At 59.7% G+C, this 113513-nt stretch carries 107 protein-coding genes, 1 tRNA gene and 1 other RNA gene (2 of these 109 only partly in view); 43 read left to right on the top strand and 66 right to left on the bottom strand.

What is annotated here, in order from left to right:
- Positions 1-366: the 5' portion of an MBOAT family protein gene (locus tag B9Z49_RS01040; RefSeq protein WP_108351577.1), read on the bottom strand. It extends 1047 nt beyond the left edge of the window; 366 of the gene's 1413 nt are visible here — the first part of the coding sequence; the start codon lies at positions 364-366; its stop codon lies off the left edge, out of view.
- A gap of 10 nt (positions 367-376) precedes the next feature.
- Positions 377-1105, bottom strand: coding sequence for a lytic transglycosylase domain-containing protein (locus tag B9Z49_RS01035; RefSeq protein ID WP_108351576.1), 729 nt, complete (start codon positions 1103-1105; stop codon positions 377-379).
- Positions 1106-1179: 74 nt separating this feature from the next.
- Between B9Z49_RS01035 and mnmA the strand changes: the two genes are divergently transcribed.
- Positions 1180-2367: a tRNA 2-thiouridine(34) synthase MnmA gene (gene mnmA / locus B9Z49_RS01030; RefSeq protein ID WP_108351575.1), complete on the top strand. Its 1188-nt coding sequence runs from the start codon at positions 1180-1182 to the stop codon at positions 2365-2367.
- A gap of 43 nt (positions 2368-2410) precedes the next feature.
- Here mnmA and B9Z49_RS01025 read toward each other — a convergent pair whose 3' ends face one another.
- Both B9Z49_RS01025 and B9Z49_RS01020 read right to left on the bottom strand, forming a co-directional pair.
- Positions 2411-3037, bottom strand: a complete 627-nt coding sequence (locus tag B9Z49_RS01025) for an aromatic-ring-hydroxylating dioxygenase subunit beta (protein ID WP_108351574.1) — start codon at positions 3035-3037, stop codon at positions 2411-2413.
- A gap of 16 nt (positions 3038-3053) precedes the next feature.
- Positions 3054-4376 carry a Rieske 2Fe-2S domain-containing protein gene (locus tag B9Z49_RS01020; protein WP_108351573.1) on the bottom strand — a complete coding sequence of 441 codons (1323 nt, stop codon included), beginning with the start codon at positions 4374-4376 and terminating at the stop codon, positions 3054-3056.
- 102 nt (positions 4377-4478) lie between these two features.
- On the opposite strand from B9Z49_RS01020, the gene B9Z49_RS01015 reads away from it, so the two are divergent.
- On the top strand, positions 4479-5378 hold the full coding sequence (locus B9Z49_RS01015) for a LysR family transcriptional regulator (RefSeq protein WP_108351572.1): 900 nt from the start codon (positions 4479-4481) through the stop codon (positions 5376-5378).
- A gap of 25 nt (positions 5379-5403) precedes the next feature.
- Here the strand turns inward: B9Z49_RS01015 and B9Z49_RS01010 are convergent, their stop codons facing one another.
- From B9Z49_RS01010 to B9Z49_RS00965, 10 genes are all read right to left on the bottom strand, one after another.
- Positions 5404-6105 (bottom strand): ABC transporter ATP-binding protein, encoded by a 702-nt coding sequence (locus B9Z49_RS01010; protein WP_108351702.1) that lies wholly within the window; start codon positions 6103-6105, stop codon positions 5404-5406.
- Between the two features lie 2 nt (positions 6106-6107).
- Positions 6108-6863 (bottom strand): ABC transporter ATP-binding protein, encoded by a 756-nt coding sequence (locus B9Z49_RS01005; protein ID WP_108351571.1) that lies wholly within the window; start codon positions 6861-6863, stop codon positions 6108-6110.
- Positions 6860-7816 carry a branched-chain amino acid ABC transporter permease gene (locus tag B9Z49_RS01000; RefSeq protein ID WP_108351570.1) on the bottom strand — a complete coding sequence of 319 codons (957 nt, stop codon included), beginning with the start codon at positions 7814-7816 and terminating at the stop codon, positions 6860-6862. The genes B9Z49_RS01005 and B9Z49_RS01000 overlap by 4 nt, the downstream gene beginning before the upstream one ends.
- A gap of 12 nt (positions 7817-7828) precedes the next feature.
- Positions 7829-8743, bottom strand: coding sequence for a branched-chain amino acid ABC transporter permease (locus B9Z49_RS00995; RefSeq protein WP_108351569.1), 915 nt, complete (start codon positions 8741-8743; stop codon positions 7829-7831).
- An 18-nt stretch (positions 8744-8761) separates the two neighbouring features.
- Entirely contained in the window at positions 8762-9946 is a 1185-nt protein-coding gene (locus tag B9Z49_RS00990; RefSeq protein WP_108351568.1) for an ABC transporter substrate-binding protein, read from the bottom strand.
- 110 nt (positions 9947-10056) lie between these two features.
- Entirely contained in the window at positions 10057-11223 is a 1167-nt protein-coding gene (gene tcuB / locus B9Z49_RS00985; protein ID WP_108351567.1) for a tricarballylate utilization 4Fe-4S protein TcuB, read from the bottom strand.
- A complete protein-coding gene (gene tcuA, locus B9Z49_RS00980) occupies positions 11210-12652 on the bottom strand; it encodes an FAD-dependent tricarballylate dehydrogenase TcuA (protein WP_108351566.1) in 1443 nt (480 codons plus the stop codon). The genes tcuB and tcuA overlap by 14 nt, the downstream gene beginning before the upstream one ends.
- A gap of 32 nt (positions 12653-12684) precedes the next feature.
- Entirely contained in the window at positions 12685-13440 is a 756-nt protein-coding gene (locus tag B9Z49_RS00975; protein ID WP_108351565.1) for an SDR family NAD(P)-dependent oxidoreductase, read from the bottom strand.
- A gap of 272 nt (positions 13441-13712) precedes the next feature.
- Positions 13713-14204: a single-stranded DNA-binding protein gene (gene ssb, locus B9Z49_RS00970; RefSeq protein WP_108351564.1), complete on the bottom strand. Its 492-nt coding sequence runs from the start codon at positions 14202-14204 to the stop codon at positions 13713-13715.
- 105 nt (positions 14205-14309) lie between these two features.
- Entirely contained in the window at positions 14310-15503 is a 1194-nt protein-coding gene (locus B9Z49_RS00965) for an MFS transporter (RefSeq protein ID WP_108351563.1), read from the bottom strand.
- A gap of 204 nt (positions 15504-15707) precedes the next feature.
- On the opposite strand from B9Z49_RS00965, the gene uvrA reads away from it, so the two are divergent.
- Positions 15708-18581, top strand: a complete 2874-nt coding sequence (gene uvrA, locus B9Z49_RS00960; protein WP_108351562.1) for an excinuclease ABC subunit UvrA — start codon at positions 15708-15710, stop codon at positions 18579-18581.
- A gap of 58 nt (positions 18582-18639) precedes the next feature.
- The gene (locus B9Z49_RS00955; RefSeq protein ID WP_108351561.1) at positions 18640-19038 is read left to right on the top strand and encodes a glutaredoxin; all 399 of its coding nucleotides are present in this window, start codon (positions 18640-18642) and stop codon (positions 19036-19038) included.
- A gap of 24 nt (positions 19039-19062) precedes the next feature.
- Here B9Z49_RS00955 and B9Z49_RS00950 read toward each other — a convergent pair whose 3' ends face one another.
- On the bottom strand, positions 19063-19470 hold the full coding sequence (locus B9Z49_RS00950; RefSeq protein WP_108351560.1) for a PaaI family thioesterase: 408 nt from the start codon (positions 19468-19470) through the stop codon (positions 19063-19065).
- Positions 19467-19826, bottom strand: coding sequence for a MerR family transcriptional regulator (locus B9Z49_RS00945; RefSeq protein ID WP_108351559.1), 360 nt, complete (start codon positions 19824-19826; stop codon positions 19467-19469). The genes B9Z49_RS00950 and B9Z49_RS00945 overlap by 4 nt, the downstream gene beginning before the upstream one ends.
- Before the next feature lie 110 nt (positions 19827-19936).
- Between B9Z49_RS00945 and B9Z49_RS00940 the strand changes: the two genes are divergently transcribed.
- Positions 19937-20245, top strand: coding sequence for a hypothetical protein (locus tag B9Z49_RS00940; protein WP_146188433.1), 309 nt, complete (start codon positions 19937-19939; stop codon positions 20243-20245).
- Positions 20246-20250: 5 nt separating this feature from the next.
- Here the strand turns inward: B9Z49_RS00940 and B9Z49_RS00935 are convergent, their stop codons facing one another.
- Genes B9Z49_RS00935 through B9Z49_RS00915 form a run of 5 tightly spaced genes read right to left on the bottom strand, consistent with a single transcriptional unit; the run spans position 20251 to position 25826 of the window.
- Positions 20251-21282, bottom strand: a complete 1032-nt coding sequence (locus B9Z49_RS00935) for an ABC transporter ATP-binding protein (RefSeq protein ID WP_108351557.1) — start codon at positions 21280-21282, stop codon at positions 20251-20253.
- Complete coding sequence (locus B9Z49_RS00930; protein ID WP_199224955.1) at positions 21279-22373, bottom strand: ABC transporter ATP-binding protein; 1095 nt, start codon at positions 22371-22373, stop codon at positions 21279-21281. The genes B9Z49_RS00935 and B9Z49_RS00930 overlap by 4 nt, the downstream gene beginning before the upstream one ends.
- Positions 22373-23245 carry an ABC transporter permease gene (locus tag B9Z49_RS00925; protein ID WP_108351556.1) on the bottom strand — a complete coding sequence of 291 codons (873 nt, stop codon included), beginning with the start codon at positions 23243-23245 and terminating at the stop codon, positions 22373-22375. Before B9Z49_RS00925 ends, B9Z49_RS00930 begins: the two co-directional genes overlap by 1 nt.
- A 25-nt stretch (positions 23246-23270) precedes the next feature.
- On the bottom strand, positions 23271-24245 hold the full coding sequence (locus B9Z49_RS00920) for an ABC transporter permease (RefSeq protein ID WP_108351555.1): 975 nt from the start codon (positions 24243-24245) through the stop codon (positions 23271-23273).
- A gap of 30 nt (positions 24246-24275) precedes the next feature.
- Positions 24276-25826: an ABC transporter substrate-binding protein gene (locus B9Z49_RS00915; protein WP_108351700.1), complete on the bottom strand. Its 1551-nt coding sequence runs from the start codon at positions 25824-25826 to the stop codon at positions 24276-24278.
- A 225-nt stretch (positions 25827-26051) separates the two neighbouring features.
- Here B9Z49_RS00915 and B9Z49_RS00910 point away from each other — a divergent pair, with 225 nt between their 5' ends.
- The 6 genes from B9Z49_RS00910 to B9Z49_RS00885 all read left to right on the top strand — a co-directional run bounded on the left by B9Z49_RS00910 (position 26052) and on the right by B9Z49_RS00885 (position 36087).
- A complete protein-coding gene (locus tag B9Z49_RS00910) occupies positions 26052-27059 on the top strand; it encodes a GlxA family transcriptional regulator (protein WP_108351554.1) in 1008 nt (335 codons plus the stop codon).
- Between the two features lie 90 nt (positions 27060-27149).
- Positions 27150-29618, top strand: coding sequence for an FAD-dependent oxidoreductase (locus B9Z49_RS00905; RefSeq protein WP_108351553.1), 2469 nt, complete (start codon positions 27150-27152; stop codon positions 29616-29618).
- Positions 29619-29629: 11 nt separating this feature from the next.
- A complete protein-coding gene (locus B9Z49_RS00900) occupies positions 29630-31639 on the top strand; it encodes an amidohydrolase (RefSeq protein WP_108351552.1) in 2010 nt (669 codons plus the stop codon).
- Between the two features lie 336 nt (positions 31640-31975).
- Positions 31976-33061 carry a tripartite tricarboxylate transporter substrate binding protein gene (locus B9Z49_RS00895; RefSeq protein WP_146188432.1) on the top strand — a complete coding sequence of 362 codons (1086 nt, stop codon included), beginning with the start codon at positions 31976-31978 and terminating at the stop codon, positions 33059-33061.
- Positions 33062-33264: 203 nt separating this feature from the next.
- The gene (locus B9Z49_RS00890) at positions 33265-34437 is read left to right on the top strand and encodes a serine hydrolase (RefSeq protein WP_108351550.1); all 1173 of its coding nucleotides are present in this window, start codon (positions 33265-33267) and stop codon (positions 34435-34437) included.
- Between the two features lie 27 nt (positions 34438-34464).
- Positions 34465-36087 (top strand): long-chain-fatty-acid--CoA ligase, encoded by a 1623-nt coding sequence (locus tag B9Z49_RS00885; protein WP_108351549.1) that lies wholly within the window; start codon positions 34465-34467, stop codon positions 36085-36087.
- Positions 36088-36101: 14 nt separating this feature from the next.
- Here the strand turns inward: B9Z49_RS00885 and B9Z49_RS00880 are convergent, their stop codons facing one another.
- On the bottom strand, positions 36102-36722 hold the full coding sequence (locus B9Z49_RS00880; protein ID WP_108351699.1) for a glutathione S-transferase family protein: 621 nt from the start codon (positions 36720-36722) through the stop codon (positions 36102-36104).
- Positions 36723-36944: 222 nt separating this feature from the next.
- Here B9Z49_RS00880 and B9Z49_RS00875 point away from each other — a divergent pair, with 222 nt between their 5' ends.
- Together B9Z49_RS00875 and B9Z49_RS00870 are read left to right on the top strand one after the other, a co-directional pair.
- The gene (locus B9Z49_RS00875; RefSeq protein ID WP_108351548.1) at positions 36945-38132 is read left to right on the top strand and encodes an acyl-CoA dehydrogenase family protein; all 1188 of its coding nucleotides are present in this window, start codon (positions 36945-36947) and stop codon (positions 38130-38132) included.
- Between the two features lie 39 nt (positions 38133-38171).
- A complete protein-coding gene (locus B9Z49_RS00870) occupies positions 38172-39221 on the top strand; it encodes a serine hydrolase (protein ID WP_108351547.1) in 1050 nt (349 codons plus the stop codon).
- A gap of 15 nt (positions 39222-39236) precedes the next feature.
- On the opposite strand, the gene B9Z49_RS00865 is transcribed toward B9Z49_RS00870, so the two are convergent.
- The 7 genes from B9Z49_RS00865 to B9Z49_RS00835 form a co-directional block, all read right to left on the bottom strand.
- Positions 39237-39650: a VOC family protein gene (locus B9Z49_RS00865; RefSeq protein ID WP_108351546.1), complete on the bottom strand. Its 414-nt coding sequence runs from the start codon at positions 39648-39650 to the stop codon at positions 39237-39239.
- Between the two features lie 203 nt (positions 39651-39853).
- Positions 39854-40618 (bottom strand): enoyl-CoA hydratase/isomerase family protein, encoded by a 765-nt coding sequence (locus tag B9Z49_RS00860; protein WP_108351545.1) that lies wholly within the window; start codon positions 40616-40618, stop codon positions 39854-39856.
- 108 nt (positions 40619-40726) lie between these two features.
- The gene (locus tag B9Z49_RS00855) at positions 40727-41521 is read right to left on the bottom strand and encodes an SDR family oxidoreductase (protein WP_108351544.1); all 795 of its coding nucleotides are present in this window, start codon (positions 41519-41521) and stop codon (positions 40727-40729) included.
- 37 nt (positions 41522-41558) lie between these two features.
- Positions 41559-42902, bottom strand: coding sequence for an MmgE/PrpD family protein (locus B9Z49_RS00850; protein ID WP_108351543.1), 1344 nt, complete (start codon positions 42900-42902; stop codon positions 41559-41561).
- A 43-nt stretch (positions 42903-42945) separates the two neighbouring features.
- Positions 42946-43926, bottom strand: a complete 981-nt coding sequence (locus tag B9Z49_RS00845; protein ID WP_108351542.1) for a tripartite tricarboxylate transporter substrate binding protein — start codon at positions 43924-43926, stop codon at positions 42946-42948.
- A 216-nt stretch (positions 43927-44142) separates the two neighbouring features.
- Positions 44143-44985, bottom strand: a complete 843-nt coding sequence (gene pyrF, locus B9Z49_RS00840) for an orotidine-5'-phosphate decarboxylase (RefSeq protein ID WP_199224954.1) — start codon at positions 44983-44985, stop codon at positions 44143-44145.
- 34 nt (positions 44986-45019) lie between these two features.
- Positions 45020-45685 (bottom strand): GntR family transcriptional regulator, encoded by a 666-nt coding sequence (locus B9Z49_RS00835; protein WP_108351541.1) that lies wholly within the window; start codon positions 45683-45685, stop codon positions 45020-45022.
- Between the two features lie 117 nt (positions 45686-45802).
- On the opposite strand from B9Z49_RS00835, the gene B9Z49_RS00830 reads away from it, so the two are divergent.
- From B9Z49_RS00830 to B9Z49_RS00790, 9 genes are all read left to right on the top strand, one after another.
- Complete coding sequence (locus B9Z49_RS00830; RefSeq protein ID WP_108351697.1) at positions 45803-46999, top strand: CaiB/BaiF CoA-transferase family protein; 1197 nt, start codon at positions 45803-45805, stop codon at positions 46997-46999.
- On the top strand, positions 46996-47772 hold the full coding sequence (locus B9Z49_RS00825) for an enoyl-CoA hydratase (protein ID WP_108351540.1): 777 nt from the start codon (positions 46996-46998) through the stop codon (positions 47770-47772). Before B9Z49_RS00830 ends, B9Z49_RS00825 begins: the two co-directional genes overlap by 4 nt.
- A 22-nt stretch (positions 47773-47794) precedes the next feature.
- Entirely contained in the window at positions 47795-48772 is a 978-nt protein-coding gene (locus B9Z49_RS00820) for an ABC transporter substrate-binding protein (protein ID WP_108351539.1), read from the top strand.
- A gap of 15 nt (positions 48773-48787) precedes the next feature.
- Complete coding sequence (locus tag B9Z49_RS00815) at positions 48788-49594, top strand: ABC transporter permease (protein ID WP_108351538.1); 807 nt, start codon at positions 48788-48790, stop codon at positions 49592-49594.
- Positions 49595-49602: 8 nt separating this feature from the next.
- The gene (locus B9Z49_RS00810; RefSeq protein WP_108351537.1) at positions 49603-50352 is read left to right on the top strand and encodes an ABC transporter ATP-binding protein; all 750 of its coding nucleotides are present in this window, start codon (positions 49603-49605) and stop codon (positions 50350-50352) included.
- 1 nt (position 50353) lies between these two features.
- Positions 50354-51238 carry a polysaccharide deacetylase family protein gene (locus tag B9Z49_RS00805; RefSeq protein WP_108351536.1) on the top strand — a complete coding sequence of 295 codons (885 nt, stop codon included), beginning with the start codon at positions 50354-50356 and terminating at the stop codon, positions 51236-51238.
- Between the two features lie 90 nt (positions 51239-51328).
- Positions 51329-52105 carry a short-chain dehydrogenase/reductase gene (locus B9Z49_RS00800; RefSeq protein WP_108351535.1) on the top strand — a complete coding sequence of 259 codons (777 nt, stop codon included), beginning with the start codon at positions 51329-51331 and terminating at the stop codon, positions 52103-52105.
- A gap of 22 nt (positions 52106-52127) precedes the next feature.
- Positions 52128-52928, top strand: coding sequence for an enoyl-CoA hydratase/isomerase family protein (locus B9Z49_RS00795; protein ID WP_108351534.1), 801 nt, complete (start codon positions 52128-52130; stop codon positions 52926-52928).
- The gene (locus tag B9Z49_RS00790) at positions 52928-54349 is read left to right on the top strand and encodes an MmgE/PrpD family protein (RefSeq protein WP_108351533.1); all 1422 of its coding nucleotides are present in this window, start codon (positions 52928-52930) and stop codon (positions 54347-54349) included. Before B9Z49_RS00795 ends, B9Z49_RS00790 begins: the two co-directional genes overlap by 1 nt.
- Here the strand turns inward: B9Z49_RS00790 and B9Z49_RS00785 are convergent.
- From B9Z49_RS00785 to dapF, 23 genes are all read right to left on the bottom strand, one after another.
- Positions 54295-55614 (bottom strand): amidase, encoded by a 1320-nt coding sequence (locus B9Z49_RS00785; RefSeq protein ID WP_108351532.1) that lies wholly within the window; start codon positions 55612-55614, stop codon positions 54295-54297. The two genes, B9Z49_RS00790 and B9Z49_RS00785, sit on opposite strands and share 55 nt — an antisense overlap.
- Positions 55611-56528 (bottom strand): DMT family transporter, encoded by a 918-nt coding sequence (locus tag B9Z49_RS00780; protein ID WP_108351531.1) that lies wholly within the window; start codon positions 56526-56528, stop codon positions 55611-55613. Before B9Z49_RS00780 ends, B9Z49_RS00785 begins: the two co-directional genes overlap by 4 nt.
- Positions 56529-56669: 141 nt before the next feature.
- Positions 56670-57593: a UDP-3-O-acyl-N-acetylglucosamine deacetylase gene (gene lpxC, locus B9Z49_RS00775; protein WP_108351530.1), complete on the bottom strand. Its 924-nt coding sequence runs from the start codon at positions 57591-57593 to the stop codon at positions 56670-56672.
- A gap of 75 nt (positions 57594-57668) precedes the next feature.
- The gene (gene ftsZ / locus B9Z49_RS00770; protein WP_108351529.1) at positions 57669-58880 is read right to left on the bottom strand and encodes a cell division protein FtsZ; all 1212 of its coding nucleotides are present in this window, start codon (positions 58878-58880) and stop codon (positions 57669-57671) included.
- A gap of 135 nt (positions 58881-59015) precedes the next feature.
- Positions 59016-60245, bottom strand: a complete 1230-nt coding sequence (ftsA, locus tag B9Z49_RS00765) for a cell division protein FtsA (RefSeq protein ID WP_108351696.1) — start codon at positions 60243-60245, stop codon at positions 59016-59018.
- A gap of 40 nt (positions 60246-60285) precedes the next feature.
- Positions 60286-61074 (bottom strand): cell division protein FtsQ/DivIB, encoded by a 789-nt coding sequence (locus B9Z49_RS00760; RefSeq protein WP_108351528.1) that lies wholly within the window; start codon positions 61072-61074, stop codon positions 60286-60288.
- Entirely contained in the window at positions 61071-62045 is a 975-nt protein-coding gene (locus B9Z49_RS00755; protein WP_108351527.1) for a D-alanine--D-alanine ligase, read from the bottom strand. The genes B9Z49_RS00760 and B9Z49_RS00755 overlap by 4 nt, the downstream gene beginning before the upstream one ends.
- The gene (gene murC / locus B9Z49_RS00750; protein WP_108351526.1) at positions 62042-63478 is read right to left on the bottom strand and encodes a UDP-N-acetylmuramate--L-alanine ligase; all 1437 of its coding nucleotides are present in this window, start codon (positions 63476-63478) and stop codon (positions 62042-62044) included. Before murC ends, B9Z49_RS00755 begins: the two co-directional genes overlap by 4 nt.
- Positions 63475-64545: an undecaprenyldiphospho-muramoylpentapeptide beta-N-acetylglucosaminyltransferase gene (murG, locus tag B9Z49_RS00745; protein WP_108351525.1), complete on the bottom strand. Its 1071-nt coding sequence runs from the start codon at positions 64543-64545 to the stop codon at positions 63475-63477. The genes murC and murG overlap by 4 nt, the downstream gene beginning before the upstream one ends.
- A complete protein-coding gene (gene ftsW / locus B9Z49_RS00740; RefSeq protein WP_108351695.1) occupies positions 64542-65780 on the bottom strand; it encodes a putative lipid II flippase FtsW in 1239 nt (412 codons plus the stop codon). The genes murG and ftsW overlap by 4 nt, the downstream gene beginning before the upstream one ends.
- Positions 65781-65839: 59 nt before the next feature.
- Positions 65840-67588, bottom strand: coding sequence for a UDP-N-acetylmuramoyl-L-alanine--D-glutamate ligase (gene murD, locus B9Z49_RS00735; RefSeq protein WP_108351524.1), 1749 nt, complete (start codon positions 67586-67588; stop codon positions 65840-65842).
- Positions 67589-67591: 3 nt separating this feature from the next.
- The gene (gene mraY, locus B9Z49_RS00730; RefSeq protein ID WP_108351523.1) at positions 67592-68770 is read right to left on the bottom strand and encodes a phospho-N-acetylmuramoyl-pentapeptide-transferase; all 1179 of its coding nucleotides are present in this window, start codon (positions 68768-68770) and stop codon (positions 67592-67594) included.
- Positions 68760-70202: a UDP-N-acetylmuramoyl-tripeptide--D-alanyl-D-alanine ligase gene (gene murF, locus B9Z49_RS00725; RefSeq protein WP_108351694.1), complete on the bottom strand. Its 1443-nt coding sequence runs from the start codon at positions 70200-70202 to the stop codon at positions 68760-68762. Before murF ends, mraY begins: the two co-directional genes overlap by 11 nt.
- A 14-nt stretch (positions 70203-70216) precedes the next feature.
- Positions 70217-71749, bottom strand: a complete 1533-nt coding sequence (locus tag B9Z49_RS00720) for a UDP-N-acetylmuramoyl-L-alanyl-D-glutamate--2,6-diaminopimelate ligase (RefSeq protein ID WP_108351522.1) — start codon at positions 71747-71749, stop codon at positions 70217-70219.
- The gene (locus B9Z49_RS00715) at positions 71749-73488 is read right to left on the bottom strand and encodes a penicillin-binding protein 2 (RefSeq protein ID WP_108351521.1); all 1740 of its coding nucleotides are present in this window, start codon (positions 73486-73488) and stop codon (positions 71749-71751) included. Before B9Z49_RS00715 ends, B9Z49_RS00720 begins: the two co-directional genes overlap by 1 nt.
- Complete coding sequence (ftsL, locus tag B9Z49_RS00710; protein WP_108351520.1) at positions 73485-73796, bottom strand: cell division protein FtsL; 312 nt, start codon at positions 73794-73796, stop codon at positions 73485-73487. The genes B9Z49_RS00715 and ftsL overlap by 4 nt, the downstream gene beginning before the upstream one ends.
- Positions 73793-74722, bottom strand: a complete 930-nt coding sequence (gene rsmH, locus B9Z49_RS00705) for a 16S rRNA (cytosine(1402)-N(4))-methyltransferase RsmH (protein WP_108351519.1) — start codon at positions 74720-74722, stop codon at positions 73793-73795. The genes ftsL and rsmH overlap by 4 nt, the downstream gene beginning before the upstream one ends.
- 5 nt (positions 74723-74727) lie before the next feature.
- Positions 74728-75156 carry a division/cell wall cluster transcriptional repressor MraZ gene (gene mraZ / locus B9Z49_RS00700; RefSeq protein ID WP_108351518.1) on the bottom strand — a complete coding sequence of 143 codons (429 nt, stop codon included), beginning with the start codon at positions 75154-75156 and terminating at the stop codon, positions 74728-74730.
- A 338-nt stretch (positions 75157-75494) separates the two neighbouring features.
- Entirely contained in the window at positions 75495-76562 is a 1068-nt protein-coding gene (gene dksA / locus B9Z49_RS00695; protein ID WP_369913206.1) for an RNA polymerase-binding protein DksA, read from the bottom strand.
- Positions 76563-76809: 247 nt separating this feature from the next.
- Positions 76810-77925 (bottom strand): GTP-binding protein, encoded by a 1116-nt coding sequence (locus B9Z49_RS00690; protein WP_108351517.1) that lies wholly within the window; start codon positions 77923-77925, stop codon positions 76810-76812.
- A 119-nt stretch (positions 77926-78044) separates the two neighbouring features.
- Positions 78045-79028 (bottom strand): tyrosine recombinase XerC, encoded by a 984-nt coding sequence (locus B9Z49_RS00685; RefSeq protein WP_233254449.1) that lies wholly within the window; start codon positions 79026-79028, stop codon positions 78045-78047.
- A gap of 18 nt (positions 79029-79046) precedes the next feature.
- Positions 79047-79736 (bottom strand): DUF484 family protein, encoded by a 690-nt coding sequence (locus B9Z49_RS00680; protein ID WP_108351516.1) that lies wholly within the window; start codon positions 79734-79736, stop codon positions 79047-79049.
- Between the two features lie 24 nt (positions 79737-79760).
- Entirely contained in the window at positions 79761-80642 is an 882-nt protein-coding gene (dapF, locus tag B9Z49_RS00675; RefSeq protein ID WP_108351515.1) for a diaminopimelate epimerase, read from the bottom strand.
- 50 nt (positions 80643-80692) lie between these two features.
- Here dapF and B9Z49_RS00670 point away from each other — a divergent pair, with 50 nt between their 5' ends.
- The 3 genes from B9Z49_RS00670 to B9Z49_RS00655 all read left to right on the top strand — a co-directional run bounded on the left by B9Z49_RS00670 (position 80693) and on the right by B9Z49_RS00655 (position 83768).
- On the top strand, positions 80693-82339 hold the full coding sequence (locus B9Z49_RS00670; RefSeq protein WP_108351514.1) for an MBL fold metallo-hydrolase: 1647 nt from the start codon (positions 80693-80695) through the stop codon (positions 82337-82339).
- A gap of 28 nt (positions 82340-82367) precedes the next feature.
- Positions 82368-83063 carry a S4 domain-containing protein gene (locus B9Z49_RS00665; protein ID WP_108351513.1) on the top strand — a complete coding sequence of 232 codons (696 nt, stop codon included), beginning with the start codon at positions 82368-82370 and terminating at the stop codon, positions 83061-83063.
- Positions 83064-83246: 183 nt separating this feature from the next.
- A complete protein-coding gene (locus B9Z49_RS00655; protein ID WP_108351511.1) occupies positions 83247-83768 on the top strand; it encodes an Rrf2 family transcriptional regulator in 522 nt (173 codons plus the stop codon).
- A gap of 74 nt (positions 83769-83842) precedes the next feature.
- Here the strand turns inward: B9Z49_RS00655 and rnpB are convergent.
- Positions 83843-84195, bottom strand: an RNA gene (rnpB, locus tag B9Z49_RS00650) — RNase P RNA component class A.
- Between the two features lie 102 nt (positions 84196-84297).
- Between rnpB and cysK the strand changes: the two genes are divergently transcribed.
- Genes cysK through B9Z49_RS00635 form a run of 3 tightly spaced genes read left to right on the top strand, consistent with a single transcriptional unit; the run spans position 84298 to position 87426 of the window.
- The gene (cysK, locus tag B9Z49_RS00645) at positions 84298-85215 is read left to right on the top strand and encodes a cysteine synthase A (RefSeq protein ID WP_108351510.1); all 918 of its coding nucleotides are present in this window, start codon (positions 84298-84300) and stop codon (positions 85213-85215) included.
- A gap of 59 nt (positions 85216-85274) precedes the next feature.
- Positions 85275-87092 (top strand): NAD(P)/FAD-dependent oxidoreductase, encoded by a 1818-nt coding sequence (locus tag B9Z49_RS00640; protein WP_108351509.1) that lies wholly within the window; start codon positions 85275-85277, stop codon positions 87090-87092.
- A gap of 43 nt (positions 87093-87135) precedes the next feature.
- The gene (locus B9Z49_RS00635; RefSeq protein ID WP_108351508.1) at positions 87136-87426 is read left to right on the top strand and encodes a VF530 family DNA-binding protein; all 291 of its coding nucleotides are present in this window, start codon (positions 87136-87138) and stop codon (positions 87424-87426) included.
- Between the two features lie 39 nt (positions 87427-87465).
- On the opposite strand, the gene B9Z49_RS00630 is transcribed toward B9Z49_RS00635, so the two are convergent.
- The 3 genes from B9Z49_RS00630 to glmS all read right to left on the bottom strand — a co-directional run bounded on the left by B9Z49_RS00630 (position 87466) and on the right by glmS (position 91155).
- Positions 87466-87918 (bottom strand): SET domain-containing protein, encoded by a 453-nt coding sequence (locus B9Z49_RS00630; protein WP_108351507.1) that lies wholly within the window; start codon positions 87916-87918, stop codon positions 87466-87468.
- A gap of 110 nt (positions 87919-88028) precedes the next feature.
- Complete coding sequence (locus tag B9Z49_RS00625; RefSeq protein ID WP_108351506.1) at positions 88029-89222, bottom strand: ATP-binding protein; 1194 nt, start codon at positions 89220-89222, stop codon at positions 88029-88031.
- Positions 89223-89283: 61 nt separating this feature from the next.
- Positions 89284-91155, bottom strand: a complete 1872-nt coding sequence (gene glmS / locus B9Z49_RS00620) for a glutamine--fructose-6-phosphate transaminase (isomerizing) (protein ID WP_108351505.1) — start codon at positions 91153-91155, stop codon at positions 89284-89286.
- A gap of 139 nt (positions 91156-91294) precedes the next feature.
- Here glmS and B9Z49_RS00615 point away from each other — a divergent pair, with 139 nt between their 5' ends.
- Entirely contained in the window at positions 91295-91786 is a 492-nt protein-coding gene (locus tag B9Z49_RS00615; protein ID WP_108351504.1) for an Lrp/AsnC family transcriptional regulator, read from the top strand.
- On the opposite strand, the gene B9Z49_RS00610 is transcribed toward B9Z49_RS00615, so the two are convergent.
- The 3 genes from B9Z49_RS00610 to glmU are packed head-to-tail and all read right to left on the bottom strand — an operon-like array spanning position 91780 to position 93898.
- Entirely contained in the window at positions 91780-92196 is a 417-nt protein-coding gene (locus tag B9Z49_RS00610) for a putative toxin-antitoxin system toxin component, PIN family (protein WP_199224953.1), read from the bottom strand. The genes B9Z49_RS00615 and B9Z49_RS00610 overlap by 7 nt on opposite strands.
- Positions 92183-92434, bottom strand: coding sequence for a type II toxin-antitoxin system Phd/YefM family antitoxin (locus tag B9Z49_RS00605; RefSeq protein ID WP_108351503.1), 252 nt, complete (start codon positions 92432-92434; stop codon positions 92183-92185). Before B9Z49_RS00605 ends, B9Z49_RS00610 begins: the two co-directional genes overlap by 14 nt.
- 57 nt (positions 92435-92491) lie before the next feature.
- Positions 92492-93898: a bifunctional UDP-N-acetylglucosamine diphosphorylase/glucosamine-1-phosphate N-acetyltransferase GlmU gene (glmU, locus tag B9Z49_RS00600; protein WP_108351690.1), complete on the bottom strand. Its 1407-nt coding sequence runs from the start codon at positions 93896-93898 to the stop codon at positions 92492-92494.
- Positions 93899-94007: 109 nt separating this feature from the next.
- Here glmU and B9Z49_RS00595 point away from each other — a divergent pair, with 109 nt between their 5' ends.
- Complete coding sequence (locus B9Z49_RS00595) at positions 94008-94517, top strand: hypothetical protein (protein ID WP_146188431.1); 510 nt, start codon at positions 94008-94010, stop codon at positions 94515-94517.
- Positions 94514-95365 carry a DUF6279 family lipoprotein gene (locus B9Z49_RS00590; RefSeq protein WP_108351501.1) on the top strand — a complete coding sequence of 284 codons (852 nt, stop codon included), beginning with the start codon at positions 94514-94516 and terminating at the stop codon, positions 95363-95365. The genes B9Z49_RS00595 and B9Z49_RS00590 overlap by 4 nt, the downstream gene beginning before the upstream one ends.
- A gap of 103 nt (positions 95366-95468) precedes the next feature.
- Here B9Z49_RS00590 and B9Z49_RS00585 read toward each other — a convergent pair whose 3' ends face one another.
- The 3 genes from B9Z49_RS00585 to mutM all read right to left on the bottom strand — a co-directional run bounded on the left by B9Z49_RS00585 (position 95469) and on the right by mutM (position 98414).
- Positions 95469-96482: an MBL fold metallo-hydrolase gene (locus B9Z49_RS00585; protein ID WP_108351500.1), complete on the bottom strand. Its 1014-nt coding sequence runs from the start codon at positions 96480-96482 to the stop codon at positions 95469-95471.
- A gap of 91 nt (positions 96483-96573) precedes the next feature.
- Entirely contained in the window at positions 96574-97599 is a 1026-nt protein-coding gene (gene mutY / locus B9Z49_RS00580; RefSeq protein WP_369913197.1) for an A/G-specific adenine glycosylase, read from the bottom strand.
- Complete coding sequence (gene mutM / locus B9Z49_RS00575; RefSeq protein ID WP_108351498.1) at positions 97599-98414, bottom strand: bifunctional DNA-formamidopyrimidine glycosylase/DNA-(apurinic or apyrimidinic site) lyase; 816 nt, start codon at positions 98412-98414, stop codon at positions 97599-97601. The genes mutY and mutM overlap by 1 nt, the downstream gene beginning before the upstream one ends.
- A 70-nt stretch (positions 98415-98484) precedes the next feature.
- Between mutM and B9Z49_RS00570 the strand changes: the two genes are divergently transcribed.
- The 7 genes from B9Z49_RS00570 to pth all read left to right on the top strand — a co-directional run bounded on the left by B9Z49_RS00570 (position 98485) and on the right by pth (position 104253).
- Positions 98485-100230 (top strand): tetratricopeptide repeat protein, encoded by a 1746-nt coding sequence (locus tag B9Z49_RS00570; protein WP_233254448.1) that lies wholly within the window; start codon positions 98485-98487, stop codon positions 100228-100230.
- Positions 100227-100748, top strand: coding sequence for a lipoprotein insertase outer membrane protein LolB (locus B9Z49_RS00565; RefSeq protein ID WP_108351496.1), 522 nt, complete (start codon positions 100227-100229; stop codon positions 100746-100748). The genes B9Z49_RS00570 and B9Z49_RS00565 overlap by 4 nt, the downstream gene beginning before the upstream one ends.
- Before the next feature lie 45 nt (positions 100749-100793).
- Positions 100794-101639, top strand: a complete 846-nt coding sequence (gene ispE, locus B9Z49_RS00560; protein WP_108351495.1) for a 4-(cytidine 5'-diphospho)-2-C-methyl-D-erythritol kinase — start codon at positions 100794-100796, stop codon at positions 101637-101639.
- A gap of 34 nt (positions 101640-101673) precedes the next feature.
- A tRNA-Gln gene (locus B9Z49_RS00555) sits at positions 101674-101750 on the top strand.
- A 41-nt stretch (positions 101751-101791) separates the two neighbouring features.
- Positions 101792-102769: a ribose-phosphate pyrophosphokinase gene (locus tag B9Z49_RS00550; protein ID WP_199224952.1), complete on the top strand. Its 978-nt coding sequence runs from the start codon at positions 101792-101794 to the stop codon at positions 102767-102769.
- A gap of 99 nt (positions 102770-102868) precedes the next feature.
- Positions 102869-103495 (top strand): 50S ribosomal protein L25/general stress protein Ctc, encoded by a 627-nt coding sequence (locus B9Z49_RS00545; protein ID WP_108351494.1) that lies wholly within the window; start codon positions 102869-102871, stop codon positions 103493-103495.
- A 113-nt stretch (positions 103496-103608) separates the two neighbouring features.
- Positions 103609-104253: an aminoacyl-tRNA hydrolase gene (gene pth, locus B9Z49_RS00540; RefSeq protein WP_108351493.1), complete on the top strand. Its 645-nt coding sequence runs from the start codon at positions 103609-103611 to the stop codon at positions 104251-104253.
- A gap of 10 nt (positions 104254-104263) precedes the next feature.
- On the opposite strand, the gene B9Z49_RS00535 is transcribed toward pth, so the two are convergent.
- Positions 104264-104512 carry a YfhL family 4Fe-4S dicluster ferredoxin gene (locus B9Z49_RS00535; RefSeq protein ID WP_108351492.1) on the bottom strand — a complete coding sequence of 83 codons (249 nt, stop codon included), beginning with the start codon at positions 104510-104512 and terminating at the stop codon, positions 104264-104266.
- A gap of 164 nt (positions 104513-104676) precedes the next feature.
- On the opposite strand from B9Z49_RS00535, the gene B9Z49_RS00530 reads away from it, so the two are divergent.
- The 3 genes from B9Z49_RS00530 to B9Z49_RS00520 all read left to right on the top strand — a co-directional run bounded on the left by B9Z49_RS00530 (position 104677) and on the right by B9Z49_RS00520 (position 107116).
- Positions 104677-105519, top strand: coding sequence for a 3',5'-nucleoside bisphosphate phosphatase (locus B9Z49_RS00530; protein WP_108351491.1), 843 nt, complete (start codon positions 104677-104679; stop codon positions 105517-105519).
- Positions 105516-106412: a DMT family transporter gene (locus B9Z49_RS00525; RefSeq protein ID WP_108351490.1), complete on the top strand. Its 897-nt coding sequence runs from the start codon at positions 105516-105518 to the stop codon at positions 106410-106412. The genes B9Z49_RS00530 and B9Z49_RS00525 overlap by 4 nt, the downstream gene beginning before the upstream one ends.
- Positions 106413-106492: 80 nt before the next feature.
- Positions 106493-107116: an L-threonylcarbamoyladenylate synthase gene (locus B9Z49_RS00520; RefSeq protein ID WP_108351489.1), complete on the top strand. Its 624-nt coding sequence runs from the start codon at positions 106493-106495 to the stop codon at positions 107114-107116.
- A gap of 140 nt (positions 107117-107256) precedes the next feature.
- On the opposite strand, the gene B9Z49_RS00515 is transcribed toward B9Z49_RS00520, so the two are convergent.
- The 3 genes from B9Z49_RS00515 to B9Z49_RS00505 form a co-directional block, all read right to left on the bottom strand.
- Positions 107257-107847, bottom strand: a complete 591-nt coding sequence (locus B9Z49_RS00515; RefSeq protein WP_108351488.1) for a DUF3501 family protein — start codon at positions 107845-107847, stop codon at positions 107257-107259.
- Positions 107848-107858: 11 nt separating this feature from the next.
- Entirely contained in the window at positions 107859-109208 is a 1350-nt protein-coding gene (locus tag B9Z49_RS00510; RefSeq protein ID WP_108351688.1) for a (Fe-S)-binding protein, read from the bottom strand.
- Positions 109209-109317: 109 nt separating this feature from the next.
- Complete coding sequence (locus B9Z49_RS00505) at positions 109318-109740, bottom strand: rubrerythrin family protein (RefSeq protein WP_108351487.1); 423 nt, start codon at positions 109738-109740, stop codon at positions 109318-109320.
- 326 nt (positions 109741-110066) lie between these two features.
- Between B9Z49_RS00505 and B9Z49_RS00500 the strand changes: the two genes are divergently transcribed.
- On the top strand, positions 110067-113102 hold the full coding sequence (locus tag B9Z49_RS00500; RefSeq protein WP_108351486.1) for a valine--tRNA ligase: 3036 nt from the start codon (positions 110067-110069) through the stop codon (positions 113100-113102).
- 26 nt (positions 113103-113128) lie between these two features.
- A protein-coding gene (gene galU / locus B9Z49_RS00495; RefSeq protein WP_108351485.1) for a UTP--glucose-1-phosphate uridylyltransferase GalU crosses the window boundary here: on the top strand, positions 113129-113513 show its 5' portion. Its footprint extends 494 nt past the window's final position; 385 of the gene's 879 nt are visible here — the first part of the coding sequence; its start codon is at positions 113129-113131; the stop codon falls past the right edge of the window.

The raw sequence follows: 113513 nt of genomic DNA, 5'->3' as shown, positions 1-113513 counted from the left end.
TACAGGTGCCACCCAATTGAGCACGGGCAACAAGGACACAAAGCCCGTGTGCTGCAAGATCGCCTGAAAGGTCTCCCGGACAAATTCATAGTACTTGAGGGAAAAAAGAAAAGACCCCGCCAACCAAAGGCCCAACGCAACAGGTAGCCGAGCAGATGCAGCCCGCTGCATCCAGCGCCCCAAGGCCCAAATGACGGTGCTGTAGACCGCCAACACCACAGCGAAAAGAGGCACCCAGGTCGCGTACAAGGCGTAGGAGGAGGCGATGAGAAAGCACCGCTGCGCACGCGGGTGATTGGCTAAAGACCAGTAAGTCGGGAAAAACAACAGGCAAAGCAGCGCGAACTCGGGCGAGACAAAACTCATGCAGGACCTCTCACTGGGTAGGCACGTTCACGCCTGCAGCCACCTGATCGAGCAGGGACTGCTCCGCCAGGACCTTGGCCACATAACCGCCATCTTCCGACAACTCATAGCCACCCAAGTAAAACTTAAGCCCTTCCTCGATCGATCCGCCGCGTAACTTGATGAAGTCGGCCAGCACCTCAGCACCCACTCGCAAATTGCTGATCGGGTCAAAAGCGGCCAATTTGCCGCCATAGGCTTCGTAGCGCTGGGCATGGATGCCTGTCATGACCTGCATCAAGCCTTGCGCACCCGCTTGGCTTTGCACGTAAGGATGAAAGTTGGACTCGATGGCCATCACTGCCAAGATCAGATGGGGTGGCAGCTTGGTCTTTTTGGACAGCACATGCGACTCAGCCACCAGCGCGGCCAAAGGCTCCGGGGCCACTTTGTATTTGCGTCCCAACCACTCAGCCACGGCCGCCTGGGACTTGGGCAAATCCTTCAAGTCAACCGCGGTGGCGCGCTCGGCGGTGTTTTCGGGCAACCAAGACAGCAGCACCTGGCGCTCACGCAACCAATCAAAAAGCGTCCCTTCAGCTTGGTTCAACCAATCAGGCTGCCACCACAACGCTACCACCAAGGCCGCCGCGCTCAGGCCCACCATGGCCAGGCCACTGTGGGTCACGATGAACAGGCCTCGCGCGGTGTCGCGCAAGAAAGTTCGAATGGGAAAGCACCATGTGCAATGCAAGGTCATGAATTTGAGCTAATCGGGCATTATAAATTTTCGCCAACCGCTGACCCTGGCACTGAGCGCTGGATAATTCGGTCATGTCACACTTTTCACGCGTGGTCGTTGGCTTGTCCGGCGGCGTCGATTCTGCCGTCACGGCCCACCTGCTCAAACAGCAGGGCCACGAGGTGATCGGCATCTTCATGAAAAACTGGGAAGACGACGATGACAGTGAATACTGCTCTTCGAACGTCGACTTTGTGGATGCCGCTGCTGTAGCCGATGTGCTGGGCATCGAGATCGAACACGTCAATTTTGCGGCCGACTACAAGGACCGGGTTTTTTCGGAGTTTGTGCGTGAATACCAAGCCGGGCGCACGCCCAACCCGGACATCCTGTGCAATGCCGAGATCAAGTTCAAATCATTTTTGGACCACGCCATGCGGCTGGGGGCCGAAAAAATCGCCACTGGCCACTATGCCCGTGTGCGACATAACATGGTCAGCGGTCTTTTTGAGCTACTCAAGGGCTTGGACCCCAGCAAAGACCAAAGCTATTTCCTGCACCGGCTGAACCAGGCGCAGCTGTCCAAAACCCTGTTTCCGGTGGGCGAGTTGCACAAGACTGAAGTGCGCCGCATTGCCGAAGAGATCGGTTTGCCCAATGCCAAAAAGAAAGACTCCACGGGCATCTGCTTCATTGGCGAGCGACCCTTCCGCGAGTTCTTGAATCGATACATCAGCAAGGAGCCGGGCCCGATCAAGGATCCCACAGGCCGCACCATTGGCAGACATGTGGGTCTGAGTTTTTACACCCTGGGCCAACGTCAAGGTTTGGGCATTGGTGGTATCAAGGCCAAAGGTGACGACATGAAGGCCCTGCAGGCGCGCGGCTTGCGCGGCGCGGGCGAGCACACACCCTGGTTTGTCGCCCGCAAGGACATCCCCAACAACACCTTGTGGGTGGTGCAAGGCCACGACCACCCGTGGTTGTTGTCACCGCAACTGCATGCCACCGATGTGAGTTGGTGCGCAGGCCAGGCCCCTGCGCCCGGGACCTATGCGGCCAAGACGCGCTACCGGCAAGCCGATGCACCTTGCAGCTACCTCCCCCTGCCCATGACAGAAGGTCAAGTGAACTCTGAACCAGGTTCTGAACTGGGCTTTGAGCTGGACTTTGCACAAGACCAGTGGGCCGTCACGCCCGGCCAAAGCGCCGTGCTGTACGACGGCGAGGTGTGCCTGGGCGGCGGCGTCATTGCCAGCCGGGAAACCGTCCGAACTTGAGTCAGGTGCAGGTCTCCACGGCTGTGTGTCCCAGTCCGCTTGCTTACACCCAAGCCTGAATCACATAGTCATAAGCGGCTTGGCCATTGGTCATGTCCACGCGCTGCAACTTGATCTTCCAGTCTTCACCCTGTTTGACCAGCGTGTGGCGGTAACTGCCGCCGAAGTGACGCACTTGGTCACGGCGCATTTCCATCATCTGAAAGCGCGAATACACCTCCATGGTGGTGTGCGTGGCCGCCTCGATCACGATGTTTCCGACCAGGTGATTGGTACCCCACTGCGCCGCTTGCGACCAGGCATTGGGGTGCAGCAATCGGCCCATGCGCACCTCCATCAGCAAACGGTCTTCAGCAAAGATGGAAGCCTCACGGCGCCAGTCGGTTTGCAGCGGGGTCGAGGGCATCCAGTACACCCCGTCCTCACTGAACAATTCGGCCCACTCACCCCAAGCCTTGTTGTCGAGCAAGGCAGCCTGGTGGAACAACAATTCTTCGACCTGCCGACGCAAACCTGCATCGACCGCGGTGGCTTTGGGAATGTAGCCTTGGCTGGGCATGCGCCCGCGCCCCATGTGGTCGGGCGCGATGGATTCGGCGCCCGACATGGACTGGATGGCCTCGATCACCACACCCGTGCCCAGGGCCTCTTTGACTTCTTTGGGTTGCATGAATCATGTCTCCTGTTCAGGCCTTGGCCGTGGGTTGAATGGCAGCGCGGATGTAGGACTCCCAGGCGATGAACTGGTTGCGCATCACCACTTCGCTGGTGCCGTTGTTCGAATAAAGCACGCCGTCTTTTTCGGTGTCGCCCCCGTAGTTCCGGTGAAAGCTCACCCATTCGCCGCCTTTGGACTCGAGCCCCAACTGGCCCTTGGTCCAATTTTCCAGATCGTCTGCGTTGATCATGGTGGCGGGCGAATTGACCAGGTTGAAATACCACAGCGATCGCTCGTAAATCGCCTCGGGCACACCTTTGAGGCGGAAATGCCAGATCTCGGAAAGCGTCTTGTTGGGCGCCATCGGGCGCAAGCAACGCAGTTGCTGTAAAGGCGACTGCACCGACAAATAGGGATAGATCAACACATGGTGGATGCTGCGCGCCAGATACTCTTCACCCTTTTCTTCGCCATAGGCTTTCTTGATCAAGGCCTCGTATTCGACCGTGTCCGGATCGGTGGGGCGCAAGCCCATGTAGGCCTTCAAAATGCCGTGGCCATATTTGAAGTTGACCGTCTGCACCGAATCCCACTGGTCAAAGCTGGAGGCAAAGGTCGACAGGTAATGGAAAAACAAGGGGGCTGAGCCATTGTCCCGCTTCAGGCGCTGCTCCACACGGCGGGCCGAGACACCGGTGGACTGGTGCGTGACCGAAGGGTGCAAGGCATCGAGCTGGTTCTCCATGAAGAACTTCCAATTGGAATGCTGCACCACCCGGTGGCACACCGGCACCGCTTCCACCTCGCCCACGGGCGAACGGTCGCACATGTCGTCAAACGCTATTTTTGCCTCGCCCAAAAAGTCGATCAGACTCGGGCCTTCCTTGCCCAGGCTGGCAAACACAAAGCCACGGTAACTGTCGACCCGCGCAGCAGGCACCATGCTGCAATCGGCGTTGTCTGTGTGCATGCGTGTGCCGTCATAGCCCTTGACCAAGGGGATGGCCTTGACTTTGCCATTGAGGTGAAAGCTCCAGGCGTGGTACGAGCACACAAAACCCTTGCCGGTGTTGCCGCTTTGATTGCCGCACAACTCCACACCCCGGTGCGGGCAGCGGTTGTAGAGCACACGCACGCTGCGGTCCACATCTCGCACCATGACCATGGGTTGACGGCCAATCTGCATGGTGAAGTAATCCCCCACCTCCTTGACCTGGGATTCGTGGCCGCAGTAGACCCAGGCTTTTTCAAAAATGTGTTCCATCTCCAGATCAAACAGCGCTTGATCTGTGTAGACACTCTTATGAACACGGTCCGGTTGAACCAGGTTCGCCAAATCGATCGGTTGCATGAAAACTCCTTGGCAGGCTTCGGGGTGGATGTCAGGCCTCAAGTTAACAAAGGACAAGCGCTTGACCTACAACCTGCCATGCTTTTTCCATTACCATAGGTTATGGATTATCGAAAAGTTCAACTCTTTCTGGCCGCAGCACGCTTGGGCAACATGACCGAAGCCGCCGCATCGCTGGACATTTCCCAACCGGCCTTGTCCAAAAGCATCAAGTCGCTGGAAAAAACCCTGGGCGTGCGACTGCTCGAGCGCGGACGTTTCGGGGTCAGCGTCACCCCTTTTGGCCAGGCCCTGATGCAACACGGCCAGGTGATGGAAGCGGAAATGCGCAATGCGGTGGGCGAAATCCAGGCCATGCGCGGCGCGCAAAGAGGCCATGTGCTGATGGGGTGCGGCCCCACCGAGGCCACCCGTTTATTGCCTCTGGCGCTGCAGGCTCTGGCCAAAGACCAGCCCGAAATCCAGGTGACGGTGCTCTACGGACTCAACGAGGCCCTGATGCCTTGGGTCAAGCAAGGCGAAGTGGATTTCGCCTTGTCCTCGGTGCCCACCCGCACGACCGACCCGGACCTGTCCCACGAACGCCTGTTGACCGAAACAGCCACCGTGGTCGCACGAACCGGACACCCGCTGGCGCAATACAAAAGGGTCACCCCCGACATGCTCACCCCATACCCCTGGGTCTTGCCACGAAAGCGTGAACTTGAGCGACTGGCGTTTGACGATTATTTTGTGGCGCAAGGCCTGGAGCCTCCGACCGCCCAAGTCGAAACCACCTCCACCGTGCTGATGAAATCCATGGTGATGCAAAGCGACGCCCTCACCTTCATTCCGGCCGAATTGATTTACTGGGAAGTCCGTGCAGGCCAGCTCCAAGCGCTTCAAGCCTCGGGCAACCAATGGGCCCGGCAGGTGGGCATCACCCGCAGACGCAAGGGCTCCATGAGTCCGGCCAGCCAACGGTTGCTGACTGCGGTGAAGTCGGTGGCCAAAAACTTTTGAGCCTCAAACGCCCACCCCGCATCCATCAAACACCCAAGTAGCGCGTCCACAACTCGCGCTGGTCCTTGAGCGCTTGGGAGTTACCCGCCCAAGCCACCTGGCCGCGCTCCAGGATCACATGGTGGTCGGCAATCTCCACCAAGCGGTTGACGTATTTATCGACCACGATCAAGGTCTGGCCCTCTTCGCGCAGCAAACGCAGACAGCGCCAGATCTCTTCCCGGATCAGTGGGGCCAGACCTTCGGTGGCCTCGTCCAGAATCATCAGGCGGGGGTTGGTGACCAGGGCCCGGCCGATGGCCAGCATTTGCTGCTCACCACCCGACAACTGCGAGCCCATGTTGGCACGGCGCTCGGCCAGGCGCGGAAACAGCTCATAAACCCGCGCAGGCGACCAAGGCGTGCGGCTTTGATGGCGGTTACTGGCAAACGCCGTCAGGTGCTCGTCTACCGACAAGTTGGGAAAGACTTGCCGACCTTCGGGGACCACCGCCAAACCCATCCGCGCCACCCGATCGGCCGCCACGTTGGTAATGTCCTGACCATCAAAAATCACCTGACCCGCCTTGACCGACTTGAGTCCTAGAATGCTGCGGATCAAGGTGGTCTTGCCCATGCCGTTGCGGCCCAGCAGGCCCATGACATCGCCCGGCTGCAGGCTCAGGCCCAAGCCAAACAAGACCTGGCTTTCGCCATAAGCGGCTTGCACATCGCGAACTTGCAGCAAACTCATGCGTGCTCCTCGCCCAGGTAAGCGGCAACCACTTGCGGGTTGAGCCGAATGGCCTGGGGTGAGCCGGTGGCGATCAAAGCGCCGTTGACCATCACCGAGATGCGGTCGGCCAAGCGAAACACCGCGTCCATGTCGTGCTCGATCAACAAGATGGCCACCTTGGCGCGGAGCTTTTGAATCAGCTGGAGAATGCGCTCGGACTCCACCGGCCCGGCACCCGCCATGGGCTCGTCCAGCAACAAGAGTTTGGGCTGGGTGGCCACGGCCAGGCCCAGCTCCAAAATGCGCTGCTCGCCGTGCGAGAGTTCACTGGCCGGATCCTGCGCACGGTCCTGCAAACCCAACTCGTGCAACACGGCCATGGCCTGCGCCGTCAAGGTCTTTTCTGACTGCACCGGACGCCAGAAAGAAAAACTGTTGCCGCTGCGCGCTTGCACCGACAGCGCCACGTTGTCCAGCACGGTGAAAGATTTGAACAAGCGCGTGATCTGAAACGAGCGGGCCAGGCCGCTGCGCACACGGGCGTGCGTGGGCATGGCAGTGACATCCTGGCCTTCGAAAAAAATCTGTCCACTGTCGCTTGGCAAGTGACCAGACAACTGCGCCACCAAGCTGGTCTTGCCCGCCCCGTTCGGGCCAATCAAGGCGTGGATTTCTCCAGGCTGCACATCCAGCGTGACGTGGTCAGTGGCCCGCAAGGCACCAAAATTTTTGACCAGGTCGTTCACCTGAAGCAAGGCCCCGGCGTTCATGCATGCCCCCCTTTGCGGGTCGACTTGCGGCGGATCAAGCCCGCCAGTCCTTTGGGGGCCAGCAAGACCACGGCAAGCAGGAACCAACCCACATAAAACTGCCAATGCAAGGTGTATTCGGCCAGCACATCCTCCAGAATCAGCAGCACCAGTGCACCCCACAAACCGCCCGTGAGCGTGCCCACGCCGCCCAGAATGACCATGACCATCAGGATGCCCGATTGGGTCCAATGCATCAGGTTCGGGCTGACATAGTTCTGATGGTTGACCATCAAGGCACCTGCCAGACCCCCCAGGGTACCGGCAATGACAAACAGCACCCATTTGTAGCGGTAAGACGCAAACCCGATGGCATCGACACGCACATCGTCATCGCGTATCGCCAAAATCACACGGCCAAAGCGCGAGGCCATGATGCGAGAAATCAGCACCAAGCTCAGCACCAGCACAAACAGGACCACGAAGTAAAAAGTCACATCATTTTTCAGGTCCAGACCCAGACCGAAGTCAGAGCGCTGCTTGATGTTCAAACCTTCGTCACCTCCATAGGCTTTGATGGAGTTGACCAGGTAATAAATCATCTGGGCAAAGGCCAAGGTGATCATGATGAAATAGACACCCCGTGTGCGCAGCGAAATCGCACCGATGATGGCGGCCACCAAAGCCGACAAACCCATGGCGATGGCAAAACCCACCCAGCCATTGGTGACGCCCTCGGTGATCAAAATGCCCACCGTGTAAGCCCCGACCCCCAAAAAGGCCGCATGCCCGAAGGACACGAGGCCCCCGTAACCGAGTATCAGGTTGAGACTGCAAGCAGCGATGCCGTAAATCATCATGCGGCTGAGCATGCTGACGTAAAAATCCATACCTCGGGCATGCAGAAACAAGGGCAAAGCGATCGCCCCCGCCAGCACCAGGCCCCAGACCCAGAACGGTGTTTTGTGGTTCATTGCACCCGTGCCTCAACGACCGGAAAAAAGTCCCTGAGGACGGACAAACAGCACAACGGCCATCAGCAGGTACACCGCAATCGAGGCCACCGCAGGCCCCGCAGCGCTGGCGAACTGGGGCGAGAAAAGTTCACGAAACAACATGGGCAGCAATGTCCGCCCCAAGGTGTCGACAAAGCCCACCAAAATGGCCCCAACAAAAGCCCCCCAGACCGAGCCGATGCCGCCGATCACAATGACCACAAAAGCCAGGATCAGGATGTTCTCACCCATGCCCACCTGCACCGCCAACAGCGGCCCGAGCATGGCCCCCGCCACCGCACACAGGGCGGCGCCAATGCCAAATACCCCGGTGAACAAACGCCGGATGTTGATGCCCATGGCCATGGCCATCTCTCGGTTCGAAGCGCCCGCCCTGACCCAGGCCCCCATGCGGGTTCGAGTGACCATCAGGTACAGCAAGAGCGCGATGACCAGGCCCACGGCAATGATCACCAACCGGTAGCTCGGGTAGCGCAAGCCAGGCAACAACTCCACCGGGCCGGACAAGGCTTTGGGCATGGACAAAGGCAGATCGGAGCCCCAGATCATGCGCACGGATTCGTTGATGATCAGGATCAAGGCAAAGGTGGCCAACACCTGGGACAAATGGTCGCGGGCATACAGCGTTCGCAGCAAAGTGGCTTCCAGCAGCATGCCCACCACGGCAGTGAGCATGACCGCCAACACCACACCCAGCCAAAACGACTGGGTCAACTGAACCAACCAGGCCGTCAGGAACGCCCCCACCATGTAGAGGGCGCCATGGGCCAGGTTGATCATGTCCATGATGCCGAAGACCAGCGTGAGCCCGGAGGCCAGCAAGAACAACATCAAACCGAACTGCAGGCCATTTAGGGCCTGCTCCAACAGCAAAATTCCAGTCATGAGAAGACGCGAGCGTCCTTACTTCATGGGGCAGTCTTTGACGTAGGCGTCACCATGGTTGGCCAGCAAAGGTTGGCCCACGATACGGTTGACCAGACGGCCCTGACCATCCTTAACGATCTCGCGAAGGTAATAGTTCTGGATCGGGTACTGGTTGGTGTTGAACCGGAAATCGCCCCGCACCGAATTGAACTTGACCGTCTTAAGGGTCTTGATCAAGGCCTCTTTGTCGTCGATCTTGCCGTTGGCCGCACGCACAGCGGCATCGATCAGCAAAGCCGTGTCGTAGCCCTGGGCTGCGTAGATGGTGGGCAATCGCTTGTATTCTTTTTCGAACTCGGCCACAAATTTCTTGTTGGCTTCGTTGGGCAAGTCCAGGCCCCAATGCGCGGTGTCAAACACGCCCAACATGTCGTTGCCCACCGCACGGATGACGTCTTGGTCAGCGCCAAAGCCGGGCTGAATCAGGCGGGTGTCTTTGTTCAGGCCAGCGGCCATGAACTGCTTGATGAAGTTGATGCCCATGCCACCGGGCAAGAAGGTGTAGACCACTTCGGGCTTGGCCGCGCGGATGGCCGCCAATTCGGCCGAATAATCCAGCTCGCCAAGCTTGGTGTAGACCTCGCCCGATATATTGCCTTTATAAAAGCGCTTGAAGCCGGCCAACGAATCCTTGCCCGCTTGGTAGTTGGGGGCCAGCAAATAAGCCGACTTCACTTTGAGGTTGGTGGCGTATTGGCCTGCAGCCTCGTGGTACGCATCGTTGGGCCAAGACACGGCAAAGAAATAGGGCGTGCACTGCGCGCCTGCAATCGGCGAGGGTGCCGCATTGGGGCTGAGGTAAATCGTTTTGGCGTTCACGGCCTCAGGCAAACCCGCGAGCATGATGTTGGAAAACACCACGCCGGTCAAAAAGTCGACCTTGTCGCGTTTGACATAGCGCTCGAACAACTGCTTGCCCACGTCGGGTTTGAACTGGTCGTCCGAGATCGACACATCAGCGTTCAACCCGCCAAGCTTGCCACCGTTGAGTTTGACGGCCAACATGAAGGCATCGCGAATGTCCACGCCCAACGCAGCCGAAGGGCCTGAAAGGGTACTGACAAAACCGATTTTGACCTTGTCCTGCGCCAAGGCGGGAGCACAGGCCAAAGCCACCAAAGTGGAAACCGTCAACAAACTTTTGATTACCGGAAAACGCATGAATGACTCCTGGCAAAACCATCAAAAAAGGAAAAAGCCATCTTAAAGAAGGCAAGCCCCATTCTGTGCCGAAAATCACCCCGCCATGAATGAGGGTTTACCCTTTTGATTCAATCGCTGCCCAGACTCAGCCGACTGGGCTGCCGCTTTTCGACGGCAAAGCGCAGCAAAGCGGCCGTGCGAAAAATGCCGTGTGCGAATTTTCCGTATGGCAAAGTCAGGAACAAGGCCATCACCGCCCCCAGGTGCACCGCCAACATCAAAGGCATGGCCGCCGTTTGGCCCAACAACCACAGCAACAAGCCGGTCACGCTGACCAGAAACAACAGGGCAATGAAACCCCGGTCCATGGGCTTTTGCGCTGCGTCGCCGTGGTCTGGGTGGCGGCGCAGGTTCAAGCGCCACAAACCGGCTGTCCCCACCGTCAGGCTCACCCCACCAATCACGCCCAGCAACTTGGGCAAAGTCGTCAGGTCGTAAGGCGCTGGCCAGCCCAACACATAGTGGTAAAGCGTGGCCACACTGGTGGCGGCAAAGCACAGCATGAAGCCGTAAAACGTCAGGTGGTGGTAGCGCTTGCGGGCATGCGTCCACGCATCGTCTTCGTTGTGGCAGCCTTCGCCGTGTCCACCATCCAGGTACTTCAATTGCAGCGCAGCGTTTGCCGCCTCGGCGGCAGCGGGGGATGTCAAACCCGCACCGCTGGTGGCGGGCGTCACCTCGCGCCAAAAACGCATCACCCCCATCGCCAGCGCCAGCAAGGCAAACAAAAAGATGGGCGCAAACAGGCTCAACATCAGGTTATGGGGGAATACCGCATAGAAACCACCCGCCAACGGGGTTGACCACAACGTGCCTTGACGCAACATAGCCAGGGCCAAAAACAAGGCCAATCCGAACGCCAAGGCCACCGACAAGGTCAAACCATTACGCTTGTACAAAGCCCCCAGGGCCGGGGGCCAGGCGTAGTCGGCGTAGGTCTGGCCACGCACTTGGGCCATGGCCTTGGGCACATTGATGGCAAAGTCGTGGGGTGGCGCGTACTGGCAAGCGTGCAAACACGCCCCGCAGTTGTGGCACAGGTTGGCCATGTAATGGATGTCGGCCTTGCCAAACTCCAGGCGGCGCGTCATGGCCGGGAACACCGCACAAAAGCCTTCGCAATACCGGCAGCCATTGCAAATTTGCATTTGGCGGGCCACTTCGGCTTCGGGCGCGGTCATCTCGCCACGCGCCAGGGCACGGGCATCTTGGGTCAGTGCTTCAAGCGTTTGCATGAGAAGCCCCTTCTTTCTGGGCCATGACGGCTTTGGCCGCCTGCTCACCCGCGATGCGGCCAAAGGCCGTGCCTATCGTCATGCCCACCCCGGCGGTATAGCCCTTGCCCAGCACATTGCCCGCCATCATTTCACCCGCCACAAACAAGTTGGGGCTGGGCTGGTTGTTGAATCGCACAGCGGTGGTCTCATCGGTTTTCAATCCCAAATAGGTGAAAGTCACGCCGGGTCTGACGGCATAGGCGTAATAAGGCGCAATGTCCAGCGGCCTGGCCCAGTGGGTTTTGGCGGGTGTGACCCCTTCGGTGTGGCAGTCGTCCAGCGCCGTGTGGTCAAACTTGCCTTCGCGGCAAGCGGCGTTGTAATCGGTCAGGGTTTGCATGAAAGTCGCTTCATCGAGACCCAGCTTTCGCGCCAACTCGGGCAGGCTGTCGGCCTTGGTGCCTTCAAACACCGGCGGCATGAAACGGCCCACCGCCTTGGCGTCGATGATGGAATACGCCACCTGCCCCGGCTGCTGGGCCACCAAACGACCCCAAATGGCGTAGCGCTTGGGCCAAAAATCTTCGCCCTCGTCGTAAAAACGCCGCGCCTCGCGGTTGACCACCACGCCCAGGGACACACAATCGATGCGGGTGCAAATACCGCCGTCGTACAAAGGCGCGCGCGCATCGATGGCCACCATGTGCGCCTGCGTCGGGTCGCCAATGCGGTCAGCGCCCTGCGCCAACATGTGTTTGAGCAAGACCCCTTGGTTGTAACGCGTGCCCCGAATCAAAAACTGATCGGCCGGGTATTCACCGCGCTCGTTTTGCCCCCAGGCCTCGCGCAGCCACTCGCGGTTGGACTCAAAGCCTCCTGCAGCCAACACACAGGTGCGGGCGGTAATGCGTTCGCGTCGAACGCTGCCATCGGCCTGCTTGTGCATGACCGATGCGGCCACAAAGCGGCCCTCGTCCAATTCAACGGTATCCACCTCGGCGTTGTAGTGGATCTGCACGCCCAGCTTTTCGGCGCTGCGGTAAAAGGCATTCACCAAGGCCTTGCCCCCGCCCATGAAAAACGCGTTGGTGCGGGCCGTGTGCAAAGCCCCGGACAAAGACGGCTGAAAGCGCACGCCGTGCTTGACCATCCAGGGTCTGCATGTGGCCGAGTGGCGGATCGCCAAACGGGCCAAATGCTCGTCGGTCAAGCCGCCGGTGACTTTGAGCAAGTCTTGCCAAAACTCTTCTTCCGGGTAGGCGTCGACCAACACGTCTTGCGGCGCATCGTGCATGCAGCGCAAGTTACGGGTATGGCCCGAATTGCCGCCGCGCCACTCACGTGGTGCCGATTCGAGCAACATCACGCTGGCACCGGCTTCACGGGCCATGAGGGCCGCACACAGGGCCGCGTTGCCGCCGCCAATCACCAAAACATCCACCGTCATAGATACTTTCAGGGCACGTTGCCCGAGCTGGATCAGAACTGGTACTTGCGCAAACCACCGTCGACAGGAATCACCGCACCGGTGATGTAACTGGCCAATGGCGAAGCCAAGAAGGTGACCAAATTCGCCATGTCTTCCGGCTCGCCATAGCGGCCCACTGGAATCTCGTTGTCGCACTGCCACTGGCGGTACTCGGGGGTGTAGTTGCGGAAAATCTGCTCAGAGTGGATGCGCCCTGGTGGCACACAGTTCACGGTGACGCCGTGTTTGCCCACCATGCGCGACAAACCTTTGGCCCAGCTGTGCATGCCGGCCTTGGCGCAAAACGCGCCGTTGGTGTGCTCGGGCTCGCTCTTGCCGGTGATGTTGATGATGCGGCCCCAGTTGCGCGCAATCATCTGGTCGATCAGCGCATCGGCTACTTGGCGTGGGCGGTGAAAGTTCAAGGTGATGGCTTCTTGCCAAGCTTCTTCGCTCACATGCAGTTCTTTGAAGCTGCGCGAGCCACCGGCGTTGTTCACCAAAATGTCCACGCTGCCCAAACCGGCCAGGGCCGCATCGGTCAAGCGCTTGGCAGCGTCTTCGGCGTAAAGGTCTGACTCGATGACCACGGGCGCATGGCCACCTGCCGCCACAATCTCGGCGGCCAGCTCATGGAGCTTGTCGACGCGGCGCGCCGACACGGCCACACGCACGCCTTCAGCCGCGAGGGCTTTGGCAATGCCGCGCCCGATGCCCACGCTGGCTCCGGTGACCAAGGCGGTTTTGTTTTTGAGTTGCAAGTCCATGGGTATCTTTGAAAAAGAGATTGACGATTGGACTTTAGCCTGACCCCAGATCCTTGCGCAGCCCCTGGCTGACATGCCCTTTGAGTAGCAAAAGTTGCACCCGTATCAGAACTCGCAGCTTGACCAACAGCCAAGTAACCCAGGCAAAACACAGATGCTGCGACGAAAAAGCGGAAGGTCGTTCGGTCATGAGGGAATTGGGTCGTTAAAAAAACCCGTGGGGTGAGACACGGGTTTTAGTAGAGATTCGCAAAAGGCAAAGCGGCAGGATGTCAGAACGGAATGTCGTCGTCCATGTCGTCGAAATTACTGGCCGCTGGCTTGGCTGCAGAAGCTGGGCGCTGTGCGGGCGCAGCCGCTGGACGCGCAGGGGCCTGGCGAGGCGCATAACCAGCACCACCACCATCTTCGGACGGACCGCCCATGCCCTGGCGGCTGCCCAGCATCTGCATGCTGTCGGCGCGGATGTCGGTGGCGTACTTTTCCACACCGTTTTTGTCGGTGTATTTGCGGGTACGCAGGCTACCCTCAACGTACACTTGGCTGCCCTTGCGCAGGTACTGGCCTGCGATCTCAGCCAACTTGGCAAAAAAGCTGATGCTGTGCCACTCGGTGGCCTCTTTCATTTCACCTGTTTGCTTGTCTTTGTAGCGGTCGGTGGTGGCCACGCGGATGCTGGTGACCGCATCGCCCGAGGGTAAATAACGGGTTTCGGGATCGGCACCCAGGTTGCCGACGATGATGACTTTGTTAACGGATGCCATGAAAACTCCTCGATGATGCCCAATTATGCGGCCAATCTCAGGCGGCCAATCGCCCCCGGGCCAAGGCCCGAAAGTTGGCCACATGCCCCACCCCACACTGACGCATCAGGTCTGCACCAAAGGCACACCCCGAACTGGGTTCTGCATGGGCAAAGCCAGCAGCAACCACAGCAGCATGGCCACGCCACAGCTCAAAAACAGCGCCGGGCTACCCCAGGATTTGACCACCCAGCCGCCCACCAGACCGCCCACAAAAAAGCCCAAAGACTGCAAGGTGTTGTAAACCCCCAGGGCCGCACCACGCATGGCCCGGGGTGCGATCAGCGAGGCCAGGCTGGGCAGGGCCGCCTCCAGCGCATTGAAGCCGCAGAAAAACACCAGCAACAAGACGGCCAGACCGCCGAGGCTGGGCGTGCCCAGCGATTGCACCAGCAAACCCAGCTGCACCACAACGATCAGGCCAATGGAGAGCAGAAACATTTTTTTTAAGTGCCCTCGGCGTTCCATGGCAAACACCACGCCTAAAAACAACAAGGACAGCACCACCACTGGCAAATACAACTGCCAATGCAGCGATTTGTTCAAGCCCGACTGCAACAACAAGGACGGCACCGCCACCCACATGGCCAATTGCACCGCGTGCAACACAAACACCCCAATATTCAAGCGCATCAAGTCGGCATGGGCCAGCACATCGGCCAGCCGTCCACGCTCTTGTCCCGGCGCCGACAGCAGCGCGGGCGGTGCCGATGGTGCCCACCAAATCACCACCCCCACGCCCAGCAGCGCCAGCGCCCCGGTCAACCAGAACAGCCCAGAAAAGCCAATCCAGACCGTCAGCACAGGCGCCACCACCAAAGACAGGGCAAACATCAGCGCGATGCTGCTGCCCAACCAAGCCATGGCCCGGGTGCGAACCTCATCCCGCGTCAAATCGGCCAGCATGGCGGTCACCGCCGCCGACACGGCCCCTGCCCCTTGCAAACTGCGCCCCAACAGCAGGTGCGTCAGATCGGTGGCTGCAGCCGCCCAAAAACTGCCCAAGGCAAAAACGATCAGGCCCAGTACGATCACCCGCTTGCGCCCGAAACGGTCCGAAGCCATGCCAAACGGCAACTGCAACAGGCCTTGCGTCAGCCCGTAAATGCCCATGGCCAACCCCAGCAAAAGGGGGTCTTCGCCCCCAGGGTATCGGCGTGCTTCCAGAGCGAACACCGGCAAAACCAGGAACAGCCCCAACATGCGCAAAGCAAAAATGCCCCCCAGCGAAGCACTGGCGCGCCGCTCAGTGGGCGTCATGTTCAAGTCAGAAGATGTCTGCGAAAGGTCGGCCACACAAAGCCCAAAACAGGGGGAATGAAGCGTGCGATTGTCCTTGATTGTCAGCACCCAGCGCCTGTCAATGCCCCAGCGGGGATAATCAAAGGTTTTGCCGATCTGACCGCCACCGTGAAACTTGCTGACTCCCCTCTCTTGCCTGACGAACCCGAACCCTCGCGGTATATGGCCTCAGCGCTGCGGCAAACCCACATCAGCGTGCGCGGGGCGCGCACCCACAACCTCAAAAACATCGACCTGGACATCCCGCGCAACCAGCTGGTGGTGATCACTGGCTTATCAGGCTCGGGCAAGTCGAGCTTGGCCTTTGACACGCTGTACGCCGAAGGCCAGCGCCGCTATGTGGAAAGCCTCTCGGCCTATGCCCGGCAGTTTTTGCAGCTGATGGACAAGCCCGATGTGGACCTGATCGAGGGCTTGTCGCCTGCGATTTCCATCGAGCAAAAAGCTACCAGCCACAACCCCCGCTCCACCGTGGGCACGGTGACCGAGATTCACGACTACCTGCGCTTGTTGTATGCCCGCGCCGGCACACCCTATTGCCCAGACCACAATTTACCTTTGCAAGCGCAGACCGTGAGCCAGATGGTGGACGCCGTGCTGGCCCTGCCCGAAGACACCAAACTCATGATCCTCGCGCCGATTGCGCGAGAGAAAAAAGGCGAGTTTGAAAAAGTCTTTGAGCAGATGCAGGCTCTGGGCTATGTGCGCTTTCGCATCAATGGCCAGACGGTGGAAGTGGAAGACCTGCCCACGCTCAAGAAGACCGAGAAGCACAACATCGACGTGGTGGTGGACCGCATCAAGGTCAGGTCTGAAGAGGATGCCAAGGCACGCGACGCCCTGCGCCAGCGCCTGGCCGAGAGCTTTGAAGCTGCGCTGCATTTGGCCGAACACCGCGCTGTTGCCTTGGAGATGGACACCGGTAAAGAACACCTGTTCAACGCCAAGTTTTCATGCCCGGTGTGCACCTATTCCATCAGCGAGCTGGAGCCGCGGCTGTTCTCGTTCAACTCGCCCATGGGCGCGTGCCCGACTTGCGACGGCATTGGCAGCATGGCGTTTTTTGACCCGGATCGGGTGGTGGCCTTCCCTTCGCTCAGCCTGGCCAGTGGTGCCATCAAGGGCTGGGACCGGCGCAACGGGTTTTACTTCAGCATGCTCGAAAGCCTGGCCAAGCATTACCAGTTCGACATCGAAGCACCGTTCGAGAAACTCTCGCCCATTCATCAGCAGGTGTTGTTGCACGGCTCAGGACTGGAGGAAATCAAGTTCAGCTACACCATGGAGTCCGGAGCCTCGCAGGGCAAAAAGGTCAGCAAGAAGCACCCGTTTGAGGGGATCATCCCCAACATGACGCGGCGCTACCGCGAGACCGACTCGGCCGTGGTGCGCGAAGACCTGGCGCGCTACCGCAACATGCAGCCTTGCACCAGCTGCCAAGGCACACGCTTGCGACGCGAGGCGCGCCATGTGCGCATTGGCGAAGGCGCACAAGCCCGTGCCATTTACGAGATCAGCCACATCACCCTTGGTGAGTCGCAGCAGTATTTTCAGGGCCTGAAAATGCACGGGGCCAAGGCCGAGATCGCCGACAAGGTGGTGCGCGAGATCGCGTTACGGCTCAAGTTTTTGAACGACGTGGGCCTGAATTATTTGAGCCTGGACCGCAATGCCGACACCCTCTCGGGCGGCGAATCCCAACGCATCCGCCTGGCCAGCCAGATCGGCTCGGGCCTCACAGGCGTGATGTATGTGCTCGACGAGCCCAGCATCGGATTGCACCAGCGCGACAACGACCGCCTGATCGGCACCCTGCAACACCTGCGCGACATCGGCAACAGCGTGCTGGTGGTCGAGCACGACGAAGACATGATCCGCGTGGCCGACCATGTGATCGACATGGGACCTGGCGCGGGCGTGCACGGCGGGCGTGTGATGGCGCAAGGCACTTGCGCCGACATCCTCGCCGCACCCGATTCGGTCACAGGCCAATACATGTCGGGTCGCAAAAAAATCGAGATCCCGAAACGTCACAAGGCGGGCAAGGATTTCATCGAAATCGTAGGCGCTTCAGGCAACAACCTGAAAAATGTAAACGTGAAATTTCCTGTTGGTTTGCTTACCTGCGTGACGGGTGTGTCCGGTTCGGGCAAATCCACTTTGGTCAACGACACGCTTTACACCGCAGCCGCCCACCAGATCCACCGCGCCCACGACGAAGCCGCTGCGCACGAAGAGATCAACGGCCTGGAGCACTTCGACAAGGTCATCAACGTGGACCAGTCGCCCATTGGCCGCACGCCACGCAGCAACCCTGCCACCTACACGGGCCTGTTCACCCACATCCGCGAGTTGATGGCCGAAGTGCCTGCTGCACGCGAGCGCGGCTACGGCCCGGGGCGTTTCAGCTTCAACGTAACCGGGGGCCGCTGCGAAGCCTGCCAGGGCGACGGTATGGTGAAAGTGGAGATGCACTTCTTGCCCGATGTGTACGTACCCTGCGACGTATGCCACGGCATGCGCTACAACCGCGAAACGCTCGAGGTGCAATACAAGGGCCAGAACATCGCGCAGATTTTGAACATGACAGTGGAAGCCGCGCACCAGTTCTTCAGCGCCGTGCCCAACATCGCGCGAAAACTGCAAACCCTGCTCGACGTGGGCCTGACCTACATCCGTTTGGGCCAAAGCGCGACCACGCTCTCAGGCGGCGAGGCCCAACGCGTCAAGCTAGCGCTGGAACTGTCCAAGCGCGACACGGGCCGCACGCTGTACATCTTGGACGAACCCACCACCGGCCTGCACTTTGCCGACATCGATTTGTTGCTCAAGGTGCTGCACCAGCTGCGCGACGCGGGCAACACCATCGTCATCATCGAACACAACCTCGACGTCATCAAAACCGCCGACTGGTTGATTGACATGGGCCCCGAAGGCGGCGCGGGCGGTGGCACGGTGCTGGGCGAAGGCACCCCCGAGCAATTGGCCAAAAACAAGGCCAGCTTCACAGGCCACTATTTGGCACGTTTGCTGTAACAGCGATGCGCCTCCCCAGTTTGTTATCCACTCACTTTTGAATTCTTTTGAGGTCTCTATGAAAACCGTGATCCGTACTTTCTTCAGAACCCTGCGCGTTGTGCTGGGCCCCGTGATGCTCCTCAAAGAGCGCCTGACCCAACCGGCTGGCGTGCAACGCGCAGCCGCCGCACAAGACGCAGTCGACCAACAATGCCAAAGCCTGGCGCTGTACCAGTTCAGTACCTGCCCGTTTTGCATCAAGGTGCGCCAGGAAATGCGCCGTCTGTCGCTGCCCATAGAAAAGCGCGACGCGCAGCACCACGCCGCCAACCGCGACGCATTGTTGCAAGCCAGTGGCGCGACCAAGGTGCCCTGCCTGAAGATCACCGAAGCCAATGGCCAAACACGTTGGCTGCAGGACTCGACCGAGATCATGGCCTATTTGCGCGAGCGCTTTTCAGCGCCTGCAGTTTGAGGAACATTCACCGAGATGCATGGCTTACGCGGCGATCACCGTCAGCAAAGTCTGACCATTCGCCACCAACTTCTCGCCTCCTGCATCCACCGCAAACAAATCACAGCTTGTGAAGATCTGCGCTTTGCCCGGTTTGACCACCCGAGCCCGAGCGATGAACTTTTGCCCCACGGCGGGGCGCAAACAGTTGACGGAAAAGTTGGCAGCCAACAAATTCGGCCCTGCCACGGTACCGGCCGCAAAACCGCAGGCGGTGTCGATGAGTGTGCCGATCAGGCCTGCATGCAAATAACCCGAGTACTGACCCACCTCTGCACGCCAGGGCATCTGGATTTCCACAAATCCGGGTTCGGCCACTGTCACCTCAATCCCGCACCAGCGGTTGAACTCGGCCATGGCGTTGATTTTTTTCAGCATCTCCAATGGGCTCATGGTTTTCTCCTGGCTTGGGTTTTGAACCACCCGATGTGGTCCATCAGTTTTTGGCGAAGTGCTTTTTGCTCGCTGATCAGCTGGTCAATCTCGGCCACACGCGCCAGGATCGCCTCGATCATGTCTTGCGCTGACAACTTGCCCGCTTTAAAGCGCGGCAAATACTCGGCAATGAAAGGCAGCGAAAAACCCATCTCCCGAGACATGGCGATGAAGATGACGTGCCTCACGGTTCTCTCTTCGTAATCACGGTATCCATTGGGCAACCTCTGACTTTCAATGAGTCCATCGGCCTCGTACCGCCTCAAGCGGTGCACCGACACCTGGGTCTTGGCAGAGAGTTCTGAAATGCGCATGGATTCAGTCTAGCAACGCTTGCACAGCGCGAGGGTTATGGCCTTTGACACATGGGCGACAAGCCAAAGCGACCGCTGCGCCGCAGGTGATACCCCATCGCACAAGGCTGGTGTACAAAACACCCTTCTACTGGAGCTCCGATGACTGCGTACAAAGCCTTGCCCACGCACAACCCACCGATGTGGGCCTGTGCCCCGAACGCACCCAGCGCCTGATGGACGCGCTGCGCCGCGAAGTGGCCGGTGGTCGGCTGCCGGGTGCGGTGGCCATGGTTGCCCGGCAGCGGGCATCAGCGCCTTGTCTTTGCACCTCTCGTCAGGTGTGTAGCCGCCCCAAGCCGCCAACTTTGGCAACACACCAACGCCCATCACGCGGCCATCCCGCACCGCGACATGGGTGGCCTACGGAGTCATTTTGAGCCGTTCAGGTTGCTTGCGGCAGTTGAATCGGGCCTCTTGCCAAATGGCCACTTACCACCTCAACGCGCCTGCAGCGCACCCAATGCCCGGTGGTGACCTCCACCAACGGAGGCAGCGCCAAAGTGCAAGCCACTTCAGCCACCGGGCAGCGCCCCGCAAAACGGCAACCCACCGGGGGATTGATGGGGCTGGGCGGGTCGCCCGTCAGCTTGATGCGTTGCGTGGCGCGCCGCCGCCCACCCTGCACCGTGGGCACCGCCGACATCAAGGCCACGCTGTAGGGGTGCAACGGGTTGGCAAAGAAATCCTTGCGTGGCGCGCGCTCCACAATTTGGCCCAAGTACATCACCGCAATTTCGTCGCAGATGTGTTCCACCACCGCCATGTCGTGCGAAATAAACAGGTAGGTCAAGCCCAGTTCACGCTGCAGTCGCGTCAGCAAATTCAGAATTTGAGCCCGAATCGCAATGTCCAGTGCCGACACGGGCTCGTCACACACCACGAGTTCCGGGTTGGTTGCCAGTGCCCGCGCTATATTGATACGCTGGCGTTGCCCACCAGAAAACTGGTGAGGAAACAAATGCTGCTGTTCGGGCCGCAGGCCCACTGCCTTAAATAACTCGGCAACCCGCTGCGGCCGCTCAACCGGCGTGCCAACGTTCATCAGGTCAAGCGGCGCTCGCACCGTAGCCCCAGCACGTTCGCGTGGGTTTAAGGAAGAAAACGGGTCCTGAAAAATAATTTGTAAACGCCGACGCTCGCGGCGAAGGGCCTCGCCCGACAGCGCCGTCAAGTCGACCGAACCCAGTTGAATATGCCCGCCCGTGATCGGTGCCAAACGCATCACGGCCAAAGCAGTCGTGGTTTTGCCCGAACCCGACTCCCCCACGATCGCCAGTGTGGTTCCACGGCGGATGTCAAAGGACACCCCATCGACCGCCTGCACCACCTCAGGCTTTGCCAGCCAGCCAGACTTGGCACGTGGGAAATACACCTTAAGGTCGCGAACCGACAACAGGTTATCAGGGTCCGTCATGGCCTACCCTCGCCTGCAGCGCTTGATGCCCCGGTTTCATCAGCCCGCAGCCAGCAGGCCGCTCCATGTCGATACCCGGGGTCTGGCACATCGGGTGCGTGGTCAGCGTCATTTACCGCAAACAGCGGCGGCACCGCAACGGCACAACGCGCCATTGCTTGAGGGCACCTTTCGCGAAAGGCGCAACCTGCACCGAGTTCCCAAATCGATGGCACCATGCCCGCGATTTCCGTCAGGTCATCGCGCTGAGCATTCAAGCTGCTACCCAACTTGGGCAGGCAATCGATCAGACCGCGCGTATAGGGGTGGCTGGGGTGTTCCAGCACCTGGGCCGTGGTGCCCTGCTCAATCACACGCCCGGCATACATCACCAAGACCCGGTCAGCCATTTCGGCCACCGCCCCCATGTCATGCGTGATAAGCAAAATCGCCGTGCCCTTGTCGCGCTGAAGGTCACGCAACAAATCGAAAATCTGGGCCTGCACAGTCACGTCAAGCGCAGTGGTGGGCTCATCGGCAATCAAGATATCGGGGCGGCACGCCAGCGCCATGGCGATCATGACGCGCTGGCGCATACCACCCGAAAACTGATGCGGGTACTCATCCACACGGCGCTCGGGCGCCGGAATACCCACCTGTTTCAGCAGATCCACCGCAGCGTTGCGCGCGGCGGCAGCGTCAAGCCCACCATGCAGACGCAATGACTCGCCAATCTGGTCACCAACCGTGAGCACTGGGTTCAGCGAGGTCATAGGTTCCTGAAAAATCATGGAAATGCGGTTGCCGCGCACATCGCACATGTGCGCCTCGGAAGCGTTAGCCAGGTCAACGCCCTGAAACATAATTTTCCCGCCGCTAATGCGCCCCGGTGGCGACGGGATGAGCCGCAACAGTGCCAGCGCCGTCATACTTTTGCCACACCCTGATTCACCCACAAGGCACAGTGTTTCATTGGCACGAATCTCAAACTCCACCCCATTGAGCACCATCGCGTTGCCACGCCGACTGCTGAATTCAACCCGCAGGTCTTGCACCTTAAGCAGCGGTTGCGGCACGGTTTGAATCGTGACGGGCGGCGGCGTTGTCATCATCAGCGCTCCCTCAACTTGGGGTTCAACGCATCGTTCAGCCCGTCACCAATCAGGCTGACAGCCAGCACCGTCACAAAGATGGCCGCCCCCGGAAACGCCACGGCCCACCAGCACGACAAAACGTATTGCCGGCTTGACCCAATCATCAAACCCCAACTCATTTGATTGGGGTCACCCAGACCCAAAAAAGACAAGCCCGCTTCAAACAAGATGGCCGCACCAATGGCCAAAGTGCCCGACACGATCAAAGGTGGCAGCGCATTGGGCAAAATGACCCGCCAAATAATGCGCGCGTTGCCAGCCCCTATGGCTCGCTCGGCCCGCACAAATTCCAGGTCGCGGTACTTCATGAATTCAGCGCGGGTCAGGCGTGCGGTTCCGGTCCAACTGACGAGGCCAATCGCCAGCGTGACGATGGTGAGCTTGGCCCCAAACAACGACACCACCACCATTGCAAACAGCAAGGCTGGCAACACCTGAAAGAACTCGGTGACGCGCATCAAAATCGCATCAACCCTGCCGCCGTAATACCCTGCCATGGCTCCCAGCGTGATGCCGATGCTGACCGACAGCAGCGCCGCCACTGCGCCCACAAGCAACGTGGCGCGACCGCCGTAAATCAGCGTCGTCAAAACATCACGCCCCAAATAGTCGGTGCCAAGCCAGGCTTCTTCAGTGAAAGGTGCCGTCAGGGGCGCTGCACGAATCTCAAACGGGTCGGCCCCATAAATCAGCGGCCCAACGATGGACACCAGTATCACCAGCAAAAGGATGACCATGCCAGCATTGGCCGCCGGGTTGCGCACAAACATACGCAGGGCTTCTACCGTTGGGTGTTCCACTTTAGCGGCAGCGTTGGCAATTTGAGTCATGGGCGATTCACAGCGGTCAATCGGTCTATTGCGCGTTAATGCGGGGGTCAATCAGGCGATAGACCATGTCGGTGACCTGATTCATCACCACCACCACTATTGACGCAAATAACAACACACCCAGGATGGTCGGATAGTCGCGTCGCAACACGGATTCAAACGCCAGTCGCCCAAGACCGGGCCAGTTAAAAACTGTCTCCACCAAAATGGCTCCCGCCATCACGTTTCCAAATTGCAGGCCCAGCACAGTCACCACAGGCAGCAACGCATTGCGCAGCGCATGTTTGTAAAGCACCACCCGGTCTGCCAGACCTTTCGCACGCGCGGTGCGAATGAAATCTGCCCCCAGCACATCGAGCATGGCCGCGCGCGACAAGCGGCTGTATTGCGCTAGATAAACCAGCCCCAGCGTGAATGTTGGCAGCACCAAGTGGTGCAAAACGTCCAGCACATCGGCAATGCCGCCACCGCTTGAATCAATGGAGCGCATGCCAGCCACCGGCAAAATGGGAAACACCGAGGCAAACAAAATCACCAGCATGATGCCCATCCAGAATACAGGTGCGGCAAAGCCGACCATGCTCAGCACCGTGATGAACTGCGACAAAACGCCGTTGGGTTTGCGCGCCGACAGCACGCCCAGCGTCGTTCCCATCACAAAGGCTGAAAGCACGGCCCCCAACACCAGCAATAAGGTGGCAGGTACCCGCTCACCAATCAACGAGGCCACCGGTAGGTTGAAAAAATACGAGTACCCCAAATCACCGCTAAGCACTTTGCCCATGTAAACGGCAAGTTGGACATACAGCGGCTTGTCCAACCCATATTGCAAGCGCAATTGCGCCATCAGCTCCGGGCTCATGCCGCCACTGACACCGGCAATGGTTTCAACCGGGTCGCCCGGTGCCGCGTGCACCAAAATGAAGTTGAGCACCACCACGGCCAGCACCAGCGCCAAGGCCTGCAAGACACGCGATAAAAGTTGTCGAAAAAAACGCATCAGGCGACCTGCTCCGGTTGTGAGTTCAGGCTATTTCAAATAGACCTCGTCAAACGGTGAGGCTGTGCCCCAAATCGTGCTCGGCACGTTACCCACCTTTTTTTGGCTGATGGTGTGATAGCCCACTTGGTCGATAAAGTAGACCGGTAATTCATCGGTAACGATCTTTTGAAACGCAGCGTAATAGGCCTTGCGCTGGGTTGGGTCCATCACACTCCCTGCGGAATTGAGCAACACATCCACCTTGGGGTTGTTGTACGACTGCGTATTGGTCCATACGATAGGGCGGATATTGGTCGACAAATAGGTACGGTGCACTCCGATGATGGGATCGCCCCAGTTGAAGTTGGCATCCATCGACATGTCAAAGTCTCGGGTGGCCATTTTTTTGGCCCACGATGGAAAGTCCGCTGAGGTGCGCACTTCAACCGTGATACCCACTTTTTTAAGCGCAGTGCGGATGTACTCGGCCGGGTTTTTTTGCTGATCGTCTGGACCCGGGTAAAAGTCAATCGTCAATTTGAATCGCTCGCCATTGGGCCCAGCCTTATAACCCGCTGCGTCCAGCATGGCGGCGGCTTTTTTGACATCAAACGGATAGCGCACCGTGTCAGTCACATGAAACGGGCTAGAACTGTGAATGGGGCTGTCTGCCACGGGTGAATAACCGCCTTGCAGCGCTTTGCTGATGAAGTTCTTGTCAATGGCTGTGGCAATGGCCTTGCGCACCGCCAGATCGGACAGGGGTTTGCGGGTCAGGTTAAAGGCCAACCAGTTGATGGCACCAATGCCTTCATAGCCCTTGGGCGAAATAACCAGCTTCGGGTTAGCCGCCAGCCGCTTCAAATCGGCCGGGGCGGAGGTGAAGGGCACGATGTGAATATCGCCGCGCTCCAGCCCCAGCATCAGGCTGGCCGCATCGGGGTTGATGCTCAGGATCAACTTGTCAAGATAGGGTTTGCCAGGCAAAAAGAATTTGTCAAAACGCTCAAGCACCGTGCGCTGGCCTGCTTTGAACTCGACCAACCTGAATGGCCCTGAACCCACCACATCAACACTGTTGCGCGGATGGTTCTTGACGTCCTGGCCATCGCCATAAATGTGCTTTGGCAAGATGGGGCACAACGCTGGCGACATGGCCAACACAATGGCGGGATGTGGCACGTTCATGCGGATGATGGCAGTCAGCGGGTCAGGCGTTTCCACTTTTTCAACCGGGCCCATCATGGAAGAAAACGGGTGGTTGGCCTTGATCGTCATGATAGAAAATGCCACATCCTCTGATGTAATTGGCTTGCCATCATGAAACACCGCCCCTTTGCGCAAATTGAGGGTGAGCGACTTGCCATCAGCCGCCAGGCTCCATTTCTCGGCCAGGTAGGGTTGGGCATTCCATTTGTCGTCAAAACGCAGCGGGCTGGCAAACAACTGGGTAGACGGCAGCGCGGTGGCTGCACCTGATTGAACTGCCCCATTCAAATGACGCGCCACCTGGGTGCTGCCCAGCACCAGCGTGCCGCCGCGTTTTATGTCTTGCGCAAAGGCGTGGGCACTCGCCAAACAAGCCAGCCCCACCAGCATGGCCGTGCGAAGGCGTGAAGACTTTGGCGATTGAGTCAGGGCTTGGGGCATGAAAAATCCTCTCTGGGGTCGACAGAACGGGCAGTATGGGCTGGACGAGTTGGCCAGCTTAGGAATTTGAATTGTGGTTGCATCGAACCAAGGCATTCATGCGATTTGTGCCATGCAATTGACGATTTACGCCATCACTCTCACAATGCTTTGACAACACTCTGATAATTCACCATGTCACTTTCTGAACCCGCCACCGCTCAAATGCCCGGCCCTATAGGTTTTGTCCTGATTCCCCAGTTTGCGGTCATGGCACTGGCCTCGGCCATTGAGCCGCTTCGTATTGCCAACCGGTACCTTAAGACACCTTACACCTGGCGGCTGCTCTCACTGGATGGCAATGCGGTGGCTGATGACAACGGCATTTTGATTCAGCCCCATGGCAGCATCGCTGAAGAGCAGGCATTGGGCACAGTCATTCTGTGTGCCGACATTCAGCCTGACCGTTATTACACCCACGCGCTTAGAACCTGGCTGCACCGCCTTAAGGCCAATGGCACAACTTTGGGTGCCATGGACACCGGTTGCTTTTTGCTGGCGCGCGCCGGCCTGCTTGACGGCTGCCGCGTCACCATGCATTGGGAAGTGGTGGATGCGTTTCGCGAGCGATTTCCAAAAATTGAGGTGACGCAGACGCTATTTGAAATTGGGAAGCTTCGCCTGACCTGTGCCGGTGGCACAGCAGCCATCGACATGATGCTCAGCGCCATTGCCATGGACCACGGTCCTGACCTGGCCAATCGCGTCGCAGAACACTGCCTGCACGATCATCCGAGATCGGGCGACGCCGCACAGCGCACTGCGTTGACCACTCGCACCCGGGTTCATCACCCTGCTTTGGCGACCGCTTTGGCGATTCTGGAGGCAACGCTGGACCGGGCTGTGGGTGTGCAGGAACTGGCGGCGGCAACCGACTTATCGGCACGCCAGCTATTGCGACTATTTGCCCAGGTTTTGGGTGAAGGCCCCAGCCGCTACCACCGCCGTTTGCGCCTTGAACACGCGCGCAGCTTGCTGCGCAACACCGCCATCACCGTCACCGAGACATCGGTGGCGGTGGGGTTTGAATCATTGGCCCACTTTTGCCGCGCCTATCGCCAGCAATATGGCGAGGCACCCGGTGCCGATCGCCAGGCCAGCCGGCCCGGCCTGCCACTTCTGCGCGATCGGGTAAAGGCGTAATTCATCAATAGGCAGTCACTTTTCATCAAATCGACAAGAGCGGCCAACCGTACATTGCGTGAACTTGAACGATCGAAAGTGCAGCCGCCCATGAAACCCATTCCTGCCAAAGCAGATGTCGTCATCATTGGCGGCGGCATTATTGGTTGCTCAGTCGCATACCACCTGACCTTACTTGGCATCAAGGATGTGGTGTTGCTGGAACGCCGACAGCTGACCTGCGGCACGACTTGGCATGCCGCCGGGTTGGTGCCACAGTTGCGCGCCACCCGCACGCTGACCGAGTTGGCCAAATACACGTCAGAACTGCTTAAAACACTGGAAGCCAAAACCGGGCAGGCAACCGGGTTCAAGCAAAACGGCTCGGTGGCGGTTGCCTTAAACGAGGCCCGCTTTGAAGAGTTCAAGCGCACCGGGGCAATGGGGCGCGCTTTTGGTGTCGAGGTTGAGTTCTTGACGCCCAGCGATGTGCTGGCCAAATATCCTTTGCTCTCGGGCAAGGGGGTGGTTGGAGGACTTTGGACGCCCAATGACGGCCAGACCAACCCGGTGGACACCACTATGGCCTATGCCAAAGGCGCCAAACAAGGTGGCGCACTCATTTTTGAAGACAGCGAAGTGACCGAGATTTTGGTCGAAAACGGCCGCGCTGTGGGTGTCAAGGTGCGCTCTGCCAACACCAACGGCGAAGTGCACGAATTGCGCGCTGGCACTGTCGTGCTGGCCGCAGGCATGTGGAGTCACTGGATCGCCCGCCCGCACGGCATCCGGCTGCCCTTGCAAGCGGCAGAACACTTCTACATCGTCACTGAAGCGATTGCCACCGTGCCCAAAGATTTACCGGTTTTGCGCGTGCCTGACGAATGGGCCTATTACAAAGAAGACGCTGGCAAATTGCTGGTGGGCGCGTTTGAGCCGGTGGCCAAGCCCTGGGGCCTCAATGGCATACCCAAAGACTTTTGCTTTGACGAACTACCCCAAGACTTTGATCACTTCGAGCCCGTCTTGCGCAAAGCGATGGAACGCGTTCCGGTTCTGCAAACCACCGGCATTGCCACCTGGTTTAACGGCCCTGAGAGCTTCACGCCTGATGACCGCTACTTGCTGGGTGAAACCGCTGAAGTACGTGATCTGTTTGTCGCTTGCGGTTTCAATTCGATTGGCATTCAAAGTTCGGGGGGGGCGGGCAAGGTGCTGGCCCAGTGGATTCAGGACCGACACGTGCCGATCGACATCCCCGGCATGGAAGTGCGCCGAATGCACCCCTGCCAAGGAACTCGGGCTTACTTGAAGGACCGCACCACCGAGAGCCTGGGCTTACTGTACGCCATGCATTGGCCGTTTCGGCAGTTTGAAACCGCTCGCGGGGCCAGACGCACGGCCTTTCATGACCGGCTGATCGCGCAAGGTGCCTGCATGGGTGAACTCAGCGGCTGGGAGCGCGCCAACTGGTATGACACGCCGGGCTCTACCCCACGCTATGAGTACAGTTTTGGCCACGCCAACTGGTTTGCCAAAACAGCCGCCGAATGCCAGGCGGTGCGAGATGGCGTGGCCTTGTTTGACCAGTCGTCCATGGCCAAATTCATGGTGCAGGGCCGGGATGCCTGCAAGGTGTTGAACCGCATCAGCACGGCCAATGTGGATGTGCCCATCGGCCGCATTGTTTACACGCAATGGCTGAACCAGCACGGCGGCATCGAGGCCGACCTCACCGTGACCCGTTTGGCGATGGACCGCTTTTTAGTGGTGACGTCCGTCTCGTCGCATATTCGGGACCTGGCCTACTTGATTGAACACACCCCCGCCGATGCTTTTTGCACGGTGACCGATGTGACCTCTGGCCTGCCAATGCTGGGGTTGATGGGACCCAAATCACGCGCCCTGTTGTACGAGCTGAGTGGGGCGGACCTTAGCAACCAAGCCTTTGCGTTTGGCACTTCCGTCGAGATCGAAATCGGCTATGCCGTGGTAAGGGCAAGCCGCATTACCTATGTAGGCGAGTTGGGTTGGGAGTTGTACATTCCCGCCGAATTTGCGTTGCACGTGTTTGACCGGATCCTGCAAGCAGGCGATGCCTATGGCCTCAAGCTGGCCGGGTTTCATGCCATCAACGCCTGCCGCACCGAAAAAGGCTACCGGCATTGGGGGCACGACATCGGCATGCAAGACACGCCAGCCCAAGCTGGGCTGAGCTTTACCTGCGCGCTCGATAAGCCCGGCGGATTCATCGGCCGGGATGCAGTTCTGGCTCAAAAGTTACAAGGCCCACCCAAAAAACGCCTGGTGCAATTCAAGATGGCTGACCCCGCCGAATTGCTGGTCCACGAGGAGCCAATTTTTGCAAACGGCGTGGCTGTAGGCGTGGTGACCTCTGGCATGTACGGCCACCGTGTCCAAGCCTCATTGGGCATGGGCTACGTGACGCTGGAGGTGCCCATCACGAATGAAGTTCTTCGCGCTACACAATTTGAAATTGGTGTTGCAGAGCGCCGCGTAAGCGCCCTTGCCCAGCTCGGCCCGTGGTACGACCCCACCCATGAACGCACCAAATCTTGAGGAATCGCCCCATGACATCTGCCCCAAACTCCGCGATCGAGATAACCCCTGATGCGGCCACCCGCCCTGGCGTTTTGCGCATATTCATTGCCCGACAAATCTTGACGATGGACGAGTCTCTGCCAACCGCCACGGCAGTCGGCGTGATTGACGACCGAATCGTTGCCGTGGGCGATTTGGCATCCATGGCGCCGTGGCGCGCAGGCCGCGAGGTGGTGGTGGACGAGCGCCTCAAGGACATGGTACTGATGCCGGGCTTTATCGACAACCATGTTCACCCGTTTTTGGGTGCCCTGCTCACCCCCATGGAAATCATTGCGCCCGAGGCATGGCGCATGGAAGGCGGGCGAATGGCCCCGGCCGCCAACACGCCCGAGCGCTACCTAGAACTGCTCAAAGAACGCCTGGCTGCCCGCACTGACAAGACCGACTGGTTCATCAGCTTTGGCTACCAGCCGTCTGAACATGGGCGTTGGACCCGCACCGAGCTCGACCTGCTGTGCCCGGATCGTCCTGTGATTTTGTGGCAGCGCTCGTTTCATGAAACCTACCTGAACACTGCCGCCCTTGACAAGCTGGGCATGACCCAGGAGTTGGTCGGGAACCACCCGCAGATCAACCTGGCTAAGGGTCACTTTTTCGAGACTGGCAACAAGTTGGTGATGGGCCGATTGATGCCCTATCTGTTGCGCCCAGAGTGGTACCACCGGGGCTTGAACGTGACGGCAGAACTGATGCATCAGGGCGGCATCACCACGGCTGGCGACATGCTATTTGGTGCTATGGGGGCCGAATACGAGTTTGCCGCGCTGGAGGCCTGCATTGAAAAGCCAGAACGCCCACTGCGCATCATCAACATTGCAGATGCCCGCAGCGCGTCCAACCGGGCTATTGGCAAGCAGGTGATGGGCTTGCCGACCGAGTGCCCACCGTTTGCCCAAGGGCTGGTCGCGATTGAGGCACTGCGCAAGCGTGAGAGCCGTCGCGTCAAGTTTTCAAAGGCTGTGAAGCTGTTCGCCGACGGCGCCATGTTTTCCCAATTGATGATGATGAACCCGCCAGGCTACATCGACGGGCATCACGGGGAATGGCTGATGTCGCCTGAAGTTCTGGCCAAGGGCGTGGAAGTATTTTGGGATGCCGGCTACCAAATTCATGTGCACGTGAATGGCGATGCAGGCATGGATTCCGTGTTGACGGCACTGTCTGCCGCGCAGGAGCGCAAGCCGCGGTTCGATGCGCGCTTCATGATGCACCACGTGGGCTTTCACACCAATGCGCAGTCGCAGCGCATGGCCGCGCTGGGGGCACACGCGTCGGTCAACGCCTACTACATCCACGCGCTGGCAGACGGTTACGCCAGGCTGGGATTGGGCCAGGAACGGGCTGACCAGATTGTGCGGGCCGGCTCCATGGTCAGACATGGCATGCGGGTGTCGTTTCATTCTGACTTCATGATGGCCCCGATGGAGCCCCTGCTGCTGGCCTGGTGCGCAGCCACACGCACCACCCAATCAGGGCGAACCGTGTCGCCCCAGGAGTGCCTGAGTCTGGAGCAGGCTCTGCGCGGCATCACTATCGATGCCGCCTTCGGCCTGAATCTGGACCATGAGATTGGCTCCATCGTTGCGGGCAAAAAAGCCGACTTCACCGTATTGCTGGATGACCCGCATGCGCTGGGCGCAAAAGGGCTCAAAGACGTGCGCGTGGCCGGCACGGTGTTTGAAGGTGAACTGCATCTGTTGCCCACGCCTTTGGCGAGTTCTCTCGCAACGCAGCATACAGACGGGCCTGTAGCGGTCGCATCGCCCAGTCGAACGCGCGTGCTACCGGCAACGCGCATGGACTTGGCTGGCATCGATTTGGTTGGCATTGACTTGACAGCGCCAACATCTGCCAACCGCTATCGGCCGATAGCCGCAACGTGTTGCACCACCGATGGCGACCCCTGCGTTTTCTTGCGCCAATTGGCTGGCTGGGCCGAAGGATGGTCAGGCGCGCCACTGAACAACTCGAACTGAATGCTGTTTTTTACTTGGCAAACTCATGAGCAATGATGGGGGCTACCGATCTCTTTTATCTGAAAATCAGGTTCTATGTCCCCAAAACAGGCAAAACGCGTCGCCTAGAGCTTCTCGTCGCGCATCCGGTACCACTTGTAGCAAATTCTTTGGCCCATATCGAAACCCTTGCTGCGTCCGCATGAAGGCCTTGCCTGGCCGATCCACCGCCAAAATGCGCTGTTCGCCAGAAGCCAGTCTGCTGGCGCGATTTGCGCCCCGTCCCCCATCTGCACATCACCACATTCCGCCCACAGCGGTGGCCCGCGCGCCAAGTGCGCTGACAGTCTGCGGCCCATGGCGCAATCCGGCAATTCATTGGCACGCATGGTCAATAACGATCTGCGCGAACACCGTATATTTCCAGCTCGTGTCGCGGCCCGTCGGTCGCGCGATGCCAACCAAGGATCGTCCATGCCCTCGTTATTGAAGAGCTTATTCACCGCGCTGGCCCTGGCCCTGGCGTGTAGCGCCCCAGCCAACGCCCAGTGGAAACCAAGCAAGCCCATACGCATCGTTGTTCCGTTCACGCCCGGTGGCGGCACCGACCAGCAGGCGCGGCGCATCGCAGTCGCGTTGGCCGAGGCACTGGGCGTGCCGGTCATCGTCGACAACAAACCGGGCGCCGGCACGCTGGTGGGCACGCGTGAAGTTGCGAAGGCGGCGCCTGATGGCTCCACACTGCTTTACACCGTCGCAGCGATGACGCAGATGCCACACCTGTATGCAACACCGCCCTACGACCTTTTCAAGGACTTCACGCCCATCACGCCTGGCTCAATGGGCGGCACCGTGCTTGTGGCGCGTCAGGATGCGCCGTTTTCCACCGTGCGCGAGATGGTCGACTATGCCAAACGCAACCCGGGCAAACTCAATGTAGCGTCGTACGGCATCGGCACAACGGGGCATCTGAACATCGAGTTCCTTAAGCGGGTCGCCGGCATCGACGTCACCCACATCCCCTATCCGGGTCCGGCGCAGGCCAACCAAGACCTGTATGCCGGGCGCATCGACATGTTCTTCGACGGCCCCACCACCGCCAGCGCCAGTTCCAAGAGCGGGCGGACGAAATTGATCGCGGCTGCCACGGAAAAACGCATCCCGTCGCTACCGGACCTGCAGACCTTCCACGAGGCCGGGCTCGATTTCGGCATCGACGGCTGGATCGCCTTTTTCGGGCCGGGCGGCATGAGGCCGGAGATCGTGGCGACACTGCACAAGGAAATTGCACGTATCGTCAATACGCCGGAGTTCCGCAAATTCATTTTCGAGAGTGGGCTGGATTACGGGGGCATGACGCCCGCCGACTTCACGACCAAGGTGCGCTCCGACTATGAACGTTGGGGTCGGGTCATCCGCGAAGCAGCCGTCAAGCTCGACTGACCGGAGGCAAGCCCCAGCCCATGAAGGTGCGCAGGATACGACGGCGCTAACCGATCTGTGCCTGGGCCACAGCGGTCTCATCGATCCTACTGACCGGGCCACGCCCCGGACTTCAGCACAGATATATGGACGCAGCGGTTGCTTTAGGTGATACATCAACCGCAGGGGCTGCTGTACAAAGCGTGCTTGTTTTGGAGCACCTCATGACGATGACCCCTCTTGCCCACGCCCACCCCACCGATTTGGGCCTGTGCCCCGAACGCACGCAGCGCCTGATGGACGTGCTGCGCCGCGAAGTGGCCAGTGGCAGGTTACCCGGTGCGGTGGCCATGGTTGCCCGGCGCGGGAAGATCGGTTTGTTCGAGGCCGTGGGCCAGCAAGACCCCGGCACGGGCACGCCCATGAAAACCGACAGCATCTTCCGCATCTATTCGATGACCAAGCCGTTGGTGTCGGTGGCGGTGATGATGCTGGTCGAGCGCGGACAGTTGCTCTTGAGCGACCTGGTCAGCCGCTGGATGCCCGAGTACGCGAACCAACAGGTGGCCACGGCCCGAGGCCTTGAGCCCGTGCGACAAGCCGCCACGGTGCAAGACCTGCTGCGCCACACGGCGGGCCTGACCTATGAATTTTTGGGTGACTCGGCCGTGCAGCACCAATACGGCGCGGTGAATATCGCCTCACGCGAGCGGACCAATGCCGAGTTTTCGCAAACACTTGCCTCTTTGCCGCTGCAGTTCCAGCCTGGCACCGTGTGGGCCTACAGCCGCGCCACCGATGTATTGGGCCGACTGGTCGAGGTGGTGAGCGGGCAAGGTTTGGGTGCATTCTTGCAAACTGAGATCTTGGGTCCATTGGGCATGGTGGATACGGGCTTTGCCGTGCCACCCGAGCAGCAGCACCGCATTGCAGAGCCCTTTTCGCACGACCCCGACGGCGGCGTGCGCAGGGAAATGCTGGAGCCACGCCAAGTGCCTGCCATGGAAGCCGGCGGCGGCGGCCTGATGTCCACCGCCATGGACTACACCCGCTTTTTGCAGTGTCTGCGCAACCGGGGCGAATTGGATGGTGTGCGCCTGCTCGGCCCGCACACGGTGGACTACATGACCGCCGATCATCTGGGCGGCATGCCGTCCGACGGCACCTTGCTGCCACCCGGCCACGGCTTTGGACTCGGGTTTGCCGTGCGCACCCATTTGGGCCTGTCGCCCGTGCCCGGCTCGGTGGGGCTTTATTACTGGGGCGGCATCGCGGGCACCACATTCTTTGTGGACCCGGCGCTCGACCTGTACGCGATGCTGATGGTTCAGGCGCCCAACCAACGGGATTACTATCGCCCATTGTTCCGCGACTTGGTGTACGCGGCGTTAATGTAAAAATTCAAAACACTGAAGACAAAAACCATGTCCACATCCGGCCTCATGATGAACCGCCCGCTGCTCATTTCGGGCATCCTTGAACACGCCGCCGCGCAGTTTGGCGAGACGGAAATCGTCTCACGCGAAACGCATGGCCCTCTGCACCGCACCACTTACGCCGAAACCGCAAAGCGCTCACGTCAATTGGCCAATGCTTTGGCCAATATGGGCCTGAAGGTGGGCAGCGCGGTCGGCTCGATCGCCTGGAACAACCACCGCCACCTGGAGGCTTATTACGCCGTCTCGGGGAGCGGCATGGTCATGCACACCTGCAACCCGCGCCTGCACCCGCAGCAGCTGATCTATGTGATCAACCACGCAGAAGACGAGGTGGTGCTGTTTGACGCCACCTTTGCACCGCTGGTCAAAGGCATTGCCGCGCTTTGCCCCAAAGTTCGCGCTTGGGTGTGCCTGGCCGATGCGGCCAATACGCCCACCATCGAGGGCGTCGCCAACGTGCAGAACTACGAAGGCCTGATCACCGGCCACAGCGACACCTTCAACTGGCCCGAGCTGGACGACCAAACCGGCGCTGCGCTTTGCTATACCTCAGGCACCACGGGCAACCCCAAGGGCGTGCTGTACACGCACCGCGCCATCGTGCTGGATGCGACCACCGCCTGCCTGCCCGATGTGCTGGGCTTCTCCACGCAAGAGACTGTTTTGCCGGTTGTGCCCATGTTCCACATCAACGCCTGGTGCATCCCCTATGCCGCGCTGGTGGCGGGCACCAAGCTGGTCTTGCCCGGCCCCAAGCTCGACGGTGCCAGCCTGTTCGAATTGATGGACAGTGAGCAAGTCACCATCAGCGCAGGCGTGCCCACCATCTGGATGGGTCTGATCCAGCACGTTGAGCAAAACAACTTGCGCTTTGCCCACATGAAGCGCACCTGCGTGGGCGGCTCGGCCATGCCGATGGCGCTGATCGCCAAGTTCATGGACAACTACGGCGTAGAAGTGCGCCACGGCTGGGGCATGACCGAGACCACGGCTGTCGCCACCATGAGCAACCTGAGCCGCGCGGACCGCCTCAAGCCCGCCGCCGAGCAGCACGCGATCGTGGCCAAGCAAGGCAAAACTGTCTCGGGGATCGAGATCAAGATCGTCGATGAAAACGGTGTCACTCTGCCCCGCGACGGCACCTCCCAAGGCGAGCTGATGGTGCGCGGCCAGTGGATCGTGGAGCGTTATTTCAAGGCCGAGAAAACCGCGCTGGTGGACGGCTGGTTCCCCACCGGCGACATCGCCACCATCGACGCGAACGGCACCATGCAAATTCGCGATCGCACCAAAGACGTGATCAAAACCGGTGGCGAGTGGATCAGCTCGATCGACCTGGAAAACGCCGCGATCGGTCACCCCGCTGTGGCCATGGCGGCTGTCATTGGCGTCAAGCACCCCAAGTGGGACGAGCGCCCGTTGCTGTTCATCGTGCGCAAGCCAGGGCAGTCGCTTGAGAAACAAGAGATCCTCGACTTCCTCACCACCAAAGTCGCCAAGTGGTGGGTGCCCGACGATGTGGTCTTCCTCGAATCGCTGCCGGTGGGCGGCACCGGCAAGGTTCAGAAGAACGACCTGCGCAAGGACTATGGCGGCGTGTTCAGCTGATCATTTTCAGCCGATCAGACTTTGGCGCTGGGCCGCTCGTTGATGCGATCGCGCCAAGCCTGCAAGGCCAGCATGCCCTCTTCGCCGGGCACAAACTTCATCAGGCCCCGAGCAAACTCCAGCGCGCAAAACGCGGTGATGTCGGCGATGGTGAAACGTTCACCCGCGATGAAGGGCTGGCTTTGCAGGCGTTGGTCAAAACCACGGGCCACATCCCGCACCTTCTCGGCCTGAGAGCGGCCAAACTCGGGGAATTGCGGTTTCTCTAAAGCCGCCAGCCCCGGGTGGCTGTGGCGGATCGCGTTGGCAATGCCGCCCAACAAATACAGCTCCACCTGCCGGTCGGCCATCTCGATGAAACCGCGCTCGTCGCCGTCCACGCCCATCAGGTTGGGCTCGGGAAAGCGGCCCTCCAGCAATGTGCAAATCGCCCGTGTCTCGGTGATCACGCGGCCATCATCCAGCTCCAGCGCGGGCACTTTGGCCAGCGGGCTTTTGGCCAGGTATTCGGGCGTGCGGTGCTCGCCGCCGTTCAGGTCCATGTTGACCATCTCGATGCCGGTGATGTTTTTTTCGATCAAAAACATCAGCACCCGACGGGGGCTAGGCGCGCGGTGGGCGGTATAGAGCTTCATGGTTTTTCCTTTTTTGGGCAGAGGCATGTACAAGTCTTCTGCCCGTGTTTTGCAGACTAGCACCTGCCAGATCGGGTGCATGCCACGCAGATGACAGGTCGCTTCTGGATTCAAGATAAGACACTCAGGCGACACCCAGTCACAGGCCGGACAGGGCGAGGCCGCTGCAGCCTTTCCAATGAACCAAAGAAACCCTGTTCAACGATTTGAGAAAACTCGACCATGAACTTCGACATCCCACCGGACATTGCGGCCTTGCGTGAGCGCACGCGGCAGTTCATTGCAGAGCAAGTCATCCCGCTGGAGGGCGACCCGCGCCACGGCCTGCACGGCCCATCCGAAGACCTGCGCCACGAGCTGGTGGCCCGTGCACGGGCTGCCGGCTTGCTGACCCCACACGCCTCGATTGAGATGGGCGGCTTGGGCCTGAGCCACATGGCCAAAGCGCTGGTCTTTGAAGAAGCCGGTTACTCCAACCTGGGGCCCACGGCACTCAACATCCATGCCCCCGACGAAGGCAACATCCACCTGATGGAAGAAGTGGCCACCCCCGAGCAAAAAGAGCGATGGCTGCGCCCGCAAGTGGCGGGCCTCACGCGCTCGTGCTTTGCCATGACCGAGCCCGACCCCGGCGCGGGCGCTGACCCGTCCATGCTCAAAACCACCGCTGTGCGCGACGGCGACGACTACCTGATCAATGGCCGCAAATGGTTCATCACCGGGGCCAACGGCGCGGATTACGTCATCGTCATGGCGCGCATGGAAGACGGCACGGCCACCATGTTTTTGACCGACATGGACAAAGCGGGCATCACGCTGGAGCGCAGCATGGACGCCATGGACAACTGCTTCACCGGCGGCCATGGTGTACTGCGCTTCGACAATGTGCGCGTGCCTTCCACTGATGTGTTGGGCGAAGTGGGCCAGGGCTTTCGCTACGCACAAATTAGGCTGGCACCAGCACGCCTGACGCACTGCATGCGCTGGCTGGGGCAGGCGCGGCGCGCGCACGACATCGCGCTCGACTACGCCAGCCGCCGCCATGCTTTTGGCAAACCGCTGGCCGAGCACGAAGGTGTGGGCTTCATGCTGGCCGACAACGACATCGACCTGCACACCGCCCGCCTGCACATCTGGCACACCGCCTGGCTGCTCGACCAAGGCCAAAAAGGTGGCTTTGAATCGAGCCGTGCCAAAGTGGCCTGCTCCGAAGCCGAGTGGCGCGTGGTGGACCGGTGTGTGCAAATTCTTGGCGGTCAGGGCGTGACAGCCGAGACGCCCGTGATGCGCATCTTCATGGACATGCGCGCCTTCCGGATTTACGATGGCCCGAGCGAAGTGCACCGCTGGAGCATGGCCCGCAAACTGGTTTACAAATCACAGCAGGCTGCCAAAGCAGCGCTGGCTTAACAGCCCCAAACTTCTCCCTTCATTGATGCGAGCTTGCACATGACCCCCTCACTTGAATCAACCCTGGAATTCATCCAATCGTGCGAAACACCTTGGTCGCGTGACACCTCACCGCCATGGGGCATCCACGATGTGGACCCACTACCCTACAACCGCTTGTATGGCCCGGTCCATGGGCGTGGGCCTGTGTCGGGTGTTTTGTTTCATCAGCACCAGTTGCTGGCCCAATGGGGCGAACCCCACAAGGCCGACCTGACTTTCAGTGTGGCCAAAACCTACCTGGCCTTACTGGCCGGTCTGGCGTTTGACCAAGGGTTGTTGAAAGACGTCCACTCCCCCGTGGTTCAACAATGCCCTGGCATTGGCTTTGAGGGCGATCGCTTGTCGCGCATCACTTGGCACCATTTGCTGCAGCAAACCAGCGAATGGGAAGGCACCTGCTTGGGCATTCCTGAACAGGTCGACCGCTACCGCTGGCTGCCCTACCAAACCGGGCAAGCCGACGGCATCAAAGGCGATGCCAGACCGCTGGGCGAGCCGGGTTCCCGATTTGAGTACAACGACGTTCGCATCAACCAACTGTCATTGGCCTTGTTGCACTTGTTCAAGCGTCCACTGCCGGAAGTGTTTGAAGAATTTTTCCGACAACCTCTGGGGTGTTCGGACCCGTTTCAATGGGTGGGCTACGAGCAAGGCTGGACCGAGGTCAATGGCCAACGCATGATGTCGGTGCCGGGCGGCAGCCACTGGGGTGGCGGCGTGTCCATCTCGGCCATGGACCAAGCGCTCATTGGCCTGATGCTCATGGGTCAAGGCCAATTCAAGGGCCAACAAATTTTGTCAAAGCAATGGCTGCATAGGATGCAGCAGCCCTGCGACATCGCACCCTACTACGGCTACCTGATTTGGCTCAACAAAGATGGCGCGCTGTTCAAAGATGCACCGCGCACGTCCTGGTTTGCCATCGGCGCGGGCTCGTCCATCACCTGGGTCGATCCCGAGCTGCAATTGGTGTGCATCATACGGTGGATTGACGCCGCCAAAACAAACGACTGCATCGCACGGGTGATGCAGTCGTTGAAACCCTGAAAAAGGCGCTGAGGTTTACTTGGCGAAAAGGCTCTCGGGGTTGGCAAACGCCTTGAATTCAACCGCATTGCCGCAAGGGTCCAAAAAGAACATGGTGGCCTGTTCGCCCACTTGACCCTTGAACCGAATGTGGGGCTCAATGACAAATTGAGTCTCCGCTTTTTTGAGCCTCTCGGCCATGGCCTCCCACTGACCCATCTCCATCACCAGACCAAAGTGCCGCACAGGCACGTTGTCGCCATCCACCGCGCTGGTGTTGTGGTGACCCGCCTCTGAGGGGCTCAGGTGCGCCACGATTTGGTGGCCATAAAAATTGAAGTCGATCCAGTCCTCACTGGAGCGGCCTTCTGAGCACCCCAAAAGATCACCATAAAACGCTCTGGCCTTTGCCAAAGAGGTGACGGGAAAAGCCAAGTGGAATGGTTGCATGGTGTTGTTTGCCTGGAATCAAAAAAGCCAATTTTGCACCAAACACCCATCGGCATACGTGCATATAAGTGACAGCAGGTGCCATGGGACTCGACGCCAGCGCTTTGACCGCTCGGAGTGGAATGTACACACCGAATGGTCGGCTGATTGGCCCTACAAAGGCACAGCCCCATCTCAGCCTGTGAGAGGATGACTTGCAAGCTTCAACGCAAAGCCTGACCCCGCGCTGCGCGTGACTCGGGGCTGGATGCTGCCAGCGCAATCTGGTCGTGTGCCATGTAGGACGATGCGTGGTTCAGGGCTGTGGCGGCGGCGTTGACCGACTCTTTGCTCATGCGCACGGTGGCTGCGGGTTGGGCCAGGGTTTGCGCGGCCAGGGCTTGTGCGCGGAACAAGGCTTGGCCTTTGTCACAGGTGTAGTCGACCAGCCCAAGGCTCAGGGCTTCAGGCGCAGGCACGCGTTCGCACAAGATGGTCAAGCGTTTGGCTTTGGCTGGGCCCAGCAGGTTGACCAAACGAGGGATGGTGCCCCAGGTGAGCGGAATGCCCAAGGCGATTTCGGGCAAGGACACAAAGGCGTCTTGCGCCAGCACACGCCAGTCGCAGGCCAATGACAGCGCCAGCCCGCCGCCCACGGCATAGCCTTCGATGGCGGCGATGGTGATCTGTGGCATTTCTTCCCAAGCCTTGCACATTCGAAAACCCGTGCCCGCAATGTCGCGCCGCTGAACAGTAGACAAGCTATCGTCGGCCCAGGCTTGCGCATCGTTCAAATCGGCACCCGCAGAAAAACACCGCGTATCGCCCGTGAGGATAACCACGTCGATGTCCGTGCGATCGCTCAGGGCCCGCGCCACGGTAGTGATCTCGCGCATCAGGGCGCGAGACAGGGCATGCCGAACTTGGGGCCGGTTCAAATGAACTTCAACCCAGCGGTCTTGTTCTTTGACAATCAAATGTTCGTACATACGGATCTCCTTTATGGGGGCTTGGCTGAACCCGCTGAAGGCCAGCGCGCTGGTATAACCAACCGGGCAAGTCGATGGCAAGAAATGGCGCCGCCAAAACAGGTGCGCTCAGATCAAAGGCACCAACGCGCCATCCATCGACAAATTGGCACCGGTGATGTAACTCGCTTGGCTGGACGCCAAAAATACGACCGCAGCCGCAACCTCCGCTGGTTGGGCAATCCGCCCCATGGGCAGCTTTTCGGTGAGTTGCGACAGTGCCGTCTCGGGCGATATAAGCCGACTCTTGGCGTCTGCCGCTATGGCGGTTTCCAACCGCTGAGTGAAAGTGCTACCGGGATTGACCGCATTGACCCGAACGCCTTGCCAGGCATACGCGTTCGCCAGACCAGCGGTTGCCAACATCAAGGCGGCGTTGGCTGCACCGCCCGGCAGGTGCACAGGGCTGGCCACCTTGCCGCCGTTGCCAACAACATTCACGATGGCGCCCTGCCCACGCGCCGCCATTTTTTTGATAACGGGGTCCATCATATTGATGTAACTGAAAAACTTAGACTGCATCGCGTTTTGCCAGTCCTGCGGTTTCAGGTCTGCGGCTGACGTCTTTTTGGCAGCGCCGGCCGAATTGACCAGCACATCGATCGGACCCCCAAAGCCTTCTGCCTCAGCAAGTGCGGCCAGGGCAGCGTCAGCTTGTGTCAGATCTGCTGACACCACATGAATTTTGCAGCCTGCGGGTGCTGTCAGACTCAGCTCTTGTTGCGCCGCTACCAAGGTGTCGGAATTTCGCGCCACCAAGGTCACATGCGCGCCCTCTTGTAAAAATGCGCCGGCGCATGCCAACCCAATGCCCTTGCTCCCGCCCGTGATGAGGATGTGCTTGTTTTGAAGATGGAGGTTCATTTTTTTGCGGGGTTCGAGTGATTAAAAAGGGACGCCATCAGGATTGCGGCGTGGTCACGGCGATCAGGTCAGCGGCATTGGCCATTTGAGGAAATCGGCCCAGGGCCTCCAACAGTTCGTCGGCGTTGCAATGCGGCGCCCCCCAAGCGGCGAGCTCGCGAAACTTGCGCTCCAGTGCCTCAGGGGTTATGGGTGCAGGTGTCCCCAGCATCTCACGGGTGATCACACGCCCGCTGTGCAGGTGAATGACCACCCGCGCTTCTTCCGTGCGCAGGCGTTCGTCTGCCACGATCTTGACCTTTTGACGGCAGTCGTGCACAGCCAGATCATTCACAGCGGCGTCTGTAAAGGCGCGCACACCGGCTTGCCCCCAGGTCATGGCCACGGCCACAGCATGCTGAAGGCTGAGCTTGGATTCAAGTCCATCCGCCGGGCGGGGTCGATCTGCGCGTATTTGCGACAAGGGATGAACCGTGACCAGGATGTGTTCAATTTCATCCCCAGCATGGATCGGGTCGTCGGCCAAGCTCAGGCAGGCGTCCAGTGTGGGGTGCAACAAAAAGCCGCACGGGTAGGGCTTGAACGTATTGTGTGTCGCTACCCAATGTTGTCCCAAGCCTTCGCACAGGCCCGCATCCATCGGTCGTGACCCCATGACCTCGGAGAATCCGAAACGCGCCTCCAGCACCCGGTCGTTGGCCGTGATGCCATGCCTTGCAAGCTGCGCTGACACCAAGCCGTTGCGTGCCGCATGGGCAATGTTCAAGCTTTTGGCCATGCTGCCCAGACTGGCCACCAAGCCGCTCGACTGTGTGGCCGCATGACCCATCGCCCAAGCCATTTGCAGGGGGCTCAGTCGCATCAGGTGTCCCACAGCTACTGCAGCGCCGAAGACGCCGCAAGTGGCCGTGATGTGCCAACCCCGTTCGTAGTGGCCAGGCGAGACGGCCAGACCGATTCGGCACTCCACCTCCATACCCAACAAGAACGCATGCAAGAAATCCTGACCGCTCACGACCGTCTGACTGGCCCAGGCCACCAGGGCCGATGCCACCGTGCCCGCAGGATGAATTCCTGTCGGCCAATGCGTGTCGTCGTAGTCAAGGATGTTCGAAGAAAAAGCATGAAGCAATGCTATGTTTGCAGGGTCAAACTTTTCAGCGCGGCCGATCAGTGGCGCATCGCCGCGGCCGAAGGGCGCTAGCGCCAAGAGCAGCCTGTCCAAGGCGGGATCACCTGCGCCACCTAAGGCACAAGCGAACCAATTCATCCATGATGAAGCCGCCGAGGATTGGGTGGCCGCATCCACATCAGCCCACTTCGAATCAACTGCCCACTGCGCAAGAACATGCGTAGGAGATGAGCCATCCAAGAGCTTCATGAAAGAGGCCGCAACACCCTTGAAACCATGCCTGCGTCCAGGCTCAATTGGCAACGATGCCTGCTTTTTTCACCACCGGGCCCCAGCGGTCAAGTTCTTGCCGCACGTAGCTGGCCGCTTGCTCTGGCGTACCACCTAAAGCCTCTGTTCCTTGGGACGCAAAACGCTCGAGAACGTCACTTGATTTGAGTGCCTGGTTCACTTCGCGGTTCAAGCGGGCAATGATGTCAGGCGGTGTGCCCGCTGGCGCCATCAAGCCGTACCAAAGTGCGACATTGACCGAAGGAAAACCCAACTCAGCAAAGGTGGGCGTGTTGGGCAACAGGGGGTTTCGTCGAGGGCTGGCAGCGGCCAAAGCCCGGATCTTGCCGCTCGTGATGTGGGGCAGCAAAGACGGGGCTCCATCAAACATGACTTGGACTTGTCCACCGACGAGGTCGGCCACAGCGGGGCCGCTGCCACGGTAAGGCGCATGAATCATATCGATCGCTGTCGCAGCGGTGAACAACTCGCCCGCCATGTGCGGTGCACCACCGTTACCCGACGAGGCGAAGGCCAACTTACCGGGCCTTTGCTTGGCCAGCGAAACAAACTCAGGCAGCGTTTGTGCTTTCAATTCAGCGTTGATGGTCATGATCAACGGCAAGCTGGCCAGCATGGTGATGGGTGCAAACGATGTGATGGGGTCGTAGGGCAACTTGGCCATCAAATGGGGGCCAATGCCGTGCGTCGTGATGGAGTTTTGCAACAATGTATAACCATCAGGCGCCGATTTGGCGACGAAATCGCTGGCGACAGACCCACTGGCGCCCGCCTTGTTTTCCACAACAACGGGTTGCCCCATCGAGGTGGACAACTTGGCTGCCAGCAATCTGGCGATGAAGTCTGCAGCGCCCCCAGGCGGCACCGTCACGATGAGTTTGATCGGGCGGTTGGGGTAGGCGCCAACGCTTTGCGCCTGGGCCCATGTGCCTGCCAAAGCGCACACCACTGCGCAAACATATCGGGTCAGTTTGGATGCCATCAAAAACCTTTCGAATGAAGATCAGAACGGAAAAACGCGTGGAAAGCGGTCACAGCAACCTTCTGCGGCCCTGGCGGGATGCTGTTTTGTGGGCTTTAACCTTTTTTGATCCTAAACGAGATGGGTAAAAAAAGGCGAACGGTTGTGACAGGCTTTCAAGGAACGCGAACGCCCATCCACCCGCTTGTAGGCTCTCCAGTTGCCTGAAAACGCGCTTTACAGCTTCGCCGCTTCCAGCGTGTCCCTTGTCTGCATGGCCACCTTGCGGGCCGCTGTGGCAAATTCTTCCCCGCTAGAGGCATAGAGCACGGCGCGCGAGGAGTTGACGATGACCGATCCGGCGCTGGAGCCGTCGGCGTTGGCGCGCCAACCGGCCTTGACGGTGGCCACGGCGTCACCGCCTTGTGCACCCACACCGGGGATCAACAGCGGGAGCGTGGGAGCCAGTTGCCGCACACGTTCAATCTCAGCGGGATAGGTCGCACCCACCACCAGGCCCAACTGGCCATTCAGATTCCATGGGCCTTGGGCCAGTTTGGCAACGTGTTCGTACAACAAAGGCTGGCCTTCAACAGAGGCCAGGCGCTGGTTTTGCAGATCGTCACCGCCGGGGTTGGAGGTGCGGCAAAGCAAGAAAGCACCTTTGCCGTGGTACTGCAAATAGGGCGCTACCGAGTCCCAGCCCATGAAGGGCGACAGGGTCACGGCGTCGGCGCCGTAGCGTTCAAAAGCTTCTTTGGCATATTGCTCGGCCGTGCTGCCAATGTCACCGCGCTTGGCGTCCAGAATGATGGGCACATGCGGGGCCACGCGGCGAATATGTTCCATCAGGCGCTCGAGCTGGCCTTCGGCGCGGTGCGCGGCAAAGTAAGCGATTTGCGGCTTGAAGCTGCTGACCAGGTCGGCCGTAGCGTCCACGATGGCGGCGCAAAAGTCGTAGATCTTGTTGGCATCGCCTTTGTAGCGGTCCGGAAATTTGGTGGGTTCGGGGTCCAGGCCCACGCAGAGCATGGAGCCGTTTTGGCGCTCAGCGGCGCGCAGCATGTCAAGAAAGGTCATGCGGAGGATTTTAAGGGGCGCCCCGCAAGCGACTTTACTGAGAGGCCAACAGGTCTGTGGGCAGGTTCAAGATGAAATCATTGAGGCTTTTGGCATCGCGCCCGGGTCGCATGTGGTCGCGCATGGATTCGACGGCTCCCTCCGCATTGCGCTGCCTGAGGGCCTGCACGATCAATTCATGCTGGTCAAAGGAGGTTTGCAAACGGCCCAAGGCACCGAAAGCGTGGCGTCGATAAACGCCTGTCCGAAAACGGATACGCAGAACCTCTTGCCTTAAAAATGGATTGCGTGTGCCTTGGTAAATGAGTTCGTGGAACGCCAGGTTGAGCTTTTGCCAGCCCTGCAAGTCTTCGGCCGCGGCCACCAGGCGGCTTTCTTCGTGCAACACAAACAGCTTTTGCATGTCCTCTTCGGCCATGCGATCGCAAGCCAGGCGCACAGCCACGGCCTCCAGCTCGGCCAGCAACTCCCACAGGCTGAGCAGTTGCTGCAAGTTCATCTTGGCCACGGTGCTGCCGCCCCGGGGCATGTTGCTGACCCAGCCTTGGGCCTGCAATTGAATGAGGGCTTCCCGAATCGGCGTTTTTGACACCCCAAATTGTTCGGCCAAAGCACTTTCGTCGATGGCATCCCCGGGCAACAAATCGCCCTTGGAGATGGCTTCTTCCAAGTACAAACGGATTTGGTCGCTGACTTTCATGGGGGGTTTCTTAGGGCAAACACTGATATTTTGTCATATTGCAATGCATGCGGATATGGGCTATAAATATATTTATGGATGATGACTTTGTTTTTAAAGTCCTCCAACACACAATTTATGGCCAAAATCCAAGCTTCCCTTGCGCTTTCACGTTTCAAGGTCATCGACCTGTCTCGCGTTCGCGCCGGCCCCAACTGCGTGCGCATATTGACCGATTTTGGTGCAGATGTGGTGCGCGTGGAGCCGCCCGAAGGGGTCGACCCGAACGAAGCCATGTTTGCCGCCAACCGCAAGGGGGGCGACTTTCAGAACATCAACCGCAACAAACGCTCGATGACGCTGAACCTCAAGAAAGAGGGGGCGATGGACATCCTCAAGCGGATGATCGCCGAGGCCGATGTGGTGGTGGAAAACTGGCGTCCCGACGTCAAGGACCGCCTGGGTCTGGATTACGAATCGCTCAAGGCCCTCAACCCGCGCATCATTCTGGCCAGCATTTCCGGCTTTGGGCAGGATGGCCCCTATGCGTGGCGGCCCGGGTTTGACCAGATCATCCAAGGCATGGGCGGGCTGATGAGCGTGACGGGCGAGCCCGAACACGGCCCCATTCGGGCGGGTCTGGCGGTGGCCGATTTGAGCGCCGGGCTGTACTGCGCCATTGGTATTCTGGTGGCCTTGATTGAGCGTGAGACTTCGGGCCAGGGCCAGTGGGTGCAAAGCTCTTTGCTGCATTCGCAAATTGCCATGATGGATTTCCAGATGGCCCGCTACCTGAACGACAACGATGTCCCGGTGCAGGTGGGCAACAACCACCCCACCAGCTCGCCGATGGGCTTGTTCGAGGCCAGCGATGGCTGCTTCAACCTGGGCGCATCGGGCGAGGGCAACTGGAAGCGCTTTTGCGAAGTGCTGCAAAAACCCGAGTGGTTCCAGGACCCGGAGTTTGTGACCGAGCCCCTGCGTGTCAAAAACAGGGCCCGCTTGAATCAACTGATCGCGCAAGAGTTTCCGAAGAAAACCGTGCACCAGTGGGTCTCGCTGCTCAACCAAGCGGGCGTGCCTGCCGGGCCGGTCTACACCGTCCCACAGGTGTTTGAGGACGAGCAAGTCAAGCACCTGAATGTGACTGCCACACTGCCCACGCAATTTGGCAAGGACATGCACTTCATCACCCAACCTGTGGTGCTGAGCCGCACGCCGTCCAAGGTGGTGGCCCCGGCACCCGGCTGGGGTGAGCACACCGACGAGGTGCTGGGTGATCTGGGTTTTTCGGTCACTGACATTGAAGACTTTCACGCTCGGGGTGTTGTATGAGCGAAGGCCGTATCGATCTGGTGGTGCAAGGCCATGTGGCGCAAGTGACGATCGACGACGTCTCCCGGCACAACGCGATGAGCCTGTCCATGTGGACATCCTTGCTGGCGGCTTTTGACGAGATCGACCGTAGCCCCGAAATTCGCGTGTGCGTCCTGCGCGGTGCGGGCGAAAAGTCGTTTGTGTCGGGCGCCAATATCAGCGAGTTCGAAACCCAGCGCAATTCTGAAGCCTCTGTGGCGCATTACAACGACATGGTCAAACGGACCCAGCAGGCGATTTTTCGCTGCCGCGTGCCGGTGATTGCGGCTATCAGTGGCATTTGTTATGGCGGCGGTCTTGGGCTGGCCTTGAGTTGCGACATGCGTTACGCCGCCCCGCATTCGCGTTTTCGCATGCCTGCGGCCCGCTTGGGACTGGGCTACGACATCGACAACATGAAAAGCTTCCTGAACAACCTGGGGCCTCAGGCCACGGCCGAGGCTTTTTATACCGCCCGGGTCTACGACGCGCAAAGCGCACAGGCCATGGGCATGGTCCTTGCTGTAGTTGAGGATGTTTTTGCGCACTGCACCGCATTGGCCCAAGAGATCGCCACCAATGCGCCCTTGACCATTCAGGCCGCCAAGAAAACCCTGGTGGCCTTGGCAGATGATGAAAAAGACATGATGTCAGTGAAAACCACCATCGACGCCTGTTTCAAAAGCACAGATTATGCGGAAGGCCGGCTGGCTTTCGCACAAAAGCGGTCCCCTTTGTTCACCGGCCAGTAACCACCAACCCAGGAGTATTCAGATGAAACTTTGGACTTCCCTCATCGGCTTTGCGCTGTCGGTCTCCACCGGCATGGCTTTGGCTTTGGGCCCAGCGCCCGCCCCCCTCAAAGACAAAGCCACCCTCACCGTGGGCTACGTCAAAGTGGGTCACCTCTCGCCCATGCTCTTGGTCGAAGAAGAACTCAAGAAAATGAACATCGAAGTCAAGCGCGCAGAATTTGTGCGTTACGCCGATGCCCGCACCGCACTGTTGTCCAATTCGGTCGACGTGTCGGCCGTGGGCGCGGGTGACCTGGCCATCGTGGCCGGCCAAGGCAGCAAAAACCTGATTGGCCTGACCGGTGTGGGCAGCTCGCCCAAATACCTGGTGGTGCGCAAAGGCGTGAAGATCGATGACTGGGGCGACATTGCAGGCAAAAAGATTGCCATTGCTCCGGGCTCGGCCGTCTGGTTCCAGTGGGCCATGACTTTGATCGAGAGAAACATCCCCTACAACTCGTTCACCCCCGTGAACGTGCAAGGTGGCGGCACCGCTTTTGTGCAGGCGATGAAGCGTGGCGACATCGATGCCATGGTGCTGTGGGAGCCCTTTGAGTCGCAGGCTGTGGCCGAAGGCGATGCTTACTTTTCGCAAAAACTGGAGTACAGCCAGTCTCGCGCAGTCGGTGCCGAACTGGGTATGCTGGCCGCCTCTGGCGAAGCCATGACCCAAAAGAAAGAATTGGTGCGCCGCTTCCTGTGGGCTTACCTCAAGGCCGAAGAAACCCTGAGCAAGAACAAGGATGTCTTTGCCGATGCCTATTCCAAATACACCGGCTTGCCCATGAACGTGACGAAAGAGTCGGCCAAGATCATCAAACTCGGTGGCGTCTTGACCAAAGAACAAGTTTCGCGCTTGGCTGAAGCCGCCTTCAAGCAAGGCATTGTGCAGAAAGACGTGACCAAGGAAGCCGCCGCTCTGTACGACGACTCCATGGTCGTTGAACTCAAAAAGTAAGCAGGCAGCACCCACATGGCTAACGCTTCTCTCGATACCCTTCGTCGGACAGTGCTTGGCCTGTTTGTGCCAGCGGTGGTTCTGGTCATTTGGCAGGTGGCAGGCAGCAGGCCAGGCATGGCCGGCATCCTGCCCACGCCCATGCTGGTTTTGGAAGGCTGGCACGGCTGGATTTTCGGCTCGCCCGGCATGGGCCTGAACCCTTACTTGGGCTCCTGGATGTCCAACGTCCAGTACTCCTCGATGCGGGTGGCTCAGGGCTTTTTCCTGGCGGCTCTGATCGGTGTCCCTCTGGGTTTGCTGATCGGGTGGAGCCGTTTGGTTCAGCAACTGTTTGACCCGCTCATCCAGAGCTTGAGGCCCATCCCGATCACGGCTTGGTTGCCATTTTCGATCGCGCTCTTTGGCATTCGGGACATGGGTGCCATTTTTCTGATTTTTCTGGGTGGCTTTTATGCCATCGTGGTCAACACCACGCAGGGTGCGCGCGATGTCGAGCGCAACCTGGTGCGCGCGGCCCTGATGATGGGTGCCAGTCGCAGGCAATTGCTGTACCGGGTGGTTTTGCCCGCGGCCATGCCCTCCATCTTCACCGGTTTGCGCATTGGTCTGGGCATTTCCTGGACGGCGGTGATTGTCTCTGAAATGGTAGCCGTCAAGTCCGGTCTGGGCTATGTGCTGTGGGACGCCTATTACGTGGGGCGAATGGACATTGTGCTGGCCGACATGGTGTCGATCGGCATCATGGGGTTTTTGAGTGATCGCCTGATCGTTTTCATTGAAAGCAAGGTTTTGGTCTGGCGCATGCTGCAAAGCCATTAAGAAACAACATGTCCGATATTTCCATTCAAAACCTTTACAAGACCTACCCGGGCGTCACGCCCGTCAAGGCCCTAGAAGACATCCAATTGCAGGTCGCTCCAGGTGAATTGGTGGCCTTGCTTGGGCCTTCTGGCTGCGGCAAATCCACCTTGCTCAACCTGATTGCTGGGTTTGAGCAGCCCACAGCGGGCCAGCTGTTGGTCAATGGTGGTGTTGTCAGCGCACCTGGACCTGACCGTGGCGTGGTTTTTCAAGAAGCCGCATTGTTTCCCTGGCTGAGTGTCTGGGACAACGTGATTTTTGGCCCCAAGGTGCAGGGCATGGCACGCAGCGAATACGAAGACCGCGCCCATGAAATGATCAAGATCGTGGGTCTGAGCGATTTCAAGAACCATTTGCCGGTGCAACTGTCGGGTGGCATGCGCCAACGTGTGGGCATTGCCCGCATCCTCACGCTGGGCTCACGCGTGTTGCTGATGGACGAGCCCTTTGGCGCGCTGGATGCACAAACCCGCCTGACCATGCAAGAGCTGCTGCTCACCGTGTGGCAAAAGCTCAAGCCCACCATCATCTTTGTCACGCACGACATCGACGAGGCGATCTTTTTGGCCAGCGCCATTTACGTGATGTCGGCCCGCCCAGGCCGCATCCAAACCAAGATCACCGTGCCGCTGGCGCGTCCGCGCACCGTGGCCGACACGGCCAGCGAAACCTTTGCATCGCTCAAGCTCGAGATCCTCAACCTCATTCGACACTGACATGGCCAACCCCCGCATTCCTTACCGCTTCTCCAACGATGGCCCGGCCCTCAAGGCTGCGCCTGAGGGCGCCATCATGGTGCACTTGGTGGTAAACGTGGAGCATTGGCAGTTTGAGTCGAGCATGCCGCGCACCATCATCACGCCGCCCCACGGCAAAGAAACAGTGCCCGATGTGCCCAACTTCAGCTGGGCCGATTACGGCATGCGGGCGGGCTTGCCGCGCATCTTGCGGGCCATCCAAGACCGTGGCCTGCCCGCCTCCACCAGTTTCAACGCCGGGGTTATCAACGCTTACCCGCAAGCGGCGCAAGCCATGCACGATGCTGGCTGGGAGTTCATTGGCCATGGGGTGCACCAAAAAAGCCTGAACCACAACCAGGGCGAGTCCGAAGAGTCGCTGATCGCCATGAGCCTGGACATGATTGAGCGCTTCACGGGCAAACGCCCCCGAGGCTGGCTCAGCCCCGGTCTGCGCGAAACGCACGACACGCCCGAGTTGCTGAAAAAGCAGGGCGTGGACTACGTTTTTGACTGGGTGGTGGACGATGTGCCCAGTTGGATGCAAACGCGCAACGGCCCCTTGCTGGCCTTGCCCTACAACCTTGAAATCAACGACTCAATCGTCTACGCCATCGAGAAACACACCAGCGACGACATGTACGAACGCCTGGCGCGGACGCTGGCCTTGTTTGAACGTGAGGCGGCCACGCACCCCCGCGTGCTGGCCATCGGCCTGCACCCGCACCTGATTGGCGTGCCCCACCGCTTTGCCAGCTTTGAGCGCATGCTGGACTTGCTGATGAAGTCACCTCAAGTGTGCTTCATGAACGGCGCGCAAATCGCCGACTGGTACACCGCGCAAGTGCCCGCACCTGGTCCTTGAACTGGGCCGCTCTGCGCCCCTCGCAAGCATCACCTCAAATCCAGAAACCCCGGGCCGGTCCAGCGACTGGCCCCTACGCAGAGCTTTCGCATGAACCTCGAACTCGAACACAAACAAGTCATCGTCACGGGTGGCTCTAAAGGCATTGGCTTGGCCATTGCCTTGAACTTTGCCCGAGAAGGTGCCAAGCCCGTTTTGGTATCTCGTCAGCGCAGCAACCTGGACACCGCTCTGGCTGCTTTTGCCAAAGAGGGCTTTGACGCTCCCGCCATCGCGGAGATTGATTTGTCGCAACCCAGCTCGGACCGCGCTTTGTTCAACTTGTTTCCAACTGCAGACATCCTGGTCAACAACGCCGGTGCCATTCCCGGTGGCAGCCTCCACGACATCGCCGAAGACGCGTGGCGCGGGGCGTGGGAGCTCAAACTGTTCAGTTACATCAACCTCACCCGGCTGTATCTGGGGGCTATGGAGTCGCGTGGCTCTGGCGTGATTTGCAACATCATCGGCATGGCCGGGGCAGCACCCCGGTACGAGTACATCTGCGGCTCTGCGGCCAACGGTGCGCTGATCTCATTCACCCAGGGCATTGGCGCAGGCAGCGTGCGCAAGGGCGTGCGCGTGTTCGGCATCAACCCCTCGCCCACGCGCAGCGACCGCATCGAAGGCGTGCTCAGGCAGCAAGCGGCCAGCAAATTGGGCGATGCCTCGCGCTGGCTGGAGATGACTCAAAAATTGCCCTTTGGCCGCTTGGCCGAACCCGACGAAATTGCACGCCTTGCGGTGCATTGCTCATCGCCCATTTGTGGCTACCTGAGCGGCACAGTCCTGCACGTCGATGGTGGCCAGCAGTACGCTCCGAATTGAGTCTTGCTTGGTGTCAACACCCATGGACCCGCTCCAATCCCCTGAAACTCTCTTGCTGGAACACCACGCAGATGGCGTCCTGCAAGTCACCCTGAACCGCCCCAATGTGGGCAACGCCATCAACACGCGCATGGGACAGGAACTGCTGGAACTGTGGCTGCGCCTGAGCAACGATGCGCAAGGCTTGCGCTGCGTGGTCTTGACCGGCGCAGGCTCGAAAATTTTCTGTGCAGGGGGCGACCTGAAAGAGCGCCAGGGCATGACGCGTGCGCAATGGATGCATCAACATGAAATCTTTGAACGCATGTCCTGGGCCTTGGTGGATTTGCCGCTGCCCGTGATCGCTGCCATCAACGGCCATGCCTATGGCGGTGGTCTGGAGTTGGCATTGTGCTGCGACTTCATCTACGCCAGCAGCGGCGCGCGCTTTGCCTTGCCTGAGGCCACCTTGGGCATCATGCCCGGCATGGGCGGCACACAAAACCTGCCCCGCGCGATTGGCGAGCGCCGCGCCAAAGAACTCATCATGACGGGGCAAGCCTTCACCGCCCAGCAGGCGCTGGACTGGGGCTTGCTCAATCAAGCGATCGAACCTGACCAGTTGTTGAGCCAAACCCTGCGCACAGCCCAAACCCTGGCGCGCAATGCACCGCTGTCGGTGCGACAAGTCAAAAAGTCCATCCGATACGGCGGCCAAATGGAATTGCGTACCGCTTATCGGTTTGAAGTGGAGGCCTACAACCAGTTGGTGGACACCGCAGATCGGCGCGAGGGCGTGCTCGCCTTCAATGAGAAAAGGCTCCCTCAATTCAAGGGGCTGTGATGACCCTCGCCGCCGCGACGCCCTGGAGTGAATGGCTGGTAGAGGCTTTGCGCCGACCCATCAGCCTGCATGACCGACAACGCGCTGCTCTGCAGCTGATCGACTGGATGGGTTGCGCGCATTTGGGACAAACGACCGAACTGGGTGCAGTTCTGCGGCGATGGGCAGCCCAGCAGGCTCCCGGTCCCATTTGGGTCTGTGGGCACAGCGGCTTGCAGGCGGCAGAAGCTGCCCGGTGGAACGGCAGCTTGGGCAGCTGCCATGAAATGGACGATGTGCACCGCGAAGCCGTTGTGCATGCGGGCGACACGGTCATTCCTGCCGCGCTGGCCATGGCCGAACGCGAAAACGCCAGTGCCGAAGCCTTGCTCGATGCGATGGTGGTTGGCTATGAAACCGGCATCGTGCTCGGTCTGCTGAGCGGGCCAAACCACTACGCCCAGTGGTACAGCACCGCGACAACTGGAGTCTTTGCCAGTGCCATGGCTTGCGCCCGCTTGCTGAAGCTCGACACCACACAGACTCAACACGCTCTGGCCCTGGCGGGCATGCAAGCAGCGGGTGTCTGGCAATGCCGCTTGGAGCCGGGCCTGGCCAAGCAGATGGCAGCAGGGCACAGTGCGCAAGCAGGCCTGGTGGCCGCCGACATGGCGGCAGCGGGCATGACCGGTCCTTTGTCCATCCTGGAAGGCCCACTGGGTTGGCTCAAGGCCACTGGCGGCAATCTGGACGCAGTGCGGGCGCAAGCCCTTTTGCAAACCCCACCCAAGCGCGCCTGGCGTGTGCACGATGTCAGCTTCAAGCCTTGGCCTGCCTGCAGGCATGTGCACCCTGCCATCGAGTGTGCGCTGCAGATGCACACCCAAGGGGTTGACCCCGATCAGATCGCCAGCATTCGACTGGAAACCTACAGCGTGGCGCTGTCGTTTGCAGATCAGCCTCAACCGCAAACGGCTTTGCAAGGCAAGTTCAGTTTGCAGCATGGTGTGGCTTGGAGCCTGCGCCATGGCGGGTTCGGGCTGGAGGCCACAGGGCCAGCGGCCTTGGCAGACCCGACGTGCGCCGCGCTGCGTGATCGCGTGACCTTGGTCTGTGGGCAGGTCCAAGACCGGGCTTACCCGCAAAGCTTTGGTGCACGGCTGCACCTGCAAATGGCCAACGGCAGCCACCACAGCAGCGAGGTGGTCAACGTGTTGGGCGACCCTGAAAACCCCTTGAGCCCTGAGCAAGTGCGGGCCAAAGCCAATCAGTTGCTGCAAGCCAGTGACTGGGGCATGGCGCAGGCCGAGCAGCTCATTGGCTTGGTTGGGGCGCTTCCTCAGGCCCACACCTTGGGGCCTTTGTGGGACAGCCTCCAAGCCGGGCGTCAGCCCCAGAAGGTGTCAAGCGCACAGGCCAGCGAAAGCAAGCGCTCGTCCTGACCGGGCGCGGCCAGCAACTGGCAAGATACTGGCAACCCCTCGGTCGGGCAAGGAAAGGACAAAGCGGGTGCCCCCAGCATATTGGCCAAGCATGCCCAGTCTGCCTGGCTGGCGGGTGCGGCTTCGGTGTGGGCAAAACTCGTGTGCGGCGTGGTGGGCAAGAGCAGGACATCGATGCCTGCAAACAAAGCCCCAGCCTGCGCACGCAAGCCATCGATGGCGGCTTGGCTCGCTTGCCGTTTTTCCGCGCTCAACCGGGCACCGTAATGCAGCATTTTTTGCAAGCCCGCACTCAAACCAGGCAGCTCAGAACCCAACGCGTTCTGCCAGTAATCCGCACCTTCCCATTCGCTCATGAGCAAGGCATGCAAACGGTTGCGGGCAGGCGACCAATCGGGCAAAAGCACGGTTTGCACCTGCGCGCCCTGCGCCTGAAGGCGCTGCTGAGTGGCCTGCCAGGCTTGGTGCACAGCCGGGGTCATTTCCACCTCAGCCGTTTGAGGCAGGATGCCCACGCGCAAACCGCGCCAAACACTTTCCTGCGCAGCGGGTGGCAGGCTGATGCCCAAGAGGCAAGCCATCGTTTGGGCGAGGTCGTGACCACTGCGCGCCAGCGGTCCGGCCACATCCAGCGTGGGGCTCAGGGGCACGATGCCGTCCGTGGGGATGCGCTTGCGCGTGGGGATCATGCCCATCACGCCGCAATAAGCTGCCGGAATGCGGACCGAGCCCATGGTGTCGGTGCCCATGGCGATGGTACACAGGTGGTCGGCCACAGCAGCGGCAGAGCCACCACTGGAGCCGCCCGGCGTGAAGCCCTCGCGCAAGGGGTTGATGCAGCGGCCGTACACCGGGTTGTCGGTCGTGGCCCCCAAGGCGGCTTCGTGCATGTTGAGCTTGCCCAACAACACCATGCCGGCATCGCGCAGGCGCTGATAAACGGGCGCATCGTGCGCAGGCATGCGCTGTTCGTATGCCGCTGTGCCTGCCGTGCACGGCATGCACAGCACATTGATGTTGTCTTTGAGGGCCATCACCCCCCCATCGAGTGGCCCCAGCGGCTGCCCGCTGGCCCAGCGCTCGGCACTGGCCTGGGCCTGTTGCAAGGCCAGGTTTTCGCACACATGCACAAAGGCCTGCAGTGCCGGGTTGCGCTGCGCGATGCGTGCCAAATGCGCGCGGGTCACGGCCACAGGGTTGGTGAGGCCTTGCGCATAGGCCTGCTGCAAGGCAGCCAAGTTCAAAAGGGTCAGATCCTGGTTCATGGTCTGTCAGGTGTCGGTCGCTTGTCGGGCTGGGGCTGGGGGGTACTGGCGGGCCACAGCACAGAGGCAATGGCCAGCACGATCAGCACGATGGCGGCCCAGTCTTGCCAATGCAAAGCTTCGTTGAGGAAGTAGGCACCGCTGAAAACACCCAGCACCGGAATGAACATCACACTCAGTGTGGAGGCCAGCGGGGGCAAATTGCGCGCCAGTGACAACCACGCTGCCTGGGCAAACACAAACACACCAAAAGCGTTGTAAACAATCGATACCCAGGTGATGTCCGGAATCGGCCCCCAGTCTCTTCGCTCAAAGAAAAACGCCAGGACGCTCATCAGCCATGTGCTCATGCAGGTCATCCAGAACACGATCGCCAAAGTAGGTAATTGCATGCGGGTGTGGCGAATTTGCTGCGTGCCCAAGCCCCAAAAAGCTGCTGCGATCAGACCCAGCACAATGCCCAGCGGTTTTCCTGCGATGGCACTCAATTCATGCCAAAGCAAGAGCACCACACCGAGGGCCGCACAGCCTACGCCTGCCCAAGCCCGCCAGCGCATGGCCGCGCCGAACCAGAGCACCCCAATCAAGGCCGAAAAAATCGGCATGGTGTAACCCAAAATCGCAGAACGACCGCTGGACAAATTCTGCACGGCCAGGATGATCAACACATGCCAAACCAGCATGTTTGTGATGGCCAAAATGAAAAGCTCTCGCCAATCAGCCATCGGAATTTTGAAAGACACTTTTTTAAAGTACAGCACCAAGCCCAAAAAGGGCAAGCCCAGCCACATGCTCAAACTGCGAAATGACAAGGGGGGAAATTCACTGACGCCCAGCTTGAGCATGGGCCAGTTGAAACCCCAGACCAAAGTCAAAATGATCAGCAAGGTGATTTGTTGTCGGCTGATGGTCATATGACCTATGGTAGCTCAGGCTAATACGGGGGGGCCGCGACACAGACGATAGCAACTGTTTATGGCCAGACCTGACTTCAAATTCAGCGGCGGTTTGGCGCGGCACAGGGCTCAGGCGAACGAGGCGCGCAGCGTCTGCTTTCACCAAGCCGGCTGCAAGGCAGCAAACCCTTTAGGCGCATTGCTGGCCAAGTCAAAAGTCACAAGTTCATAGGCGTCAGGCTGGGCCAGAAAGGCGCGCAACAGCTGGTTGTTCATGGCGTGGCCCGAGCGGAAGGCGCTGTAGGCGGCCAGCAAGGGTTTGCCCACGATATACAGGTCGCCCATGGCGTCCAGGATTTTGTGCTTGACGAACTCGTCGTCGTAGCGCAGCCCATCGGCATTGAGCACTTTGTAGTCGTCCATGACGATGGCGTTGTCCAGACCGCCGCCTAGGGCCAGACCATTGGCGCGCATCATTTCCACGTCTTTGGTGAACCCAAAGGTGCGGGCGCGGGCGATGTCACGCGAGTACACGCCCTCGGACATGTCAAACACCACCTGCTGACCCGTTGAGTCAACGGCGGGGTGGCGGAAATCGATCTCAAAGCTGAGTTTGTAGCCGTGGTAAGGCTCCAATTTGGCCCACTTGATGTTGTTGCCCTCGCCTTCACTGACCTGCACGGTTTTGAGCACTCGCAAAAACTGCTTGGCCGCGTTTTGCTCAACGATGCCCGCACTTTGCAACAAAAACACAAACGACGATGCTGAGCCATCCAGAATGGGCACTTCTTCGGCGGTGATGTCCACATACAGGTTGTCTATGCCCAGACCGGCGCAGGCCGACATGAGGTGCTCCACGGTGAAGACCTTGGCCTGGCCGACCGAAATGGTCGAGGCCAGTCGGGTGTCGGTCACCGATTCGGCGCGTACAGGAATGTCCACGGGCTCGGGCAGATCCACCCGACGAAACACAATGCCGGTGTCGGGTGCGGCTGGACGCAGCGTCAACTCGACCCGCTGGCCGCTGTGCAAACCCACGCCAACGGCCCGGGTCAAGGTTTTGAGCGTGCGTTGAGCGAGCATTAAAGTATTTTAAAGTAGGCCAGACCGCCTGGTGCCGGTCTGGCCCTTGTCCACATCGTCCGCAAAGCGAATGGATCAGTCTGCTTGCTTGCGCAGGAAGGCCGGGATCTCGATGTCGTCCATGCCTGCGGCCGACATGCCGTCCACACGCGTAGCAGCATGGGTGCGGTTGTTGCGCCAGTAAGCCGGAATGTTCACGCCATTGGCCGCCGCTGGTGATGCTGTGTTGAGCGACGGTGCGACGGCATCTTGACCGTTCATGATGAAGGCGTTGTCGGTCCCGGTGCGCAACACTTGCAAAGGAGGCGACAAGCGGCGAGAACCGGCCTTGGCCAAGCCTGTGGCCACCACAGTCACACGGATCTGGTCGCCCAGGCTCTCGTCGTAAGCGGTGCCATAAATGACGTGCGCATCCTCTGAAGCACAGTCGCGAATGGTGTTCATGGCTTGCTTGGATTCGGACAGTTTCAATGAACCCTTGGCGGCACTGATCAACACCAACACGCCGCGAGCGCCCTTGAGGTCCACGCCTTCGAGCAGAGGGCATGCCACGGCTTGTTCGGCCGCAATGCGTGCCCGGTCCGGGCCGCTGGCAGCGGCTGTGCCCATCATGGCTTTGCCAGGCTCGCCCATCACAGTGCGCACGTCCTCAAAGTCGACGTTCACATGGCCGGGCACGTTGATGATTTCGGCAATGCCGCCCACGGCGTTTTTCAGCACATCATTGGCGTGCGAGAAAGCCTCGTCTTGCGTCATGTCTTCACCACCAGGCAATTCCAACAGCTTTTCGTTGAGGACCACGATCAGCGAGTCCACACTGGCTTCGAGTTCCTTCATGCCTTCGTCAGCGTTGTCCATGCGGCGCTTGCCTTCAAAATCGAAAGGCTTGGTGACCACGCCCACGGTAAGAATGCCCATGTCTTTGGCAATGCGGGCAATCACAGGCGCAGCACCTGTGCCAGTGCCACCACCCATGCCGGCGGTGATGAACAACATGTGTGCCCCTTCAATGGCCGAACGGATCTCGGCCTCGGCATTTTCAGCGGCTTCACGGCCCTTGTCGGGCCTGCTGCCAGCGCCCAAACCCGTTTGGCCCAGTTGTACAAATCGGTGCGCCGCGCTGCGGGCCAGGGCTTGTGCGTCGGTGTTGGCACAGATGAACTCCACGCCTTGCACTTGGCGCTCGATCATGTGCTCGACGGCATTGCCGCCGCCGCCGCCCACCCCGATCACTTTGATCTGTGTGCCTTGGTTGAATTCTTCTGTCTGGATCATTTCGATGGTCATGGTACTTCTCCTAAAGGGTTTGCAGTTGCCTGAAAGTTTTCTGAATTTCTTGTTTCGTTTCAAAGTGTTGTCAACATCGCAGCGGCCTTGACAAGGGAGGACTGCTTCTGGCCTGATAAATTTGGGTCCAGTTCATCAGAAGTTCCCCACAATGAAGTCTTTGAATCGGCCAAAAGCGTTGTTCACCGAACTCTTCTTTTGGGTCACCTTGTAGCCGCGCAAACGTGCCAAGCGGGCCTCTTCCAGCAGACCCATCACGGTCGCTGCACGTGGCTGGCTGACCATGTCGGCCAGCCCGCCGGAATACTTGGGCAAGCCCCGGCGCACCGGTTTGAGGAAGATGTCCTCGCCCAATTCGATCATGCCTGGCATCACCGCGCTGCCGCCTGTGAGCACGATGCCAGAGGACAACACTTCTTCATAACCAGACTCGCGGATGACCTGGTGCACCAGTGAGAAAATTTCTTCGATGCGCGGCTCGATAACGCCAGCCAGTGCCTGGCGACTGAGCAGTCGCGGTCCCCGGTCGCCCAGACCCGGCACTTCCACCTGCGCGTCCGGGTCGGCCAGCAGCTGTTTGGCGTTGCCGCTTTCAACCTTGATGTCTTCAGCATCCTTGGTGGGCGTGCGCAAGGCCATGGCAATGTCGCTGGTGATCAGGTCACCCGCAATTGGGATGACGGCGGTGTGGCGAATCGAACCGTTGGAAAATATGGCCACATCCGTCGTACCCGCACCGATGTCCACACACACCACCCCCAGTTCTCGTTCGTCTTCTGATAACACGGCCAGGCTCGATGACTGGGGGTTGAGCAGCAGTTGGTCAACTTCAAGCCCGCAGCGGCGCACGCATTTGATGATGTTTTCTGCCGCACTTTGTGCACCCGTGACGATGTGCACTTTGGCCTCTAGGCGCATGCCGCTCATGCCGATGGGCTCCTTGACTTCCTGGCTGTCGATCACGAATTCCTGAGGGGCCACCAGCAGCAGCCGCTGGTCACTAGAGATGTTGATGGCACGCGCCGTCTCCATCACGCGGGCCAGATCGGCTTGGGTGACTTCTTTGTCCTTGATGGCCACCATGCCACTGGAGTTGATGCCCCGAATGTGACTGCCCGTGATGCCCACGTTCACACGGGTGATCTTGCAGTCGGCCATCAGTTCAGCCTCTTTGAGTGCTTGCTGGATGCTTTGCACTGTGGCGTCGATGTTGACCACCACGCCACGCTTGAGCCCATTGCCTGGCGCGATGCCCAGCCCGGCAATCTTGAGCTGACCGTCGGCCATCACCTCGGCCACTACGGCCATGACTTTGGACGTTCCTATGTCCAGGCCAACAACCAAATCTTTGTACTCTTTTGCCATGTTTACCACCGTTTCCGTTTGATTCCTGCGCCTTGATCGCTCAAGGCTTTTTGTTGCTGTCCGCATCCACCGTACTCACACCGTGCAAGCGCAATGCATAAGCATCCTTGTGCCGTAGATCGGCACTGGCCACAGCTGAAGCACCTCGCCCATAGCGAGCGGTCACCTGCTTCAACGTTGTCAAAAACACGTCCAGCCTTTGCAATATTTCAGTGCGGCTCCCACGGCCCAGCTCAATCTGAGCACCCTGCTTGGTTTGAACCCGCCAGCTGCCACGGGGCGTCAGCTCCAGCAGGTCGATCTCCAAGTCCTTCGCCTGAAAGCGCGGGCTCAAAGCCATGTACATACCGGCCACGGTCTGTGACTCGGACGCAGGTCCCTTCATTCGCGGCAGACGTTCAGCATCAGCATCGTCCAAAGTGGCTTCAAACACCTGGCCTTGTTCGTTGATCAAAGTGCCTGCATCCTCATTGCCCCAGTGCGCCATGGGCCTGTGCTCCAACAAGACCGCCCGCAAACGGTTGGGGTAATCGCGGTGCACCACCGCAACCCTTACCCAGGGCACCGCCTCAAATGCCAACCGCGCCTTGGCCAGATCGATGGTGAAAAAATTACCCTCCAGCTTGGGCAGAACTTGCGTGCGGAAGGCAAACGCATTGTTGCGGTTCACCTCGCCTTGCACGGTGATGGCCTGCAAGGCAAAACTCGGGTGGCGAATGAGCCACCATGCCCATCCGCCCAATGTCAGCAGCACAAAAGCAGTCACCAGCAAAGCTGTGGCCAGGTTCATGAGCCGGACATCAGCAGGCAAGGGCATGGAGTTTTTCATGCAACAGTTCCCTCATAGTCCAATGCAGCAGAGGCCAGCAAATGGCAGCACAGCGCCTCGTAGGGCATACCATCAGCCGTTGCCGACATGGGCACCAACGAATGCCCGGTCATGCCGGGCGAGGTGTTGATTTCCAGCAAATAGGGCTGACGCGTGGCACCATCGATCATCACGTCGATGCGGCCCCAACCCCTGCAGCCGAGGGCTTGGTAAGCACGGCGCACCAAAGCCTGGATGGCGGCTTCTTCTTGGACAGGCAAACCGCAGGGCACCAGGTATTGCGTGTCTTCGGTGAAGTACTTGTTTTGGTAGTCGTAATTGCCCTCAGGAGCCACGATGAGAATCACAGGCAAGGCGCGGGCCTCGTCGCCTGCACCCAGCACGGGGCAGGTGACTTCGTCACCCACGATGCACTGCTCGCACAGGATGTCGTGGTCGCATACGGCCGCTGCGCGCAAAGCTGAGTGCAGATCTTCGGCCCGCTGCACCTTGCTCACGCCAATGGAAGAGCCTTCGCGTGCGGGTTTGACGATCAGCGGCAGTCCCAAAGTCTGGATGAGGTCATTGGCCGACAAGCTGTCGATTTCCGCGGGGTGCACCAACACATGGCGTGGCACTGGCAAACCTTCGGCCTGCCAGACTCGCTTGGTCATGACCTTGTCCATGGCGATGCTCGACGCCATCACACCCGATCCGGTGTAGGGAATGCCCATCAACTCTAATGCGCCTTGCACCGTGCCATCCTCGCCAAAGCGGCCATGCAAAGCGATGAAGCAGCGCTGGAAGCCCTCTTTTTTGAGTTCGCTCAGCTCGCGCTCAGCCGGGTCAAAAGCGTGGGCATCCACCCCTGAAGCCTTCAAGGCCTTCAGCACGCCCTGGCCCGACATGAGGGAGACTTCGCGCTCGGCCGAGCGTCCGCCCATCAGAACGGCCACTTTGCCCATGTTCATTCGCTTGACGTTCTGTGTCATGCGAGCACCTCTTTGACCGCATCTTTGACGTGGCCGCCCAAGGCCACCACCTGCGCCGGAGTTGCACCAATGGAGCCTGCCCCCATGCAAATGAGCACATCGCCGTCGCGGGCGTTGTTCATCACGGCCTGGGGCATGTCGGCAATCTGGTCGACAAACACGGGCTCGACCTTGCCCGCGACACGCAGCGCCCGGGCCAGCGAACGGCCGTCGGCGGCAACGATGGGCGCCTCGCCTGCGGCGTACACCTCAGACAACAACACGCTGTCGCAGCCTTGGCCAATGACCTTGACGAAATCTTCAAAACAGTCCCGCGTGCGGCTGTAACGGTGCGGCTGAAAAGCCAGCACCAAACGGCGACCGGGAAAAGCCCCTCGGGCAGCCGCCAGCGTGGCCGCCATTTCGACCGGGTGATGCCCGTAATCGTCGATGACGGTAAAGCACCCTTGGCCGTCGGATGTGACCACATCGCCATAACGCTGAAAACGACGGCCTACGCCCTTGAACTGAGCCAATGCACGTTGTACCGCGCCATCGTCGACACCCAATTCGACGGCCACGGAAATGGCAGCCAGGGCATTGAGTACGTTGTGCACGCCGGGCAAATTCAGCACGATGGGCAGGTCGGGCAAGGTCACGCCGTTGCGCCTTTGCACTGTGAAGTGCATCTGACCTTTTTGGGCCTGTACATTCACCGCACGCACTTGGGCCCCTTCGTTCAGGCCATAAGTGGTCACGGGGCGAGCGATGTTGTCCACGATGGACTGCACGCCAGGATCGTCCGAGCACACAATGGCCGTGCCGTAAAAAGGCATGCGGTGCAAGAACTCGACAAAGGCTGCCTTGAGCTTGGCCAGGTCGTGGCCATAGGTTTCCATGTGGTCGGCATCGATGTTGGTCACCACCGCCATCACGGGCAGCAAGTTCAAGAAAGAAGCATCAGACTCATCGGCCTCAACCACGATGTAGTCGCCCGTGCCCAGCTTGGCATTGGCGCCGGCACTGTTCAAGCGGCCACCAATCACGAAGGTCGGGTCCAGCCCAGCCTCGGCCAATACGCTGGCCACCAGGCTGGTGGTGGTGGTTTTTCCGTGAGTGCCCGCAATGGCCAAGCCCTGCTTCATGCGCATCAGTTCGGCCAGCATGACAGCCCGTGGCACGATGGGAATGTGGCGCGCCCGCGCAGCCAGCACCTCGGGGTTATCGGCTTTCACCGCTGTCGATGTGACCACGGCATCGGCGTCTTTGACGTTTTCAGCGCTGTGGCCCACATGCGTCTGGATGCCCAAACCCGCCAAGCGCTGCAGCGTGGCGCTGTCGGACAAGTCGGAGCCAGAGATTTGGTAACCCAGATTAAGCAAGACTTCGGCAATGCCGCTCATGCCCGAGCCGCCCACGCCGATGAAATGAATTTTTCGGATGGCGTGTTTCATGCCGCCAACTCCTCACAGGCCATCACAACCTCCCTGGTAGCATTTATTTTTTTCTGTGCGTGGGCTTTTTGTGCCACGTCCAGCAATGTGTCTCGGCTCAAGGCCGTCAAGCGCTCGGCCAGGCTCTGCGCCGTCAACTCAGCTTGGGGCACCAACCAGCCGCCACCGGACGCCACCAAGAACTGCGCATTGGTGGTTTGGTGGTCGTCCACGGCAAACGGGAAGGGCACGAACATGCCGGCCACGCCCACCGCCGCCAGTTCGGTCACGGTGCTGGCACCTGCGCGGCAGATCACCAGATCGGCCTGTGCGAATGCGATGGCTGTGTCGTCAATGAACGGTGTCAATTCGGCCTGTACGCCAGCATTCGCGTAATTGGCACGCAGTGCGTCGATTTGTTTGGCCCCGCTTTGGTGAATGACCTGCGGACGTGTGGCCTCTGGCATCAAGGCCAAAGCTTGCGGCACGATGTCGTTCAATGCCTTAGCACCCAGGCTGCCACCCACCACCAACACACGCAAGGGACCACTGCGTCCGGCAAAGCGTTCAGCGGGCGTTGCCTGTTCGATGAAGGCGCGGCGCAAGGGATTGCCCACCCACTGCCCAGTCTTGAAGACCTCGGGGAAAGCGGTGAACACACGGTCGGCCAATTGCGCCAGCACCTTGTTGGCCAGGCCCGCCACCGAGTTTTGCTCGTGCAGCACCAAAGGTTTGCTCCACAGGCTGGCCATCATGCCGCCCGGGAAAGTGATGTAGCCGCCCAGACCCAGCACCACATCCGGCTTGACGCGGCGCACCACTTGCAGACTTTGCCAAAAAGCGCGCAGCAAGCGCAGCGGCAACAAGGCCAGGGTTTGAATGCCCTTGCCGCGCACACCGCCAAAAGCCACTGGCTCGAAGGCGAAACCGCGCGGCGGCACCAACTGGCTTTCCATGCTGTCTGGTGCGCCCAACCAATGCACGCGCCAACCGGCTTCGCGCAAGGCTTCGGCCACGGCCAAGCCCGGGAAAATGTGCCCGCCTGTGCCGCCCGCCATCACCAAGGCGGTTTTGCGCGTGTCCGTCATGGCCGCCCTCCCCGCATCATTTGTTTGTTTTCTGCATCGATGCGCAGCACGATCGCGATCGCGATCAGGTTCATCAAGATGGCCGAGCCGCCGTAACTCATCAGCGGCAAGGTCAGGCCCTTGGTGGGCAAGGCCCCCAGGTTCACGCCCATATTGATGAAGGCCTGAAAACCAATCCAGATGCCCACGCCTTGGGCGACCAAACCGGAAAAGACTTTTTCCAACGCAATGGCTTGACGCCCAATGACCATGATGCGGCGGCTGAGCCAAAGGAACAGGCAGATCACCAGGGTTAAGCCCACCAGGCCAAATTCCTCACCAATCACGGCCAACAAAAAGTCGGTGTGCGCTTCGGGCAACCAGTGCAATTTTTCTACACTGCCGCCCAGGCCGACCCCCCAGACTTCGCCCCGGCCAATGGCAATCAGCGAGTGCGTCAACTGGTAGCCCTTGCCCAGAGCATGCTGGGCGCTGAAGGGGTCAAGGTAGGCAAAAATCCTCTCTCTGCGCCAAGGGGACTCGGCGATCATGACCACGAAAGCCAGGATCAAAATCCCCAGGATCAGAAAGAACATGCGGGCATTCACCCCCCCCAAAAACAAAATGCCCATGGCGATGGTGGCGATCACCATGAACGCCCCCATGTCCGGCTCGGCCAGCAAGAACACCCCCGCCAATCCAATGGCCGCGCCCATGGGCAGCACGGCTTTGAAGAATTTTTCCTTTACGTCCATCTTGCGCACCATGTAATCTGCGGCATAGATGATGGTGGCCAGTTTGGCCAACTCGGATGGCTGAAAAGTCATGACCCCCAACGAAATCCAGCGGCGTGCACCATTCACACCTTTGCCGATGAATGGAATCAACACCACTGCCAGCAACACCAGTGAGAACACGAACAAGGGGCGAGCCGCTTTTTCCCAAGTCTCCATGCGGACCTGAAAAGCCAGCAAGGCCATGATGCAGCCCACCACCATGGAAATCACATGGCGCAAAAGAAAATGGGTATGGCTATAGCGAGAAAAACGCGGGTTGTCCGGCATCGCAATCGAGGCCGAATACACCATCACCATGCCCCACAGCAGCAAAGCCACCGCCACCCAAACCAAAGCCTGGTCCACGCTTTGTATGCGGGCCGGGCGACCATTGACACGACCGGTCATGCCGTAGTCACCCAAGTTGACCGGCAAGCCCTGTGAACCAGACCATGGACCACCGACGAGCCCGCCAGTCATGCGGTGGAGCAGGCCCGCTGCGGACTGCTGCAGTCGTTGCGGGAATGTGATGGCTTCGCTCACTGCCCACCCTCCATGGCCACACCCGCCGCTTCGGCCACGCGGGCCACAGCCTGGCAAAAAACTTCTGCACGGTGGCCGTAGTTGTCAAACATGTCGAAGCTCGCGCAAGCGGGCGACATCAAGACCGCATCTCCGCTGCGGGCCATGGCTGCAGCTTGTTCGACGGCATCATGCATGTCGGTGGCGTCGTGCATGGCCACATCCGTGCCTTGCAGTGCTTCTCGGATGACGGGGGCGTCGCGGCCAATCAAGACCACGCCCCGGGCAAAGCGCTTGACGGGTTCGGCCAAGGGCGTGAAGTCTTGGCCCTTGCCTTCGCCACCCAAAATGACCACCACGCGGCGGTCCACACCCAAGCCTTGCAAGGCGGCCACGGTGGCGCCCACGTTGGTGCCCTTGCTGTCGTCAAAAAATTCCACTTCATGCACGATGGCCACCGGCTCGACACGGTGCGGCTCACCCCGGTATTCGCGCAGGCCATAGAGCATGGGGCCCAAGGCGCAACCTGCACTGCTGGCCAGCGCCAAAGCGGCAAGTGCATTGACCGCGTTGTGCCGACCCCGGATGCGCAAAGCATCGGCGGGCATCAAGCGCTGAATGTGCAGCTCTTCTTCAGCGTCCTTGCGGCGGCGGCGGGTTTCATCGGCCTCCATGGCGCGCACCAACCAGGTCATGCCGTGCGTCACTTCAATGCCGAAGTCCCCTGGGCGTTGGGGCATGTCACCACCAAACTGCACGCAAACACGCTCAACAGGTTTTTGCAACTTCACGCGCACTGGTTCGGGCCGCATGGCCATGACCTTCGGGTCTTCGCGGTTAAGCACCATCAGGGCCTGATCACCAAAAATACGGGCTTTGGCTGCGGCGTAGGCGGCCATGCTGCCGTGCCAGTCCAGGTGGTCTTGCGAGATGTTGAGCACTGTTGCCGCTGTGGGTTCAAAACCCTCGCTGCTGTCGAGCTGGAAGCTCGACAGCTCCAGAACCCACACTTGGGGCAGCGCTCGGGCCATGGGGTGTTGCAAGGCAGGAGGAACGGGCAGCGTCAGTTCAGCATCGGCCTCCAGGCTGTCCAGCGTCTCGTCTGTATCGGCCGTCTCGCTTGCGGGTTCATCCTGTGATTGCGCTGGGGCGACCGTTTCTTGGGAAGTTGTTACCGATGGCGGCTCACTGACCAGATTTTGGTTTTCAAGCTCAGCGGCGGCACGTTCAGCAGCCTCTTGTTCGACCTGCAATTGCGCTTGCGCCTTCGCTTCGGTCAGAGTGTCCAGCAAGGTGGGACCAATGTTGCCAGCCACTTTCACGGTTTTTCCTGCACGCGCTACCAACTGTCCAGTGAGCGATGTCACCGTGGTCTTGCCGTTGGTTCCGGTGATCGCCAGCACCTGTGGCGCGTAGCCAAAGTGTGTTTTCAACTCTTGCAAACCCGCTGCAAACAGGCTCAGCTCGCCCCCTTGCCACAAGCCCATGGCGTGGGCCGCATCCACCACCGGCGCGACCGTTTCAGGGGCCAGGCCCGGGCTGCGGAACACGGCACGCACCGACGTGCCTTCCACCAGTCTGGCCACAAAAGGCCCTGCCACAAAATGCACGCTAGGCCACTCTGCCTGCAAAGCGACCAACTGAGGCGGCGTGTCACGCGTGTCGGCCACGGTCACGTCGGCCCCGGCCTGCGCGCACCAACGGGCCATGGCCAAGCCCGATGCACCCAAACCGAGAATCAGAACGTGTTGGCCTTGTAGCTGCATGTCTTACCTGAGCTTCAGGGTCGACAAGCCGACCAGGCAAAGCAGCATGGTGATGATCCAGAAACGCACCACAACCTGCGTTTCTTTCCAGCCGCTTTTTTCAAAATGGTGATGCAAAGGGGCCATCTTCAAAATACGGCGGCCTTCACCATATTTTTTCTTGGTGTACCTGAAGTACGTGACCTGCGCCATCACCGACAGGGCTTCGACCACGAAAATGCCGCCCATGATGGCCAGCACGATCTCTGCGCGCACAATGACTGCAATGGTGCCCAGCGCCGCACCCAATGCCAGCGCACCCACGTCACCCATGAAGACTTGTGCCGGGTGTGTGTTGAACCACAAAAAGGCCAAGCCAGACCCGGCCATGGCCGCGCAAAAAATCAGCAACTCGCCCGAGCCTGGGATGTACGGGAAAAACAGGTATTTGGAGTACACCGCGCTGCCCGTCACGTAGGCAAACACACCCAACGCCGAGCCCACCATGACCACCGGCATGATGGCCAGTCCGTCCAGACCATCGGTCAAGTTGACCGCGTTGCTGGAACCCACAATGACCAGATAGGTCAGGACCACAAAACCCAGCACGCCCAGCGGGTAGTTGACCTCTTTGAAGAAGGGCACCTGCAAACCCGCCTTGGGTGGCAAATTCACATCAAAACCAGACATGACCCACTGGCCAAACAGATCCAGCACACGTGCATTGGAGCTCTCAGAAATGCTGAACACCAAATAAAGCGCAGCCAGCAAACCAACGACCGATTGCCAGAAATACTTTTCGCGCGAACGCATGCCTTCAGGATCTTTGTTGACCACTTTGCGCCAGTCGTCCACCCAACCAATGGCGCCAAAACCCAGCGTCACGATGAGCACGATCCAGACAAAGCGGTTGGACAGGTCAAACCACAACAAAGTGGCGATAGCGATCGACAACAAAATCAGCACACCGCCCATGGTGGGTGTACCGCTTTTAGACAGATGCGATTCCATGCCGTAGCCCCGAATCGGCTGACCAATTTTGAGCGAAGTCAGGCGGCGGATGACCCAGGGACCTGCGGCCAGACCAATCAGCAAAGCGGTCATCGCTGCCATCACGGCGCGGAACGTGATGTATTGGAAAACACGCAAAAAGCCCCACTCTGGAGACAAGGTTTGCAGCCATTGGGCCAGGCTAAGCAGCATGGGGCTCCTCTTTTTTATTGTGATTTTTCGTGTCGGCTGTGCTGTTTGACTGCAAGGCCTGGACCACGCGCTCCATCTTCATGAAGCGCGAACCTTTGACAACCACGCTACGGAACTGGCCCACTTGGGCTGTGACGCTGGCCAACAGGCTGTCCATGTCTTCAAAATGTCGTGCCGAACCGAATGCTTTCGCGCTGTGCACGCACAGGTCACCCAGGGTGTACAGCACCTCGATGCCGCACTCGGCCGCGTAGCTGCCGACCTCGGCATGAAATTCAGGGCCCTGGTTGCCCACCTCGCCCATGTCGCCCAGCACCAACAAACGCGGCGCAGGCAGTTCGGCCAGCACGTCGATGACGGCACGGACCGAATCGGGGTTCGCGTTGTAGGTGTCGTCGACCAAGGTGATCTCATCTGAGGCGGTGTGCAACACCATCGCACGCGAGCGGCCGTTGACCGGCTCAAAGGCGACCAAGCCCTGTGCCACAGCGGCTAAAGGCACTCCAGCGGCCAGTGCGCAGGCCGTGGCGGCCAAGGCGTTTTTAACGTTGTGCCGCCCTGCAATGTGCAGGCGAATGGGTGCAGTGCCCTCGGGCGTTTTGAGGGTGAACTGCCAGGCGCCAGACTGCCAGACCACGACCGCCGCAAACACCTCGGCCAGGGCATGGGCGTCGGGGGCCGAGGTCATGGCAAAGCACCGCTGCACACGCTGGCCTGACAGTCCTTGCCACACGGGCGTAAATGCTTCGTCGGCCGGAAACACCGCCACACCCTCAGGGGGCAAGGCCTGCAGCACAGCGCCGTTTTCGTGCGCCACTGCCTCGACCGTGCCCATGAATTCTTGGTGCTCGCGCTGCGCGTTGTTGACCAGGGCAACTGTGGGCCGCGCCAACTGGGACAGGTAAGCGATCTCGCCCGAGTGGTTCATGCCCAACTCGACCACGGCGATGCGGTGATGGGCACGCAAATTGAACAGGGTCAGTGGCACGCCAATGTCGTTGTTCAGGTTGCCCTGGGTGGACAAGGCGTCATCCCCTGCATGGGTACGCAAGATGGACGCGATCATTTGCGTCACCGTGGTTTTGCCGTTGCTGCCGGTCACGGCGATCAGCGGCAAACTGAACTGCGCACGCCAGCCTGCAGCCAGCTCACCCAAAGCGATGCGTGCATCGGGCACTACCAGCGCGGGCAAGCCTTGCGTCAGCGCCAGCTCTTCACCCGAGGCCTCGCACACCACGGCCACGGCGCCCTGCGCCTTGGCCTGGGCGATGAAGTCGTTCCCATCAAAACGCTCACCGCGCAAGGCCACAAACAGGTCACCCGCTTGCAGACTGCGGCTGTCGGTGTGCACCCGGTCGGCCACCACGCCTTGAACATCCACGCCACGGGCCTGGCTCAACCAGCCTAAGGCGAGATTCAAATCAAGTTTCATGCACTCAGGGACGTTCATGCGTGAACCCCCATCCGCTGCAAAGCGCGTTGTTGCAAAGCCGTTTGGGCTTGGGCCACATCCGAAAATGGGTGGCGAACGCCCAGGATCTCCTGCTCGCTTTCGTGGCCTTTGCCCGTCACCAGCACCACGTCTTGTGCCGCTGATTGCGCCACCGCATCGGCAATCGCCAAAGCACGGTCGAGTTGAATGCGAACTGACTGCGGGCGGCTCAGACCTTGGACCATCGCGGCCACAATGGCCTCAGGCGATTCGCTTCGAGGGTTGTCGCTGGTCAGCACCACTTGGTCTGCGCCAGCTTCAGCGGCTGCGGCCATCAAGGGGCGCTTGCTGGCATCGCGGTCACCACCACAGCCCAGCACACACCACAGGCGACCACCCCGCAGCGTCGCCTGCGAACGCAGCGCAACCAAGGCCTGGGTGATAGCGTCGGGCGTGTGGGCGTAGTCCACGATCACCAAGGGGCAAGCCAGATTGGCCTTGGCATCAGGCAGGTCAAAAGTCACGCGCTCCATGCGCCCGGGTACAGCCGTCAGCTGGGCACAGGCTTGCACCGCTTGCACCAAGTCAACACCCAGGGCGCGCAAACTGCCAATCACGCCCAGCAGGTTGTCCAAGTTGTACTCGCCAATCAAGCCGGTATGAAGGGTCTGAACGGTACCGCCCTCGATCACATCAAAGGCCAAACCCTGGCCACCGGGCAAAGCTCGGGCTTGCAGACGGGCCGGACCCCGACGCGAGCAAGTCCAGACTTCGATCGGGCCGTCTTGCAATTGCTTGGATAACAAAGCACCTTTGGCATCGTCGATGTTGATGACGGCCGCTTGCAAACCGGGCCAAGCAAACAAGGCGGCTTTGGCTGACCAGTAGCGGGCCATATCCCCGTGGTAATCCAGGTGGTCTTGGGTGAAATTGGTGAACACGGCCACGCGAATGTGTGTGCCATCCAGGCGGTGCTCGGCCAGACCTATCGAGGATGCTTCGATGGCGCAGTGCGTCACGCCGCCCTCCGCGAACTGCTGGAACTGGCGCTGCAGCAGCACCGGGTCGGGTGTGGTCATGCCGGTGCTGACCAAGTCAGGCAAGCGACCTGCGCCGAGGGTTCCCACCAGCCCACAGGCTTGTTGCAGCACGGGCGAAGACAGCGCCTGCGCCAGCCACCAGGCCGTCGATGTTTTGCCATTGGTACCGGTGACCGCCAGCACCTGCAAGGCTTGGCTGGGGTGCTCATAGTAGGCGTCAGCCACCCAAGCGGTTTGCACCTTCAGGTCGGGCATGCAGGCCAGGCTCTCTTGGTCGGGGTCCTGCAGAACGTCCAGCCAAGGTGCGTGTCCGGCCTCTTCCACCAAGCAAGCACTGGCGCCTTGCGCCAAGGCTTGTGCCAGGTAACGCCGCCCATCGGTGGCTGCACCCGGCCAGGCGATGAAACCGTCACCCTCCTGCACCAGTCGGCTGTCGGTGCGCAACTCGCCCGTCACGCGCGAGCGCAACCAGTGGGCCGCTTCCTGAGCGCTGTGCAGGGTGCGCATCAGAACGACTCCTCGACCGCTTTGGCCACGATCTGGGGCTTGACCGCCATGTCGGGTTGAACGCCCATCAGGCGCAAGGTTTGCTGCACCGTCTGGCTGAACACGGGCGCAGCTACGGCACCACCGTAGTAGACCCCGTTGGAGGGTTCATCGATCATCACAGCCACCACGATGCGAGGCTGCTCGACAGGGGCAATGCCGACGAAAAAGCCCCGGTATTTTTTGCTGGCGTATCCCTTGCCTTCTTGCTTGCGGGCCGTGCCCGACTTGCCGCCCACCGAGTAACCGATGGTTTGGGCTTTTTGTCCGGTGCCGCCGGGCCCTGCTGCCATTTGCAGCATATTGCGCATGGCTTTGGCGTTGGCAACGCTGATCACACGCGTGCCTTGCACCTGTTGCTCGGCTTTCATCATGGTGGCAGGCACGATCTCGCCGTCACGCGCAAACACGGTGTAAGCCCGTGCCATCTGAAACAAACTTCCCGACACGCCATAGCCATAGCTCATGGTGGCTTGCTCTATAGGCCGCCACGATTTGTAAGGCCGCAACCGACCGCTGACCACGCCAGGAAACGGCAAGGCGGGTTTTTGCCCGAAACCCAACTCGGTGAACATCTCCCACATCTCGCGGGGCTCCAGCTGCATGGCCATCTTCACGGTGCCCACGTTGCTTGACTTCTGGATCACCTCGTTCACGGTGAGCATGCCGTAGGTGTGCACGTCGCTGATGGTCGAGCCTGTGATGTTGATGCGTCCCGGAGCAGTCTGGATCATCGTCTCGGGCTTGACCAGACCTTTCTCCAGGGCCAAGGCCACAGTGAAGGGTTTCATGGTCGAGCCCGGCTCGAAACTGTCGGTCAAGGCCCGGTTGCGCAATTGCTCACCGCTGAGGTTGACGCGCCGCGATGGGGAATAACTGGGGTAATTCGCCAGTGCCAGAATTTCGCCAGTCTGGGCATCCAGCACCACTACGCTGCCTGCTTTGGCCTTGTGCTCCTTGACTGCGTCGCGCAGGGTCTGGTAAGCGTAAAACTGGACTTTGCTGTCAATGCTCAGCTGCAAGTCCTTGCCGTCGACCGGGTGCACAGTTTCACCCACGGCTTCGACCACACGACCCAGCCGGTCCTTGATCACACGGCGCGAACCGGCCTGACCGGCCAGCTGCTTCTGAAAAATAAGTTCCACGCCTTCTTGGCCTTGGTCTTCCACATTGGTGAAACCCACGATGTGCGCAGCCGCCTCACCCTCGGGGTAAAGACGCTTGTACTCCTTGATGTCGTAAACACCTTTGATGCCCAACGCACGAATTTCCTTGACCACAGGTTCGTCCATCTGGCGGCGCAGCCAAACAAAAGTTTTTTCTTCGTTCTTGAGCTTGTGCTCGAGTTCGGCAGGCGTCATCTCGAGCAAGCGGGCCAATTGGCGCAGCTTGACCGGGTCACGCTCCAGCTCTTCCGGATTGGCCCAAATGCTGGGTGCCGGCACGCTCGACGCCAGCAAAACACCATTGCGGTCGAGCACGCGCCCGCGATTGGCGGGCAATTCCAGGTTGCGGGCAAAACGCACCTCACCTTGGCGCAGGAAAAAGTCGTTGTCGATGACCTGAACATGAGCCGCTCGGCCCACCAGGCCCAAAAAACCCAAGGCCATCGCAGCCACAATCAGTTTACTGCGCCAGACCGGGGTCTTGCTGGCCAGCAAAGGACTGGAAGTCAATTGAACGCTGCGGCTGCGGTTCACTTAGCGCCCCCCGCTGCTGGGACAGACGCATTACCCGCAGCTGCGTCCTGGGCATTGACGTACTGGGTGATGGCAGGAGACGCCGTGCGCATGTTCAATTGCTGACGGGCAATTTGTTCCACCCGCAAAGGCGTGGCCTGGGCGCGGCGCTCGATTTCCATCCGGTCATAGTCCACTTCGATGCGCTTGGCCTCTTTGCGTGCAGACTCCATGTCCATGAAAATGCGGCGAGACTCGTAGTGGCTGTGCACCAACCACAGGGCGCTGACCACGGTGGCCACCAGCAAGAGCAGGCTCACGCGGGTCATGCGGGCACCTCGGTGCGCTCGGCCATGCGCATGATGGCGCTGCGCGAGCGCGGGTTGCCACGCACTTCGCCCTCGCTGGGGCGCACACGGCCATGGGTTTTGAGTCGCATCTTGACGGGTTCGGCAAAGGGCACACGCCGGTCCACCACCTCTTTGGAATGCCTGGCCATGAACTGCTTGACGATACGGTCTTCCAGCGAGTGAAAACTGATGACCACCAAACGGCCACCGGGCGCCAGCACCCGCAAGCAGCCCTCTAGCGCCTGTTCGAGCTCTTCAAGTTCGGCATTGATGAAAATCCGAAAAGCCTGAAATGTCCGCGTTGCAGGGTTCTGACCCGGCTCGCGGGTTTTGACCGTGTCAGCCACGAGTTGGGCAAGATCGGAGGTGCTTGAAATTGGACCCCGTTCCTGTCGGCGAGCAACAAGCGCCTTTGCAATCTGAAAAGCAAACCGTTCTTCGCCATAGTCACGTACCACCTCCGTGATTTGTTCCACCTCTGCCGTGGCCAGCCATTCGGCCACACTCTGTCCGCGCGTGGTGTCCATGCGCATGTCGAGCGGGCTGTCAAAACGAAAAGAAAAACCCCTTTCGGGGCTGTCGATCTGGGGAGAGCTGATGCCCAGGTCCATCAGCACACCGTCGACACTGCCTTCGGGCAGTTCAGCAAGGTGGGAAAAGCCCTCGTGCCGAATCGAAAAGCGCGCATCCTCGATGTGACCTGCTTCTGCTATGGCTTCGAGGTCCTTGTCAAAAGCCAGCAATCGACCGCGCGCCGACAGACGGGAAAGAATCAGGCGTGAATGCCCTCCCCGGCCAAAAGTGGCGTCCACATACGCGCCATCGGCCCCAGCAGAGGCCTGGATCAACTCGTCCACGGCTTCGTTCAAAAGCACGGTGGTGTGGGTCAAAACGTTGTCGGTCATGGTGTTCAGAAAGAAAAGTCTTTGAACACGTCAGGCATTTCGCCTTGCATGGCCTGCGCTTCTTGCGCGTCGTAAGTGGTTTTGTCCCAGAGCTCGAAATGGTTGCCCATACCCAGCAGCATGGTGTCTTTGGAAATACCAGCCGCTTGGCGCAATTCGGGCGAGATCAGCACGCGCCCCGTGCCGTCCATCTCGACGTCCATGGCGTTGCCCAAGAAAATCCGCTTCCACCATTGGGCCGACATGGGCAACTGGGCAATGCGTTCGCGGAACTTCTCCCACTCGGGGCGAGGGAACACCATCAAGCAACCATGTGGGTGCTTGGTGATGGTGAGCTGGCCCTGTGCCGTGGCGCTCAAGACGTCACGGTGCCGGGTCGGCACAGACAGCCGCCCCTTGGCATCCAGACTCAGCGATGAAGCCCCTTGAAACACGGCGAAAACCCTTTGGTGTAGAAAAGTACATCAGCGGCACTATTTCCCACTTAATTGCACTTTTTTGCACTGTATCAGGAAATCAGGTGCTGACCATGGGTCAAGATCGATTTTTTTCAATGAAATCAAAGGCTTAGCACACACTTTAAATCTTGTAAAAAGCGTATTTTCTTTAATAATTAGACACTTACAAGTCACATTGCAAGTAATACCTCAAGTCACAATACAGCGAAAAATTTCAAAAACAGTAAATTCAAAATTCCACCCAACTTCGACGGCGCACCCATAAAAAAAACCCCTAGAGAGGGGTTTCTTTCTTGATACAGGCCAGGGCGAGCTCAATCGCCGAACATTTTTTGCTTGAGTTCGCGCCTCTGTTGAGCTTCCAGCGACAAAGTGGCCGTGGGGCGGGCTAACAAGCGGCCGACACCGATGGCCTCACCGGTTTCATCGCAAAAACCGTAATCGCCCGCATCGATGCGTTGTATGGATTGCTCAATTTTCTTGAGCAGCTTGCGCTCGCGGTCGCGCGTTCGCAGCTCCAAGGCGTGCTCTTCCTCAATGGTGGCTCGGTCAGCCGGGTCGGGCACCACCACCGTGTCTTCTCGCAGGTGCTCGGTGGTTTGACCTGCACTGGTCAAAATATCTTGCTTGAGTCGGGTCAGCTTCAGGCGGTAGTACGCCATCTGTTTATCGTTCATGTACTCATCGTCTGACATGGCGAGGATCTCAGCATCCGTCAGTTCATCTACTTTTTTGGTCTTCCAGTTGTTGGCCAGTTTGGGGTCTTTCTTGACGGGCGCAAAAGGAACAGGGACGACCGCAGGCGCAGCACTGGGCAAGAAACTGGACTTGGCCGCCGTGGATGCCACCGCTGGCGGCAAAGAGGGCACGGTAATTTGGGCCAAACGGGCAGATGGCCGAGCGGCGCGAACAAATTGCTCGGGTGCAGGTGGGGTGTTGGCAGGTTTTGATTCGACGGGGGGGGTGACAGTTTCCACTTTGGTAACGCTCATTTTTTTCGCTTTGGGGGTCTGGGCTGTCGCAACAGCCTTGGTGACAGCAGACGATTGGTTAGGACTGGCTTTTCCAGTGGCCTTGGCTGCAGCAGATGTCACCGCTGCGGTTTTGGCCACCGCTGGCTTGGCTGGCACGGCCGGTTTTGGAGTTGACTTGGCCTTTGCAGGCGCTGCCTTTGGCTTTGCAGTTGTTTTGCCTGCCGCTTTGGCAATCAAGACTTTGGCCTTGGCAGGCGCTGCCTTGGCCTTTGCAGGGGTTATTTTGACCTTTGCAGCTGTTTTAACTGCTGCTTTGACCATCAATACTTTGGCCTTGGCTACTGGGGCAGCGGCTTTTTTGGCCACGACGGATTTGCCAAGGGGCTTTGCTTTTTTCGAGGTCTTCACGTCTTGTCTCCTAGCCGTGTCAAAAGGCAGAGTTCTGACCGACTGTCCCTGCGCAGCCGACCGGAAACCTGTTCATGTGCTTTTCAAACCCTTGTTATAGACCTTTTGGGGTTCGCCAGCTTCGCCAAAAGGCGTTGCCATCGGCGCGCGATTGTAGCGACTAGATGCGTCAAAATTTGTCTTGGTACGGATTAAAGACCTGATCGCCACAAAAGCACGACAAGCTACCCTCCCATGGCGCGCCCCGTCAGACCAAACATTGCTCCAGTCCTTGCAACAAGATGTCCTTGGGTAAATCGATGCCAATGAACACCATTTTGCTCATTTTGGCTTCGCCATCGGCCCACATCGGTCCCAAATCGCTGCCCATGAGCTGGTGCACGCCCTGAAAAATCACTTTGCGCTCGGTGCCTCGCATGTTCAACACGCCTTTGTAGCGCAGCATGCGCGGGCCGTAAATGTTGACGATGGCCCCCAGGAAATCCTCCAATTTGGCCGGATCAAACGCTTTGTCAGAACGGAAAACGAAGCTCTTCACATCGTCATCGTGGTGATGGTGGTGCCCCTGACCGTGGGCCGCGTCGTGCTGGTGCGAAGGGTGGTCGCAATGCTCACCATGTTCGTGGTCATCAGCATGTTCATGTTGGTGTGACGGGTGGTCGCAATGCTCACCGTGCTCATGATCGTGGTTGTGGTCGTGGTCATCCTCTTTGAGGAAATCCGGGTCGATGTCGAGCTTGGCGTTCAGATTGAAGCCCTTGAGGTCGAACACCTCGGACAGCGCCACCTCACCGAAATGCACCACTTTTTGTGGGGCCCGCGGGTTCATGTGCTTCAGACGGTGCTGCAATGCATCCAGTTCTTCCAGCGAAACCAGGTCAGCCTTGCTGATGAAAATCTGGTCGGCAAAGCCGACCTGGCGACGGGCTTCTTGGCGGTCGTTCAATTGCTGAGCCGCGTGCTTGGCGTCCACCAGGGTCAGGATGGAGTCGAGCAAATAAGTCTCGGCGATCTCGTCGTCCATGAAAAAAGTCTGCGCAACCGGGCCGGGGTCAGCCAGGCCCGTGGTCTCGATCACGATGCGGTCAAAGTTCAGCAAACCCTTGCGGCGCTTGGCGGCCAACAGCTGCAAGGTCACGCGCAGGTCTTCGCGGATGGTGCAGCAAATGCAGCCGTTGCTCATCTGGATGATCTGCTCGTTAGTGTCCGAGACCAGGATGTCGCTGTCGATGTTTTCCTCACCAAACTCGTTCTCGATCACGGCGATCTTTTGGCCGTGGGCCTCGGTCAACACGCGTTTGAGCAGTGTGGTTTTGCCCGAGCCCAAAAAGCCGGTCAGGATGGTGGTGGGGATCAGGGACATGGCGCGGTTCCGTTGCAGGTCAAAAAAGCAAGAGTTGGGGAGTGTAGCGACGAATTCAAGCGCCAAGCGTGCGCGGTGGTCATGGCCTCACGGCACGAGTGCAACGCGGGCCACAGGGTTCATTTGCGCTTGGCACGGGGATGGGCTGCATCGTAGGTTTTGGCGAGGTGCTGAAAATCCAGCCGCGTGTAGACCTGGGTGGTGCTGATGTTGGCGTGTCCCAACAGCTCTTGCACCGCCCGCAAGTCGCCGCTGGACTGCAGCACATGGCTGGCAAAGGAGTGGCGCAGCATGTGCGGGTGCACCGGAGTGGCCAAGCCCGCCAGCAGACTGCGGCGCTTGAGTCGCTGGGCCACTCCGCGTGGTGTCAGTCGCGTGCCGTGCTGTCCAGGAAACAGCGCCAGTGCCAGACTGGACGCACCCGTGGACGTTCTGGGTGGCTGTGTCAGCATGCCCGTCAATTGTGGGCGCACGGCCAGCCAGTGCGTCAGCGCCTCGATGGCCGCACGCCCCAAAGGCACCGTGCGGCGCTTGTTGCCTTTGCCTTGCACCTGAACTTCGGCGTTGGGAATGTCGATCCATCCGCGCCCGGCACGCGCCGCCTCGGTGCTGGCCACCACATCCAGTCCGGTCAACTCGGCAATGCGCAGGCCGCAGCCGTACAGCAGTTCGACCATGGCCGCGTCGCGGGCTTCCAGCCAGGGATCGTCGTTGTCTTCTTGGTGCTCGGCCAGCTGCACCGCTTCGTCCACGCCCAGCGCTTTGGGCAAGGGTTTGGCCACACGCGGGGCCCGCACATCGGCCACTGGGTTGTGCGGGATCAGTCCCTCGCGCCCCAGCCAAGTGTAGAAACCGCGCCAACCTGACAAGATGAGTGCAATGCCGCGTCCGCTGCGCCCGGCGCTGTGCATTTGCGCTACCCAGCGGCGCACATGGGCGCTTTGCACCTGCAGCAAGGGCACTTGGGATGCCGCCGCCATCTCGGCCAGGCGTATCAAATCCAGCTGGTACAGGGTGCAAGTACGTTCGGCCAAGCGCTTTTCAAAGCGCACATGCTCCAGATACCGGGTGACCAGCGGGTCGGTGGCCTGCGCACCGGTCATGGCCGCATCCGACATCATTTAAGCCTGCGACTTTTGCAGAACCGACAAAGCTGCACCCGCCAGCTCGGCCAGACGCTCCAGCAAATCGGTGCCCATCTGATTGTTAAAGCGCTGGGCGTCAGGTGAGGCCAGCACCAGCAGGCCAAAAGCGGGTTGACCCGGTGCCGCACGCAAAGCCAGCAGCGCCAAAGAAGCCGCCTGCGTGGGTTCTGCCAACCACTGCACTGCTTCGTAGCCTGAGTTCGGCCCAACGATAGGTCTGTCCAGTGATGTGGCAAGCTCCTGCACCGCTTCGGTCACACCCTGCGCGTAAGCCGCTTGGGCGTGTACACCCTGCAGCGACCACAAACGCAAAGCGACCTGTGGCACCTGAAACAGATCACGGATGTTGTCCACCGCCGAGTCGGCCAATTGGTCGTGGGGCGTGACAAGCAACTCGCACGACCAACGGTGCAGCTTGTCGGTCAACACCATGTTTTCGTTGCCGTGCCGCATCATGTCCATGATGCGGTGCTCCAGGCCCTTGATTTTGTCGCGCAGCATTTGGGCTTGGCGCTCCTGCAAGCCCACGGTGCGGTGGCTTTGCGGGTGGGTCAGCTGCACCGTGGCCAACAGCGAGGCATGGCGCTCAAAAAAATCAGGCGTATTCACCAAATAATCGGCAATGTCGTCTTCGGTGATCGGACTCATGGGTTCAGGCGTCGTCATGGGAGGCTCCAGAAATTCAAAAGGTCAAAGAGAGTCAGGCACGTCGATGCTGCCCTCGAACACAGAAGTGGCGGGCCCGGTCATCAGGACTGGACTTTCGGGCTGTCCTGCCCATTCAATCGTCAGTGGGCCGCCGTGGGTTTGTACATCCACACGGGGATCCAGCCAGCCTTGGCGGATGCCTACCACCACGGCTGCACATGCGCCCGTGCCGCAAGCCAGGGTTTCGCCTGTGCCCCGCTCGAACACACGCAATTTGATTTGACTGCGCGAGACGATTTGCATGAAACCCGCATTCACACGTTTTGGAAAAGCCGGGTGGTTTTCAATCAAAGGGCCCTGGGCCAGCACCGGGAAAGTGTCCACATCGTCCACGCGCTGCACCGCGTGCGGGTTGCCCATCGAGACAACGCCCACCCGTGCAGTGGTAGGGGCAATGCCCAGATCGCCCAGCGCCAAGTCAAACACCGGCCAACCGTTGACCTGGTCGCTGATGAGGCCCACGGGATTAAAAGGCACGCGTTCCCAATCAAAAATGGGCGCGCCCATGTTCACCGTCACACGGCCATCGGGGTTCATGGTCAGCTCGATCTCGCCTTGCTGTACCTTCACACGAACGGTGGTTTTGTCGGTCAGGCCCTTGTCTCGCACATAGCGCACAAAGCAACGTGCCCCGTTGCCGCAGTGCTCCACCTCGCCCCCGTCGGCGTTGTGGATCACGTATTCAAAGTCCAGCCCGGGTGCGGGCGAGGGTCGCACGCTGAGGATCTGATCGGCCCCAACACCGAAGTGGCGGTCGGCCAAAAAACAGTACTGGGCCGTGCTCAGGCCCAAGCGGGCTTGCGTCTCGTCGAGCACGACAAAATCGTTGCCCGCACCTTGCATCTTGGTAAAGCGAATGTGCATGAGCGGGATTATCACCCTTGGATGAAGTTCAAGCCGCCTGATAATGGGGCATGGCACGCACATCCCAACTCCTTTACCCACAACGCGAACCCGCCCCCCTGCGCCCCGCAGCCACCGTGCTGCTTTTGCGCGACGGCCCTGGCGGGCTCGAAGTCCTGATGACCCGACGCTCCATGACGGCCAGCTTTGCACCCGGCGCCTACGTGTTCCCTGGCGGGGGCATTGACGCCGCCGATGCTCAGGCCCACGGCATGGCGCAGCGCCGCCCCAAACAAAGCGACTTGCACCTGACCCAAGCGATTGCCGCCATCCGCGAGAGCTTTGAGGAGCTGGGCATTTTGTTCGCCCGCCATGCCCAAGGGCGCTGGGCTGACAACGCTGACATTGCCCAGATCGACCGAAAAGCCCCTTTTGCCGCCCAATGCCAGGCCCGCGGCCTGACACTGGCCGCCGATCAGGTGTTCGTGCTGGCCCACTGGATCACCGACCGCGACCTGCCTCGCCGCTTTGACGTGCCTTTTCTGGTGGCGCGCATGCCTGAAGGCCAAATTCCGGTGGCCGACGAATCCGAGCAGTTTGAACCTGTCTGGGTGCGTCCACAAGACGCGCTGGAGCGCCATGCAGCAGGGCAATTCTTCATCATCTTCCCGACCATCCGCACGCTGGAGCGCCTGAAAGCCTTTGCCACAGTCGACGCGGTGTTGCAAGCCTGCGCGGTGAACGACGAACCGCTGTGGACCAGCTGCCCGCGCGCGGGCAGGCTGGCGGGCAACGAAGCGCGCTACATGGAGCACGAAGCCCCGTTCGGCGAGTTGGCCCTGGTCACCCCCGACGGGCAAATCCACCACCACCTGGACTGGCAAACCGACCAGCCGGTGCCCCTGCTCAAGAACGTGCAGCGCCTCACGGCCCCCAACCCCGGCACGATGACCGGCCCCGGCACCAACAGCTACTTGGTGGGAGACCCGAACACCGGCTACATCGCCATCGACCCCGGCCCGGCGGACATCGACCATCTGCAGCGGATGTGGCGTGCGGCAGGCGGGCAGATCAAAGCTATTGTGTGCACCCACTCTCACCCGGACCATTCACCCGGCGCAGCACCCTTGCAGGCGCTGTGCACGAACACGCCGCCCATCCTGGGTCTGGCCTCCAAGCCCACCTCTCGCGCCAACAGCCGCTTCACGCCGGATCGCGAGCTGATCGATGGCGAGAAACTGGTGCTGCAAGGCCTGAGCTTGGATGGCGAGATCACCCACACCCTGCGCGTGGTGCACACCCCGGGCCATGCGGCCAACCATCTGTGCCTGGTGCTGGAAGAAGATGGCCTGCTTTTTTCGGGTGACCATGTTCTTAATGGCAGCACCACCGTGATCGACCCGCCCGACGGCCACATGGGCGATTATTTGGACTCGCTGGACAAGTTGGCTGCGGCGTGCGATACCGGGGGCATTGAGTTCATCCTGCCTGCGCACGGCCATGTGCTGGGCTTTGCCCGCCAGGCCATCACGCACCTGAAGGCGCACCGCCTCAAGCGCGAGGCCAAAATAGCCGCCGCCATGCAAGCCCTGCCCCAGGGCAGCCTGCAAGAGTGGGTGGAAAAAGCCTACGACGATGTGCCATCCCGCCTGTGGCCTGTGGCGGCGCGATCACTGCAAGCGCATGTGGACCACATCCGCGAACAAGCCCTGTCTTGATTCGCCTCAAGCATTTTTGAAAGCATGGATGATTTCCTCTGAAGAAGGCATACGCTTGGCCAAACGCGTGGCCGCCGAGCAACACTGTTCGCGCCGCGAAGCCGAAGCCCTGATCGTGGCCGGCGGCGTGCAAGTCGCGGGCAAAGTGGTGACCGACCCGGCACGGCGTGTGCGGCCCGAGCAAGCCGTTCAGGTGAACCGTTTGGTCTCCATGGCCGCCCTCGCTCCTATGACCTTGGCGCTGTTCAAGCCCGCCCACCGCGTGGCCAACTTGGCCTGGCTGCAAGACACCGTGGGCCTCAAAGCCGCCCAGCCGGGTCTTTGGGGCCCCGAGCGCTTGGCCAAAATGCAAATGCCCTTGCCGCTGGCCAAACCCGCCAGCGGTTTGTGCATTTTTTCAGACGACGTCGCCGTGCTGCGCCATCTGGAAGACCGCCGCAGCCCGATGGAGCAAGAGTGGATGGCCACCGTGGGTGGCGAAGTGCCAGAGGGCACCATCAAGGCCTTGAATGGCCCCGGCATCCGTACCAGCATCAACCGCCAAACCGACACCCTGACCGTGCTGCGCATCGCTGGCAAGGACATCGACGGGCTGGAACTGGGCCGCTGGCTGGACGAACAATGCCCCTTGCAAGACCTGCGCCGCCAGCGCGTGGGCAGCATGAGCTTGGCCCCCTTGGAGCTCGGGCAATGGCGGCAACTGCAGAGCCATGAGCGCTTTTAATCTGTTTTTAATTTGAAAAAAAAGCTAAAAAAGCTGGATTTACCCTTGAATAATCCCGGGTTATCTCCAATTGGAAATGCAGTCTGAGAAAATGACAATTCAGTCAAACCTGCGCACAATGCAGTCTTGACCCTAAGGTTGGCCCGCATTGGCAGGTCAGCAACACGCAGAAAGGAGCCCACCATGCGTTTGAGCACTAAAAGCCGATTTGCAGTCACCGCCATGATCGATGTGGCGTTGCGCGAAGACCGTGGACCCGTTTCGCTGGCCGCGATCAGCACGCGCCACCAGATTTCTTTGTCCTACCTGGAGCAACTGTTCAGCAAACTGCGCCAGCATGGCTTGGTCGAGAGCACACGCGGTCCAGGCGGCGGTTATTCGTTGTCGCGCAATGCTGAAAAAATCACCATGGCAGACATCGTGGGCGCGGTCGACGCCCCCACCGAAGAAGAGGCCGCTGCCGAAGGCGGCTGGATGAACAGCGAGCTGTGGGCCAGCCTGAATGAAAAAATGCTGACCCACCTGCAGTCCATTAGCCTGCGCCAATTGGTGGCCGAGCAGCGCACCAAGGGCGTGACCGTCGAGCCTGCGCCCGCACCGGCCGTCAAGCGCGGCGTGTTTGCCAAGCCTAAAAGTTCGTTGAAGATCACTGCACCCAACTCGGTGTTTGCACTGGGCGCCAGCTTGATGCCGTCGCGCGGCTAAACACATCACGCAGCTAATCCGTTGCAGCTAAAGCAAAAAAACCCGCTTCGGCGGGTTTTTTATGGTCTGAAAAAGTGTGAAGCTCGCCGATAAGCCGGATTCTGTGCACAGCGGTTACCCGCTGCGTGACCGCCATTACTCTGGGCCGGGGGTTGCCCACCCGGCTCGGTGCTACCTACCCGCCAACTCACCCCGCGGAACCACAGGGAGAAGGCATGCGGCGAACCGCTCACCCTCAGGAAGGCCTACTTGGTATTGCTGCGCGTAGAGATTGCCCGTTTCACCCGAACTCAATCGGCTCGTCTCTGTTGCTCTGATCCTCACCTCGCGGTGGAGAGGTATTACCTCCTACGCTGTCCTGTGCAGTCCGGACGTTCCTCCAGTGCTTCCTTTCGGAAATTGCACCAGCGACGGTCTGGCGTGCTTCACAGCTTGATTATCGCTTGCGGGCGTGAGTTGATACCGCAAGAGGTCTGAGTTTTCACGCACAATGATTTTTTGCAACGCCTTTTCGCAACGGAGACACGCCATGAAAGCACGCACCATTCTCGACACCATCGGCAACACGCCGCATGTGCGCATCCAACGCTTGTTTGGTGCAAATGCCAACGTGTGGATCAAGTCCGAGCGCAGCAACCCAGGCGGCTCGATCAAAGACCGTATCGCGCTGGCCATGGTGGAAGACGCCGAAAAATCCGGCACCTTGAAGCCTGGCGGCACCATCATTGAGCCCACCTCGGGCAACACCGGCATCGGCCTGGCCATGGTGGCCGCCGTGAAAGGCTACAAATTGGTGCTTGTCATGCCCGACAGCATGAGCATCGAGCGCCGCCGCTTGATGTTGGCCTATGGCGCGAGCTTTGACCTGACGCCCCGCGAAAAAGGCATGAAAGGCGCCATTGCCCGTGCTGAAGAACTGGTGGCCAACACAAGCGGTGCTTGGATGCCCCAGCAGTTTGAAAACCCCGCCAATATCGACGTGCATGTGCGCACCACGGCGCAAGAAATTCTGGCCGATTTCCCCGAGGGCATTGATGCCCTCATCACCGGCGTGGGCACAGGCGGCCACCTGACCGGCGCGGCCCGAGTGCTCAAGGCCAAGTTTCCGAATCTCAAGGTGTTTGCGGTCGAGCCTGCAGCATCGCCCGTGATCTCTGGCGGCTCGCCTGCGCCCCACCCCATCCAAGGCATTGGCGCAGGCTTTATCCCTAAGAATTTGGACACCACTTTGCTCGACGGCGTGATCCAGGTTGACGCCGAAGACGCTCGCGAATACGCCCGCCGCTCGGCCCGCCAAGAAGGCATGCTGGTCGGCATTTCCTCCGGCGCGACCCTGGCGGCCATTGCCCAAAAATTGGCCGAATTGCCTGAAGGGGCTAAGGTGCTGGGTTTCAATTACGACACGGGCGAGCGTTATTTTTCCGTCGAGGGGTTCCTGCCCAATTGACCTCCGCACGACGATAATCAGCGCTTCTTGCTTGATAACCACAAGCCACAGAGGTGCCCATGATCCGAATCTCCGAACTCAAACTCCCTCTTTCTGCCCTGCCGGTTGAAGTGCGTCGCGCGGCCGATGCAGCTTCCGAGACCGATGAAGACCGCCTGCCCACGCCGCATCCTATCGGTGCCCTGCGCCAACTGGCGGTCCAGGCCTTGGGCATCAGCGCCACCGACATCACCATGCTGCAGGTGTTCAAGCGCAGCTTCGATGCCCGTAAAGCCGACCTGCTGGCGGTGTACATCGTGGACCTGGCGCTGACCGATGCGCAGGCCGAAACCAACTTGCTGCAGCAGTTCGCCAGCCACCCCCACATCCAAGCCACGCCCGATATGGCCTGGCACGCGCCCTGCCAAGCGCCAGCCCATTTTGGCGAACAAGAAGGCCAACGCCCCGTGGTGGTGGGCTTAGGGCCTTGCGGCATGTTTGCGGCGCTGGCCTTGGCGCAAATGGGTTTCAAACCGATCGTGCTCGAAAGGGGTAAACCTGTGCGAGAGCGCACCAAAGACACCTGGGGCTTGTGGCGTAAAAAGGTGCTCAACCCCGAGAGCAATGTGCAGTTTGGTGAAGGCGGTGCAGGCACCTTCAGCGACGGCAAGCTCTACAGCCAGATCAAAGACCCGCGCCACCTGGGCCGCAAGGTCATGGACGAGTTTGTGAAAGCAGGAGCGCCTGCCGACATTTTGTATGCCGCACACCCGCACATCGGCACCTTCAAATTGGTCAAGGTGGTTGAGCACATCCGCGAGACGATCATCGCTTTGGGTGGTGAGATCCGATTTGAGCAACGGGTGAGCGATGTGCTGCTCGCGCCAGCCGCCAACGGTCACCAACTCACTGGGCTGCAGGTGACCGACCTGCGCACAGGTCAAAGCCAAACCCTGCACACCCGGCACGCCGTGCTGGCCCTGGGCCACAGCGCCCGCGACACCTTTGTCATGCTGCACCACCGTGGCGTGGCCATGCAAGCCAAAGCGTTTTCGATTGGCGTGCGCATCGAACACCCTCAAAGCGTGATCGACCAAGCCCGTTGGGGCCGCCACGCGGGCCACCCGCTGCTGGGCGCGGCCGATTACAAGCTGGTGCACCACGCGCAAAACGGCCGAGCCGTTTACAGCTTTTGCATGTGCCCCGGCGGCACCGTGGTGGCCGCCACCAGCGAGCCGGGCCGCGTGGTCACCAACGGCATGAGCCAGTACTCGCGCAACGAGCGCAACGCCAACGCCGGCATGGTGGTGGCCATTGACCCACCCGACTACCACCTGGACACCGCCGCTTGGCAAGCCGCGTTTGGCGACGAAGACGGCGCACAACTCGCACGAGAAGCCCAACAACTCGCCACACAACAGCCGCCTGCGCCCCACCCGCTGGCGGGCATCGTGCTACAGCGCCAGCTGGAAACGCTTGCCTTTAAAGTGGGCGGCAGCAACTACGAAGCCCCTGGCCAACTGGTGGGCGACTTTCTGGCCGCGCGCCCCTCGACCACTTGGGGCAGCGTGCAGCCGTCTTACAAACCCGGCGTCAAATTGGTCGACCTGGCCGACGTCTTGCCCGATTACGCATTGGCCGCCATGCGCGAGGCTTTGCCCGTTTTCGGCCGCAAGATCAAAGGCTACGATATGGCGGATGCGGTCATGACTGGAGTGGAAACGCGCACCTCTTCGCCACTGCGCATCCCGCGAGGCGAGGACCATCAAAGCACCAACACCCAAGGCCTGTACCCGGCGGGCGAAGGGGCCAGTTATGCGGGCGGCATCTTGTCGGCGGGGGTGGACGGCATCAAGGTGGCCGAGTCTTTGGCGCGGGCACTGATGGCCCCCAACTGAACAAGCCGATTTCACATGCCTGTTTTACACTGACAATCAGGCCATGCAAGACGCCCTAAACCCCGTGCCAACGCCGCCCGAACCCGCACCTGAAGCGCGGGCAGCCCAGCCGCGCAACCCGCTGCACGGCCTCACGCTGGAGACCATCGTCACCCGGCTGGCCGACTTTTACGGCTGGGACGATCTGGGCCAGCGCATCCCGATTCGCTGCTTCACCCACGAGCCCAGCGTGGGCTCCAGCCTGAAGTTCTTGCGCAAAACCCCTTGGGCCCGCGAGAAGGTGGAAAGCCTGTACCTTTTCATGCTGCGTGACCAAAAGCGCCAGGGCTTTTAACAACCCGCGTCAAGGCATTTAACACCCCGGGCAGGGTTCTCAAGTGGCCAGCATCGTGCCCCGGCACTTTTTGGCCCCGCAGCGGCAGGCATAACGGGCCTTCAAGGCCTCGCTCACGGGCTCGTCGCTCACCAGGCCGTAATCAAACGTCAGCTCCTCGCCCTTGAACACGAGCCTGCGCGTCAAGATGAAGATGCGTCCCCGGTCCTCGTCAGGCACACAGTTGGGGCGGCACGAGTGGTTGATCCACTTGGAATCGTTGCCCCCGTGCAGCGCGTCAATGACCCGGCCATCGTCCAGATGAAAGTAAAAGGTGTGGTCGGGGTTGCTCGGATCGTGAGGATGACGGGCAATGGCCTGGGCCATGCTGATGACCTCGCCCACGTACTCGATCACCCGCTCGCCTGCGGCCAGCTGGCGCGTAGCGAACACGCCTTTGCCGTGCACGGCTGAGGCGTGCACCCAAATCAGGGCATCAAGAGAGGAAGTCACGGGTGAAGAAAGTCCATGTAGCGCTGAGTTTTTTAGAGAGCATCGCCAACATCGGCCGATGCATCGCTCGAGGTTTTACGGATATCGTTGAAGCCTTGGCTGTTGGTGATTCAAGCGGCGGACCCCAAGACCAGCGTTTCAGCTTGCCCATACGGCAGCACTTCCACTCCGGTTCGATCTTGTCGCTCAGCCCCACCGTAGATCAGATGCTGCGTTTTCACACGATCGCCCAGCAAAGAGCTCACTGTGCGCAAATTTTTAAACAGGGCTGCGGACACCGTTTGTGAGGCCTTGATCTCGACCAACTGAAGACCATCGGCATGGTCCAGCAACAGGTCAATTTCCAAACCGTTGCTGTCGCGAAAGAAATACAAGGGATCGCGCAACCCCTGGTTACGCAAAGACTTAAGCACCTCCAGCACCACCAGGTTTTCAAACAGTGCTCCGCGCAAAGGGTGGTGCTGCAGCTGCTCAACCGTCTTGATACCGAGCAACCAGCATGCGAGCCCCACATCGTAAAAATAAATTTTGGGACTCTTCACCAAACGCTTGCCAATATTGACGCTCCAGGGTGCCAGGCTGAACACGAGGAAAGACGCCTCAAGAATACTCAGCCATTGTGTGATGGTGTTGCTGCTGACGCCCACCTCATTGCCCAAGCTGGTCTGGTTGAGCAACTGCCCTGTGCGACCCGCCAGCAAACGCACGCATTGGCCGAACTCGCGCAAATGCCTGAGGTTGATGAGTTGTCGCACATCGCGCTCGACATAGGTAGCAAAGTAATCCGACAGCATCACCTCGGGTGGCATGCCTTGCGCATGGATGCGGGGATAACCGCCTTGCAACATCAAGACATTCGCATCGGCGGGTTCAACTGTTGGCAAGTCGCTTGCTTTTGCCAATTCGGACAAACTCAGAGGCAACAACTCCAGCACGGCCGTTCGACCTGCCAGCGATTGAGTGACCTGCGCACTCACTTGCAACTGGTGACTGCCCGTCAAAACAAAGCGCCCTTTGCGCGGATCAGCATCGGTCAGCACCTGAATCCACGACAACAGTGAGGGTACGTTTTGAATTTCATCCAGCACGGCACCATCAGGAAACTGGGCCAAAAACGCCTTGGGATCCTGCTGCGCAAACTCCCGCACATCGGGCTGCTCCAGGTTGACGTAGGGCTTGTCCGGAAACGCCATACGGCACAAGGTGGTTTTGCCCGACTGCCTAGGCCCCAACACCGTCACCACAGGGTAAAGCATGGCCCGCTGAAGCAGCACATTCAATGCTTGTCGCCCTATATTTTTCATGTTAATTTTAACTTAAAGTTAATTTTTACATGAATTTAAGGCATTCAAGCCATAAAGTCAATCACTCCACTGTGACGGACTTTGCCAAATTGCGCGGCTTGTCCACATCCGTTCCCCGAGCACACGCCGTGTGATAGCTCAGCAACTGCAAGGGCACCACATGCAAGATCGGTGACAGCACGCCGTAGTGTTCGGGCATGCGGATGACGTTGACGCCTTCGCTGCTTTCGATCTTCGTGTCGCCGTCGGCCAGCACATACAGCACGCCACCACGGGCACGGACTTCTTGCATGTTGCTTTTCAGCTTTTCGAGCAGCTGGTCGTTGGGGGCCACGGTCACCACGGGCATGGCGCTGGTCACCAGTGCCAGCGGGCCGTGTTTCAGCTCGCCTGCGGCATAGGCCTCGGCATGGATGTAGGTGATTTCTTTGAGCTTGAGTGCGCCTTCCAGCGCGATGGGGTAGTGCGTGCCCCGGCCCAGGAACAAGGCGTTTTCTTTGCTGGCAAATTCTTCGGCCCAGCTGATGATTTGTGGCTCCAGCGCCAGCACGGCTTGCAGCGCGGCAGGCAGGTGGCGCATGGCTTTAATGTGCGCGGCTTCTTCTTCGTCGCTGAGGCGGCCTTTGGTCTGCGCCAAGGCCAGCGTCAGCAAAAACAAACCGGCCAGCTGCGTGGTGAAGGCCTTGGTCGATGCCACGCCGATCTCGGCCCCGGCGCGGGTCACATAGGCGTGTTTGCATTCGCGCACCATGGCGCTGGTGGACACGTTGCAGATGGTGAGCGTGTGCGTCATGCCCAGGCTCTGTGCGTGGCGCAGCGCAGCCAGGGTGTCGGCGGTCTCGCCGCTTTGGGTGATGGTGACGATAAGGGTGTTGGGGTTGGGGACCGATTCGCGGTAGCGGTATTCACTGGCAATCTCCACCTGGCAAGGCACTTTGGCGATCGACTCGATCCAGTACTTGGACACGCAGCCGCTGTAGTAGCTGGTGCCGCAGGCCAGGATCAACACGTTGTCAATCGCCTTGAAGGTGGAATATGCGCCGTCGCCAAACAGCTCGGGCGTGATGCCCTCGACGCCTTCGAGCGTGTCGGCAATGGCACGCGGCTGCTCGAAGATTTCCTTTTGCATGTAGTGGCGATAGGAGCCGAGTTCTGCCGCGCCGCTGTGCGCGTGCACAGTTTTCACGGCGCGGGTCACGGCCTTGTGGTCGCGGTCCACCACCCAGTATTTGCCCAGCTGGATGTCGACCACGTCACCCTCTTCCAGGTACACGATTTGGTCGGTTACGCCGGCCAATGCCATCGCGTCGCTGGCCAAGAAGGTTTCGCCTTGGCCCACACCCAAGATCAGCGGCGAGCCTGCACGTGCACCGATCACGCGTTGCGGCTCGTCTTTGTGGAACACGGCAATCGCGTACGCGCCGTGCAGCTGGCGGATGGCGGTTTTAACGGCTTCAAAAATATCGCCGTCGTACACGCTGTCCACCAGGTGCGAGATGACCTCGGTGTCGGTCTGGCTCAAAAACACATAGCCCTTGGCTTGCAGTGCGGCACGCAGTTCTTCGTGGTTTTCGATGATGCCGTTGTGCACCAAGGCCACACGGCCGGGTTTGCCGTCGGCCGCGCCGGTGCCGTGGCTGAAGTGCGGGTGCGCGTTGAGCACAGCGGGCGCGCCGTGCGTGGCCCAACGGGTGTGGGCAATGCCGGTGCCGCCTTCGATGTGGTCAGCGCTCACCTGGTCCATCAACTCGGCCACGCGAGATGTGCTGCGGGCGCGTTGCAAGCCGCCTTTTGGCCCGCTCGCGCCGCTCAGGCTGGCCGCGTGCACGGCCACGCCACAAGAGTCATATCCTCGGTATTCGAGCCGCTGCAGGCCTTGCACCAAGATGGGAACGATGTTGCGGGAAGAGACTGCGCCGACGATGCCACACATAAAGGATGCTCCAAAACAGGGGGAATGGCCGCTATCTTAGGGTCATCGCCTCAAAATATCCGATCATTATTCGTTTATGTACGGTTCTTTATTTCACGAATGAATCCACGTGAATTATTATTTCATTAAAATACAAAATATGGAATTCAATGAACTCGACGCCATCGACCTGCAACTACTTGACAGCCTGCAGCGCGACGCCAGCCTGAGCAATGTGGCGCTGGCCGAAAAGGTCAATGTCTCGCCGCCCACCTGCCTGCGCCGCGTCAAGCGCTTGGTCGAGGGCGGCTGGATAGAACGGCAAGTGGCCGTGCTCAGCACCGACCGGCTCGCCGCCACGCTGGGCCACGGCCTCACGGCACTGGTTGAAGTGTCACTCGACAAACAAGGCGTCGAACACCTGGACGCCTTTGAAGCTCGGGCCGTGGCGCAAGACGCAGTGCAGCAGTGCTGGCGTGTGTCCCCCGGGCCGGACTTCATGCTGGTGGTGCAAGCGCGTGACATGCCGCATTACCTGGCCATTAGCCAAAACTTGTTCACGCAAGACGCCAATGTGCGCAATGTGAAGGCGTTTTTTGCGACCAAGCGGGCCAAGTTCACGACGACTTGGCCTTTGCAGATCGGTCAGTGACTCAAAGCGTCCAGCGCTTGGTGCACCGACACGATACGCAGCCCAGCAAGCAAGGGAGCCTCCGGCAAGTCCTTGTCACCACTGACCAGGTAATGCGCCTGGGCTTTCAAAGCAAGCTCGATGAAATGGTCATCATCGCGGTCCTGGCAATAAACAGCAGGTTCTCCCACATCCACCCAAAGCGCGCTGGCATTGAAGTCGTGCAACAAGCTTTCACGGCTTTCCAGGCTGATGTAGCGGTCAAATGTGGGTCGGTAGATGCGGGTACGCAGCTCGGACAAGGTGGCTTGTGAAAACACCAGCCTGTGCTGCGCCAGAGCCAACCGCACCAGCTTGGCGGGCGCACCTTGCGCAGACATTGCATCGTTGATCAAAATGTTGGTGTCAATGACCAGCTTAAGACTCGTCACGCGAAAGGGCTTCCAGCAACTCAGGGGTCATGCCAGCCTGCTCTGCCTGCGAGGCAGTTTCGGCCAGCGTGTGCTGCAGGCGGTTGGCATAAAAAGCCCGCATGGCCTCATAGTCTTGGGCAGATACCATGAAGCCGACCACACGTTCACGGCGCATCACTCGCACAGGTTCACGCTGCGCGACGTCTATGAAACGGCCGAACTGGGTTTTGGCTTCGCTGGCTGTGAAGGTTTTCATGGCTTGAATTGAGAACCAACAAATAAATCGTTCGATTGGATCTGTGGCTTCATCCAATTAGGCTTTCGGCTTTTTTTCCGGCCGCTTCCAATTGGCAATGCTCACCTGCTTGCCCCGCGCCACGCTCAGGCTGCCGGGCTCGGTGCTTTTGGTGATGGTCGAGCCGCCGCCCACCGTGCCGCCCGCGCCAATGGTCACCGGGGCAACCAGCACGCAGTTGCTGCCAATGTGCACATCGGCCTCGATCACGGTGCGGTGCTTGTTGGCCCCGTCGTAGTTGGCTGTGATGCTGCCTGCCCCGTAGTTCACCCGCTCGCCCACGGTGGCGTCACCCAGGTAAGCCAAGTGGTTGGCTTTGGCGCCTTTGGCCAGGGTGGAATTTTTCACCTCGACAAAGTTGCCGATGTGCACCTCAGCGCCCAGCTGCGCACCGGGTCGCAAGCGGGCAAAGGGGCCAATCAAAGCGCCCTCGCCCACCGACACGCCGAGTTTTTCGCCATCAATGTGGGTGAAGGGGTGGATCACCGCACCGGCTTCGATGCGGCAGTTGGCGATCACACAGTTCGCGCCGATCTTCACGCCTTCGCCAAGCGAAACCTTGCCTTCAAAAATGCAGTTCACATCGATCTCGACGTCTTGCGCGCAGTCGAGTTGGCCGCGCAGGTCAAACCGAGCGGGGTCTTTCAGGCGCACGCCTTGTTCCATCATGCGGTCGGCCTGGCGCAGCTGGTGGGCACGCTCCAGCTCAGCCAGTTGCACCGGACTGTTGACGCCCGCCACTTGCAGCGCATCGGCAATCTTGTGGGCCACCACGGGCACACCATCGGCCACGGCGAACTTGACCACGTCGGTCAGGTAGTACTCGCCCTGGGCATTTTGGTTGTCCAGACGGGCCAGCCAGGCTTTGAGGAAGCGCGCGGGCACGGCCATGATGCCGCTGTAAACCTCTTGAATCTGGCGTTGCACATCGCTGGCGTCTTTGTGCTCGACGATGGCTTGCACTGCTTCACCTTTTCGAACGATGCGGCCATAGCCCGAGGGGTCGGCAAAGTCGATGGTCAGCAGCGCCAGTTGATGACCGCCGCATTGGGCGATCAGCGCTTGCAGGGTTTCAGCCTGGGTCAAGGGCACGTCCCCCGATAAAACCACCACCACCCCATCGTCGGCCAGCGCGGGCACGGCCTGCTGCACAGCATGGCCGGTGCCCAACTGCGGCTCTTGGCGCACGCATTGCACGGCCAGCGCCTGGCCAGGGGCCAGAGCGAGCGGCTCCACCTGGTCAGCGCCGTGCCCGGTGATGACCACGGCAGAACGGGCGTTCAGCTGCGCCGCAGTATTGAGCACATGCTGCACCAGCGGCACACCCGCCAAGCGCTGCAGCACTTTGGGCAAGCGGCTTTTCATGCGGGTGCCTTTGCCGGCGGCCATGATGACGACGTCGATGGGGAAGATGGGGGCTGTCATGGGGTGCACACTTTCTGGTTCGGCCACAGGTTTCAGGCGGACATCGCTCGTGGTTAAATTATCGCTGTCTCGCATCGGGCCTATGATTCGTCAAAAAGGGCAATCCACCATGTGTCAAATTCGATTTCGGCTTTTTTACGCCGCTTTGGCTGGCTGCTTCTTGCTTTCGGGCTGTGGCGGGGGTGATCCGGCTCGAGCTGCAGGCTCGGCTACCCTGTGTGATCTCCCACTCAAATATGCAGATGGATTGAATGGCGGCTACAGCATCAATACGGTCGCCCAGGCGGTCCCCAGATCATTCAACGCCTGCACCATTCAACAGCCTCTCGCGGCGAGCGTGAGCCTGTGCATAGACCACCGTCAAATGGGTGAATTGAGTGCCCTTCTGGTCTTGCCCAATCAAACCACCTTGGATCTAGACCTCCCTACCTCTACCCAAGGTGCCACCTGCTTGATCAGCGGGCGACTGTTTACCCAGTCGCTGCCCATCAGCCGTTTGCAGGCCTTCAGTGGTCTCAAAGGCGATTGGACCGTGCGGGTGCGCGATAACAACTCGGTGTCCAACACCCCCATGGGTTACCTCATTGGCTGGTCAATGCAAGCCGAAGGACTGCAATGATCCGCTACGGCATCGCCGTTTTGGCGCTTTTACTCTTACCCGCCTGCAGCGCCATCAAGCTTGGCTACCAGCAGTTGCCCACCCTGTCGTATTGGTGGCTCGACAGCACGGTCTCGTTCAGCGGCAACCAAACGACTGCGGCCAAGGAGTCGATTGACAAGCTCTACCAATGGCACCGCCAAGAAGAGCTGCCCGGCTACGCTGCGCTGTTACAACGCACGGCCGATCTGAGCGCAGGCCCGGTTCAGCCTGGGCAACTTTGCCGCGTGGTGGAGGAGGTGCAAACACGGCTCGACACCCTGATGCGCCAAGCGGTGGTGCAAGCTGCGCCTGTCGCCATGGCACTGGGCCCACGACAGCTCAGCCACTTGGCGCGGCAGTGGGAGCGTCAAAACGAAGAGTGGGAAAAGGAATGGCTGCAAGGGGATAGCGAAGCCCGCATGGAGCGCCGCTTGGACAAGGCATTGAGCCGCTACAACTCTTTTTATGGCGAATTGAACACGGCGCAAATCAACCTGGTCAAAACGCAATTAGTGCAGTCCCCTTGGACGGCCGAATGGGGTCGGCGCGATCGCCAGCGCCGCCAGCAGGACTTGCTCTCGACACTTCAGCGCATCACGCAAAACAACCTGACGCAGGCCCAAGCCGAAGCGCAGCTGTGGGGGGTGTGGCAGCGCTGGCTGCAGCCGCCCGATTCGGCTCAACGCGCTGTGGTGCAAAGCCTGTCGCAACGTGCTTGCGAAAACCTGGCGCAGTTGCACAACACGGCCACATCCGAGCAACGCGTGCGTGTGTCGCGGCGCTTGCGCGCCTATGAGCGGGATCTGCTGGACCTGAACCGGCCCTGACCACACACACCGAATACCAAGCCTGAAAGCCCAAATCGCCGGGCATCACCCACAAAAAACCCGCCGTGATTCGGCGGGTTTTTTGATGGGACTGCAGCAGGGCTCAGCTTTGCAACGCTTTCCACATTTCCATGTCGCGCTCAGCTGTCCAGATGCGAGGGTTCTTGATGCCGCTGGCTTCGTCGTAGGCGCGGGTCACGTCAAAAGGCAGGCAGTGCTCGTAAATGAACACATGGCCAAAGATCGGGTCCATGCTCTTGCGGGTGTGGGCCATGGCGGCTTTGAGGTCCATCTTGGCGGCCACGGCTTCCTTGCCTGCTTGGAACAAGGTGGTCACCCAGCGCTGGGTGTAGTCCAGCGCCTTGTTGACGTTGGCGTTGCCCTTCATGGCTTCGCCGCGGCCGGGCACAATGAACTCGGCCTTCAGGGCGCGCAGGGCTTCCAGGGTGGCTGGCCACTCTTCGAGTTGCGCATCGCCCGTGTAAACGCCGGCTTCGTACTCGACCAAGTCGCCCGAGAACAGCACTTTTTCTTCTTCCACCCAGGCAATCGTGTCGCCACGGGTGTGGCCAGGGCCCGGATGCCAGATTTGCACCACCACGCCACCCAGGTTGATGCTGAGTTTGCCGGGCACTTCGCCTTTTGTGGGATTACCACCGCCGACCACCATGGTCGGCCAGGTCAGGCCAGGCACGCTGTCGGCGCCACGGAACAGGCGCGGAAAGCGCTCCATCTCGCTTTTCATGTCTTGCGCGCCGCGCTCCTTGATCAGGCCCAAAGTGCCTTCGCTGGCGATGATCTCGGTCGCGCCCTCGGCGGCGTAGGCGTAGGCACCCAGCACGCGCACCGCGTGGTAGTGGGTCAGCAGCACGTACTTGATGGGCAAGTCGCTGACGGTGCGGATTTTTTTGATCAGGTCTTGCGCCATGGCGGGCGTGGCGGTTGCGTCGCTGACCATGATGAAACGGTCCCCGATGATCACGCCTGAATTGGGGTCACCCTCGGCGGTGTAGGCCCAGCAGTGTGGGCTGAGTTGCTCGAAAGTGATCTTCTTTTCGGTCAAGTCGGCCTGGCTGGCAAACGCCTTCGTTGGGGCTTTGGTGGGTGCTTTGGACATGGGAATTTCTCCGGTCAATGAAGGAAGTGATTTTACCTAAACGAAATGCATTACGGATTGTTGAATTCCAGAACCGGCGCCGAGTTCGCTTTCAAGAACTCAACAAGGCCCGAATGGGTGCGGGCAAACCCAAATCTGGCCAGACATGGGCATCCACCCACTGCCCTTCACAAACCGGAGGAAACTCCTCAGACCCAAGCATGTGAATCGGGTGCAGGTGCAGATCGCGGTGCGTGAGCACATGTTTCCAGGGCGCGATGTATTGCAGCTCCCCGCCATGTGTCCAGGCAGCCAGCAAATCCGCTTCCGAATCAAACACGGGCAAGCTGAACAAGCCCGCCCAAATGCCTGTGTCTGGCCGCTTTTGTAACCACACTTGTCCCTTGGCATTGACCGCCCAAAGCAACCACAAAGTGGCGCTGCTGCGCTTGAGTTTGCGGGTTTTGACGGGGTAGGCCAGCGGCTCACCACGCGCTCGGGCCTGGCACCCTGTGCTCACAGGACAGGCCTCACACTGGGCCTTGCGCGACAAACAAACCGTGGCCCCCAAATCCATCAGGGCTTGGGTGTAACGCGGCATGTCAGCCGCCTGCTGGGGCAAAAGGTCCTGCGCCAAGGCCCACAAAGCCTTTTCGTTTTTGGCCACCGCCAGATCCGCACCATAGCCCAGCACACGGGTCAACACGCGCTTGACATTCCCGTCCAAGATGGCGGCTCGCTCCTGAAAGCAAAACGCCGCAATGGCCGCTGCGGTCGATCGACCGATGCCAGGCAAGGTTTGCAGGTCTTCGGCGCGGCGCGGAAAAGCCCCGCCAAAACGCCCCATCACCTCCTGGGCGCATTTGTGCAGGTTGCGGGCGCGGCTGTAATAACCCAGGCCGCTCCACAGCGCCAGCACATCGTCTTGCGGCGCAGCCGCGAGGCAAGCCACATCGGGAAAGCGCGTCAAAAACCGGGGAAAGTAATCCAGCACTGTTGTCACCTGCGTTTGCTGCAACATGATCTCGGACAGCCACACGCGGTAAGGGTCTTGGGTGTTTTGCCAAGGCAGGCTTTGGCGGCCGTGCAGGCGCTGCCAATCGACCATGCAGCGGGCAAACCCTTTGGGCAAAGTCATCATGGTTTCTGGCATGTGGGGCAGTAAAAAGTGGTGCGCTGGCCTTGCAACATGGATTTGATGCTTGTGGTGCACACCCGGCAAGGCTCGCCCGCACGACCGTACACCGCGGCCTCCAACTGAAAGTAACCGGTGCGGCCTTCGGCGCTCACAAAATCCTTGAGCGAGCTGCCACCCTGCTCCACCGCGCGGTTCAGCACCTGAATGATGGCCGTATGCAGCCGAGCCACCCGGGGTTTGGTCAGACGCGAAGCTTTGGTCGTGGGACGAATGCCCGCCATGAACAAGGCCTCTGAGGCGTAAATATTGCCCACACCGACCACCTCATCCCCCGCCAGCAAAACCTGTTTGATGGCCGACTGGCGTTTTTTAAGGGCCTGAGCAAAGGCCGTCACATCGAACTGGCCGCTCAAGGGCTCCACACCCAGCCGCCCCAGCAACTTTTGCGCTTGCGGTGAATCTTCACCCGGCGCCCAGACCACCGCCCCGAAGCGGCGCGGGTCGTGCAGGCGCAACACGCCCCGGTCGGTCACCAGATCCATGTGGTCGTGCGGGCCAGCTTCAGGCTGTACAGGGGCGAAGTTCAGGCTGCCCGACATGCCCAAATGCACCAGCAGCAGGCCTTGGTCCAGATCCAGCAGCAGGTATTTGCCGCGCCTGCGCACACCCCAGATTTGCCGCCCCACCAGGCTGGCTGCGGGCACACCCAACGGCCAGCGAAGGGGTTTGCCCAGCTGCAGCGCCAAAATGTGGGCCGAGGCAATGCGGTCGGCAAAACTGCGGCGGGTAACTTCAACTTCGGGGAGTTCGGGCATGGGCTCTGGGGCAAAAAGGGACTTATGCCGCGCGGTTCGCGCGAGTGGGTGGCTGGATTATGATGAAGCCATGAAATTCTGGTTTCGACTTGCCCTCATCTCCTCTTGCGTCTGGAGCGCTTGGGCGCAACCGGCCAAGCCGCTCCCAAGCACGCCGAGTCCGCTCAAGGACAAAGGCACCCTTCAACAATCCGCGCTCGATGCCGCTTTGTTTTACCAATTGCTGTTGGGCGAATTGAACGTGCGCAGCGGCTCGCCGGGCAGTGGGTTTTCCTTCATCCTGGATGCCGCACGCAAAACCCGCGATCCGGCACTGTTCCAACGCGCCGTCGATCTGGCCTTGCAATCGCGCTCTGGCGAGTCGGCTTTGCAAGCGGTCCAGGCATGGAAAAACGCCATCCCAGAAGCCGCCGAAGCCAACCGATACAAACTGCAAATTTTGCTGGCTTTGAACAGGGTGGACGAAGCCGGGCAAGCCCTGAGCGTCTCGATCCGGGAGCTGCCTGCGGCTGAACAAAATGACGCCATTGCCTCAGTGCCCCGCATTTTTGCCAGAGTGCCAGACAAGAAGATGGCCGCCGACACCGTCGAAAAAGCCCTGACTTTGGCCTTGAAACAAAGCAGCACAGCAGCCACCGCATGGACCTCCGTCGGGCGCATGCGACGTGAAGCCGGCCAACTTGCACTGGCCATTGAGGCCGCTCGCCAGGGACGCGCGTCCGATGCATCGGCCCCTGGGCCCCTGATCCTGGCACTGAGCTTGGCCAGTGCGGCACCGGCCGAGATGAAGCCCTTGTTGGCCCAAGCCATGCTAGGCCCGGTGCAGCCTGAAGTGAGAATGGGCTATGCACGGCACCTCATCGCCCAATCCCAGCAGGCCGAAGCCTTGCGTCAACTTGCCCGCCTGAACGCAGAACACCCCGCCTTCGCCGATGGCTGGCTGGTGCATGGTTTGCTGCTGCAGGAAACTGGCCAACTGGCCCAGGCTGAAGAAAAACTGCGCAAACACGTGGAACTGGCCCAAGCAAGCCAAGACAAGGAAACGCCAACCGGTTTGTCCGAAGCCTTGATGGCGTTGGCCCAGATGGCTCAGCGCCAAGGTCAACTGCCCCAAGCCGAGCAATGGCTGGCCCAGGTGCCGGCCAACGCAGACCCCATCAAGTTGGCCAGCCGCCGCGCCGACTTGCTCACACAGCAAGGGCGCAAGGAAGAAGCACGGCAGGTGCTCGCGCAAATCAAAACCACCAATGCTGAGCAGGCGACGCGCAAAACCCTGGTGCAGTCCATGTGGTTGCGGGATAACAAGCAATTGGACGAGGCCTATACCTTGGTCAAGCAAGCCCTCAATGCTCAACCGCAAAACACCGATGTGATGTCAGAAATGGCCTTGGTCAGCGAAAAGCTCAAACGCTTTGACGAAATGGAAAGCCTGCTGCGCGATCTGATCAAGCTCAAACCCGAAGATCCCCAGGCCTTTAATGCCCTGGGTTACTCCTTGGCCGATCGCAATATCCGTCTCGTTGAAGCCCGCCAACTGATCACGCAGGCCCTGCAACTGGCCCCCGACGATGCCTACATCCAGGACAGCTTGGGCTGGGTCGCGTTTCGCCAAGGCCAATATGCCGAGGCACTCCAAATATTGCAGACTGCCTACAAAGCTCGCCCTGACGCAGAAATTGCAGCCCATCTGGGTGAAGTGTTGTGGGTCATGGGACAGCGTCAGGAAGCCGGGGCGATCTGGCGCGAAGGTTTACTGCTCAAAGCCGACAACGACACCTTGGTCGAAACCCTGAAGCGCTTCGAATTCAAGCCATGAAGCCCTGCGCACTCGCCAAAGAGCCCACCGGCAACGGTCGGCGACGGGTTTTGGCGCTGGCCTTGGCCAGCGTTTTGCTGGCTGCAGGCTGCGCCACACCCCGCATGACCCCCATGGACGCCAACGCCTATTGGTCAGGTCGCATGGCCATTCAGGTGCTCAAGGACCCACCAGAATCGCTGAGTGCCGGTTTCGAACTGCAAGGCTCGGCCCTAGCCGGCGAGATGGTCTTGCTCAGCCCCATCGGCACCACGCTGGCCCGCCTGGAATGGACGCCCCAAGGCGCACGCCTGACGCAAGGCCAGCAACAAGTGGACAGCCCGAGTCTGCAAAGGCTGGGGGCTCGCCTGACGGGCACGGAACTGCCCATAGCGGCTTTGTTCGAATGGCTGGCGGGCCGCCCCGCCGAGGCACCCGGCTGGCAAGTCGACTTGTCGGCACACGCACAAGGCCGCATCAGCGCAGAGCGGCGCGAACCCAGCCCCGGTGCAGTGCTGCGCATCGCACTTGACCGCTGAGCCGGCCTTTTTTTCGGGCACCCCAAGCCTGGCGATAATCCCCCTATGAAATCGCTGCACGATGTGCCTGCACCGGCCAAACTGAATTTATTTTTGCACGTCACGGGCCGTCGCCCCGATGGGTACCATGAACTGCAATCGGTCTTCATGCTGATCGACTGGTGCGACACACTTCATTTTGAAAAACGGCCCGGTGGCGCCATCAGCCGCGAAGACCTCACCCTTGCCCTGCCCGCCCAGGACCTGATCACCCGCGCAGCGCATCTGCTTCAAAGCCACACCGGCTGCACCGATGGCGTGCACATTGCTGTTGAAAAACAAATTCCCGCGCAAGCGGGCATGGGCGGTGGCTCTTCGGATGCAGCCACCTGCCTGCTGGCACTCAACCGCTTGTGGGGCCTGAATCTGGATCTGCCCACCCTGGAAAAGCTGGGACTTCAACTGGGTGCAGACGTGCCATTTTTCCTGCGTGGGCACAACGCCTGGGTCGAAGGCGTGGGAGAAAAAATCACCCCCATTGAACTGCCCGCCGCCCGGTTTTGGGTGGTCAAGCCGCCCCAAGGCATCGATACTTCTCAAATTTTTGCCCATCCAAACCTCAAACGTGACACAAACGCTGCTACAATTTTGCTCTTCGCTGCAGAGACATATGACTTCGGTCACAATGATCTGCAATCCGTTGCACAGGTTTTGTGCCCCGGTGTTGAGCAAGCCCTTCAAGCCCTCAACCAAGCCGGTCTCAAATCCAGAATGACGGGTTCCGGCAGTGCCGTGTTTGCCCATTGCATGGACAGCACCACGAAAGTTTCGGTCCCTGACCTCTTTCTGGCCCGGCTTTGCAGTAATTTGGAAGCCCATCCCTTAAAAGCTTGGGCATCCAGCGATAGTTGATCGGTCGATCGCTGTTTCAGCGGTCAACCCGTGTAGGGGAGTCGCCAAGTTGGTTAAGGCACTGGATTTTGATTCCAGCATGCGAAGGTTCGAGTCCTTCTTCCCCTGCCAAATACGTTCATTCGTACAGGCCCCTTTATCTGATCGCTGGAATGCACATGCAGCCTGCTTCACTCCCCCCAGAATTCATGCTGTTCACCGGCAACGCCAATCCCGTGTTGGCCGCCGAAATTGCCAAATGCCTGGGCACGCAACTCGGCGCCGTCGATGTGGGCCGGTTCTCTGACGGCGAAGTCACCGTCGAACTCAAACAAAACGTCCGTGCTCGTGAAGTGTTTGTGGTTCAGTCCACCTGCGCACCGACTAACGAAAACCTGATGGAGTTGCTCATCATGGTTGATGCGTTCAAACGCGCATCGGCTGGTCGCATCAGTGCCGTCATCCCTTATTTCGGTTACGCCCGCCAGGACCGCCGTCCTCGCTCTACCCGCGTCCCCATCTCGGCCAAAGTTGTGGCCAACATGCTGCAGGCCGTGGGAGTTGACCGCGTCCTGACCATGGACTTGCACGCTGACCAGATTCAAGGCTTCTTTGACATCCCGGTCGACAACATTTACGCGTCCCCCGTGCTGCTGGGCGATCTGCGCCAGAAAAATTACGAAGACCTGATCGTCGTGTCCCCTGACGTGGGCGGTGTTGTGCGCGCTCGCGCACTGGCCAAGCAACTCGGTTGCGACCTGGCCATCATCGACAAGCGTCGCCCCAAAGCCAATGTGAGCGAAGTCATGCACGTCATTGGTGAGATCGAAGGCCGCAACTGCGTGATCATGGACGACATGATCGACACCGCAGGCACTTTGGTCAAAGCCGCCGAAGTGCTCAAAGAGCGTGGTGCCAAAAAAGTTTACGCCTATTGCACACACCCGATCTTTTCGGGGCCGGCCATCGAACGCATCGCCAAGGGCGAAGCGCTCGACGAAGTCGTGGTCGCCAACACCATACCGCTGACGGCAGAAGCCGCAGCGTGTACTAAGATTCGCCAACTTTCCGTGGCTCCGCTGATCGCCGAAACGATCAACCGGATTGCCCATGGTGAGTCGGTGATGAGCCTGTTTTCCGATCAAACCTGATCGGAAAGAGGCCTTTAGCGGCCAGCCGTTCTACTGGACTGGCTGGCTTTTTTGAGTCAGGGTCGCACTGGTCGCGGTGCACCCTAGAAGGAGAAATCTATGAAATTCGTCGCTTTTGAGCGCGCTAAGCAGGGTACGGGTGCGAGCCGCCGTCTCCGCAATTCCGGTCGCACACCTGGCATCGTTTACGGTTCCACATCGGCCCCACAGCTGATCGAACTGGACCACAACGCTTTGTGGCACGCCCTGAAAAAAGAGGCTTTCCACGCCACGATTCTGGACATGGAATTCAACGGTCAGTCCAGCAAAGTTTTGCTGCGTGACTACCAGATGCACCCCTACAAACAATTGGTGCAACACATCGACTTCCAGCGCGTTGATGCCAACACCACTTTGCACATGAAAGTGCCTTTGCACTTCAGCGGTGAAGAAGAGTCCGAAGCCGTCAAGACAGACAAGTGCACCGTCAACCACGTGGTGACCGAGCTCGAAGTCGCTTGCTTGCCTGCCAACCTGCCTGAGTTCATTGCAGTGAGCTTGACAGGCTTGACCAAAGGCGTGTCTTTGCATCTGAACGACATCACTTTGCCTGCTGGCTGCAAAGCCGTCACCCACGGCAAGAAAAACCCGGTCCTCGTGTCCGTGGTGGCACCTGTGGAAGAAGTTGTGGCAGCTCCCGTGGCCGCTCCTGTGGACGCCAAAGGCAAGGGCAAAGGCAAGAAGTAATCTTCTGGCTCGGGCTTTCAAGCCCTGCACTTTCAAGGCCCGCGCAAGCGGGCCTTTTGTTTTGTGCCCATGCTTGGCAGCTGCGCACCCTGCAGCAAGGATAATCTCGCACCATGATCAAACTGCTTGTCGGCCTGGGCAACCCGGGCAACGAATACGAAGACACCCGCCACAACGCCGGGTTCTGGTGGATCGATGCCGTGGCCCGTGAACTCAAGGTGTCACTGGTGCCCGAGCGCAGCTACTACGGCCTGATGGCCCGCACCACCGTCAACGGCCAAAACGTGTGGCTGCTCGAACCACAGACCTACATGAACCTGTCAGGCAAGTCGGTGAGCGCCCTGGCCAGGTTCTTCAAAATCCAGCCGCAAGAGATTCTGGTGGCACACGACGAACTCGACATCCCCCCCGGTGAAGCCAAGCTCAAGCTGGGCGGCAGCCACGCTGGCCACAACGGCTTGCGCGACATCCATGCCCAACTGGGCACAGCCGATTACTGGCGACTGCGCATTGGCGTGGGCCACCCGGGCGACAAGGCCGAAGTGGTCAGCTGGGTATTAAAGAAGCCAATGCTGGAGCACCGAAAAGCCATCGACGACAGCATCCACCGCGCGGTGTTGGCCTTGCCGCTTTTATTGACAGGGGAGATGGAAAAAGCGATGGTGAAAATCCACACCAGCAAGCCCCCCAGGCCCAAACCACCCAGACCGCAGAAAGCCGAGCCCGCCCCAACGACCGAACCCGGTCAGCAGAACTGAACCTTACGCCTTACTGCCCTTGCAGGCGACGGTATTTGGCCCAGAGCGACTCTTGGTTTTCTGCGTGCTGCGGGTTGACTGGAATGCAGGCCACGGGGCAGACCTGGACACACTGCGGCTCTTCAAAATGGCCCACGCATTCGGTGCATTTGGACGGATCGATCTCGTAAATTTCTTCGCCCAGGTAAATCGCTTGGTTCGGGCACTCGGGCTCACACACATCGCAGTTGATGCATTCGTCGGTGATCATCAGTGCCATGGCTGGGGCTCCGCAAAGGTCTGCATCGAGGTCATGCCCGGATTATCGGCCACAGGTCTGAGCCCGAGAAACTGCAGGGCTGTTACAGGCCCCTGGGCCTCGCATGCCCAATGACCCCACAAGCCGCACTGTCCCGGCGGCATGCGCCTAAAATAGATTGCATGATGAACGCCGACCTGCACTGCCACTCCGTCATCTCTGACGGCACCCTCACCCCCGAAGCCTTGGCCGAGCGCGCCAAAACCAACGGCGTGGAACTGTGGGCGCTGACCGACCACGACGAAGTGGCTGGCCAAGAACGCGCCCTGGCTGCGGCCCGTGCGCAAGGCCTGCCCTACCTCACAGGCACCGAAATTTCGGTCACCTTTGCCCACCAGACGGTGCACATTGTGGGCCTGGGTTTCGACGCGCACAACAACGCCTTGGTCGAAGGCCTGCGCCGCACCCGAGGCGGCCGCAGTGAACGCGCTCAGGAAATGTCAGAGGGCCTGGCCAAAGTCGGCATCCCCAACTGCTACGAAGGCGCGTTGCGCTATGTAGGCAACCCGGAATTGATTTCACGCACCCACTTTGCGCGGCACCTGGTCGACACTGGCGTGTGCAGCGACACCTCGGAAGTATTTCGCAAATACCTGACCGAAGGCAAACCCGGCTACGTGCCGCACCGCTGGGCACGCCTGCAAGAAGCCGTGCAATGGATCACCGATGCCGGCGGCATGGCCATCATCGCCCACCCGGCGCGCTACGGCTTTAGCCCCAACGAGGAGTACGCGCTGTTCAGTGAATTCAAAGCGCACGGTGGGCGCGGCGTCGAGGTCGTTACCGGCAGCCACTCATCTCCCGACGCAGTACGCTACGCAGAAACCGCGCTCGAATTCAACTTGGCGGCCTCTCGTGGCAGTGACTTTCACAGCCCCACCGAAAGCCGGATCGACTTGGGCACCCTGCCCTTCTTGCCTGGCCAACTGACCCCTGTTTGGGAACTGCTGACTGACCGCGTTCAGTGAATTCTTTAAAGGCCAATGCGCTGCACGGCATCGGTTTTGCCGTTCTGGCCACCGCGTGCTTCGCCACGCTGGACACCACCACCCGGCACGTCAGCGCGGGCCTGTCGGTGCTGGTGGCGCTGTGGTTCCGCTACGCCATTCAGGCCGTCATCACCACGATCGTCGTCTGGCCAGGCCGTGGCAGCCAAATCTTGCGCACCCTGCACCCGCGCTTTCAATTGGCACGCGGCCTGCTGCTGTTTGCCTGCAGCATCCTGGCCTTTTTGAGCCTCAAGTACATGCCTGTGGGCGAATTCACTGCCATCACGCTGCTGGCCCCCTTGGTCATCACCTTGCTTGCGGCCTGGATGCTGAAGGAAAAAATTCGTCCGCTGCGCTGGTTGCTGGTGCTGGGCGGCTTCATCGGCACCCTGATCATCATCCGCCCCGGCAGCCAGCACTTTGACTGGACCGTACTGTTGCCCCTGATGTTGGTGGGTACCAACTCCGGCTTTCAGCTGCTGACCAGCAAAATGTCCAAAACCGAGGACCCCATCACCACCCACTTTTATACCGGCTGGATCGGCACGGCCTTGGCCACCCTCATCCTGCCTTTTGTCTGGGAAATGCCCAATGACTGGACCGTATGGCTCCAATTGCTCTTGATGGGCGTGCTCGCCTCGATTGGGCACTTTCTGTTGATCCTGGCCTACGGCCGCGCCCCGGCAGCCACCCTCACGCCCTACATGTACAGCCAAATTGGCTTTGCCGTGCTGGGCGGCTGGCTGGTCTTCAACCACCTGCCTGACCAATGGACCTTCATGGGCATGGGCCTGGTCGCGCTGTGCGGGGCTTTGGGGGCTTGGCTCACGCTGCGAGAGAACCGCGTCGCCATCCCTCCAGCACAATCCTGAGTCTTCGCGCTTGCGTTGCGGGGCTTTGGCCTCATCTGTGTCGCATACTGCTCGGTACTGAACTTCGACTGTTGAGACCCATGGCCCAGTTTTTCAGCGTTCACCCCGACAACCCGCAAGCGCGTTTACTCAAGCAAGCCGTGCAACTGCTCAACCAGGGCAGCGTTTTGGCCGTGCCCACCGATTCCAGCTACGCCCTGGTCTGCCACCTGGACGATAAAACCGCTGCTGACCAATTGCGCCGCATCCGCGCTGTGGACGAGAAACACCACCTGACGCTGCTGTGCCGCGACCTGAGCGAGTTGGCCAATTACGCGCGGGTGGATAACTGGCAATTTCGGGCCATCAAACAAGCCACCCCCGGGCCTTTCACCTTTATTCTGGAAGCCACCAAGGAAGTGCCGCGCAGGGTCAGCCACCCGCAACGCAAAACCATCGGCCTGAGGGTGCCCGATCACAAAGTGCTGCAGGAACTGCTTGCCCTGCACGGCGCGCCGCTGTTGGCCGCCACGCTCATCATGCCCGGCGAAGCAATGCCGCTGAACGACCCGGAAGAAATACGAGAACGGCTGGAACACCAAGTGGGCGCGGTCATCGATGCAGGCGCCTGCTCTTTGGAGCCCACCACCGTGATCGACATGAGCGCAGACGCCCCCGAAGTGCTCAGGCTCGGTCAAGGCGATCCAGCACTGCTGGGCCTTTGACTTGGCGCGACAGGTAGCGCCCACACGGAGCCTGCCTTGCACCGCGAAAGGTCTGAACAGCGATCACTGACCCCAAAAAACAAAAACCCTGCAGCAGCGCATACGCCACGGCAGGGTCAAGCCAGAACGGGCTGCGAGACTTACTTCAAGTCACCTGCCAAGCTGGCCAGTGTGTCTGGAGAAACATCGATGTGCGAGGGGTAGTGTGTGTGGTCACAGCCCATCTTGACGCCTGCACCGGCCTTGACCGCTGCGGACATTGCAGGCTTCAGCTCAAAGCGCACAAAGTGCACGGCCGAGGTTTTTTCGTCGGTCTCGCGGTCCAGGTCTTCGTCAGCAATCGCATACACGCGGCCATGGCCTTCGACCTCGACAAACATGCGGTCTTCTACGCCAATCAGCTTGGCCAGTTCGCGCTTGCGTTCGTTGATGTCGGTGTACTCGATCATCATGGTGGCCTTCCAGTTGCTGCCGTCCGGCACCAGTGGGGCATAGGCCTCGATCTCTTGCAGGATGCCCTCTTCTTCGAACACTTTTTCGATGCGCAGCATCTCCTGAATTTGATAGCGGATCGTGGTTTCGCTCTCAAACTGCATGTTGATGTGCTCACCCAGACGCACGCTGCGCAGCTTGCGGTGGGCAATGACTTGGGGCTTGTGGACCTTGCGCCACTTGGTGTAGGCCTCCAAAGACATCAAGGTCTCGGGTGTGATTTTTCCGGTCAGTTGCATGACGGTTTTCCTTATTTGAGACCGTAGGCTTTGCGCACCAAGGTCAAGGGGTGGTTCAGTTCGGGGGCGCCCAGGCCATTGACCTCAAAGCCTTGGGCAATGTGGTGGCCGCCCAGCGGACAGTCGGAGCTGATGAAGTCGGGCTTGGAGCCGTCTTTCATAGTGGCCATGGCCTTGAAGACTGGCTTGCCGATCTTCATCGCCATCTCGTGTGAGCCTTTTTTCACGCCGTACGTGCCGGCGTGGCCCGAGCAGCGCTCGATGGTGTTGATCTGGGTATCCGGAATCATCTTGAGCATTTCCTCGGTCTTTTTGCCGATGTTTTGCACCCGGCCGTGGCAAGGAATCTGGTAGCTCACATTGCCCAGTTTTTGCGGAAACTCGGTCTTGAGCAGACCATCGCGCTTGCGGGCCATGAAGTATTCAAACGGGTCCCACATCGCGTCTTTGACCAACTGGGTGTCGGCACAATCGGGGAACATCAGCGGAATCTCTTGCTTGAACATCAGTGCGCAACTGGGCACCGCCGCCATGATCGCAAAACCATCTTTGGCGTATTTGGCCAGCACCGGGATGTTGGCTTCTTTGGAGTCCTTCACCGAGTCCAGATCGCCCAACTCCAGCTTGGGCATGCCGCAGCATTTTTCTTTCTCGACCAGCACATACGGGATGTCGTTGTGGTCGAGGATCTTCAGCAGGTCATGGCCAATGCCAGGCTCGTTGTAGTTGATGTAGCAGGTGGAATAGATCGCCACTTTGCCGGGTGTTTTCTCGCCATCCACCACAGTGACAGCCTGGGCATCAGGGGCACTGGAACGGAATTTTTTAGTGGCCAAAGAAGGCAACCAGGCGTTTTTGTCCACGCCCGCCACGCTTTCCATGACGCTGCGCGCCGCTTCGGTTTTGTTGATGGCGTTGATGGCTTGCACCACGATCGGGATGCCCGCAAAAGAGCCGTGCGTGTCGGTAGAAGCGAGGAACTTTTCAGCCGCACCCACTTCGCCGTTTTTGAACTTGATGGCCTTGGCCCGCAGCATGGTGTGCGGGAAGTCCAGGTTCCACTCGTGGGGCGGTGTGTAGGGGCACTTGGTCATGTAGCACAGGTCGCACATGAAGCACTGGTCCACCACTTTCCAGTAGTCCTTCTTGTCCACGCCATCGACTTCCATGGTGCTGCTCTCGTCCACCAGGTCAAACAAGGTAGGGAAAGAACCACACAAGCTCACGCAGCGGCGGCAACCGTGGCAAATGTCAAAAATGCGCTCAAGTTCATCGAAGCATTTTTCTTCGTTGTAAAAGTCCGGGGTCTGCCAGGCTAGCGCGTGCCTGGTGGGGGCTTCGAGGTTGCCTTCTTTGGCCATGGGGTGCTCCATTGGGAATTTTGTGGGGTTTTTCTGAAGACTCTGCAGCCAGAGCCCTGAGAAAAACCCGCTGCACTTTTCAGCGCAGCGGGCTGAAGAAACGGGGGAATCAATCCACCATTTCGTTCAAAGCTTTCTGGAAGCGGTTGGCGTGTGAACGCTCAGCCTTGGCCAGAGTCTCGAACCAGTCAGCGACTTCGTCGAAACCTTCTTCGCGGGCGGTTTTGGCCATGCCAGGGTACATGTCGGTGTACTCGTGGGTTTCGCCAGCCACAGCCGAAGCCAGGTTGTCGCGTGTCGGGCCGATGGGCATGCCAGTGGCTGGGTCGCCGGATTGCTCCAGGAACTCCAGGTGACCGTGGGCGTGACCTGTTTCACCTTCAGCGGTGGAACGGAACAGGGCTGCCACGTCGTTCTGACCTTCAACGTCCGCTTTGTTCGCGAAGTACAAATAGCGACGGTTGGCCTGGGATTCGCCTGCGAAGGCGTCTTTCAGGCATTGTTCCGTGCGCGAGCCTTTGAGTGCTGCCATGGATATCTCCTAGTGGGGTTAAACGTGAGGTTGCCCTGGCAAAATCGCCAGTGACGACGTAGGTTAACTCTGTACCACCCAGTCTGCCCAATAGATTGATGCAATGGCATTGATTGGCCAATACTATTGAACGACTCGTTTGATAAATATCTACTAATCAGGTATGCCCTGTCTTTCAGCGAGAGCGTCCACTGGCCAGAAACCCGAAAACGGGTCTGACAGTCACAGCGAAAGGCTCGTATGGCTGGGTAAAATCATCGATTTGGGCCACATAAGGTCCCACACGGCATCTGCTGAGCTGCCGTTTTCTTTTTGAAAAGTCCGCCATGAGCAACGCCCCCGCCATCCCCCTCGAACAACCTGGCTTAAACAGCCTGTCCAAATCGTTCGAGCCCGCCGCCCTGGAAGCCCATTGGGGCCCCGAGTGGGAAAAACGCGGCTATGGCGTGGCCGGTTTTCGCGGAACGGGTGCGCCAACGACCGACGCGCCCGCCTTCTCCATCCAGCTGCCGCCGCCCAATGTGACGGGCACGCTCCACATGGGCCATGCGTTCAACCAGACCATCATGGACTCGTTGACCCGCTACCACCGCATGCTGGGCCACAACACCGCCTGGATTCCGGGCACCGACCACGCGGGCATCGCTACGCAGATCGTGGTGGAGCGCCAGTTGCAGGCCAAAGGCATCAGCCGCCACGACATGGGCCCCACACCGGCCGAAGCGCGCAAGAACTTTGTGAGCAAGGTCTGGGAGTGGAAAGAAGAGTCCGGCAGCACCATCACCAGCCAAATGCGCCGCATGGGCGACAGCGTGGACTGGAGCCGCGAATACTTCACGATGGACCCCAAGCTGTCCAAGACCGTGACCGAAACCTTTGTGCAACTGTATGAGCAAGGCCTGATTTACCGTGGCAAACGTCTTGTGAACTGGGACCCGGTGTTGCAAAGCGCGGTGTCTGATCTTGAAGTGGAAAGCGCCGAAGAAGACGGCTCGATGTGGCACATCCGTTATGACTTGGTGGACCCGGACGGCAGCCTTGCGGCTGCGGGCTCTGGCAGCCTGACCGTGGCCACCACCCGCCCCGAAACCCTGCTGGGCGACGTGGCCGTGATGGTGCACCCCGAAGACGAGCGCTACAAACACCTCATAGGCCAGCAGGTCAACTTGCCTTTGTGCGGCCGCACCATCCCCGTAATCGCCGACGATTATGTGGACAAAGACTTCGGCACCGGCGTGGTCAAGGTCACGCCCGCGCACGACACCAACGACTACCAAGTCGGCCAACGCCACAAGCTGGCCCTGATTTGCGTGTTGAATCTGGACGCGACCATCAACACCAACGCACCCGAAAAATACCGAGGCCTTGACCGCTTCGTGGCCCGCAAGGCTGTGGTGGCCGACCTCGAAGCAGCAGGCGCTTTGGTCGAGGTGAAGAAACACAAACTCATGGTGCCGCGATGCGCCCGCACCGGCCAGGTGATTGAGCCCATGCTGACCGACCAATGGTTTGTGGCCATGAACCAAGTCGGCCAAGGCGACGCCACCGGAAAGAGCATCGCGCAAAAAGCCATCGACGCGGTGCAGTCCGGCGAAGTGAGCTTTGTGCCCGAGAACTGGGTCAACACTTACAACCAGTGGATGAACAACATTCAGGACTGGTGCATCAGTCGCCAGCTATGGTGGGGCCACCAAATTCCCGCTTGGTACGACGAAGACGGCAAGGTTTACGTAGCCCGCAACGAAGCCGAGGCGCAAGCACAATCTGACAAGGTATCACCCGGCAAAACACTCAAGCGCGACGAAGACGTGCTGGACACCTGGTACTCCAGTGCACTGGTGCCATTCAGCACCATGGGCTGGGGCAACGACGAGAACACACACAACGCAGCTGGCGAGCGTGCCGGAAACGGGCGCAGCGACTTTGCGAGCGAAGCGAGTATGGGCAAGAACGATTCCGGCACGCTCGCCAGCGGAACAGACTACGACCTCTACCTCCCCAGCAGCGTGCTGGTGACAGGCTACGACATCATCTTCTTCTGGGTCGCCCGGATGATCATGATGACCACGCACTTCACAGGCAAAGTACCCTTTAAACACGTCTACATCCACGGCCTGGTGCTCGACGCCCAAGGCAAGAAGATGAGCAAGTCCGAAGGCAACGTGCTCGACCCGGTGGACCTGATCGACGGCATCACCTTGGAGCCATTGCTCGACAAACGCACCCAGGGCCTGCGCAAGCCCGAGACCGCCCCCAAGGTGCGCAAGCAAACCGAAAAAGAATTCCCCGAAGGCATTCCCGCGTACGGTGCTGACGCGCTGCGTTTCACCTTTGCGGCCCTGGCCAGCTTGGGCCGCAGCATCAACTTCGACTCCAAGCGCTGCGAGGGTTACCGCAACTTCTGCAACAAACTCTGGAACGCCACCCGCTTTGTGCTGATGAACTGCGAAGGCCAAGACTGCGGCTTGAAAAAGCACACCAAAGCTGAATGCCAACCCGGTGGCCCAGCGCACGACTACATGGACTTCAGCCAAGCCGACCGCTGGATCAGCTCGCACCTGCAACGCGTCGAAGCCGAGGTGGCCAAAGGTTTTGCCGAATACCGCCTGGACAACGTGGCCAACACGATTTACGACTTTGTGTGGAACGAGTTCTGCGACTGGTACCTCGAAATCGCCAAGGTGCAGATCAACACCGGCAACGACGCGCAACAACGCGCCACCCGTCGCACACTGATCCGCACACTCGAGACCATCATGCGTTTGGCGCACCCGATCATCCCGTTCATCACCGAAGAGCTCTGGCAAAAAGTGTCGGTGGTCGCGGGTCTTCCGGGTGAGTCGGTCAGCATCGCCGCCTACCCCGTGAGCCAACCCGATCGCATCGACACAGCGGCCGAGGCCCATGTGGCCAAGCTCAAGACGCTGGTGGATGCCTGCCGCAACCTGCGCGGCGAGATGAACGTCTCGCCCGCCACCCGCATGCCCCTGTATGTGCTGGGCGACACCACTTACATGCAAAGCGTGGCGCCGGTGTTGCAGTCACTGGCCAAACTGAGCGAGGTCAAGGTGTTTGACACCGAAGCCGAATGGATCACTGCGGCACAAGCTGCACCGGTGGCCGTGGTGAGCGAAGCGCGCCTGTGCCTGTTCATCGAAGTCGACGCCGCCGCAGAAAAAATCCGCCTGACCAAAGAAGCCGCTCGCTTGGAAGGCGAAATCACCAAGGCCAACGCCAAGCTTGGCAACGAGGCCTTTGTGTCCAAAGCCCCGCCAGCGGTGCTCGACGAAACCAAAAAGCGTGTGGCAGACTTCGGCGCCACACTCGACAAAATCCGCCAGCAACTGCAACGCATGGGTTAAAACCCTGCTTGGACAAGGAATCGACCATGAGCCACAACGTCATCCGCAAAGCCGTCTTCCCCGTCGCGGGCCTCGGCACCCGCTTTTTGCCCGCCACCAAAGCTGCCCCCAAAGAGATGCTGCCGATCGTGGATAAACCGCTGATTCAGTACGCGGTGGAAGAAGCCTACGCGGCAGGTGTGCGGCACATGATCTTTGTCACGGGTCGCAGCAAGCGGGCCATCGAAGACCACTTTGACACCGCCTACGAACTCGAAAGCGAACTCGAGGCAGCGCACAAAGACGAGTTGCTTGCGTTGGTTCGCTCGGTGCAACCCGACGACATGGTTTGCGCTTATGTGCGGCAAAACCGCATGCTGGGCTTGGGCCACGCCGTGCTGTGCGCCGAGCCTCTGGTGGGCAACGAGCCTT

It is taken from the genome of Limnohabitans sp. 2KL-51 (assembly GCF_003063645.1).
Taxonomy (GTDB): domain Bacteria; phylum Pseudomonadota; class Gammaproteobacteria; order Burkholderiales; family Burkholderiaceae_C; genus Limnohabitans_A.
This window is presented reverse-complemented; position numbering and strand designations above follow the sequence as displayed.

Excerpts from the sequence above, each read along its gene's own strand:
- B9Z49_RS01035 (WP_108351576.1), bottom strand. The coding sequence starts at position 1,105 with ATGACCTTGCATTGCACATGGTGCTTTCCCATTCGAACTTTCTTGCGC.
- mnmA (WP_108351575.1), top strand. The coding sequence starts at position 1,180 with ATGTCACACTTTTCACGCGTGGTCGTTGGCTTGTCCGGCGGCGTCGAT.
- B9Z49_RS01025 (WP_108351574.1), bottom strand. The coding sequence starts at position 3,037 with ATGCAACCCAAAGAAGTCAAAGAGGCCCTGGGCACGGGTGTGGTGATC.
- B9Z49_RS01020 (WP_108351573.1), bottom strand. The coding sequence starts at position 4,376 with ATGCAACCGATCGATTTGGCGAACCTGGTTCAACCGGACCGTGTTCAT.
- B9Z49_RS01015 (WP_108351572.1), top strand. The coding sequence starts at position 4,479 with ATGGATTATCGAAAAGTTCAACTCTTTCTGGCCGCAGCACGCTTGGGC.
- B9Z49_RS01005 (WP_108351571.1), bottom strand. The coding sequence starts at position 6,863 with ATGAACGCCGGGGCCTTGCTTCAGGTGAACGACCTGGTCAAAAATTTT.
- B9Z49_RS01000 (WP_108351570.1), bottom strand. The coding sequence starts at position 7,816 with ATGAACCACAAAACACCGTTCTGGGTCTGGGGCCTGGTGCTGGCGGGG.
- B9Z49_RS00995 (WP_108351569.1), bottom strand. The coding sequence starts at position 8,743 with ATGACTGGAATTTTGCTGTTGGAGCAGGCCCTAAATGGCCTGCAGTTC.
- B9Z49_RS00990 (WP_108351568.1), bottom strand. The coding sequence starts at position 9,946 with ATGCGTTTTCCGGTAATCAAAAGTTTGTTGACGGTTTCCACTTTGGTG.
- tcuB (WP_108351567.1), bottom strand. The coding sequence starts at position 11,223 with ATGCAAACGCTTGAAGCACTGACCCAAGATGCCCGTGCCCTGGCGCGT.
- tcuA (WP_108351566.1), bottom strand. The coding sequence starts at position 12,652 with ATGACGGTGGATGTTTTGGTGATTGGCGGCGGCAACGCGGCCCTGTGT.
- B9Z49_RS00975 (WP_108351565.1), bottom strand. The coding sequence starts at position 13,440 with ATGGACTTGCAACTCAAAAACAAAACCGCCTTGGTCACCGGAGCCAGC.
- ssb (WP_108351564.1), bottom strand. The coding sequence starts at position 14,204 with ATGGCATCCGTTAACAAAGTCATCATCGTCGGCAACCTGGGTGCCGAT.
- B9Z49_RS00965 (WP_108351563.1), bottom strand. The coding sequence starts at position 15,503 with ATGACGCCCACTGAGCGGCGCGCCAGTGCTTCGCTGGGGGGCATTTTT.
- uvrA (WP_108351562.1), top strand. The coding sequence starts at position 15,708 with ATGGCCTCAGCGCTGCGGCAAACCCACATCAGCGTGCGCGGGGCGCGC.
- B9Z49_RS00955 (WP_108351561.1), top strand. The coding sequence starts at position 18,640 with ATGAAAACCGTGATCCGTACTTTCTTCAGAACCCTGCGCGTTGTGCTG.
- B9Z49_RS00950 (WP_108351560.1), bottom strand. The coding sequence starts at position 19,470 with ATGAGCCCATTGGAGATGCTGAAAAAAATCAACGCCATGGCCGAGTTC.
- B9Z49_RS00945 (WP_108351559.1), bottom strand. The coding sequence starts at position 19,826 with ATGCGCATTTCAGAACTCTCTGCCAAGACCCAGGTGTCGGTGCACCGC.
- B9Z49_RS00935 (WP_108351557.1), bottom strand. The coding sequence starts at position 21,282 with ATGACGGACCCTGATAACCTGTTGTCGGTTCGCGACCTTAAGGTGTAT.
- B9Z49_RS00930 (WP_199224955.1), bottom strand. The coding sequence starts at position 22,373 with ATGATGACAACGCCGCCGCCCGTCACGATTCAAACCGTGCCGCAACCG.
- B9Z49_RS00925 (WP_108351556.1), bottom strand. The coding sequence starts at position 23,245 with ATGACTCAAATTGCCAACGCTGCCGCTAAAGTGGAACACCCAACGGTA.
- B9Z49_RS00920 (WP_108351555.1), bottom strand. The coding sequence starts at position 24,245 with ATGCGTTTTTTTCGACAACTTTTATCGCGTGTCTTGCAGGCCTTGGCG.
- B9Z49_RS00915 (WP_108351700.1), bottom strand. The coding sequence starts at position 25,826 with ATGCTGGTGGGGCTGGCTTGTTTGGCGAGTGCCCACGCCTTTGCGCAA.
- B9Z49_RS00910 (WP_108351554.1), top strand. The coding sequence starts at position 26,052 with ATGTCACTTTCTGAACCCGCCACCGCTCAAATGCCCGGCCCTATAGGT.
- B9Z49_RS00905 (WP_108351553.1), top strand. The coding sequence starts at position 27,150 with ATGAAACCCATTCCTGCCAAAGCAGATGTCGTCATCATTGGCGGCGGC.
- B9Z49_RS00900 (WP_108351552.1), top strand. The coding sequence starts at position 29,630 with ATGACATCTGCCCCAAACTCCGCGATCGAGATAACCCCTGATGCGGCC.
- B9Z49_RS00895 (WP_146188432.1), top strand. The coding sequence starts at position 31,976 with ATGGCGCAATCCGGCAATTCATTGGCACGCATGGTCAATAACGATCTG.
- B9Z49_RS00890 (WP_108351550.1), top strand. The coding sequence starts at position 33,265 with ATGACGATGACCCCTCTTGCCCACGCCCACCCCACCGATTTGGGCCTG.
- B9Z49_RS00885 (WP_108351549.1), top strand. The coding sequence starts at position 34,465 with ATGTCCACATCCGGCCTCATGATGAACCGCCCGCTGCTCATTTCGGGC.
- B9Z49_RS00880 (WP_108351699.1), bottom strand. The coding sequence starts at position 36,722 with ATGAAGCTCTATACCGCCCACCGCGCGCCTAGCCCCCGTCGGGTGCTG.
- B9Z49_RS00875 (WP_108351548.1), top strand. The coding sequence starts at position 36,945 with ATGAACTTCGACATCCCACCGGACATTGCGGCCTTGCGTGAGCGCACG.
- B9Z49_RS00870 (WP_108351547.1), top strand. The coding sequence starts at position 38,172 with ATGACCCCCTCACTTGAATCAACCCTGGAATTCATCCAATCGTGCGAA.
- B9Z49_RS00865 (WP_108351546.1), bottom strand. The coding sequence starts at position 39,650 with ATGCAACCATTCCACTTGGCTTTTCCCGTCACCTCTTTGGCAAAGGCC.
- B9Z49_RS00860 (WP_108351545.1), bottom strand. The coding sequence starts at position 40,618 with ATGTACGAACATTTGATTGTCAAAGAACAAGACCGCTGGGTTGAAGTT.
- B9Z49_RS00855 (WP_108351544.1), bottom strand. The coding sequence starts at position 41,521 with ATGAACCTCCATCTTCAAAACAAGCACATCCTCATCACGGGCGGGAGC.
- B9Z49_RS00850 (WP_108351543.1), bottom strand. The coding sequence starts at position 42,902 with ATGAAGCTCTTGGATGGCTCATCTCCTACGCATGTTCTTGCGCAGTGG.
- B9Z49_RS00845 (WP_108351542.1), bottom strand. The coding sequence starts at position 43,926 with ATGGCATCCAAACTGACCCGATATGTTTGCGCAGTGGTGTGCGCTTTG.
- pyrF (WP_199224954.1), bottom strand. The coding sequence starts at position 44,985 with ATGACCTTTCTTGACATGCTGCGCGCCGCTGAGCGCCAAAACGGCTCC.
- B9Z49_RS00835 (WP_108351541.1), bottom strand. The coding sequence starts at position 45,685 with ATGAAAGTCAGCGACCAAATCCGTTTGTACTTGGAAGAAGCCATCTCC.
- B9Z49_RS00830 (WP_108351697.1), top strand. The coding sequence starts at position 45,803 with ATGGCCAAAATCCAAGCTTCCCTTGCGCTTTCACGTTTCAAGGTCATC.
- B9Z49_RS00825 (WP_108351540.1), top strand. The coding sequence starts at position 46,996 with ATGAGCGAAGGCCGTATCGATCTGGTGGTGCAAGGCCATGTGGCGCAA.
- B9Z49_RS00820 (WP_108351539.1), top strand. The coding sequence starts at position 47,795 with ATGAAACTTTGGACTTCCCTCATCGGCTTTGCGCTGTCGGTCTCCACC.
- B9Z49_RS00815 (WP_108351538.1), top strand. The coding sequence starts at position 48,788 with ATGGCTAACGCTTCTCTCGATACCCTTCGTCGGACAGTGCTTGGCCTG.
- B9Z49_RS00810 (WP_108351537.1), top strand. The coding sequence starts at position 49,603 with ATGTCCGATATTTCCATTCAAAACCTTTACAAGACCTACCCGGGCGTC.
- B9Z49_RS00805 (WP_108351536.1), top strand. The coding sequence starts at position 50,354 with ATGGCCAACCCCCGCATTCCTTACCGCTTCTCCAACGATGGCCCGGCC.
- B9Z49_RS00800 (WP_108351535.1), top strand. The coding sequence starts at position 51,329 with ATGAACCTCGAACTCGAACACAAACAAGTCATCGTCACGGGTGGCTCT.
- B9Z49_RS00795 (WP_108351534.1), top strand. The coding sequence starts at position 52,128 with ATGGACCCGCTCCAATCCCCTGAAACTCTCTTGCTGGAACACCACGCA.
- B9Z49_RS00790 (WP_108351533.1), top strand. The coding sequence starts at position 52,928 with ATGACCCTCGCCGCCGCGACGCCCTGGAGTGAATGGCTGGTAGAGGCT.
- B9Z49_RS00785 (WP_108351532.1), bottom strand. The coding sequence starts at position 55,614 with ATGAACCAGGATCTGACCCTTTTGAACTTGGCTGCCTTGCAGCAGGCC.
- B9Z49_RS00780 (WP_108351531.1), bottom strand. The coding sequence starts at position 56,528 with ATGACCATCAGCCGACAACAAATCACCTTGCTGATCATTTTGACTTTG.
- lpxC (WP_108351530.1), bottom strand. The coding sequence starts at position 57,593 with ATGCTCGCTCAACGCACGCTCAAAACCTTGACCCGGGCCGTTGGCGTG.
- ftsZ (WP_108351529.1), bottom strand. The coding sequence starts at position 58,880 with ATGACCATCGAAATGATCCAGACAGAAGAATTCAACCAAGGCACACAG.
- ftsA (WP_108351696.1), bottom strand. The coding sequence starts at position 60,245 with ATGGCAAAAGAGTACAAAGATTTGGTTGTTGGCCTGGACATAGGAACG.
- B9Z49_RS00760 (WP_108351528.1), bottom strand. The coding sequence starts at position 61,074 with ATGAAAAACTCCATGCCCTTGCCTGCTGATGTCCGGCTCATGAACCTG.
- B9Z49_RS00755 (WP_108351527.1), bottom strand. The coding sequence starts at position 62,045 with ATGACACAGAACGTCAAGCGAATGAACATGGGCAAAGTGGCCGTTCTG.
- murC (WP_108351526.1), bottom strand. The coding sequence starts at position 63,478 with ATGAAACACGCCATCCGAAAAATTCATTTCATCGGCGTGGGCGGCTCG.
- murG (WP_108351525.1), bottom strand. The coding sequence starts at position 64,545 with ATGACGGACACGCGCAAAACCGCCTTGGTGATGGCGGGCGGCACAGGC.
- ftsW (WP_108351695.1), bottom strand. The coding sequence starts at position 65,780 with ATGACTGGCGGGCTCGTCGGTGGTCCATGGTCTGGTTCACAGGGCTTG.
- murD (WP_108351524.1), bottom strand. The coding sequence starts at position 67,588 with ATGCAGCTACAAGGCCAACACGTTCTGATTCTCGGTTTGGGTGCATCG.
- mraY (WP_108351523.1), bottom strand. The coding sequence starts at position 68,770 with ATGCTGCTTAGCCTGGCCCAATGGCTGCAAACCTTGTCTCCAGAGTGG.
- murF (WP_108351694.1), bottom strand. The coding sequence starts at position 70,202 with ATGAAACTTGATTTGAATCTCGCCTTAGGCTGGTTGAGCCAGGCCCGT.
- B9Z49_RS00720 (WP_108351522.1), bottom strand. The coding sequence starts at position 71,749 with ATGCGCACCCTGCACAGCGCTCAGGAAGCGGCCCACTGGTTGCGCTCG.
- ftsL (WP_108351520.1), bottom strand. The coding sequence starts at position 73,796 with ATGACCCGCGTGAGCCTGCTCTTGCTGGTGGCCACCGTGGTCAGCGCC.
- rsmH (WP_108351519.1), bottom strand. The coding sequence starts at position 74,722 with ATGACCGACAACGTTTTGACCCACACCACCGTGCTTTTGAACGAAGCC.
- B9Z49_RS00690 (WP_108351517.1), bottom strand. The coding sequence starts at position 77,925 with ATGTCCCTGATCCCCACCACCATCCTGACCGGCTTTTTGGGCTCGGGC.
- B9Z49_RS00685 (WP_233254449.1), bottom strand. The coding sequence starts at position 79,028 with ATGACCGGTGCGCAGGCCACCGACCCGCTGGTCACCCGGTATCTGGAG.
- B9Z49_RS00680 (WP_108351516.1), bottom strand. The coding sequence starts at position 79,736 with ATGACGACGCCTGAACCCATGAGTCCGATCACCGAAGACGACATTGCC.
- dapF (WP_108351515.1), bottom strand. The coding sequence starts at position 80,642 with ATGCACATTCGCTTTACCAAGATGCAAGGTGCGGGCAACGATTTTGTC.
- B9Z49_RS00670 (WP_108351514.1), top strand. The coding sequence starts at position 80,693 with ATGGCACGCACATCCCAACTCCTTTACCCACAACGCGAACCCGCCCCC.
- B9Z49_RS00665 (WP_108351513.1), top strand. The coding sequence starts at position 82,368 with ATGATTTCCTCTGAAGAAGGCATACGCTTGGCCAAACGCGTGGCCGCC.
- B9Z49_RS00655 (WP_108351511.1), top strand. The coding sequence starts at position 83,247 with ATGCGTTTGAGCACTAAAAGCCGATTTGCAGTCACCGCCATGATCGAT.
- cysK (WP_108351510.1), top strand. The coding sequence starts at position 84,298 with ATGAAAGCACGCACCATTCTCGACACCATCGGCAACACGCCGCATGTG.
- B9Z49_RS00640 (WP_108351509.1), top strand. The coding sequence starts at position 85,275 with ATGATCCGAATCTCCGAACTCAAACTCCCTCTTTCTGCCCTGCCGGTT.
- B9Z49_RS00635 (WP_108351508.1), top strand. The coding sequence starts at position 87,136 with ATGCAAGACGCCCTAAACCCCGTGCCAACGCCGCCCGAACCCGCACCT.
- B9Z49_RS00625 (WP_108351506.1), bottom strand. The coding sequence starts at position 89,222 with ATGAAAAATATAGGGCGACAAGCATTGAATGTGCTGCTTCAGCGGGCC.
- glmS (WP_108351505.1), bottom strand. The coding sequence starts at position 91,155 with ATGTGTGGCATCGTCGGCGCAGTCTCTTCCCGCAACATCGTTCCCATC.
- B9Z49_RS00615 (WP_108351504.1), top strand. The coding sequence starts at position 91,295 with ATGGAATTCAATGAACTCGACGCCATCGACCTGCAACTACTTGACAGC.
- B9Z49_RS00605 (WP_108351503.1), bottom strand. The coding sequence starts at position 92,434 with ATGAAAACCTTCACAGCCAGCGAAGCCAAAACCCAGTTCGGCCGTTTC.
- glmU (WP_108351690.1), bottom strand. The coding sequence starts at position 93,898 with ATGACAGCCCCCATCTTCCCCATCGACGTCGTCATCATGGCCGCCGGC.
- B9Z49_RS00595 (WP_146188431.1), top strand. The coding sequence starts at position 94,008 with ATGTGTCAAATTCGATTTCGGCTTTTTTACGCCGCTTTGGCTGGCTGC.
- B9Z49_RS00590 (WP_108351501.1), top strand. The coding sequence starts at position 94,514 with ATGATCCGCTACGGCATCGCCGTTTTGGCGCTTTTACTCTTACCCGCC.
- B9Z49_RS00585 (WP_108351500.1), bottom strand. The coding sequence starts at position 96,482 with ATGTCCAAAGCACCCACCAAAGCCCCAACGAAGGCGTTTGCCAGCCAG.
- mutY (WP_369913197.1), bottom strand. The coding sequence starts at position 97,599 with ATGACTTTGCCCAAAGGGTTTGCCCGCTGCATGGTCGATTGGCAGCGC.
- mutM (WP_108351498.1), bottom strand. The coding sequence starts at position 98,414 with ATGCCCGAACTCCCCGAAGTTGAAGTTACCCGCCGCAGTTTTGCCGAC.
- B9Z49_RS00570 (WP_233254448.1), top strand. The coding sequence starts at position 98,485 with ATGAAATTCTGGTTTCGACTTGCCCTCATCTCCTCTTGCGTCTGGAGC.
- B9Z49_RS00565 (WP_108351496.1), top strand. The coding sequence starts at position 100,227 with ATGAAGCCCTGCGCACTCGCCAAAGAGCCCACCGGCAACGGTCGGCGA.
- ispE (WP_108351495.1), top strand. The coding sequence starts at position 100,794 with ATGAAATCGCTGCACGATGTGCCTGCACCGGCCAAACTGAATTTATTT.
- B9Z49_RS00550 (WP_199224952.1), top strand. The coding sequence starts at position 101,792 with ATGCACATGCAGCCTGCTTCACTCCCCCCAGAATTCATGCTGTTCACC.
- B9Z49_RS00545 (WP_108351494.1), top strand. The coding sequence starts at position 102,869 with ATGAAATTCGTCGCTTTTGAGCGCGCTAAGCAGGGTACGGGTGCGAGC.
- pth (WP_108351493.1), top strand. The coding sequence starts at position 103,609 with ATGATCAAACTGCTTGTCGGCCTGGGCAACCCGGGCAACGAATACGAA.
- B9Z49_RS00535 (WP_108351492.1), bottom strand. The coding sequence starts at position 104,512 with ATGGCACTGATGATCACCGACGAATGCATCAACTGCGATGTGTGTGAG.
- B9Z49_RS00530 (WP_108351491.1), top strand. The coding sequence starts at position 104,677 with ATGAACGCCGACCTGCACTGCCACTCCGTCATCTCTGACGGCACCCTC.
- B9Z49_RS00520 (WP_108351489.1), top strand. The coding sequence starts at position 106,493 with ATGGCCCAGTTTTTCAGCGTTCACCCCGACAACCCGCAAGCGCGTTTA.
- B9Z49_RS00515 (WP_108351488.1), bottom strand. The coding sequence starts at position 107,847 with ATGCAACTGACCGGAAAAATCACACCCGAGACCTTGATGTCTTTGGAG.
- B9Z49_RS00510 (WP_108351688.1), bottom strand. The coding sequence starts at position 109,208 with ATGGCCAAAGAAGGCAACCTCGAAGCCCCCACCAGGCACGCGCTAGCC.
- B9Z49_RS00505 (WP_108351487.1), bottom strand. The coding sequence starts at position 109,740 with ATGGCAGCACTCAAAGGCTCGCGCACGGAACAATGCCTGAAAGACGCC.
- B9Z49_RS00500 (WP_108351486.1), top strand. The coding sequence starts at position 110,067 with ATGAGCAACGCCCCCGCCATCCCCCTCGAACAACCTGGCTTAAACAGC.